Here is a 112,877-nt window from a genome sequence, read left to right on the forward strand (position 1 = left end):
TCCAACTCCACCTCCTCGATCTCCTCGATACCGACATCGGACAAACCCGCTGGCCACAGACCTGAAACGGTGACCCGCGAAGTCCGGGTCTAGGGGGCGCCCCCGTGTGCCGCCCGGCCCGCCAGGACCCGGCGGACCGGGGGGCGTACGCAGGCCCGTGCGCCCCGCGCGGTTGCCCATACGCCCCTGTTGCGTGACCACATGGGCGGGTGACGCGTTGGTCAAGTGAGATTGACCGAAGTGGGCCGCCGCCGCGCGGTCCGATCCCTTTCAACGCCGGTTCGAGAGGCTTGTTCATGGCCGACCACGCAACCCACGACGCCCAAGCGCGTGCCAGTCTGCACCTGTTGGTGCGGGACATCGAGCGGGTCCGGCGGCAGGTGGACGCGCTGCGTACCCTCACTGCGCAGCTGGGCAACGTCTACCGTCCGCGCCGCTCCGGCCCGTCCGCGGGCTTCGTCGTCTACGGCAGGGCGCCTGCGCCGACGGTCCGGCTCGCGCAGGAGCTGCGGGACAGTGTCGAGACACTGGTCACCGCGGCGGTGGACTTCGACCGCTCGCTCGGCTTCTCGTGGGACGCGGTGGGCTCCGCCCTCGGGGTCACCAAACAGGCGGTGCACCGCCGTTACGGCGCGCGCCGCGCCGCCCCGCAGCCGGCGACGGCGGAGCCCGCTCCCGAGGACCCGAACCACGCGGTGCCCGCGACACCGGGCTCCTCCCCCGCGCTGCCGGTCGTGCCCGCGGCCCGCTCCATGCCGCCGCAGCCGTCGGACCGTCCCGGCGCCTTCCCCGGGCCGCGCAACGGCTGACCGGAACGGCCGGCGGCAAACGCTGACGGGGCGGCCCCGGCGCTTCAGCCGATGTCCGGCGGATCGATCCTGATCCGTACGGGATCCGCGGTGGCCCTGGCCGTCCGTGCCGCCTGTGCCGCCTTCAGGGCGGCGGCCAGGGCCGCTCCCCGCCCCGGCGGGACCCTGACCAGCGCCCGCTCCCAGGTCTCGCCGGGCGGGGCTTCCCCCTGTCTGCGGGGCCTGCCGGGAGTGGCTCCCGGCACGGGGACGGGGCCCAGCACCTCCGCCTCGGGCGGCAGGTCCGCACCGGCGAGGTAGGCGGCCACCGCTTCGGGCGGGCCGGTCACCGAGGCCATCCGGGACACCGGCGGGAAACCGAGCTCGGCGCGTTCCGCGAGCTCTCGGCGGGCGTGGCCGACGGGGTCCCAGCGGACCAGAGCCTGCACGGGCCGCAGGGTCGGCTCGGCCACGATCACCACCGTGCCGCCCTCCGGCTGCCCACGCACCAGTGCTGCGGCGGCCGTCCAGCGCCGCAGCGCCTCCTCGCCCGCCCGCAGGTCGGGCCGGCCGACCATCGCCCATCCGTCCAGCAGGAGTGCCGCCGCGTAACCGCCTTCGGCGACCGGCTCGGCGCCGGGAGTGCTGACCACGAGGGCGGGCTGGTCGGGCACGGAGTCCAGCACGTGGTCCCGCCCCGACGTCCGCACCGGGACGGCGGGAAACGCGCGCCCCAGCTCCTCGGCGGTCCGGCGGGCTCCGACGATCTGTGCCCGCAGCCGGACGCCGCCGCAGGCGGCGCAGCTCCAGGCCGTCTCGGCCCGCCCGCACCAGGAACAGTTGAGATCCTGCTGGTCGGGCGCCTGCAGCGGCCCCGCGCAGTGCCGGCACCGGGCGGGTTCCCGGCAGCGCTCGCAGGCCAGCCTGGGCGCGTAGCCCCGGCGCGGTACCTGGACGAGGACGGGGCCGCTGCGCAGGCCGTCCCGTACGGTCTGCCAGGCCAGGCTGGGCAGCCGCGCCGAGCGGGCCGCGCCGTCCCGCGCGAGCTCCCCGTCGCCGACGGTACGCACGAGGGGGGCCGCGATCCGCAACTGGTCGCGGTCCGCGCGCAAGGGCAGGGCCCAGCCGCTCTCGACCAGCTGGGCGGCCTCCACCGTGCAGTTCGTCCCGCCCAGCAGGAAGGCGCAGCGGCCGTGTGCCGCACGCAGCTCCAGGACCTCCCTGACGTGCGGGAAGGGGGCGTTGTCGTCGCTGTGGCTGGAGTCGCCGTCGTCCCAGAGGGCCACCAGGCCCAGGTCGGCGACCGGGGCGAACATCGCGGCCCTGGTCCCGACGACCGCGCGCACGGATCCTCGCCGGACCGCCAGCCACTGCCGGTAGCGCTTCTCCGGTCCGGAGTCGGCGGTCAGCAGCGCGTGGCGCCCCTCCCCCAGCACCGCGGTGAGCGCCGCGTCGACACGCCCCGCGCTCCGCCCGTCCGGTACGACGACGAGCGCGCCCCGGCCCGAGGCCAGGGTCGCCGCCATGGCACGGGCGATCTCCTCCGGCCAGTGTGGTCCGGGCAGGGCGGTCCACACGGCCCGGGGGGCCCCGCCCTCGGCCAGTGCCCGCAGGAACCCGGGGCCCTGGGCGTACCGCTCCCAGGTCCCGGGTGAGGGGACGGCGGGCGGCGGCAGGGGGGCGGGCGACGGCTTGGACTCGGCGCGCCCGTTCCTCGGCGGCACGGCGAGCTGCAGCACGTCCGCGAGACTGCCGGCATAGCGGTCGGCGACGGCCCGCGAGAGCTCGAGCAGTTCCGGCCCGAGCACCGGCTCGGGCGAGACGACGTAGGCGAGGGCCGCCAGGGCTCCCTGGTAGTCCGACGAGGCCCGCCGCTCGATCAGGAAGCCGTCGATCAGCCCGCCGCCCTCGCGCCTCCCGCCGCGGACCTGGCGCCCGCCGGCCCCGAACCGCACCCTGACCCGGACGCCGGGCTGCGCCTCCTCGTCGAGCTCCTCGGGGACGGCGTAGTCGAAGTACTGGTCGAGGTGGAGCGCGCTCTTGTTCACCAGGACGCGGGCGACGGGGAGCTCCTCGGCGAGCGCGGCGCCCCGCCAGGTCCGCGGCTTGGCACGCGGCACCTTGGCCTGGCGCACCGTCTCCCGGATGAGCGCAAGCTGCTCCGGCACCCCGGACCCGGGCTCGTCGGACCGCTCGTCGTCGCTGCTCACAGCCACATTCCTACCAGACCCCACTGACACGCCCCGGGCCCTCCGGAACAGCCGTCCGCAGCGCCGCACGCGCCGGGGCCCGGACACCTCGTGCGGTGTCCGGGCCCCGGTGTGAAGGAGGAACCGACGCCCTAGAGGCCCGCCGCCTTGCGCAGCGCGTCCACGCGGTCGGTGCGCTCCCAGGTGAAGTCGGGGAGCTCTCGGCCGAAGTGCCCGTACGCCGCGGTCTGGGCGTAGATCGGGCGGAGCAGGTCGAGGTCGCGGATGATCGCGGCCGGGCGGAGGTCGAAGACCTCACCGATGGCGTGCTCGATCTTCTCCGTGTCCACCGCGGCGGTGCCGAAGGTCTCGACGAACAGACCCACCGGCTCGGCCTTGCCGATCGCGTAGGCGACCTGGACCTCGCAGCGGGCCGCGAGCCCGGCCGCGACGACGTTCTTGGCGACCCAGCGCATGGCGTACGCGGCCGAGCGGTCGACCTTGGACGGGTCCTTGCCGGAGAAGGCGCCGCCGCCGTGGCGGGCCATGCCGCCGTAGGTGTCGATGATGATCTTGCGACCGGTGAGGCCGGCGTCGCCCATCGGGCCGCCGATCTCGAAACGGCCGGTCGGGTTCACCAGCAGGCGGTAGCCGTCGGTGTCCAGCTTGATGCCGTCCTCGATGAGCTGCGCCAGGACGTGCTCCACGACGAATTCGCGGATGTCGGGCGCGAGCAGCGAGTCCAGGTCGATGTCGGAGGCGTGCTGCGAGGAGACGACGACCGTGTCGAGGCGGACGGCCTTGTCACCGTCGTACTCGATGGTGACCTGGGTCTTGCCGTCGGGGCGCAGGTACGGGATGGTCCCGTTCTTGCGGACCTCGGAGAGCCGACGCGAGAGCCGGTGCGCGAGGTGGATCGGCAGAGGCATCAGCTCGGGCGTCTCGTCGCAGGCGTAGCCGAACATCAGCCCCTGGTCGCCCGCGCCCTGCTTGTCGAGCTCGTCCTCATCGCCTTCGACACGCTTCTCGTACGCGGTGTCGACACCCTGGGCGATGTCCGGGGACTGCGCCCCGATGGACACCGAGACGCCGCAGGAGGCTCCGTCGAAGCCCTTCTTGGAGGAGTCGTAGCCGATCTCCAGGACCTTGTTGCGCACAAGGTTGGGGATGTCGGCGTAGGCCTTGGTCGTGACCTCACCCGCGACATGCACCAGACCAGTGGTGATCAAGGTCTCGACGGCGACGCGCGAGGAGGGGTCCTCACGCAGGAGCGCGTCGAGAATCGTGTCGCTGATCTGGTCAGCGATCTTGTCGGGGTGGCCCTCGGTTACGGACTCCGAGGTGAAGAGACGGCGGGACACATCGCTCCCTGGGGTTGCAGCGGCTGCTGGCTGATCATTGATGGAACTCCGGGAGCTGCGCCCGGCACATTCCGTCGACCAGTTTATCGGTCGTTTCCGTTGAGTGGGTTACGCGTCTCGCCCATTGGGAGGTCTGTGACCTGCCGCACTGTTGACGGCAGTACGACAATCCCTCCTCCGGGACGCGGGACATGGCCGGTCGTGGTTGGTTTCTTCCCGCCGGGGCGGCGCCTACGCAATCTAACCGAAACGCGCCACCACCAGGTCCCATACCGTGTCAGCAAGCGCTTCCTTGGGGCCGTACGGCACCGCGGTCTCACCACCGTCGGCCCCGAGCACCACCGCCTCGTTCTCCTCGGACCCGAACGTCTTGCGCTCCCCCACCTCGTTCACGACGAGAAGATCACACCCCTTGCGGCGGAGTTTCTCGCGGCCGTTGGCGAGGACGTCGTCGGTCTCGGCGGCGAAACCGACGACGAGCTGCCCCGGCCGGGCCCGGTGCGCGGCGACCTCGGCCAGGATGTCGGGGTTACGGACGAGCGTGACGGGAGCGGGTTCCTGCCCGTCCTTCTTCTTGATCTTCCCCGTCGCGTAGGCGGCGGGCCGGAAGTCGGCGACCGCCGCGGCCATCACCACCACATCGGCGTCGGCCGCCGCCTTCAGCACGGCCTCGCGCAGCTCCACGGCAGTCCCGGCACGCAGGACGTCGGCGCCCGCCGGGTCGGGCAGCCCCGTGTTGGCCTCGATCAGCGTCACCCGGGCGCCGCGCGCGACGGCGGTGCGGGCGAGGGCGTAGCCCTGCTTGCCCGAGGACCGGTTGCCCAGGTAGCGCACCGGGTCGAGCGGTTCACGGGTGCCGCCCGCGCTGATCACCACATGCCGGCCCGTGAGGTCGGGGGCGTCCGGACCGCGGGTCAGGACGCGTCGGCAGACCTCGAAGATCTCCCCCGGATCGGGCAGCCGGCCCTTGCCCGTGTCGACACCGGTGAGCCTGCCGACGGCGGGCTCGATGACGACGGCGCCGCGACGGCGCAGGGTGGCCACGTTCTCCTGGGTGGCGGGGTGCTCCCACATCTCGGTGTGCATCGCGGGCGCGAAGACGACCGGGCAGCGCGCGGTGAGCAAGGTGTTGGTGAGGAGGTCGTCGGCCAGCCCGTGGGCGGCCTTGGCGAGCATGTCGGCGGTGGCGGGGGCGACCACGACGAGATCGGCCCCCTGGCCGATCCGGACGTGCGGCACCTCGTGCACGCTCTCCCAGACCTCGGTCGACACGGGGTTTCCGGACAGGGCCGACCAGGTGGCCGCCCCGACGAAGTTCAGCGACGCGTCGGTCGGCACGACCCGTACGTCGTGGCCGGACTCGGTCAGCCTGCGCAGCAGTTCGCACGCCTTGTACGCGGCGATGCCGCCGCTGACCCCCAGGACGACCTTCGGCTTGTCCACTGCGTCTCCCCGCACTCGTCTCTCCGCGCACTCACGCGCGGCCTCATGACCTGGCCACACCATGCTGCCTCACCATCCCGGAAGCGCTCCGGCGGGCCCGGGGCGGGACACACCACAGGCCCGGCGGATACCGACCGCCGGGCCTGTGGTGAAGGTGCTTTTCCTGCGTACCGCCTGCTTACTGCGCGGGGCCCTCGATGGCCTCGGAGGTCAGCAGACCCGCGTTGATCTCGCGGAGCGCGATCGAGAGCGGCTTCTCGTGCACGTGCGTGTCGACGAGCGGACCGACGTACTCGAGGAGGCCTTCGCCGAGCTGCGAGTAGTACGCGTTGATCTGACGCGCGCGCTTGGCGGCGTAGATCACAAGGCTGTACTTCGAGTCGGTGGCCTCGAGGAGCTCATCAATCGGGGGGTTGATGATGCCCTCGGGCGTGGTGATGGAAGAGGACACTCTCTGCCTTCCGAAGGGGATAGAGACCAAAGAGATCTTTGATCATGCTGGTTCCGCAGTGGTGATGCTCTGCGTCCGCGGTGATGGTGAGGACCGGCGAGGTCAGTCGTCGGCACCGCGGAGGCCGGAAGCCTGCAGCATCAACGTTAGCAGCTCGCGCGCCACGTCCTCGACGGAGGTATTGACGAGCGTCGTGTCGAACTCGGCCTCGGCGGCCAGCTCGACCTTCGCCGCCGTGAGACGGCGCGCGATCACGTCGGGCGCCTCCGTCCCGCGGCCGGTGAGCCGGCGCACCAGCTCGTCCCAGCTTGGGGGCGCGAGGAAGACGAGCTGCGCCTCGGGCATCGACTGACGGACCAGCCGGGCACCCTGCAGGTCGATCTCCAGCAGCACCGGCTCGCCCGCCTCCAGGCGCTCGAGCACGGCCCGGCGGGGCGTGCCGTAGCGGTTGCCCGCGAATTCGGCCCACTCCAGCAGCTCGCCGTTGGCGACCAGCTTGTCGAACTCCTCGTCTTCGACGAAGAAGTAGTGGACACCGTCGCGCTCGCCGGGGCGGGGCTTGCGGGTCGTCGCGGACACCGAGAGCCATACCTCGGGGTGGACCTTGCGCATATGAGCGACGACCGTGCTCTTGCCGACCCCTGAGGGGCCGGAGAGCACGGTCAGCCGCGGACGTGCGTCCGGGGGTACGGGGGACGTCCCCCGGGATGTTGCAGCCATGGGGCGATTATCCAGGTTCTCAGGAGTGCCTGAGAACGTCAGGCGGCGCTGCCGCCGAACTCACGCTCCAGGGATGCGATCTGGTTGGAGCCAAGACCCCGGACCCGGCGACTCTCGGAAATGCCGAGCCTCTCCATGATCTGCTTGGCGCGGACCTTGCCCACGCCCGGCAGGGACTCAAGGAGGGCGGAGACCTTCATCTTACCGATGACGTCGTTCTCCCGGCCCTGCTTGATGACCTCATGGAGCGAGGCGCCGGAGTGCTTGAGTCGATTCTTGACCTCGGCCCGCTCCCGGCGAGCCGCGGCGGCCTTTTCGAGCGCGGCTGCGCGCTGTTCAGGGGTAAGGGGCGGAAGAGCCACGCCTACGTCACCTCGGATGTCGATCTGTCGGATACGGACCGGTGCGGAACCTGATGGCTCCACACCTGGTGAGCAACGAACAACCTGTGCTCGTTGGCTCTCGACGGAGACTAGCGGCCAAGGCCGCCTGAGTCAGCGAGAACAGACGAAAAGTCCTGGTCAGCCTCCGCCGACCGGGACATTTCGGTCATAACTACCAAGAATTTTGCTCAGGATTCCGTCAACAGGCTGTTACGTGGCATGGTCAGCTTTCTGAGACGGCCGTACGGACCTCGTCCGCGAACCGTCCGGCGGCTTCGCGCAGCCCTGACGCGTCCGGTCCGTGACGCAGCACACCCCGGCTCACGCTCGGCACCACGTTGCCCACCGCGGCACCGAAGACACGGGGCAGATCCGCGGGGGTGGCGCCCTGGGCGCCGATGCCGGGAGCGAGCAGCGGACCGTTGATCGACAGATCGGCACCGGCGTCCCCGAGCGTGGCACCGACCACGGCGCCGACGGACCCGAGGGGCGTCGCACCCGCGTTCTCGACCGCCATGTGGTCCAGCATCAGCTGGGCCAGCGAGCGCCCGTCCGCCACGGTGGCGCGCTGGACCTCGGCGCCCTCCGGGTTGGAGGTGAGCGCGAGCACGAAGACCCCCGAACCGGAGACCTCGGCCGCGTCGAGCGCCGGGCGCAGCGAGCCGAAGCCGAGGTACGGCGAGACGGTGACCGCGTCGGAGAACAGCGGCGAGTCCTTGTCGAGGTAGGTCGCCGCGTAGGCACCCATCGTGGAGCCGATGTCGCCGCGCTTCGCGTCCATGAGCACGAGGGCCCCCGCCGCGCGGGCCTCTTCGACGGCCTTCTCCAGTACGGCGACACCCCGCGATCCGAAGCGCTCGAAGAACGCGGACTGCGGTTTGAGCACGGCGACCCGGTCGGCCAGCGCCTCGACGACCGTACGTGTGAAGCGCTCGAGGCCCGCGATGTCGTCGTTCAGGCCCCAGGAGGTGAGCAGGGAGGCGTGCGGGTCGATGCCGACACAGAGGGGGCCGCGGGTGTCCATGGCGTGGCGCAGGCGCGCGCCGAAGGGTTCAGGGGTCACTGCATGACCTTCCGGGTCTCGGCGCCGACGGCTTCGGCGAGGGTGGCGTACGGAGACGCGGCCAGGCGGGCGGCCAGGCCCTTGTGGATCGCGCGGGCGTAGAACGGACCCTCGTAGATGAAGGCGCTGTAGCCCTGGACGAGCGTGGCACCGGCGAGGATGCGCTGCCAGGCGTCCTCGGCGTTCTCGATGCCCCCGACGCCCACCAGCGTGATCCGGGTCCCCACACGGGCGTACAGGCGGCTCAGGACCTCCAGGGAGCGCTCCTTGAGGGGTGCGCCGGAGAGTCCGCCGGTCTCCTCGGTCAGCGAGGCCGCGGACTTCAGGCCGAGGCTGTCGCGGGCGATGGTGGTGTTGGTGGCGATGATGCCGTCCAGGCCGAGCTCGACGACGAGGTCGGCGACCGCGTCGACGTCCTCGTCCGCGAGGTCCGGGGCGATCTTGACGAGCAGCGGGACCCGCCGGTCCGTGACGGTGCGGTCGGCGGCCTCGCGGACCGCGGTGAGCAGCGGGCGTAGTGCCTCGGTGGCCTGGAGGTTGCGCAGGCCGGGGGTGTTGGGCGAGGAGACGTTCACGACGAGGTAGTCGGCGTGGGCGGCGAGCCGCTCGGTGGACTTCACGTAGTCGCCCACGGCTTCGTCCTCGGCGACGACCTTGGTCTTGCCGATGTTGACGCCGACGGTCGTACGGAAGACCGGGGTGCGGGCGGCGAGGCGCTCGGCCACCGCCGCGGAACCCTCGTTGTTGAAGCCCATGCGGTTGATCAGCGCCCGGTCGGCGACGAGGCGGAACAGCCGCTTCTTCGGATTGCCGGGCTGCGGCTCGCCGGTGACCGTGCCGATCTCGATGTGGTCGAAGCCGAGCATCGACATGCCGTCGATCGCGACGGCGTTCTTGTCGAAGCCGGCGGCGAGCCCGAACGGGCCGTGCATCCGCAGGCCGAGCGCCTCGGTGCGCAGTTCCTCGAAGCGGGGCGCGAGCGCGGCGGCCACGAAGGTACGCAGCACGGGCGTACGGGCGGCGCGGCGGATCCAGCGGAAGGCCAGGTGGTGGGCCTGCTCGGGGTCCATCCGCTTGAAGACCAGCTGGAAGAAGAGTTTGTACATCACAGGTGTCCTCATGAAGAGGGGGACACCGTTTCCGGTGTCCCCCTTGCCGTCTTGCCTAGTCGCGGGCCGCGGTCAGATGTTCCGCGTGTTCCTGGAGGGAACGTACGCCGACGCCTCCGTGGTTGAGCGCGTCGATGCCCTGGACGGCGGCGGCGAGCGCCTGGACCGTGGTGAGGCACGGCACGGACCGGGCGACGGCCGCGGTGCGGATCTCGTAGCCGTCGAGCCGGCCGCCCGTTCCGTACGGGGTGTTGACGATGAGGTCGACCTCGCCGTCGTGGATCAGCTGGACGATGGTCTTCTCGCCGTTCGGGCCTGCGCCCTCGGACTGCTTGCGCACGACGGTGGCGTTGATGCCGTTCCGCTTGAGGACCTCGGCGGTGCCGGACGTGGCCATCAGCTCGAACCCGTGCGCGACGAGCTCGCGCGCCGGGAAGATCATCGAGCGCTTGTCGCGGTTGGCGACGGAGATGAAGGCGCGGCCCTTGGTGGGCAACGGGCCGTAGGCGCCGGCCTGCGACTTGGCGTAGGCCGTGCCGAACACCGAGTCGATGCCCATGACTTCACCGGTGGAGCGCATCTCCGGGCCGAGGACCGTGTCGACGCCGCGGCCGTGGATGTCGCGGAAGCGCGACCACGGCATGACGGCCTCCTTGACGGAGATCGGCGCGTCCAGCGGCAGGGTGCCGCCGTCGCCGTGCTTCGGCAGCAGGCCCTCCGCGCGCAGCTCCGCGACGGTCGCGCCCAGCGAGATGCGGGCGGCGGCCTTCGCGAGCGGGACCGCGGTCGCCTTCGAGGTGAAGGGGACGGTCCGCGAGGCGCGCGGGTTGGCTTCGAGGACGTAGAGGATGTCGCCGGAGAGCGCGAACTGGATGTTGATCAGTCCGCGTACGCCGACGCCCTTGGCGATGCCCTCGGTGGAGGCGCGCAGCCGCTTGATGTCGAACCCGCCGAGAGTGATCGGGGGCAACGCGCAGGCCGAGTCGCCGGAGTGGATGCCGGCCTCCTCGATGTGCTCCATGACGCCGCCGAGGTAGAGCTCGGTGCCGTCGTAGAGCGCGTCGACGTCGATCTCGATCGCGTCGTCGAGGAAGCGGTCGACCAGGACCGGCCGGGTGGGGCTGATCTCGGTGGACTCGGAGATGTACGAGGACAGCCGTGTCTCGTCGTAGACGATCTCCATGCCGCGGCCGCCGAGCACGTACGACGGGCGTACGAGGACGGGGTAGCCGATCTCGTCGGCGATGGCCTTGGCCTCGGCGAAGGTGGTGGCGGTGCCGTGCTTCGGGGCCGGCAGGCCGGCCTCGGCGAGCACCCGGCCGAAGGCGCCTCGGTCCTCGGCGGCGTGGATGGCCTCGGGGGACGTCCCCACGACCGGCACGCCGTTGTCCTTGAGCGCCTGTGCGAGGCCGAGCGGGGTCTGACCGCCGAGCTGGACGATGACACCGGCGATCGGGCCGGCCAGCGACTCGGCGTGCACGATCTCCAGGACGTCCTCGAGCGTGAGCGGCTCGAAGTACAGCCGGTCGGAGGTGTCGTAGTCCGTGGAGACGGTCTCCGGGTTGCAGTTGACCATCACGGTCTCGTAGCCGGCGTCGCTCAGTGCGAAGGAGGCGTGGACACAGGAGTAGTCGAACTCGATGCCCTGGCCGATGCGGTTCGGGCCGGAGCCGAGGATGATCACCGCGGGCTTGGTGCGGGACGCGACCTCGTTCTCCTCGTCGTAACTGGAGTAGAAGTACGGCGTCTTCGCGGCGAACTCGGCGGCGCAGGTGTCGACCGTCTTGTAGACCGGGCGGATGCCCAGGGCGTGCCGGACCTCGCGCACGACGTCCTCGCGCAGGCCGCGGATCTCGGCGATCTGGGCGTCGGAGAAGCCGTGCCGCTTGGCCTCGGCCAGCAGCTCGGGGACGAGCTTGTCGGCGGCGGTCAGCTCGTCGGCGATCTCCTTGATCAGGAAGAGCTGGTCGACGAACCAGGGGTCGATCTTCGTGGCGTCGAAGACCTCTTCCTGGGTGGCGCCGGCGCGGATCGCCTGCATCACGGTGTTGATGCGGCCGTCGGTGGGGCGGACCGCCTCGGCGAGCAGCTCGGCCTTGTCGCCGGTCTCGCCGGTGAAGGCGAACTGCGAGCCCTTCTTCTCCAGGGAGCGCAGGGCCTTCTGCAGGGCCTCGGTGAAGTTGCGGCCGATCGCCATGGCCTCGCCCACCGACTTCATGGTGGTGGTGAGGGTGGAGTCGGCGGACGGGAACTTCTCGAAGGCGAAGCGCGGGGCCTTGACGACGACGTAGTCGAGCGTCGGCTCGAAGGAGGCCGGCGTCTTCTCGGTGATGTCGTTGGGGATCTCGTCGAGCGTGTAGCCGACGGCCAGCTTGGCGGCGATCTTGGCGATCGGGAAGCCGGTGGCCTTCGAGGCGAGCGCCGAGGAGCGCGAGACGCGCGGGTTCATCTCGATCACGATGATCCGGCCGTCGGCCGGATCGATCGCGAACTGGATGTTGCAGCCGCCGGTGTCGACGCCGACCTCACGGATGATCGCGATGCCGATGTCACGCAGCCGCTGGTACTCGCGGTCGGTGAGCGTCATCGAGGGGGCCACGGTGATCGAGTCACCGGTGTGGACGCCCATCGGGTCGAAGTTCTCGATGGAGCAGACGACCACGACGTTGTCGTTCTTGTCGCGCATCAGCTCCAGCTCGTACTCCTTCCATCCGAGGATGGACTCCTCCAGGAGCACCTCGGTGGTCGGCGAGAGGGTGAGGCCCTGTCCGGCGATGCGGCGCAGCTCCTCCTCGTCGTGGGCGAAGCCGGAGCCGGCGCCGCCCATGGTGAAGGAGGGACGGACGACGACGGGGTAACCGCCGAGCGTGTCGACGCCGGCGATGACGTCGTCCATGGTGTGGCAGATGACGGAGCGGGCGGACTCGCCGTACCCGATCTTCGCCTTGACGGCTTCGACGACCCCCTTGAAGAGGTCGCGGTCCTCGCCCTTGTTGATGGCCTCGACGTTGGCGCCGATGAGCTCGACGCCGTACTTCTCCAGCACACCGTTGTCGTGCATGGAGATCGCGGTGTTGAGCGCGGTCTGGCCGCCCAGGGTCGGGAGCAGCGCGTCGGGGCGCTCCTTGGCGATGATCTTCTCGACGAACTCGGGGGTGATCGGCTCGACGTACGTGGCGTCGGCGATCTCCGGGTCGGTCATGATCGTCGCCGGGTTGGAGTTCACCAGGATGACGCGCAGGCCCTCGGCCTTGAGGACGCGGCAGGCCTGGGTGCCGGAGTAGTCGAACTCGGCGGCCTGGCCGATGACGATCGGACCGGAGCCGATGACCAGGACGGACTGGATATCGGAGCGCTTAGGCACGCTGGCCCTCCATCAGGGATACGAAGCGGTCGAAGAGGTACGCGGCGTCGTGCGGGCCCGCGGCTGCTTCGGGGTGGTACTGGACGCTGAAGGCCGGCTGGTCGAGCAGCTGGAGCCCTTCGACAACCTGGTCGTTCAGGCATACGTGGGAGACCTCGGCGCGGCCGAACTCCGTGTCGGAGACCTTGTCGAGCGGAGCGTCGACGGCGAAGCCGTGGTTGTGCGCGGTGACCTCGACCTTGCCGGTCGTACGGTCCTGCACGGGCTGGTTGATGCCCCGGTGGCCGTACTTCAGCTTGTAGGTGCCGAAGCCGAGCGAGCGGCCGAGGATCTGGTTGCCGAAGCAGATGCCGAAGAGCGGGGTCTTCCGCTCCAGGACGCCCTTCATGAGGGCGACGGGGTGGTCGGCGGTGGACGGGTCGCCGGGGCCGTTGGAGAAGAAGACTCCGTCGGGCTCCACCGCGTACACGTCGTCGAGCGTGGCCGTGGCGGGCAGGACGTGCACCTCGATGCCGCGCTCGGCCATGCGGTGCGGGGTCATGCCCTTGATGCCGAGGTCGATCGCGGCGACGGTGAACTTCTTGGTGCCGACGGCGGGGACGACGTACGCCTCCTTGGTGGCGACCTCGGCGGCGAGGTCGGCGCCGGTCATCTCGGGGGCCTGGCGCACCTTGGCGAGCAGCATTCCCTCGTCCTGGATGGCGTTCCCGGAGAAGATGCCGACGCGCATGGCGCCGCGCTCACGCAGGTGGCGGGTGAGCGCACGGGTGTCGATGCCGCTGATGCCGACGACTCCCTGGCTCGCGAGCTCTTCGTCCAGCGACCGGCGCGAGCGCCAGTTGGAGGGCACCCGGGCGGGGTCGCGCACGACGTAGCCGGAGACCCAGATCCGCTTCGACTCGGGGTCCTCGTCGTTCACGCCCGTGTTGCCGACGTGGGGGGCGGTCATCACGACGACCTGGCGGTGGTACGAGGGGTCGGTCAGCGTCTCCTGGTAGCCGGTCATACCGGTCGAGAACACCGCCTCGCCGAAGGTCTCCCCCACGGCCCCGTAGGCGCGGCCGCGGAAGGAGCGGCCGTCCTCCAGGACGAGTACGGCGGGAGCTTTTCCGGCTCCCCGGGTGGAGATCGTCATCGTGCGGTGCCTTCCGTCGTGCTGGTGAGGTGGTGGTCGGTGGTGCCGGCGAGTCGGCCGACGGCGTCGACCCAGGCCTGGTGCTCGGCCGCGTGGTCGGAGCGGAAGCCCGAGTCGATCAGCCGGTCGCCGTGCGCCCAGGTGATGACCAGGAGTCCGCCCTCGGGCAGGACCTTGCCGGCGAGCGCCTTGTCGAGCCTGGCCTCGCGCAGTGCGGCGGCCGGTACGAAGAAGTCGGCTGCCCCGGGGCGTACGACGTCGAGGCCCTGCTCCGTGAGGGTCAGCTCGACCCGGCTGCGGGTGCCGAGGCCGTGCGCGACGATCCGGTCGAGCCACTGCCCGGCGGTCGTCGAGGCGTGGTAGCGGCCGGACAGTGTGAGCAGCGTCTCGCCGTCCGCGAACCCTTCGGGGGTGGTCGCGAGCTCGGGCAGTCCGGACTGCAGGCTCCCCCGCCACTTCCATCCCTGGCGCATCAGCCAGTAGACGAAGGCGATGAAGACGATCAGTCCGAGGACCCAGCTGATGCGGGCGGACCAGTCCGTCACTTCGGCCGACTTCTGCTCGGCGGCCAGCTGGTAGAGGGGGTTGAGTGTTGTCACGCGAGCTTCCCGTCGACGACCGTGGCACGGCCCCGCAGGAAGGTGTGGGTCACTCGGCCGGGCAGCTCGCGACCCTCGTACGGAGTGTTGCGGCTGCGGGAGGCGAAGCCCGCGGGGTCCACTGCTCCACGGTATGCCGGATCGACCAGGGTGAGGTTGGCGGGCTCACCCGCCGAGACGGGCCGGCCGTGTCCGTCGAGCCTGCCGATGGACGCGGGGCGGAACGACATGCGGTCGGCGACGCCCGCCCAGTCGAGGAGGCCGGTGTCCACCATCGTCTGCTGGACCACGGAGAGCGCGGTCTCCAGGCCCACCATGCCCATGGCGGCGGCGGCCCACTCGCAGTCCTTGTCCTCGTGCGGGTGCGGCGCGTGGTCGGTGGCCACGCAGTCGATGGTCCCGTCGGCGAGGGCCTCGCGCAGAGCCATGACGTCGGCCTCGGTGCGCAGCGGCGGGTTCACCTTGTAGACCGGGTTGTAGGTCCGTACGAGCTCGTCGGTGAGCAGCAGGTGGTGCGGGGTGACCTCGGCGGTGACGTCCCAGCCCTTGGACTTGGCCCAGCGGACGATCTCCACGGAGCCGGCGGTCGAGAGGTGGCAGATGTGCACCCGGGAGCCGACGTGGGCTGCGAGGAGGACGTCGCGGGCGATGATCGACTCCTCGGCGACGGCGGGCCAGCCGCCGAGTCCCAGTTCGGCCGAGACGACGCCCTCGTTCATCTGGGCGCCCTCGGTGAGGCGGGGCTCCTGGGCGTGCTGGGCGACGACACCGTCGAAGGCCTTCACGTACTCCAGGGCGCGGCGCATGATCACGGCGTCGTCGACGCACTTGCCGTCGTCGGAGAAGACCTTCACTCCGGCGGCGGAGTCGTGCATGGCGCCGAGCTCGGCGAGCTGCTTGCCCTCCAGGCCGACGGTGACGGCGCCGACGGGCTGCACGTCGCAGTAGCCGGACTCCTTGCCGAGCCGCCAGACCTGCTCGACGACACCGGCGGTGTCGGCGACGGGGAAGGTGTTGGCCATGGCGTGGACGGCGGTGAAGCCGCCGACCGCCGCCGCCTTGGTGCCGGTGAGGACGGTCTCGGAGTCCTCACGGCCGGGCTCGCGCAGGTGGGTGTGCAGGTCGACGAGGCCGGGCAGCAGGATCTGGCCCGCCGCCTCGATCACGGTGGCGTCGCCGGCCTCGATGCCGGTGCCGGTCCCGACGATGGTCTCGCCGTCGATGAGGACGTCCTGCGGCTCGCCGCCGAGGATCTTCGCACCGCGGATCAGGATCTTGCTCATGGTTACTTGTTCTCCTCGGTACGGGCGGAGGCGGAGGGCAGAGCGGTCTCGGAACCGCCGAGCAGCAGGTACAGGACGGCCATGCGGGTGGAGACGCCGTTGGCGACCTGTTCGACAGCGGTGCAGCGGTCGGAGTCCGCGACCTCGGCCGTGATCTCCATGCCGCGGACCATCGGGCCGGGGTGCATCACGATGGCGTGTTCCGGCATCTTCGCCATGCGTTCACCGTCCAGGCCGTAGCGGCGGGAGTACTCCCGCTCGGTCGGGAAGTAGGCGGCGTTCATCCGTTCGCGCTGTACACGGAGCATCATGACGGCATCCGACTTCGGCAGCACGTCGTCGAGGCGGTAGCTGACGTCGCAGGGCCACTGCTCGACGCCGACGGGCACGAGGGTGGGCGGGGCCACCAGGGTGACGTGCGCACCGAGCGTGTGCAGCAGGTGGACGTTGGAGCGGGCCACACGGCTGTGCAGGATGTCGCCGACGATCGTGATCCGGCGGCCGTCGAGGTCGCGGCCGATGCCCGTGTCGGGTCCGACCAGCCTGCGGCGCATCGTGAAGGCGTCCAGCAGGGCCTGGGTGGGGTGCTCGTGGGTGCCGTCACCGGCGTTGACGACCGCGCTGTCGATCCAGCCGGACGTCGCGAGCCGGTACGGGGCGCCGGAGGCACCGTGCCGGATGACGACGGCGTCGGCGCCCATGGCCTCCAGGGTCAGGGCGGTGTCCTTGAGCGACTCCCCCTTGGAGACGGACGAGCCCTTCGCGGAGAAGTTGATGACGTCGGCGGAGAGGCGCTTGGCGGCGGCCTCGAACGAGATCCGGGTCCGGGTCGAGTCCTCGAAGAAAAGGTTCACGACCGTTCGTCCACGCAGAGTGGGGAGCTTCTTGATCGGCCGGTCCGCGACCCTGGCCATCTCCTCGGCGGTGTCGAGGATCAGGACGGCGTCGTCGCGGGTGAGGTCTGCGGCCGAGATGAGGTGGCGGTGAGTCCGGGGGGTGTCCCCGGGAGGGCGCAGCATCTGGGAGTCTCCGTGAAGGGTGGAGGGATCAGGCAGGCGGGCGTGCGGAGGCAGCCGTGCGGCCGGTGGGGCGCACGGGACGGGACTCGGCTACTGCTCGCCTGCCGGGACGGTCTGCTTGACGCCGAGCAGCACGGCGTCGCGGCCGTCCTCCTCGGCGAGCTGGACCTTGACCGTCTCCCGCAGCGACGTGGGGAGGTTCTTGCCGACGTAGTCGGCACGGATCGGGAGTTCTCGGTGGCCGCGGTCGACGAGGACCGCGAGCTGTACGGCACGGGGCCGGCCGATGTCGCCGAGCGCGTCGAGTGCGGCGCGGATGGTGCGGCCGGAGAAGAGCACGTCGTCGACCAGCACGACGAGGCGGCCTTCGATGCCCTCACCGGGGATCTCGGTGCGTGCGAGGGCACGCGCGGGGCGCATCCTCAGATCGTCGCGGTACATGGTGATGTCGAGTGACCCGACCGGCGTCTTCCGGCCGGTGATCTCTTCGAGCTTTCCGGCGAGCCGGTCGGCGAGGAAGACCCCTCGCGTCGGGATGCCGAGCAGCACCACGTCGTCGGCGCCTTTGGCGCGTTCGACGATCTCGTGGGCGATTCGGGTCAGCACCCGGGCGATGTCGGGAGCCTCGAGAACGGGGCGTGCCGCATTGCCGGTGTGGTCATGCTGTGCGTCCATAAGAAACGGACCTCCTTCTCCGCCTCACTGGACGGATGTTAAAGGACGTCGAAATTGCGTCATCCACGTTACCAGGGCTTGCGCGAGGCCTTGGCGCCACCCCCGGGAGGAGGCAGTCCGGACCTTTCGGCTTGACGCAGCCAAGTAACGCTGCGTAACATCACAGTGAGTTACCAGCCGCGCGGCCCAGCCGCAGAATGTTCCAGCGTCCGGGGAGCCTTATGTCCAGCGAATACGCAAAGCAGCTCGGGGCCAAGCTCCGCGCCATCCGCACCCAGCAGGGCCTCTCCCTCCACGGCGTGGAGGAGAAGTCGCAGGGCCGCTGGAAGGCCGTCGTGGTCGGTTCCTACGAGCGCGGCGACCGCGCCGTGACCGTACAGCGCCTTGCCGAGCTGGCCGACTTCTACGGCGTTCCGGTGCAGGAGCTCCTGCCCGGCACGACCCCCGGCGGTGCCGCCGAGCCGCCGCCGAAGCTGGTCCTCGACCTGGAGCGCCTCGCCCACGTGCCGCCGGAGAAGGCCGGGCCGCTCCAGCGTTACGCCGCGACGATCCAGAGCCAGCGCGGCGACTACAACGGCAAGGTCCTCTCCATCCGCCAGGACGACCTGCGCACCCTGGCCGTGATCTACGACCAGTCGCCGTCCGTGCTCACGGAGCAGCTGATCAGCTGGGGCGTGCTGGACGCCGACGCGCGCCGCGCGGTGGCCCACGACGAGGGCTGACCCGCCCCGCCACACACGTACCGCCGGGCCGGCGGGGTCCTGGAGACCCCGCCGGCCCGGCGTTTTCGTGTCCCGGCGCCGGCCACGGCCACCGGCCGGTACGCCGAAGAGCCCACGGTCGCAGGTGACCGTGGGCTCTTCGTTCGGCTCGAAACCGCCGGAGGCTACTGCTCCCGGCGGAGATTCGGCTTGAGGTCCTTGAAACGGGCCAGCAGGCCGTTCACGAAGGCCGGGGAGTCGTCCGTGGAGAACTCCTTGGCGAGCTGGACCGCCTCGTCGATCACCACGGCGTCCGGGGTGGAGTCCATCCAGATCAGCTCGTACGCGCCGAGCCGCAGAATGCTCCGGTCGACGACCGGCATGCGGTCGATCTCCCAGTCCACGGCGTAGGTGACGATGAGGTCGTCGATCCGGTCCGCGTACTGCGCGTATCCCTCTACCAGCTCCATCGTGAACTCACCGACCGGCGGCTGACGGTCGTCGGTCCGCGAGAGCCGTACCCAGTCCGCGAGGACCGTCTGCACGGACTCACCGCGCTGGTCGGCCTCGAAGAGGATCTGGAAGGCGCGCTTGCGGGCCTTGTTCCGGGCAGCCACGGTTAGCTGTTCACCCGGCCGAGGTAGTCGCCCGTACGGGTGTCGACCTTGATCTTCTCGCCGCTCGTGATGAAGAGCGGGACACCGATCTCGTAACCGGTCTCCAGGGTGGCGGGCTTGGACCCACCGGTGGAGCGGTCGCCCTGGACGCCAGGGTCGGTGTGCTGGATGGTCAGCTCGACCGCGGCGGGCAGCTCGACGTAGAGCACCTCGCCCTCGTGCTGCGCGACGGAGGCGGTGAAGCCCTCGATCAGGAAGTTGGCGGCGTCGCCGACGGCCTTGCGGTCGACCATGAGCTGGTCGTACGTGTTCATGTCCATGAAGACGAAGTACTCGCCGTCCATGTACGAGAACTGCATGTCGCGGCGGTCAATGGTGGCCGTTTCGACCTTCACGCCGGCGTTGAACGTCTTGTCGACGACCTTGCCGGAGAGCACGTTCTTGAGCTTGGTGCGCACGAATGCGGGGCCCTTGCCGGGCTTGACGTGCTGGAACTCGACGACGGACCAGAGCTGGCCTCCGTCGAGCTTGAGCACCAGGCCGTTCTTGAGGTCGTTCGTGGAAGCCACGGTTGCGGAATCTCCTGGACTGAAGCTGGTGGACGGCCAAGGATGCGCGCCGGAGTCTCCGCGAGGAGTTCCCTAGAGCGCGAGCAGCTCCTTGGTCGTAATGGTGAGTAGCTCGGGTCCGCCGTCCGCCTCGGGGCGCACGACGAGCGTGTCATCGATCCGGACACCGCCCCGGCCCGGGAGGTGGACCCCCGGTTCGACGGTGACCGGCACACAAGCGTCCAGTTTACCCATGGCTGTCGGTGCCAGCTGCGGGTCCTCGTCGATTTCGAGTCCGATCCCGTGCCCGGTGCTGGGCTGAAGGCCGTCCGAGTGACCCGCCGAGTCCAGGAGATGACGGGCCGCGTGGTCCACGTCACGGTAGGCCGCTCCAGGGACGAGGGCCTCCCGTCCGGCCCGCTGAGCGGCGAAAACAAGGTCGTAGAGCTCGATCTGCCAGTCTGCGGGGCTGGTCCCGATGACGAACGTCCGGCCGATCTCGCAGCGGTACCCGCGGTAGTTCGCGCCCAGGCAGACGGAAAGGAAATCCCCTTCCTCGACCCTGCGGTCGGTGGGCCGGTGACGGCCCAGCCCCGAGTGGGGGCCCGTCCCCACGGAGGTGGCGAAGGCCGGGCCGTCGGCGCCGTGGTCCACCAGACGGCGTTCGAGCTCCAGGGCCAGATGCCGTTCGGTGCGCCCCACCAGGATGGATTCGAGCAGCTCGCCGAGCGCCTGGTCGGTGATCTCCGCGGCGATCCGCAGACAGGCGATCTCCTCCTCGTCCTTCACCAGGCGCAGTTGCTCCACCGTGCTGCCGAGGTCGCGCAGGTGCAGGCGGGGGGCGGCCGAACTCATGGCACGGTGGCGGGAGACGGTCAGATCGTGTTCCTCGACCGCGAGGGACTCGGCGTGCAGGCCGCCGGCGAGGCCGGCTGCCGCGACCACCGGGTCGCCGTCGGCTTCGGCAAGGACGGTCAGCCGCAGATGCTCGTCGGGGCGCCCGTGGGCGGGGGCCCCGGTCGGTGCGCGGGGGGACAGCAGGACGTCCTCGCCGGGGCCGAGCAGCAGCACGGCGCCGGGCGGGGCTCCGCCCGCGAGATAACGGACGTTGGCGGGACGGGAGACCAGGGCGGCCGCGGATCCGGCGGCGGCGTACCGGTCACGCAGCAGCCCGCGTCGGACGGCGTACACCTCTGACATGTTTCCGAGCCTACGAGTGCCGGTGGAGCCCCGCCCGGTCAGCGCACCCGACCGTGGACCGCGCGGTCGTCACCAGGCCGGCGGGCTGGCTATGGAGCGGGCCAGGACGTCGTCGAGGACCCGCGCGGTCGTCTCCACGTCGTAGGTGGAGTTGTCGATGATCGGCAGACCGGAGCCGTACCAGCCGGCCATGCGGCCGTGGATCCGGGCGACTTCCTCGTCGGAGAGCCTGCGGTTCCCGCTGCGGGCCGCGTTGCGCTCCAGGACGACCTCCAGGCCGGGCAGGAGGACCACGGGGAGCAGCCCGGGGCCCACATGGCGCTTCCAGCCGCCGAGACCGACGACGGGGCGGTCAGGGAAGACGGCGTCGTCGAGGATGCAGGAGATGCCGTTGGCCAGGAAATTACGGGCGGCGAAGCCGCAGGTGCGCCGGGCCAGGCGGTACTGCGCCTCGGAGTGGTCGTTCCATCCGGCCTGCGGGTCGGCGAAGCCGGAGCAGACCCATTCGCGGACGTCGTCCAGGGACACGTGTGCGGTGGGGACCCTGCGGCGGGCCGCCCAGAGCTTGGCGACCGTGGTCTTGCCGGCCCCGGCGGGCCCGATCAGGAGTACGGCCAGGGTCGCGGCGCCGGTGCCCGCCTCCGCGGGGGGCGCGGGCAGCGGGACGGGTCCGCCGGGCGGCAGCTGGATGTGCCCGGTGGTCTCCCGGGAGGACGGGACCGGGGCGTGCTGGGGCGCGGGCGGCTGTTGCTGGGGCCCGGGGGCCATGGGAGGCGGGGGCGGCCCGGCCGGGCCGGGGTGGCCTGAGTGCTGGGCCTGGTGCGTCCACGGTCCGTTTCCGGGACCCTGGGGCGGCGGCAGCGGAGCCCCCACTGCGTGCTGCATCCGGCCACTCCGTCTCGTACAGGCAACTGGCGCTGGTCGACGGCAACCGTACCTCCCCCGGCCGCCACCCTGTGAACGGGCGGGGAAGGTACGAAGTGCCCGGTGTCAGTCCGTCAGTTCGTCGGCCAGGGCGCGCAGGGCGAGCCGGTAGGAGCCGATCCCGAAGCCTGCCACGGTGCCGGTGGCCACCGGCGCGACCACCGAGGTGTGGCGGAATTCCTCCCGTGCGTACGGATTCGAGATGTGCACCTCGATCAGCGGGGCGGTGCGCTGGGCTGCCGCGTCGCGCATTCCGTACGAATAGTGCGTGAAGGCACCCGGGTTGAGAACGACCGGAATCGAACCGTCCGCCGCCTCGTGGAGCCAGCGGATCAGCTGGCCCTCGTCGTTGGTCTCCCGGACGTCGACCTCGAAGCCGAGTTCCTTGCCGAGGGCCTGGCAGGTGTCGACGAGACCGGCGTAGGACGTCGCCCCGTAGACGTCGGGCTCGCGGGAGCCGAGACGTCCGAGGTTGGGGCCGTTCAGCACGAGGACCCGGCGGGTCGTCATGCGGAGACCTCCCCGTAGGCAGCGAGCAGGACGGCCGGGTCGGGGCCCTCCAGCACGGTGGGCTTGCCGATGCCGTCCAGGACGATGAAGCGCAGCAGGTCACCCCGGGACTTCTTGTCGACCTTCATGTTCTCCAGGAGCTTGGGCCACTGGTCACCGCGGTAGGTGAGCGGCAGCCCGACGGACTCCAGAACGGCGCGGTGCCGGTCGGCGGTGGCGTCGTCGAGGCGTCCGGCGAGCCGGCCCAGTTCGGCGGCGAACACCATGCCGACCGAGACGGCCGCACCGTGGCGCCACTTGTAGCGCTCGTTCTTCTCGATGGCGTGGGCCAGCGTGTGGCCGTAGTTGAGGATCTCCCGCAGGCCGGACTCCTTGAGGTCGCTGGACACGACCTCGGCCTTGACCCGGATGGAGCGCTCGATCAGCTCGGCGGTATGCGGTCCGGTGGGCGTACGGGCGCCCTGGGGGTCGGCCTCGACGAGGTCGAGGATCACCGGGTCGGCGATGAAGCCGGCCTTGATGATCTCGGCCATGCCGGAGACGTAGTCGTTCACCGGCAGCGAGTCCAGCGCGGCAAGGTCGCAGAGGACCCCGGCCGGCGGGTGGAAGGCGCCCACGAGGTTCTTTCCCTCGGCGGTGTTGATGCCCGTCTTGCCGCCGACCGCCGCGTCGACCATGGCGAGCACGGTCGTCGGCACGGCGATCCAGCGCACCCCGCGCAGCCAGGACGCGGCGACGAAGCCGGCGACATCGGTGGTGGCGCCGCCGCCGACGCCGACGATGACATCGGTGCGGGTGAAACCGGTCTGGCCGAGCGCCTTCCAGCAGTAGGCGGCGACCTCGACGGTCTTCGCCTCCTCCGCGTTCGGCAGCTGGATCGCGATGGCCTCGTAGCCCTGGGAGGCGAGGTCCTCACGGACCGCCTCACCGGTCTCGGCGAGCGCCTCCGGGTGCAGGACGGCGACCCGCTTGGCACGGTCACCGATGAGGTTCGGCAGCTCGCCGAGGAGCTGGCGTCCGACGAGCACCTCGTACGGGTCGGTGCCTGCCGTGCCGGCGATCTGGATGCGCGTGGTGCCCTGCTCGGTCATACGTGTCTTCTCCTGGCCGGACGGTACGGACTCGGCCGTACGCTCCGGCAGTTCCAGTGCCTCGATGATCGCCTGGGCGACCTCTTCGGGGGTACGTGCGTCGGTGGCGACGGTGGCGGTGGCCACCTCTTCGTAGAGAGGGCGCCGGGCGTCCATGAGCTCGCGCCACTGCCGTCGCGGGTTGACCGCGAGCAGCGGGCGGGCCGTGTTCAGCCCGACCCTCCGGACCGCCTCGTCGACGTCCATGGAGAGATAGACGACCGGACGGCCGGCGAGCAGGGCGCGGGTCTCCGCGTCGAGCACCGCGCCGCCGCCGAGGGCGAGGACACCTGTGTGCCCCTCGACCGCGTCCCGCACCGCCTGCCGCTCCAGAGCGCGGAAGCGCTCCTCCCCCTCGTCGAAGAAGATCTCGGGGATCGCCTTGCCGGCCGTGGCCACGACGTCCGCGTCGGTGTCGCGGTAGGTGCTGCCCAGGCGGTCGGCGAGCAGTTCGCCCACGGTGGACTTGCCCACCCCCATCGGGCCGACCAGCACGATCAGCGGGCCGCTCACCGGATCTGGAGGTGGGAGAGGTACGACTGCACGTTGCGGTGGGTCTCAGCGACGCTGTCGCCGCCGAACTTCTCCGCCACCGCGTCGGCCAGCACCAGGGCGACCATCGCCTCGGCGACGATCCCGGCGGCCGGAACGGCGCACACGTCGGAGCGCTGGTGGTGTGCCTTGGCCGCCTCACCGGTGACGACGTCGATCGTGGCGAGCGCACGGGGCACCGTGGCGATGGGCTTCATCGCGGCGCGGACCCGCAGCAGCTCACCGGTGGTCAGCCCGCCCTCGGTGCCGCCGGAGCGGCCGGAGGTGCGCCTGATCCCGTCCTCGGTGGCCACGATCTCGTCGTGCGCCTGGGAGCCCGGCACGCGGGCGAGGTCGAAGCCGTCGCCGACCTCGACGCCCTTGATGGCCTGGATGCCCATCAGCGCGGCGGCGAGCCGGGCGTCGAGCCTGCGGTCCCAGTGGACGTGCGAGCCGAGCCCGACGGGGACGCCGTACGCGAGTACCTCGACGACTCCACCGAGGGTGTCGCCGTCCTTGTGAGCCTGGTCGATCTCGGCGACCATCGCCTTCGACGCGTCGGCGTCCAGGCAGCGCACGGGGTCGGCGTCGAGCCGCTCGACGTCGGAGGGCTTGGGGTGGACGCCGTAGGGCGCCTTCGCCGCGGCCAGCTCGACGACGTGGGAGACGATCTCGATGCCCGCGGTCTCCTTGAGGTACGAGCGGGCGACGGCTCCGAGAGCGACACGGGCCGCGGTCTCCCGGGCGCTGGCGCGCTCGAGGATCGGCCGGGCCTCGTCGAAGCCGTACTTCTGCATACCGGCGAGGTCGGCGTGACCGGGCCGGGGGCGGGTCAGCGGGGCGTTACGGGCCTGGGCGGCCAGGACGTCGGGGTCGACCGGGTCGGCCGACATGACCTGCTCCCACTTGGGCCACTCGGTGTTGCCCACCATGACGGCGACGGGCGAGCCCATCGTCAGGCCGTGCCGGACACCGCCGAGGAAGGTGACCTCGTCCCTCTCGAACTTCATCCGGGCGCCGCGCCCGTAACCGAGCCGTCGCCTGGCGAGCGCGTCCGCCACCATCTCCGTGGTGACGGGGATGCCGGCGGGAAGACCCTCCAGCGTCGCCACCAGTGCGGGGCCGTGCGACTCTCCGGCGGTCAGCCAGCGCAACCTGCTCAACGGTGCTCCTCATGCTCGCGCCTGTAACTGCAACGGCGCGACCGGGTGCGCGGCCCTGGCCCGCCACCCCCGATCCTCCCACGATCAGGAGAGCCGGCCTGCCGCCGGTCCAGCAGACGGACGCTTCACGGTCACTCTCCGACCGGACCTACCGGCGTTCCCGTGCCGCCAGGGCCTGCTCGCCGGCCACCCGCATGACACCGAGCGGGCCCGGGCTCCGTCCGGTCATCTGCTCGACCTGGAGAACCGCTTGGTGGACGAGGAGGTCGAGGCCCCCGACGACGGTCCCCCCGGCCGACGACCAGCGCGAGGCCAGCACGGTCGGCCAGGGCTCGTACAGCACGTCGAACAGAGTGCCGGGCGCCGCGGGAACGGCGCCGGCCAGGGCGTCGGTGGTGCCGACCGGTGTGGTGGCGATCACCAGGGGGGCGTGCAGCGCCTCGGCCGCCGTCGCCCAGTCCGCGATCCTGACGTCGGCACCGAGACGTTCGCCCCAGCCACGCATCTCGTCGGCGCGTGCCGCGCTGCGCACGTAGGCGGTGACCGGCCCGGTGCAGATCTCGGCGAGAGCGGCCAGCGCGGAGGACGCCGTGGCTCCGGCACCGAGGACGGCGGCGGACTCGACCTTCTCGACCCCGCGTTCGTGCAGGGCGGCGACCATGCCGGGGATGTCGGTGTTGTCGCCGACCCGCCGGCCGTCCTCGGTGAGGACGACGGTGTTGACGGTCTCGACCGACGCCGCCGTGTCGCTGATGCCGTCCAGCAGCGGGATGATCGCCCGCTTGAGCGGCATGGTCAGCGAGAGCCCTGCCCAGGAGGAGTCCAGCCCCTCGACGAAGCCGGGGAGGGCTGCCTCGTCCACGTCGAAGCGCTCGTACGACCAGGTGTCGAGGCCGAGCTCCGCGTACGCGGCCCGGTGCAGGACCGGGGAGAGGGAGTGGGCGATGGGCGAGCCGAGGACCGCGGCCCTGTGGGCCTCATTCGAGGGCATCGAACTTTTCCTTGAGCTTCAGGAAGTCGTCATAGGTCTTGGCGAACTCGGTCTTGTGCTGCCCGTCGGTGGCCACGAAGTACAGCCAGCCGTCCGCAGTAGGGTTCAGGGCCGCGGCAAGCGCGTCGGTGCCCGGGTTACCGATGGGCCCTGGTGTGAGGCCCCGCTGCGTGTAGGTGTTGTACGGGTCCTTGTTCTTGTGGATCTCGGACACGCTGATATTGATCTTGCTCTGCTTCATGAGGTAGTTGAACGACGAGTCGAACTGAAGCAACTGATTCGTCTCGGTGTTGGTGGGCTTGAGACGGTTGTAGACGACTTCGCTCATCTTCCGGAAGTCATCGTGCGTCTTGCCCTCGGCCTGGACGAGGCTCGCGACGGTGAGGACCTGCCAGGGTCCGTCCAAGTTGTGCTTCTTGGCAGTTGCTTCCAGATCGAGTTTGTCGTACTCGACGGTGGCCCGTCCGACCATCTTCTCCAGAACGGCTTCGGGTTTCGTCCCCTTGGTGACCGCATAGGTGGCCGGGTAGAGGAAACCCTCCAGCGGATCCTTTATGGCCGGGTCGTTGTCCGCCCAGTCGGGGAGGCCGAGGCTGCCCGCGTGGGTCTTGGCGACGCCCTCGGTCGTACCTGCCTTGAGCTGCAGCCTCTTGTCGAGCTCCGCGTACACGGTGGCGTTGCGCGAACCCGGAGTGACCATCAGTCCGTTCTGGCTCTTCGGGTCCAGCATCATTTCGACGGCGCTCTTCGCCGACATCTCCTTCTTCAGGAGATAGGACCCGGCCTGCAGGGCCCCCCCTTTCGGGTTCCCGTTCTGCGCCGAGACGAAGGCGTCGACGGATTTCACGACGCCGGCCTTCTTCAGGATGTTCGCGATCTCGTTGCCCAGCGCACCCGGCGGGATCTCCACCTCGACCGAGCCCGTGCCCTCGCCCGCGTAGTCGGGCGCCGAGCCGAACTGGTTCTGGAAGTACGAGTAGCCGAGGTACCCCACCCCGCCGAGGCCGCCGACGAGAACCGCCGCGACGCCCAGGCAGGCACAGCCGTTGCGGCTCTTCTTCTTGGCCTTGCCGCGACGTTCGCCGCCGCCCCTGCGGGACTCACGCGGGTCGTCGTCGTGGTCGTCGTCCCCACCGGAGCCGGAATCACGCCCGTCGGCCGGCTCGTCCGCACCCGTGAAGAAAGGATGCGTCTCCTCCTGCGGCACGTCCGGGTCCCAGTCCTGGCCCTGCTGGTCAGGTACCTGCTGCTGGGGCGCCTGCTCGCGATGGCCCGGGGGCTGCGGCGGAGGGTAGGCCTCGGGAGTGCCGTAGTAGTCGGCCTGTTCGCCGTAGCCGCCGGGCTCGTTGCCGTACTGGGGCTGCTGCTGGGCGCCGTACGGCATCGCCGCCTGCTGGCCGGTGTCCCAGCCGCCGTCGTACTGCGGCTGCTGCTGCGGCTGCTGCTGCTGCTGCTGCGCGTACGGGTCCTGCGGCGCGCCGTACTGCTGCTGGTGTTGGTGCTGCTGCGCGTACGGGTCCTGCGGGTAGCCCTGCTGGGCGTGAGGGTCCTGCGCGTAGGGCTGCTGCTGGCCTTCGTACTGGCCCTGGCCGTGGGCCGCCTGCTGGCCTCCCCATCCCTGGTCCCCGTACAGGGGGTCCTCGGGATGCCACGGTTCGGAGCCGGGGCCCCGGCCATACTCAGTCATCGATCCCCTTGAGCCGCGAGACGACGCTCCGTCTCTTCGCTTTGCTGTGCGGTGTCTGTTCGAACACCGGCGCATCGCGCGGAACGTTACCGTATCGCGATCAGACAACCACTTCGACGCCCTCGCCGGGTGCGGTGCCTGACGCCCGTTCGGACTCCAGAGCGTTCTGAAGGATCACCACAGCGGCAGCTTGGTCGATGACAGACCGGCCCTTCTTGGACTTCACGCCCGAAGCGCGTAGTCCCTGAGTGGCCGTCACTGTGGTCATCCTCTCGTCCACGAGACGTACGGGGATCGGTGCGATCGCGCGGGCGAACACCTGCGCGAAGGCACGGACCTTGGCCGCCGCCGGACCCTCACCCCCGCCCAGGGAGCGGGGCAGCCCGACGATGACCTCGATCGGCTCGTACTCCTCGACGATCTGGCCGAGCCGCCGGTGGGCGGCCGGGACGTCACGTCCCGGCACGGTCTCCACCGGCGTGGCGAGGATCCCGTCGGGGTCGCACGAGGCGACCCCGATCCGGGCGTCACCGACGTCGATGGCGAGTCGGCGTCCACGACGCATCTGCGACATGTCCGGCGTCACGCCGTCTCGGTGACGAGGCGTTCGACAGCGGCGACGGCGTCGCCGATGGCGTCCGGGTTCTGACCGCCGCCCTGGGCGACGTCGGGCTTGCCGCCGCCTCCACCACCGAGGGTCTTGGCAGCGGTGCGCACCAGGTCACCGGCCTTGAGGCCGCGCCCGCGAGCGGCCTCGTTCGTGGCGATGACCGTCAGCGGGCGGCCGTTGGCGGTGGTGAACAGGGCCACGACGGCCGGGCGGCCGCCCTGGATGCGCCCACGCACGTCGAGGACGAGCTTGCGCAGGTCGTCGGCCGAGGTGCCGTCCGGCACCTGCCCGGTGACCAGGGCGACGCCCCGTACGTCCTTGGCGGAGTCGACCAGTCCGGCGGCGGCCTGGAGGACCTTCTCCGCGCGGAACTTCTCGATCTCCTTCTCGGCGTCCTTCAGCTTGCCGAGCATTCCGGCGATCTTCTCCGGGAGCTCCTCGGGACGGCCCTTGACCAGCTCCTGGAGCTGGGCGACGACCGTGTGCTCCTTGGCGAGGAAGTTGTAGGCGTCCACGCCGACCAGGGCCTCGATGCGGCGCACACCGGAGCCGATGGACGACTCGCCGAGCAGCTTCACCAGACCCAGCTGGGAGGTGTTGTGGACGTGGGTACCGCCGCACAGCTCCTTGGAGAAGTCGCCGATGGTGACGACCCGGACCCGCTCGCCGTACTTCTCGCCGAACTCCGCGATGGCGCCCTGCTTCTTGGCGTCGTCGATGGACATGACCTCGGCCTGGACGTCGAGCTCCCGCGAGAGGACCTCGTTGATCTTCTGCTCGACGTCGGTGAGGACCGTGCCGGGTACGGCGGCGGGCGAGCCGAAGTCGAAGCGGAAGCGGCCGGGCGAGTTCTCCGAGCCGGCCTGGGCGGCCGTCGGGCCGAGGGCGTCGCGCAGCGCCTGGTGGGTGAGGTGCGTGGCGCTGTGGGCGCGGGCGATGGCACGGCGGCGGGTGTTGTCGATGGCGGCGTAGGCGGAGGCGCCGACCGTCACCTCGCCGACCTGGACCGAGCCCTTGTGGACCGAGACGCCCGGGACGGGCTGCTGCACGTCCCGGATCTGGATGACGGCGCCGGTGTCGAGCCTGATCCGGCCCTGGTCGGCGAGCTGGCCACCGCCCTCGGCGTAGAAGGGGGTGCGGTCGAGGACGACCTCGACCTCGTCGCCCTCGGTGGCGGCGGGCGAGGGCACGCCGTCGACGAGCAGGCCGACGATCTTCGACTCGCCCTCGTTGCTGGTGTAGCCGGTGAACTCGGTGACGCCTGAGTTGTCGGCGACCTCACGGTAGGCGGACAGGTCGGCGTGCCCGGTCTTCTTGGCCTTGGCGTCGGCCTTGGCGCGCTCCCGCTGCTCCTTCATCAGACGGCGGAAGCCGTCCTCGTCGACCGAGAGGCCCTGTTCGGCGGCCATCTCCAGCGTCAGGTCGATCGGGAAGCCCCAGGTGTCGTGGAGCAGGAACGCCTTGTCGCCGGCCAGGACCCTGCCACCGGCGGCCTTGGTCTCGGTGACGGCGGTGTCGAGGATGTTCGTGCCGCCCTTGAGGGCCTTGAGGAAGGCGGCTTCCTCGGCGAGGGCGACGGTCTCGATGCGCTTGCGGTCGGTGATCAGCTCCGGGTACTGCTGCCCCATGGTGTCGACGACGACGTCGACGAGCTCGCGGACGACGGGGCCGGTGGCACCCATGAGCCGCATGTTGCGGATGGCGCGGCGCATGATGCGGCGCAGGACGTAGCCGCGGCCCTCGTTGCCCGGGGTGACGCCGTCACCGATGAGCATCACCGACGTACGGATGTGGTCGGCGACCACCCGGAGGGAGACGTCGGAGCCCTGTTCGGCGCCGTACCGCACACCGGTGAGCTCCGTGGCCTTGTCCATGACGACGCGCAGGGTGTCGGTCTCGTACATGTTCTGTACGCCCTGGAGGATCATCGCCAGGCGTTCGAGACCGAGACCGGTGTCGATGTTCTGCGACGGCAGGTCGCCGAGGATCGGGAAGTCCTCCTTGCCGTCGCCGGCGCCGCGCTCGTACTGCATGAAGACCAGGTTCCAGATCTCCACGTAGCGCTCGTCGTTGACGGCGGGGCCGCCCTCGACGCCGAACTCGGGGCCGCGGTCGTAGTTGATCTCGGAGCACGGGCCGCAGGGACCGGGGACGCCCATGGACCAGAAGTTGTCCTTCTTGCCCAGGCGCTGGATGCGCTCGGCCGGGACGCCGATCTTCTCGCGCCAGATCTGCTCGGCCTCGTCGTCATCGAGGTAGACCGTGATCCACAGACGCTCGGGATCGAGGCCGAAGCCGCCGTCCTCCACGGAGTTCGTGAGCGCGGCCCAGGCGAACTCGATCGCGCCTTCCTTGAAGTAGTCGCCGAACGAGAAGTTGCCGCACATCTGGAAGAACGTGCCGTGCCGGGTGGTCTTGCCGACCTCTTCGATGTCCGGCGTGCGCACGCACTTCTGCACGCTGGTGACGCGCGGGGCGGGCGGCTTGACCTCGCCGAGGAAGTAGGGCTTGAAGGGAACCATGCCCGCGGGGACCAGCAGCAGAGTCGGGTCGTCCGCGATGAGCGACGCCGAAGGCACGACAGTGTGGCCGCGCTCCTCGAAGAAGCTCAGCCAGCGGCGGCGAATTTCAGCCGACTCCATTAGTGGTCCTCATTCCGGTTGTTCGAGTTGTAGGGGAGTGTGCGGTGGGCGACGAGTTCGGGGTCGGCCGGTGCCTCGATGCCGAGCGCCCCGCCCAGTTCGGCCTCGCGCCTGACCATGCCCTCGCGCACGTCGAGGGCGAAGTCCTTCAGCTTGTGACCCGCCTCGATCGCCTTGTCGGCGGCCTGCGCCGCGAGACTCTCGGGGGTCAGCTGCCGGATCTTGCGGTTGACCTTGGTGGTGGCCCAGACGCCGGCGGCTGCGCCGGCGGTGAACCAGAAGGTGCGGCGGAACATCGCTGGGTCAGTCCTTCTGTCCGCGGGAGCTTCGGCCGTTCCGCTTCCTGTCACGGGCGGACGGCACGGTACGGCCGACGATCACGGTGCGGCGGGAGGTCCGGCGGGCCGGTTCCGGCTCCGCGGCGGTACGGCGGCCGAGCGCCTGCCGTACGCCGTAGCCGAACGCGGCCACCTTCACGAGCGGGCCGCCGAACGTCGACGCGACGGTGGTGGAGAGCGCGGAGGCGTTGGAGGTGACCTCCTGGACGTCGCTGGCGATGGCGTCGACCTTGTCGAGCTGGGTCTGCGCGGTGCGCAACGTGGCGGAGGCGTCGGCGAGCAACGGAACCGCCTGCTCCGTCACATCCGCCACCAGGGCGGTGGTCGCCTTGAGCGTCTGGGCCAGCCTCACCAGTACCACGGCGAGGAAGGACACCAGGATCGCCCAGAAGACAGCCACCAGGATGCCGGCCACCTCTCCACCGGACACAGTGCACCGCTCTCTGCTCGTCACCCGCATCGGCCGGGGCCTTGTCCCGGCCGGTATCTTCCTGTCACTGCTCGGCCGGCGCGTCCCGCCACCACTGCCGATCGTCGTTCCCCGAGCCTATCGCGCCGGGCGTCTCGCGCCGTACCGCATTACGGGCGGGCGGCGCGGGTCCTGGATCCGGGCCTGCTGGACGCGAAGGCCGCGGTGGCGCGGGCGCTCGGCGCCGGTGCGGACGACGGCTCGTTCCCGGGGGGAGGCCCTTCGGCCGAGGAAACGCGAAGGCCCGCCGCCTCCCGTACGGCAGGGAGGGGCGGGCCCGAGCTCGGCTGAGAGCTACGCCTGGATCAGCGGGCGTAGTACTCGACGACGAGCTGCTCGTCGCAGATGACCGGGATTTCCTTGCGGTTCGGGTCCCGGTCCAGGCGGAAGGCCAGGGCCTTCAGGTTCACCTGGAGGTAGCGCGGGGTCTCGCCGTCGGTGTCGTAGCCACCCTCGCGGGCCACCTGGAAGGGGACCTTGGTGCGGCTGCGCTCGCGGACCTGCACGACGTCGTCGGGGCGCACGCGGAAGGACGGCTTGTCGACCTTGCCACCGTTGACCTCGATGTGGCCGTGGACGACCATCTGGCGGGCCTGGTAGATGGTGCGGGCGATGCCCGAACGCAGGACCAGGGCGTCGAGGCGGCGCTCGAGCTCGACGACCAGCGCCTCGCCCGTCTTGCCCTCGGCCTTACGGGCGCGGTCGTAGGCACGCGCCATCTGGCGCTCGCTGATGTCGTACTGCGCACGCAGACGCTGCTTCTCGAGCAGACGGACCTTGTAGTCCGAGTTCTGCTTGCGGCCACGGCCGTGCTCGCCCGGCGGGTAGGGGCGGGCTTCGAAGTACTTGACAGCCTTCGGCGTCAGGGCGATGCCGAGGGCACGCGACTTCTTGACCTTGGGACGCGACTGGTTAGGCACGTTCTCCAGACCTCCGTGTAGGTTAGGTTAGGCTTACCTTACTCAAGGAGATCGCATGTCTCGCCCTGGGAACACCACACACGTCACGGACAGCACAGACAGCGGCAGCACATCAGAAGGTGCTGCTACGACGGAAGGCCGATCTGATCGTGGTCAGCCGCGTCCCAGCGGGCTTGAAAACACTCGGATGCCGTCAGCAGCCGAGCGCACACGAACTCTCGTACAGAGTACCTGCTCCGCGGTACTGCTCGTACCCGGGCTGTCGGTGGTCCACCCGGACCAGCTGATGCCCGACAGCAGGAGCATGGGTCCCGAGGGCGATCTGTTCCTCGGGTTCCCCGCCGATTCCCCGGTCGTACGGGCCGCGACCCGTGCCCAGGGCGACGAACTGACCGCCGTGCTGGAGATCACCGATGTCGCGCCGGTCTCCGTCCCGCACCGGATCCGAGGCCGCGCCAGGATCGCCGGCTGGCTCACCGCCGTGCCCGGGGTCGCACAACCCGGCCGGATGATGCTCCGGCTGGAGACCGGTGAGGTCTCGGTCGACGATCTGTGGGGATGCGAGGAGGTGGAGCCGGAGGAACTCCGGGACGCGGTCGCCGACCCGCTGGTCACTCATGAGGCCGAGCTGCTCCAGCATCTGCACGCCGCACACAGCGAGCAGATGACCACGCTGTCCGCGCTGCTCGGTGACCGCGCCGAGTACGGCTGTGCGGAGCACGGGCTCGACGCCGTCCCGGTGGCGCTCGACCGGTTCGGCCTCAGGGTGCGCTTCGTCGAGGACGGCAGCGCCTGCTTCGACGCCCGGTTCGAATTCCCCGATCCCGTGCGCGACGTCGGCGAGCTGCGCCGCGCGATGCACTCCCTCTTCGAAGCGGCGTCCTGCTGAGCGGCGGTCACGAGGACGCCGGACCGCCCTGCTCGCCGCGGCCGAGCCGCTCACGGACCCGGTCCGCCACGTCGGCGTAGCGTGCCTCCGCGCCGTACCGCGTGGGCTCGTAGTAGCGCCTGCCGCGGACGGCGTCCGGGGCGTACTCCTGGGCGGCGATACCGCCGGGGACGTCGTGCGGGTAGACATAGCCCTGGGCGTGGCCCAGCTTGGCGGCGCCCTTGTAGTGGCCGTCGCGCAGATGGGCCGGGACCGGGCCGGCGAGACCCCGGCGCACGTCTTCCTGCGCGGCGAAAATGGCCAGCGTCGCCGCGTTCGACTTGGGTGCGAGCGCCAGGGCGATCGTGGCGTGGCTGAGGGTGAGCGCCGCCTCGGGGAAGCCGATCATGGCGACCGCCTGGGCAGCCGCCACCGCCGTGGGCAGCGCCGTCGGATCGGCGAGTCCGATGTCCTCGCTCGCGGAGATCATCAGCCGCCGGGCGATGAAGCGCGGGTCCTCCCCCGCCTCGATCATCCGGGCCAGGTAGTGCAGGGCCGCGTCCACGTCGGACCCGCGGATCGACTTGATCAGGGCGCTCGCCACGTCGTAGTGCTGGTCGCCGTCACGGTCGTACTTCACAGCGGCGCGGTCGACGGTCTCCTCGAGCGTCTCCAGCGTGATCTCCGGCTCGTGCTTGGCGAGGGCCGCTCCGGCCGCCGCCTCCAGGGCCGTCAGCGCCCGCCGGGCGTCACCGCCCGCGATCCGCATCAGATGTGCTTCGGCCGCCTCGGGCAGCGTGACCGCGCCGCCCAGACCGCGCTCGTCGGTCATGGCCCGGCGCAGGAGCGCCCGCAGATCCTCGTCCGTGAGGGGCTCCAGGGTGAGGAGCAGGGAGCGCGACAGCAGCGGGGAGATGATCGAGAAGTACGGATTCTCCGTGGTGGCCGCGATCAGCGTGACCCAGCGGTTCTCCACGGCGGGGAGCAGGGAGTCCTGCTGGGCCTTGGAGAAGCGGTGGATCTCGTCGAGGAAGAGGACGGTTTCCTTGCCGAAGCCGCCCGTGGCGCGGCGCGCGCCCTCGATGACGGCCCGGACCTCCTTGACGCCCGCGGTGATCGCGGAGAGCTCGACGAAGCGCTTGTTGGTGGCCTTGCTGACCACGTACGCCAGAGTCGTCTTGCCTGTGCCGGGCGGGCCCCACAGGATCACCGACGAGGGACCCGCGGGCCCTCCGCTGCCCTCGCCTACGAGGCGGCGGAGCGGCGAGCCCTGCTTGAGCAGATGCTGCTGGCCGACCACCTCGTCCAGCGTGCGAGGACGCATCCGGACAGCGAGGGGGCTGCTGGACGGGTCCTTCTCCTGGCGGTCTTCGGCTGCTGCGGTAAAGAGGTCGGGCTCCACGTCACGAAGCCTATGTCACCCCACTGACAGGACCGCCTGGCGCGTCAGCTGGTCCAGAAGTCCCACCAGCGGGTCAGGATCAGCATGCCGATGATCCCGATCCAGAGCACCGGCGGCACCCAGTGGAATTCGGTGAGGGTGTTCCGCAGCCAGGCGGGGGCGGGCAGGATGCCGTGCTTGATGTTGTGGGTGGTGACGTAGCAGAACATCAAGATCGTGGCGACCCAGGCCAGGCAGCACCACAGGCAGAGCGAGTTGATGTTGTACAGCGACTGGTACTGCAGCCAGGTGCAGAAGCCGACGCCGAACAGCGTGCCCGCGTTGAGGCCCAGCCAGTACCAGGCGCGGAAGCGGGCACCGGCGAGGAGCGCCATGCCGATGCCGATGACCACCGAGTAGGTGGCGATGCCGAGCATCGGGTTGGGGAAGCCGAAGGCGGAGGCCTGCTCGCTCTTCATGATGTTTCCGCAGGCGACCACCGGGTTCAGGCTGCAGCCCGGGGTGAAGCTCGGGTCCTCGAGCAGCTTGAACTTGTCGATCGTGATCACCCAGGCGGCGAGCAGCCCGGCCGCGCCGGTGATCACCAGCAGAAGCGCGAGCGCGCGGCTGCCGCCGAAGGTTGTCGCGCCGCTGTCCTCGTCCTGCCGGGAGGAGGGGTGGTCTACCGCTGCCATCGTCATATCGCCGTTCCATCGCTGAGTAGCCGGCCGGGCATGGACATTGTGCCGCACCGCCGACACGGGCAACCGTTCGATGAACATAAAGGTGCGCCCGGAGGGAGCATCGAACGCAGGGCGACGGGCCCCCTTCCCCACCGGGTGGAACTGCCGGTCGGCGTACGGGGGTTGCGCGCGGGACGGCCTTCCGGTGTCCCGTGCCCGGCAGGGACCCGGCCGTCTCCGCCACCGTCGGCGGCCCCGCAGGGGAAGCATCCGGCCGGATGAATCCGCACCTGCCGAGTTGACGCTACGGGAGGCGTGGCCGCCTCTTGTCCGCCCTGGAGCTGAGGGCGCCGACGCACCGTGCCCGCCCGGAGGAACCGGACGGGCACGGTGTGAACAGGCGGGGTTCAGGCCAGCTTGGCCCGCACCGTGGCCACGAGCGCGTCGAGCGCGACAGCTTCCTGGTCGCCCGACTCCATGTCCTTGAGCTGGACCGCGCCCTCGGCGAGATCACGTTCCCCGGCCACGATCGTGTAGTGGGCGCCGGAACGGTTCGCGTTCTTCATCGCGCCCTTGAGACCACGGCCGCCGTACGCGAAGTCCGTGGCGACCCCGGCCTTCCGCAGTTCCGTGACCAGGCCGAAGAGCACCCGTCGCGCCTCTTCGCCCAGCGGTACGGCGTACACGCTGGTGGTGGCGGGGATCTCGAGTTCGACGCCCTCCGCCTCCAGGGCCAGCACCGTACGGTCCACGCCGAGCGCCCAGCCGACGGACGGGAGGGCCGGGCCGCCGATCATCTCGGACAGGCCGTCGTACCGGCCGCCGCCGCCCACCGCGGACTGGGAGCCCAGCCCGTCGTGGACGAACTCGAAGGTGGTGCGGGTGTAGTAGTCGAGGCCACGGACCAGCTTCTCGTCGTCCTCGTACACCACGCCGGCCGCCGTCAGCAGATCGCGGACCTCCTCGTGGTACGCCTTGCAGGCGTCGCACAGGAAGTCGCGCAGCATCGGGGCACCGGTCAGCTGCTTCTGGACGTCGGACCGCTTGTCGTCGAGGACCCGCAGCGGGTTGATCTCGATGCGGCGGCGGGTCTCCTCGTCGAGATCGAGATCGCGCAGGAACGCCTGGAGCGCCTCCCGGTAGACGGGACGGCACTCCTTGTCGCCCAGCGAGTTCAGCAGGATCCGGAACTGGCTGAGGCCGAGCGAGCGGTACGCCTGGTCGGCGAGGATGATCAGCTCGGCGTCGAGCGCGGGGTCCTCGGTACCGATGGCCTCGGCACCCACCTGCGAGAAGTGACGGTAACGGCCCGCCTGCGGCTTCTCGTAGCGGTAGTACGAGCCTGAGTACCAGAGCTTGACGGGGAGGTTGCCCGCCTTGTGCAGGTTGGCCTCCAGCGCCGCGCGCAGCACGGACGCGGTGCCCTCGGGGCGCAGTGCGAGCTGGTCGCCGCCCTTGGTCTCGAAGGCGTACATCTCCTTGGACACGATGTCGGTGGACTCACCGACACCGCGTGAGAACAGGGCGACGTCCTCGAAGCCGGGCGTCTCGATGTAGCCGTAGCCGGAGTTCTTCAGGGGTGCGGAGATCGCCTCGCGCACCGCGAGGAACTTCGCGGAGCGCGGCGGGATCAGGTCGTACGTGCCCTTGGGGGCCTGGAAGGTACTCACGGTTGTTCTCTCTCGTCACATTCCTCGGCGGGGCGCGGCCAGACCGTTCATGTACGGGTTGGAGGCGCGCTCGCGGCCGATGGTCGTCTGGGGGCCGTGGCCGGACAGCACCACGGTCGAGTCGTCGAGCGGCAGGCACACGCGGGCCAGCGACTCGAGCAGCTCGGCGTGGTCGCCGCCGGGCAGGTCGGTGCGTCCGACGGAGCCGGCGAAGAGCAGGTCACCCGAGAAGAGGACCTGCGGGACATCCGCGGCCTCGGGCATCCTGAACGTCACCGACCCCTTGGTATGGCCGGGCGCGTGCGCGACACCGAACTCCAGGCCCGCCAGCTCCAGCCGGGCACCGTCGGTCAGCTCCTTGACGTCGTCCGGCTCGCCGACGGTCAGCTCGCCCATCAGCGGCATCCCGATGGACCGGCCCAGCGCCTTCTCGGGGTCGCTCATCATGTAGCGGTCCTGAGGATGGATCCAGGCGGGGACGTCATGGGCGCCGCACACGGGGACGACCGAGGCGACGTGGTCGATGTGGCCGTGGGTGAGGACGACGGCGACGGGCTTGAGCCGATGCTTCTTGAGCGCTTCCTCGACGCCCTGGGCGGCCTGGTGGCCCGGGTCGATGATCACGCACTCCTCGCCGGCGGCGGGGGCGACCAGGTAGCAATTGGTCCCCCAGGCCCCGGCGGGGAACCCGGCAATGAGCACGATCGTCCTTAGTGTTCGTCCGACGAGGAGGTCCGCGGAGGGAAATGCGGCAGATCAGAGACTACCGGCGCTCCGCATTCCACAGCTAACCCATATACCGTACGGGCATTCCAGGACCGATCACACGACGCACAAGGAGATCATCCGGTGGTCAGCAGCGATCAGCGGCGGCGGCAGCTCGCCCGGGAGAAGTTCGAGCGGCAGCAGCAGCGCCGGGAGGAAGCGCGCCGGAGGACCAGGCGCCTCACGGTGATCATCGCCTCGTCGGTGGCCGTGGTGGCGGTCATCGCTGCGGGCGCGTACGTCTCGCTCGACGGCGACGACACGAAGGACACCGCGGACGCGGCAGCGACCGCCAGCCCGTCGGCGACGCCATCGCCCTCGGAGAGCGAGAGCGGCGCTCCGGAGCCGGCGATGAAGATCGACAAGAAGGCGAAGTACTCGATGTCGCTCAAGACGAGCCAGGGTGACATCGGCATCGCGATGGACGCGGCGAAGACCCCGCACACCACGAACTCGTTCAAGGCCCTCGCGGACAAGGAGTACTTCGACAACACGAAGTGTCACCGCCTCACCACGGAGGGCATTTTCGTTCTCCAGTGCGGTGACCCGAAGGGCGACGGGACCGGCGGCCCCGGGTACACGATCCCGGACGAGAACCTGACCGCGCTGGGCAAGGCGGGCGACGACGGCGCGGTGACGTACCCGGCGGGTACCGTCGCGATGGCGAACACCGGCCAGCCGGGCACGGGCGGCAGCCAGTTCTTCCTGGTCTACAAGGACACCAAACTCCCGCCCAGCTACACGCCGTTCGGCACCATGGACGATGCCGGCCTGAAGGCCGTCAAGAAGGTCGCCGAGGCGGGCGTGGCCGGTGGGGCGGGTGACGGCGCTCCGAAGAAGACCGTCACGGTCGAGAAGGCCACGGTCGACAAGACCTGACCGTACGTGCGGCCGCCCGGCACGAGGTTCCCGGAGCGCACCGGAGAATTTCGGCCGCGCTGAGTGCGGACAGCCGGGCGGCCGGTCGCCTAGATTGGCGTTGTGCAGGGCGGGCGCTGCCCGCCCCAGGAAACTGTGGACGATGCACGGAGGCGAACCCTTCGATGCATCAGGTGGAGGAGGCGCTGTGAGCAGCGACCCGTGGGGCCGTGTCGACGAGACGGGCACCGTGTACGTGCGTACAGCCGAGGGCGAGCAGGTCGTCGGATCGTGGCAGGCCGGTTCCCCCGAGGAGGCTCTGGCCTATTTCGAGCGCAAGTACGAGGGCTTGGTGGTCGAGATCGGCCTCCTCGAGCGGCGGGTGAAGACCACCGATCTGTCGTCGAAGGACGCCACGGCGGCGATCGAGCACCTGCGTCAGCAGATCGACGAGCACCACGCCGTCGGCGACCTCGCCGCGCTCGGCAAGCGGCTGGACGGCCTCGTCGCGACGGTCGACTCACGCCGCGAGGAGCGCAAGGTCCAGAAGGCGAAGCAGGCCGACGAGGCCCGGCTGGCCAAGGAGGCGCTCGTCGTCGAGGCCGAGGAGTTGGCGCAGAGCGAGCAGTGGCGGTCGGCGGGTGAGCGTCTGCGGGCGCTCGTCGACACGTGGAAGGGGCTGCCTCGTCTGGACCGCAAGTCCGACGACGAGCTGTGGCACCGCTTCTCGCATGCGCGTTCCGCCTTCTCCAAGCGCCGCAAGGCCCACTTCGCCGCGCTGGACGCCCAGCGCGAGGAGGCACGCAAGGTCAAGGAGAAGCTGGTCGCCGAGGCGGAGTCGCTCGCCGGCTCGACCGACTGGGGTACGACGGCCGCGCGTTACCGCGACCTGATGACGGAGTGGAAGGCCGCGGGCCGCGCCCAGCGCGAGGCCGAGGACGAGCTGTGGAACCGCTTCCGCGGCGCCCAGGACGTCTTCTTCGCGGCCCGCAGCGGTGTCTTCGCCGAGCGGGACGCGGAGCAGGGCGAGAACCTCAAGCTCAAGGAGGAGCTCGCCGCCGAGGCCGAGAAGCTGGTCCCGGTGACGGATCTGAAGGCGGCCCGGGCCGCTTTCCGGTCCGTCAACGAGCGCTGGGAGGCCATCGGCCACGTGCCGCGTGACGCCCGCCCGCAGGTCGAGGGCCGGGTGCAGGCGGTGGAACGCGCGCTCCAGGCGGCCGAGGAGTCCGAGTGGCGCCGGACGAACCCGGAGGCGCGGGCACGCGCCGAGGGTCTGACCGGTCAGCTCCAGGCGGCCGTCGACAAGTTGCGCACGCAGATCGACACGGCGCGCACCTCGGGCAACAACGCCAGGGCCGACAAGCTCTCCCGTGAGCTGGAGGGCCGTCAGGCGCTGCTGGACCAGGCGCTGAAGGGCCTGGAGGAGTTCGGCGGCTGAGAGGCCGGGTGGCCACCACCGGCTCGCCGAGGGCTCCCGCACCGACGCGGTGCGGGAGCCCTCGGCGTCCGGGGACCGCGCGGGACGGCGGACCGGGCCAGGAGGCGCAGAGCTACGACTGCGCGCGGATGCCGTTCTCCGCCAGGTCGAGCGCGTGCTTGAGAACCTCGCACGCCTGGATGTGGTTACCGGACTCCTGGAGCAGGTCCGCCAGCCGTCGGCAGACCAGCACCGCCTCGGGCCCATAGATCTTGTGAGCTTGCTGGAAGGCCAGCTCGAGCACCTCGATGGCCTCACCGGTCTGGCCCGCCTCCGCGAGCATGTCGGCCAGTTCCAACTGCACGGCGAGCAAGCTGCCCTCGCCGCCGGGCACACGCTCCTGGAGCGCGAGCCGCAGAACCGGGAGGGCGTCCCTGCCGCGCCCTTCGGCCCGCAGCATCCGGGCCAGACCGAGTCCCGCCGCCACCATGGACGCTCTCACGTCGGCGGCGAGGACAGGCCCGGCCGGTGAACGGTGCGCGGCGCGGGCCTTGTTCCGGACGAGTCCGAGCCGGCCGACGCCGTTCTCCTGCGAGCGCTGAGGCAGCGGGCGGTTCTTGCCCCGGAGCCGTTGCTCCAGGGTCCGGAAGACGGTGTCCAGATCCAGGAGTTCAGGACCGTCCTGGAGCCCTTCGCGCAGCAGCGTCAGCAGCTCCCCGGTGAAGGCGGTGTACCGCTCGCCGTCCGGAGCCAGGGCCATCCTGTCGTGGGGGGACGCGGTGATGACGTATGCGCCGTCGACGGCAGCCTGTGCGGCGAGTACGTTCTGCCCGGCGGTCAGGGTCCTGGCCGCCCTCCCGCTGAAGCAGCAGTCAAGCACTACGATCTTGCGGCGGGCGCGGGAGGCACGGAGCTCGGCCCGCACATGCTGGTAGGCGACGGCGGTGTATCCGGCGTTCTCCCGCGAACCCCCCAGCCCCAGATAGAGGTCCGCGGAATCCGTGTCGCGCATCCCATGGCCTGCGTAGTAGACGAGCAAGGTGTCGGTGGCTTCCTCCCCCGCCTGCCGTACCGGGTCCAGCATGGACGCCGCGTGCTGGGGATCGGCGACGACAGCGCAGTGCTGCGGGGGCAGGCCCCAAACGGTCGCGTCGCAGAGCTCCGCCCGGAGGTCCGCCAGGTTGGCCTCGACGGCGGGCAGCGCGTGCAGATGGCGGTAGGAGGCGGTGCCGATCAGCACAGCCCTGGAGGCGCCGGGGTCAGGCAGTCCCGTCATCGCCCCCGGGCCCCTGGCTCTGTCGGTCGTCCTCACCGAGCACGGACACGATACGGCGCAGTTCCCCGGCATCGGCCGCCCGGCCTGCCGGCAGGTGCACCTCGACGGAGCCCCGGCGCAGGATCAGGGCCGGGGCCCGGCGTCGCGCGGCCTGCCATTGCAGTACGGAGAAGACCAGTGAACCCGTGGAGAGCACACTGCCGACGGTTAGGGCCACCAGGTCCAGGCCCGTGCCCATCTCCTCGGCACTGCGCGGTGCCGGGCCGCTGAGGCTGCCGTGCACGGTCTGGTCGAGGCTCTCGTCCTCCCGGAGCCAGCTCAGCAAGGAGCGCAGGTGCTCCTCGGCGCCGTCCTCCTGGCTGTCCGGGGCCAGTCGTACGTCGTATTCACCCATGGCCGTCGGCCCCCCTGTGGTCGGTGTGGCGGTTGACCCGCGAGAAAAGTTCGAGTGCCTCAGGGCCGGCCCCCAGCCGCGCGAGGCAGACAGCCTGCCAGAACTGACTGGTCAGCGTGGTGGGATGGTGCGGGCCGAGCGAGGACAGGCAGACCTGGGTGATGGACGACAGCATCTGGACCGCCTCTTGAAGCTCCCCGCGCAGCACGAGGCTCACCGCTTCGCGCTGCCGTGAAGCCGCATTCTGCGGGGTCATGCTGCTGAGGACCAGCCGCCTGGTCGTCGTGCTGAGCGTAAGCGGCCTGAACCCGTCGCGCCCCCGCCTGCGCTGACCGGGTACGGCGTTCTCGTCCCAGTCGTACTCGGGCCCCGGCTCAACCGTGGCACCGTGCTGCGGCTCGGGAGCGTAGACCTGCCGGATCGCGGTGTCGCGGACCTTCTCCGCGACCAGCTCCGCCAGAGCCGCCCCGCCGCCGCCCAGGAACGGTTCCAGAAGCCGGGCGGCCTCGGCCGCTGTCTGCGGGCGGTCAGATGCCTCGCGTGCGCACAGCTGGTCCACCAGAGCGGCGAGCTCCCCGGGAACGGAGGGGAACCGACCCGTGCTCAGCGGTGGGACACCCGTTCCGAGCGCGCTGTCCACGACGGTGCCCACCTCGGTGGCTGGGCCGAAGGGCAGACTGCCCGTGAGCATGAGGTACAGACAGACGCCCAGCCCGTACAGGTCCACGGTCGGCCCCGGCGCAGCCCCCATGATCACTTCAGGCGCCATGAATTGGGGCGTTCCCATCATGAACCCCGTGCGGGTGATGGCCGACTCACCGGCCAGCCGTGCCAGGCCGAAGTCGTGTATCACCACACCGCCCTGACGGGTGACGCCCACGTTCGTCGGTTTGACGTCGCGGTGGAGCACGCCCGCCGCGTGTGCCGCCGCCAGTGCCTGTGCCATCCCGAAGCCGACGAAGCCCGCCACGCCGGGGGCGAGTGGACCCGCCTCGACCAGCGTCGCGAGATCGACACCGTCCACGATCTGCATCACGAAGTAGGGCGTGTCTCCGTGCAGCCCGCTGTCGTACAGCGACACCACGCCCGGATGGTCGATACGGGCCAGCGCCACCGCCTCACGGTTGAACCGTGCCAGCGCCTCGTCGTCCGCCGAAAGGCCGCCGACAGCGGATAACTTCTTCAGCGCGACCCGTCGCTGGAGGTCCTCGTCCTCCGCCTCGTAGACGACGCCCATGGCTCCGCGCCCCAGTGGCCTCACCAACCGGTACCGCCCGTCGATCAGTCCCAGGTCGGTCACACGCTCCCCCCTCTCGCGGTGGTGTCAGGGCCGCCGTGCCGAGGTGACCCGGTAGACGTCGTAGACGCCCTCGACGCCGCGTACGGCCTTCAGGACGTGTCCCAGGTGCTTGGGGTCGCCCATCTCGAAGGTGAAGCGCGAGGTGGCCACCCGGTCCCGGGAGGTCTGTACCGCGGCCGACAGGATGTTCACGTGCTGGTCGGACAGGATGCGGGTGACGTCGGAGAGCAGCCTCGAGCGGTCCAGCGCCTCGACCTGGATGGCGACGAGGAAGACCGACGACTGGGTGGGTGCCCACTCGACGTCGAGGATCCGCTCCGGCTGCTGCGAGAGCGAGTCGACGTTGACGCAGTCCGCGCGGTGCACGGAGACGCCGCTGCCCCGGGTGACGAACCCGATGATCGGGTCACCGGGTACGGGCGTACAGCAGCGGGCCAACTTGACCCAGACGTCCTCGACGCCCTTGACGACCACGCCCGGGTCCGCCTTGGCCCGGCGCTTGTTGCGGCCGTGCGAGGGCGGTGAGCTCTCCGCCAGGTCCTCGTTGGCCGCGTCCTCGCCGCCGAGCGCCTGGACCAGCTTCTGGACGACACCCGCCGCGGCGACATGTCCCTCCCCGATCGCCGCGTACAGCGACGAGATGTCGGGGTAGCGCATCTCGTGCGCCAGCGTGACCAGGGAGTCACCGGTCAGGATCCGCTGGATCGGCAGGTTCTGCTTGCGCATGGCCCGCGCGATGGCGTCCTTGCCCTGCTCGATCGCCTCGTCACGCCGCTCCTTGGAGAACCAGGCGCGGATCTTGTTGCGTGCCCGGGGCGATTTGACGAACTGGAGCCAGTCGCGGGAGGGCCCCGCACCGGCCGCCTTCGAGGTGAAGACCTCCACCAGATCGCCGTTGTCGAGCGTCGACTCCAGCGGTACGAGCCGCCCGTTGACGCGTGCCCCTATGGTCCGGTGGCCGACCTCCGTGTGGACGGCGTACGCGAAGTCGACCGGCGTCGCACCGGCGGGCAGCGCTATCACGTCGCCCTTCGGCGTGAAGACGAAGACCTCGTTGCGCGAGAGGTCGAAGCGCAGGGACTCCAGGAACTCGCTGGGATCCTCGGTCTCCTTCTGCCAGTCCAGGAGCTGACGGAGCCACGCCATGTCGTTGACGGTGTCCTGGCCGCGGCCGCCGCCCGTGTTCTTGGGGATGTCCGTGCGGACCTTGGAGGCGCCCGCGACGGCCTCCTGCTTGTACTTCCAGTGCGCGGCGATGCCGTACTCGGCGCGGCGGTGCATGTCGAACGTGCGGATCTGGAGCTCGACGGGCTTGCCGCTGGGACCGATCACCGTGGTGTGCAGCGACTGGTACATGTTGAACTTGGGCATCGCGATGTAGTCCTTGAACCGCCCCGGCACCGGATTCCACCGGGCGTGCACGGTGCCGAGCGCCGCGTAGCAGTCGCGGACGGTGTCGACGAGGACCCGGATGCCCACCAGGTCGTAGATCTCCGCGAAGTCGCGGCCCCGCACGATCATCTTCTGGTAGACGCTGTAGTAGTGCTTCGGCCGTCCGGTGACGGTCGCCTTGATCCGGGCGGCGCGCAGGTCGGCCTGGACCTCGTCGGTCACTATGGCGAGGTATTCGTCGCGCTTGGGCGCGCGCTCGGCGACGAGGCGGACGATCTCGTCGTACATCTTGGGGTAGAGGATCGCGAAGGCGAGGTCCTCCAGTTCCCACTTGATGGTGTTCATGCCCAGGCGGTGGGCCAGCGGCGCGTAGATCTCGAGGGTCTCGCGGGCCTTCTTCTCCTGCTTCTCCCGCTTGAGGTAGCGCATGGTGCGCATGTTGTGCAGCCGGTCGGCGAGCTTGATGACCAGCACCCGGGGGTCCTTGGCCATGGCGACGACCATCTTGCGTACGGTCTCGGCCTGGGCGGCCTCGCCGAACTTGACCTTGTCGAGCTTGGTCACGCCGTCGACGAGCAGCGCGACCTGGTCGCCGAAGTCCTTGCGCAGGGTGTCCAGGCCGTACTCGGTGTCCTCGACCGTGTCGTGCAGCAGCCCTGCCATCAGCGTCGCCGGGTCCATGCCGAGCTCGGCGAGGATCGTGGTGACGGCGAGCGGGTGGGTGATGTACGGGTCGCCGCTCTTGCGCTTCTGGCCCCGGTGCCAGCGCTCGGCGACCTGATAGGCCTTCTCGATCTGGCGCAGCGTGGCGGACTCGATCTTGGGATCATTGCCGCGGACCGTACGCAGGAGCGGTTCGAGGACCGGGTTGTACGGGCTGGAGCGCTGTACGCCCAGTCGGGCGAGACGGGCCCGGACCCGGTTGGAGGAGCCGCCGGAGCGCGAGGGCGCGGCCGGCGGGGTGACAGCGGGCCGGACCGGGGGCTTCGCTGCGGGCGCGGGCGCCGGAGGCTTCGCTGCGGGAGCCGGTGCCGTGGGCCCGGAGGCGGGCGACGGCGTCGCCGGCTTCGGCTCGGAGGCCGATGCGGCCTTCGTCCCGGGAGGGGGAGTCGGCTTCGCGCCCGGCGGCGGGGTCGGCTTCGCCGGTGCGGCGGGCGTCCCGGAGGCCGGGCCCTGCTCGGGATCGCCTGCGGGCCCGGGCTGCCCCGCCGCGTCGGGCTGCGCCTTCGCGGGCGTGGCGGAGGCCGCCGCGGGCCTTTCGGGCTGCGGCGCGGCGACTGGCTGGGCCTCGTCTGGCAAGAGCACTCCTCGTGCGGATCCGGGGGCTGCCGGAAAGCCCATGGTATCGACCTCCGGGCAGGTCCTCGCCCGGGGAGTGTCGAACCCCTCACAACGCGGGACGGGCACCCGGATGTTCCCGGGTGCCCGTCCTGTACGTCCCTGCGCGCGCCACGCGGCGCGGTGCAGGTCAGAGGGTGATCAGAGCCTCCAGCGGGGCGTCCCGCAGCCCTGCCTCGAGCCGGGCGCGGCCGGCGAGGAAGCCGAGCTCCATGAGGACCGAGACCCCGGCGACCTGTGCACCGGCCCGCCGGATCAGCTCCAGCGAGGCCTCGGCGGTACCGCCGGTGGCCAGGACGTCGTCGATGACCATGACACGGTCGTCGGCGGACAGGTCCTCGGCGTGGATCTCGATCTCCGCGGTGCCGTACTCCAGCTCGTACGCCTGACCGAGCGTGGCGCCCGGCAGCTTCCCGGCCTTGCGGACGGGTACGAAGCCGAGCCCGGCCCGGACCGCGACCGGCGCGGCCAGGATGAAACCGCGCGCCTCGAGGCCGACGACCTTGGTGGCCCCGTGCCGGAGGCACAGCTCCGCGAAGAAGTCGGTGAGCGCGGTGAAGGCGACCGGGTCCGCGAGCAGCGGCGTGATGTCCTTGAACAGCACTCCGGGCTTCGGATAGTCCGGGACGTCACGGATCCGGCTGAGCAGGAGCTCCCGGGTGGCGTCGGTGGTGTGCGTGCTGGTCATCGTCGATTCCTCGGAGTCCGGCCGTGGCCCCCGGGCTGCCGGCGCTGGCCGACGACTGCCCCGGCGGGCTCGGTCTCCTCGTCGTCCTCGTCGTCCTCGTAGGCCCGGTCGTCGCGCTCGTCCTCGACGGACTCGCCCTTGGCCGCCGCGGCTGCACGCTTGGCGAGGATCCGCTTCTTCAGTGCCTTTATCTGCGGCTCGCGATCCTTGAGGTCGGCGACCAGCGGGGTGGCGATGAAGATCGAGGAGTACGCACCGGCGGCGAGGCCGACGAACAGCGACAGCGAGATGTCGTTCAGCATGCCCGCGCCGAGGACACCGCCACCGATGAACAGGAGCCCGGCGACGGGCAGCAGGGCGACCACGGTGGTGTTGATGGAGCGCACCAGCGTGCCGTTGATGGAGCGGTTGGCGATCTCGCTGTAGGTCCAGCGGGTCTGCTTGGTGATCCCCTTCGTGCCCTCCTTGAGGCTGTCGAAGACGACGACCGTGTCGTAGAGGGAGTAACCGAGGATGGTCAGCAGACCGATGACGGTGCCGGGGGTGACCTCGAAGCCGACGAGGGCGTAGACACCGACGGTGATGGTGATGTCATGGATCAGCGCGACGAGCGCGGCGATGGCCATCCGCCACTCGAAGGCGATGGCCAGGTAGATCACCACCAGGACCATGAAGATGCCGAGGCCGGCCCAGGCCTTGTTGGCGATCTGCTCACCCCAGCTGGGGCCGACGAGGTCCGCGTTGATCTTCGCCTCGGGGATGCCGAGCTCGTCGGAGAGCGCGGCCTTGATCTGGTCGGCCTTGGCCGTGTCGACCTCGGTGATCTGGATCCGGAGCCCGCCGTTGCCGAGCTCCTGGACGATCGCCTCGTGGCCGGAGGCCTCGACCGCCACCTCGTGGGCCTGCGAGACCGAGATCTTTGCCTTGGTGTCGGTCGTGAAGACCGCGCCGCCCTTGAACTCGATGCCCATGTTCAGGCCGCTGACCGCCAGGCCGAGGATGGCCGTGATGGTGATCAGGATCGAGACGCCGTACCAGATCTTGCGCTTGCCGATGAAGTCGTAACCGACCTCGCCTCGGTAGAGCCGGGCGCCGAGATTGCCGAGTCGCGACATCTCACGCCTCCTTCGGGTGGTCGGTGCGGACGTTGACGCGGCGCGAGCGGCGCAGCGGCGGCTTGGCGCCGAGCCGCTTCGGGTCCAGGCCGGACCACGGGTGACCGCCGCCGAAGAACTTCGTACGGGCCATCAGCGTCATGACGGGCTTGGTGAAGAGGAACACCACGACGACGTCGAGGAGCGTGGTGAGACCGAGCGTGAACGCGAAGCCCTGGACCTTGCCGACGGTGACGAGGAAGAGCACGGCAGCGGCGAGGAACGACACGAAGTCGGACACGAGGATGGTGCGCCGGGCCCTGGGCCAGGCGCGCTCGACGGCCGGACGGAGCGTGCGGCCTTCCCGGATCTCGTCCCGGATGCGTTCGAAGTAGACGATGAACGAGTCCGCTGTGATTCCGATCGCCACGATGGCACCGCAGACGGCCGGGAGGTTCAGCGCGAAGCCGATGGCCGGGCCCAGCAGGGCCATGATCGTGTAGGTCAGGACACCGGAGGCCAGCAGGCTGAGAAGCGCGATGAGCGCCAGGCCGCGGTAGTAGGCCACCAGGTAGATGACGACCAGAGCGATTCCGATGGCGCCGGCGATGAGACCGGCCTCCAGCTGCTCGCCACCGAGCGCGGCGGTGACCGTGGTGACGGTGTCCTCGCTGAAGGACAGCGGGAGCGCACCGTAGGACAGGACGTTGGCCAGGTCCTCGGCGGACTGCTGGGTGAAGCTGCCGGAGATCTCGGCGCTTCCGGAGAGCGTCTCGTTCACCTGGGGCGCCGAGACGACCTCGCCGTCGAGGGAGATCGCGAACTGGTTCATCGGGGACGTCTGCGACGACAGCTTCTTGGTGATCGTCTGGAACTTCTTGGAGCCCTTGTCGGTGAAGTCCATGGAGACGAGCCAGATGCCGCGCTGCTGGTCGAACTGGGCCTTCGCGTCGTCGACGTCCGTACCGGAGACCTCGGCCGGGCCGAGGAGGTACTTGGCGTCACCCTCGGAGCTGCACGCGACCGTGGAGTCCTCGGGCTTGACGCCGTCGCCTGCCTTGGCGCGGGCTGCCGCGTCGGTGCAGTCCAGCGCGGTGAACTTCTTCTCGAGCGCCGCGGTAGCGGCGTCGGGCGTCTCGCTCGCCGCGGGGGCTCCCGAGGATTCCGCGGCACCCGACGGGGTCGGCGTCGTGTCCTTCTTCAGGGCGTCGGTGACGGCACGGCCCTGGGTGGTGGCACTCGCCGAGGGCGTCGTCTTCGGGTCCGAGGCCGTCTCCGGGTCGGTCGCCTTCGCACTGGGCGTGGCGCTCGCCTCTCCGGAGCCGCTCGCGGACGGGCTGGCGGAACCCTCGGGTGTCGGCTTGCCGCCGGTGACCGTGAGCACGGGCCGGAAGTAGAGCTGGGCTGTCGTGCCGACCTGCTCCCGGGCCTGCTTCGAATTCGTCCCCTTGGGGATGTTGACGATGATGTTCGACGCGCCCTGGGTCTGAACCTCGGCCTCGGAGACACCCAGACCATTGACACGGCGTTCGATGATGCTGACCGCGGTGTTCATGTTGGTCTCGTTGATCGCCTCAGGCTTGCCGGGCTGGCTCTTCGCCTTGAGCGTGATCGACGTGCCGCCGGCCAGGTCGATCCCGAGCCGGGGCGTGGTGTGCCCGGACAGGAACATCCCACCGGTCAGGGCGACCATGGCGATGAGGATCAGAGCCAGGGCACGCCCCGGCCTGCCCTGTCCACCGGTTGAGCCCCGGCCTTTCTTCGGTGCTGCCACCTTTTCGTTTCTCCCTGTCCAACCGCCCCGCGCCGGGTACGCGCCCGAGCGGCCACGAAGTGTTGTGGGGACCCACCCCCGCAGAAGACCGCACGGCCCGTGAGACGCCGGACACCTGTGGGTGTCCGGCGTCTCTGGGTCGTGGAACTACTTCGCGTCGCCCTCGCCGTCGGCCTTGGCGTCCTTGGTCTCGGCGCCCTTGGCCTCGGTGTCCTTCGGCGCGGCGTCCTCGGCCTTCTTGCCGAGGTCGATCTTCGCGACGTCGTCGTCCGCGTCGTCGGCGGCGGGCTCGCCCTCGGTCAGCGAGGAGGCGTCGTCGGGCACGACCGTGCCGTCGGTCTCCTGCTCGTCGTCACCGTGGACGATGCGGTTGTACTCCGCGTCGTCGAGTACGGCGCCGATGGAGTTCTTGGCGTAGACGGCGTGGACGCCGGGCGCGACCTCGAGGAGAACCGTGTCTTCCTGAATCTCCTTGACGGTGGCGTACATGCCTCCGATCGTCCGGACGCCGGTGCCGGGCTGCATGTCGTTGCGCATCTGCGCAGCCGCCTGCTGCTTCTTCTTGGCGGACCGGGTCATCAGGAACATGGCCCCGATGAGCACGATGAAGGGGAGGAGGGTCACGAGACTCACGGGACGGAACTTCCTTCGCACGACCACGCTGAGATCGCGCGGCCTGGTCTACGGGGGTGGGTACACCGACCTGTACGGGCGGCATCGGCGGAGTCTAAGCGAGTCCGCATCATTGGAACAACGTCCAGCATGGCACCGTGGTTCCCCTGCTGGCCAACCCGTCCTGTGTCACGCCCCGAACAGGCCCTGTTGTCCCTTGGCGTTGTGCTGCGGAGGGACGAGTCCGAGGTGTGTCCATGCCGCGGGGGTGGCGACCCTGCCCCGAGGGGTCCTCGCGAGCAGCCCTTCCCGGACGAGGAAGGGCTCGGCGACCTCCTCGACCGTCTCGCGCTCCTCCCCCACGGCCACCGCGAGGGTGGACAGTCCTACGGGGCCTCCGCCGAAGAGTTTCAGCAGGGCACTGAGCACCGCGCGGTCCAGGCGGTCCAGACCCCTGGCATCGACCTCGTACACCCGCAGGGCCGCGGCGGCGATGTCCCGGTCGATCCGTCCTTCGGCCTTGACCTGGGCGTAGTCCCGGACGCGGCGCAGCAGACGGTTGGCGATACGGGGCGTGCCCCGGGAGCGTCCGGCGATCTCGGCGGCGCCGGCGGTGTCTATGGCGACGTCGAGCAGGCCGGCGGAGCGGTGGATGACCCGTTCCAGCTCGGTGGGGGCGTAGAACTCCATGTGGCCGGTGAAACCGAAGCGGTCACGCAGCGGGGGCGGCAGCAGTCCTGCCCTGGTGGTGGCGCCGACGAGGGTGAACGGTGGCAGTTCCAGCGGGATCGCCGTGGCACCCGGGCCCTTGCCGACGATGACGTCGACCCGGAAGTCCTCCATCGCCATGTAGAGCATCTCCTCGGCCGGCCGCGACATGCGGTGGATCTCGTCGAGGAAGAGGACCTCGCCCTCCTGGAGCGAGGACAGGATCGCGGCGAGATCGCCGGCGTGCTGGATCGCGGGGCCGGAGGTGATCCGGATCGGCGCGCCCATCTCGGCCGCGATGATCATGGAGAGGGTGGTCTTCCCCAGGCCGGGGGCACCGGAGAGCAGGACGTGGTCGGCTGTGGCGCCCCGGGCGCGGGCGGCCTTGAGGACCAGGTCGAGCTGTTCGCGCACCTTCTCCTGGCCGACGAATTCGTGGAGGTCCTTCGGTCGCAGGGCGGCCTCGACCGCGGTGTCCTCGCCGTCCGCTCCGGCATCGACCAGGCGGTCGTCCAGCCGCTCGTCCGTGACGTCGCCCGTGTCGGCTCCGGTCTCGTCCCAGTTCATCTCGTCAGTCCCGCCTCGGGTGTTTCGGTGCCGGTCCGTTCGGTGCTCCGGCCGGCGTACGGGGCGTCGTGCCCCTGCGGTCAGCGTGCGCGGTTGAGTGTCTGCAGAGCGGCGCGCAGCAGCTGCGGCACGGGGGCCTGACCGCCCTCGGCGAGCGCGGCCTCGGCCTGCGGTGTCACGGCGGTCACCGCCTCGTCCGCCTCACGGGTCGCGTAGCCGAGCCCGATCAGGGCGGCCTGCAGCTGGTCGCGCCAGGAGTTGCTGACGGCGGTGCCGATGCCCTGCTGCCCGATGTGTGCGCCGACGGGCTCGCCGAGCCGGTCCTTGAGCTCGAGGAGGAGCTTCTGGGCGCCCTTCTTGCCGATGCCGGACACGGCGGTGAGCGCCTTCTCGTCACCGGTGGCGACGGCGATGCGCAGGGCGTCCGGGCTGTGGGTGGCCAGCATGGCCTGGGCGAGCCGGGGGCCGACGCCACTGGCGGTCTGGAGGAGCTCGAAGACCTGACGCTCGTCGTCGTCGGCGAAGCCGTAGAGGGTGAGCGAGTCCTCGCGCACGACGAGGGAGGTGGCCAGCTTGGCCTCCTGGCCGATCCGCAGGCCCGCGAGGGTGCCGGGTGCGCACTGGACGGCCATGCCGATGCCGCCGACCTCGATCACAGCCGTGGCCGGAGCGAGGGCGGCCACCGGGCCGGAGATGAAGGCGATCATGCGGTGCGGCCTTTCAGCGTGCGGTGGGCGGCGACGGCCTGCTGCAGTCGGTTCTGCGCGGGCGCGCGCCAGATGTGGCAGATGGCGAGGGCGAGGGCATCGGCGGCGTCGGCCGGTTTCGGCGGCGCGTCGAGCCGCAGCAGCCGGGTCACCATGGCGCCGACCTGTGCCTTGTCGGCACGTCCGGAGCCGGTGACGGCGGCCTTGACCTCGCTGGGGGTGTGCAGGGCGACCGGGATGCCCCGACGGGACGCGCAGAGCATGGCCACGGCGCTGGCCTGGGCGGTGCCCATCACCGTACGCACGTTGTGCTGGCTGAACACCCGCTCCACCGCGACGCATTCGGGCCGGTGCTCGTCGAGCCACTGCTCGATGCCCTGCTCGATGGCGACCAGCCGGTGGCCGAGCTCCGCGTCGGCCGGAGTCCGGACGACGCCGACGCCGATCATCGCCAGCGGCCGGCCGGCGACTCCCTCGACGACTCCGACACCGCACCGGGTCAGCCCCGGGTCCACGCCCAACACCCGCATGAATGGGCCCCCTCCGCCGCTCGGTCATCTGTTCCCGCAGGCTATCGGCTGCCGCTGACAATGCGACGGGCCGACGGGGTGTGTCCCGTCGGCCCGTCGGTGCCCTGTGTGCCGCCGCCTCAGGCGTCGACCTTCTCCATGACCTCGTCGGAGACGTCGAAGTTGGCGAAGACGTTCTGCACGTCGTCGCTGTCCTCCAGCGCGTCGATCAGCTTGAAGATCTTGCGCGCGCCCTCCTCGTCCAGCTCGACCTGCATGGTCGGGACGAAATTGGCCTCGGCCGAGTCGTAGTCGATGCCGGCTTCCTGCAGCGCCGTGCGGACCGCGACCATGTCGGTGGCCTCGCTGAGCACCTCGAAGGTGTCACCGAGGTCGTTGACCTCCTCGGCGCCCGCGTCGAGCACCGCACCGAGGACGTCGTCCTCGGCCAGCTCGCCCTTGGGGACGATGACCACACCCTTGCGGTTGAACAGGTACGAGACCGAGCCCGGGTCCGCCATCGAACCGCCGTTGCGGGTCATGGCGACACGGACGTCGGACGCGGCACGGTTGCGGTTGTCGGTGAGGCACTCGATGAGCACCGCGACGCCGTTCGGGCCGTAGCCCTCGTACATGATCGTCTCGTAGTCGGCGCCACCGGCCTCGAGACCGGCACCGCGCTTGACCGCCGAGTCGATGTTCTTGTTCGGGACCGAGCTCTTCTTGGCCTTCTGGATGGCGTCGAAGAGGGTCGGGTTACCGGACACGTCGGCGCCGCCCGTACGGGCCGCGACCTCGATGTTCTTGATCATCTTCGCGAAGAGCTTGCCGCGCTTGGCGTCGATCACGGCCTTCTTGTGCTTCGTCGTAGCCCATTTAGAGTGGCCGGACATCTGCCTTCTCCTTCGCGTCACCAAAATCGATCCGAACCCGAGAGATCCTACCGGGATCGGATCAGGCCACGGCGCGCACCATGTCGGTGAAGAGCGCGTGCACCCGGTGGTCCCCGGTCAGCTCGGGGTGGAACGACGTGGCCAGTGCGTTTCCCTGGCGTACGGCCACGATATGCCCACCGTGCACCGCGACGACCTCCGCGCGGGCGCCGACCGACTCCACCCAGGGCGCCCGGATGAAGACGCCGTCGACGGGTCCGCCCGGCACTCCGTCGACCTCGACGGCCGCCTCGAAGGACTCGTTCTGCCGCCCGAAAGCGTTACGTCGCACGATCATGTCGATGCCGCCGACCGTCTCCTGGCCGGGCATGGGGTATCCCCTGCTCGAACGGAGCTGAGAGCTTGGGGAAGGGTCGAGGATCTTGTCGGCGAGCAGGATCATCCCGGCGCAGGTGCCGTAGACCGGCATACCGGCGGCCACCCGCTCGCGCAGCGGCTCCAGCATGCCGAAGAGGACGGCCAGCTTGGACATCGTGGTGGACTCACCACCGGGTATGACGAGTCCGTCGACCTCGGCGAGCTCCTCGGGGCGCCGGACCGGCCTGGCCACGGCGTCCGCCGAGGCCAGGGCGATCAGGTGTTCCCGTACGTCGCCCTGGAGTGCCAGGACTCCGACGACAGGGGTGTCGGTCATCGGTGCTTACCAGCCGCGGTTGGCGTAGCGCTCGCCCTCAGGCAGCGTGTCGCAGTTGATACCGACCATGGCCTCGCCCAGGTTGCGGGAGGCGTCCGCGATGACCTTCGGGTCGTCGTAGAACGTGGTGGCCTTCACGATGGCGGCGGCGCGCTTGGCAGGGTCACCGGACTTGAAGATGCCGGAGCCCACGAAGACGCCCTCGGCGCCGAGCTGCCGCATCAGGGCCGCGTCCGCGGGAGTGGCCACGCCGCCTGCCGAGAACAGTACGACGGGCAGCCGACCGAGCTCGGAGACCTCCTTGACCAGCTCGTACGGGGCGCGGAGCTCCTTGGCGGCGGCGTACAGCTCGTTGTTGTCGTAGCCGCGCAGCCGGGCGATCTCGTTCTTGATCTGGCGCAGGTGGCGGACCGCCTCGACGACGTTGCCCGTGCCCGCCTCGCCCTTCGAGCGGATCATCGCGGCGCCTTCGGCGATACGGCGCAGGGCCTCACCCAGGTTGGTGGCGCCGCAGACGAAGGGGGTGGTGAAGGCGAACTTGTCGCTGTGGTTGACCTCGTCGGCGGGGGTGAGGACCTCGGACTCGTCGATGTAGTCGACGCCGAGGGACTGAAGTACCTGGGCCTCGACGAAGTGGCCGATGCGGGACTTCGCCATGACGGGGACGGAGACGGCCTCGATGATCTCTTCGATCATGGTGGGGTCCGACATCCGGGCCACGCCGCCGTCCTTACGGATGTCGGCCGGCACCCGCTCCAGGGCCATGACGGCCACGGCGCCCGCGTCCTCGGCGATCTTCGCCTGTTCGGCATTGACGACGTCCATGATCACGCCGCCCTTGAGCTGCTCGGCCATGCCGCGCTTGACGCGGGCGGTGCCGGTGGCCGGGGTCTCGGCGGACTGCGGGGTGCTGGGAAGCGTGGACACGGAACGACCTCACTGGGGTGGAGAAAACGCTGGATCCTGCAGCCCTGAGCAAACGCTCCGGGAGCAGTCCACAGCAAGGGCCAATGAGCAGCCTGTGGATCGTTCTGTACGCCGGCCGGGTCCCGCTCTCAGCTTCCGGGCCGGTCCGCCAGGGCGACCGGTGGCTCGTCGTCCATCTCGAACGCGAGCGGGAACGGGGCGTGGCCCGCGAGCCGGAACAGCCTCACCGTCCGGTGCCTGCGCAGCGCGCGGGCGGCACGCACCGAGTCGTTGTGGAAACGGCGCGCCATCGGTACGCGGCGTACCGCGGCGGCCAGTTCCTCGGCCGCCTCCTCACCGCCCGGGTACTCCTTCACCGCCTCGACCTGCGCCGTCTCGCCGAACACGGCCCGCAGGGAGGTGCTCAGCTCGCTCTCGGCGACCTCGCGCAGCTCCTCCTCGGCCTGCCGCGCCGCGTGCGCCGCCTCGTACAGCACCATCGACGCGGCCGGGTCCAGGACCCCGGAGGTGGCCAGCTCCTGGGTGACCGAGGCACGGCGCAGCAACTGGGCGTCCAGCGCCGCCCGGGCCGCGTCTATACGGGCGTGCAGCCGGTCGAGCCGCCCGGCGGTCCAGCTGAGATACAGGCCGATCGCGACCAGGGCGACGACGGTCCAGATGAGGATTTCGATCACGGGCGGCAAGGCTACCGTCGGCGGGACCCGTCCGGGGCCGCCGGTACGCCCCGCGCTCAGTCCCTTGCGAGGCCGAAGCGCGCGCGGAGCCCGGTGCGTTCGTCGGTGTCGACGGCCGCCGCCCCGTCCGTGACCGTCTCGTACACCGCGAGGATGTCCGCGCCGACCGTCGTCCAGTCGAAGCGGCGCACATGCGCGCTGCCCCGCTCCCGCAGCCCCGCACGCCGCTCCGGGTCGCCCAGGAGCCGGATCGCGGCCTCGGCCAGCGCCTCCGCGTCCTCGTTGGCGAACAGGTCGCCCGCGGCCCCCTGGTCGAGCACCTGCGCGAACGCGTCCAGGTCGCTGGCGAGGACGGGTGCTCCCGCCGACAGAGCCTCGACCAGGATGATGCCGAAGCTCTCGCCGCCGGTGTTCGGCGCGACGTACACATCGACGCTCCGCAGCAGCCGAGCCTTGTCCTCGTCGCTCACCATGCCGAGGAACTCGACGCGCGAGCGCAGCTCCTTCGGCAGCGAGGCGACCGCCTCCTCCTCGTCACCGCGTCCCGCGACCAGCAGCCGGGTCTCCGGGCGGGCCGCGAGGATCGCGGGGAGAGCCTTCATCAGGACGGGCAGCCCCTTGCGCGGCTCGTCGATGCGCCCCACGAAGCCGAGGGTGTCCCCCTGCCACTCGGCCTTCGGCTCGGCCCGGGCGAAGAAGTCCACGTCGACGCCGTTGGGGATGAGCACGGCGTCCCCGCCGAGGTGCTCGACCAGCGTCCGCCGCGCGTACTCACTCACCGCGATCCGCGCACTGATCTTCTCCAGCGCCGGCTGGAGGATCGGGTACGCCGCGATCATGGCACGGGAACGCGGATTGGACGTGTGGAACGTGGCGACGATCGGTCCCTGCGCCGCCCAGCAGGCCAGCAGCCCCACCGAGGGCGTGGTGGGCTCGTGGATGTGGATGACGTCGAAGGTGCCGTCGTTCAGCCAGCGGCGAACCCGGGCAGCGGTCAGGAAGCCGAAGTTCAGCCTGGCCACGGAGCCGTTGTACCGGACGGGCACGGCCCGGCCGGCGGACACGACGTACGGCGGGAGCGGCGTCTCGTCGTCGGCGGGCGCGAGCACCGAGACCTCGTGGCCGAGGCTGATCAGATGCTCGGCGAGGTCGCGGATGTGGAACTGCACCCCGCCCGGCACGTCCCAGGAGTACGGGCAGACGATGCCGATCTTCACGGAGCTTCCCCCTGGGTTTCCAGATCGGAGAGCCAGAGCCGCTGCAGCATGTGCCAGTCCTCCGGATGCTCGGCGATCCCGGTGGCGAAGGCATCGGCCAGCGCCTGTGTCATGGAGGACGTCTTCTCGGCCCGGGTACCTGACTCCGGGACGGCGACGGGCGGATGGACCTGTACCCGCATGACCGGCGTGCCGTCGTACCAGAGGGTCACGGGCAGCAGCAGCGCGCCGGTCTGCTGGGCCAGCAGCGCCGGCCCGGCGGGCATGCGCGCGGTGTCACCGAAGAAGCTGACCTCGACTCCGGAGGCCGACAGGTCGCGGTCGGCCACGAGGCAGACCAGCCCTCCCGAGCGCAGCCGCCGGGCCAGGGTCCCGAACGCGGCCCCTCCGTTGTGCGGAAGGACCTCCATGCCCAGCCCCTGGCGGTAGGCCACGAACCGGTCGTAGAGGGTTTCCGGCTTGAGCCGCTCGGCGACCGTCGTGAACGGCACCTTCAGGTCCGTGGTGACCCACGCCCCCGCCAGGTCCCAGTTCCCCAGGTGCGGCAGCGCGAGGACGACCCCCTGGCCCGCGTCGAGGCCCTCGGTGAGCCGGTGGGCGTCGCGGACCTCTATCGAGGCCTTGATCCGCTGCGGACTCCAGGTCGGCAGCCGGAAGGACTCCATCCAGTAGCGCATGTACGAGCGCATGCCGGCCTTCGACAGCTCGGCGAGCCGGGCGGCGTCCGCGTCGGGCACCACCCGGGCGAGGTTCGACTCCAGCCGCAGCACGGACTTCCCTCGCCGCTTCCACACCTGGTCGGCCAGGGTGCGGAAGAGCGCGGCCGCGGCCGGTTCGGGAAGCTTCTTGACCGCGCCCCAGCCGAGGCCGTAGAGCCCGTCGGTCAGTCGTCCCCGCAGATCGGATCCGGTGCCGCTCACTGGGCGGCCTCGCTCCCCTGTTCCGCCGTCCCGCCCTGGGCGGCCGCAGCGGCATCGGCCTCGGCCGACTCCCTGCGCACGGTCACCACTCGCTGGACCAGCGTCACCAGGCTGCCCACGGCGACGATCCACAGCGCGATCGGCAGCAGGACCTGGATGCCCGGCACCCCGAAGCCGTGCAGCCCGGCGAGGCCGGCGGCGACCAGCGAGATCACGAGCCGCTCGGCGCGCTCCACCAGTCCGTTCACCGCGACCGGCAGGCCGATCGACTCACCCCGCGCCTTCGTGTACGAGACGACCTGGCCGCTGGCCAGGCAGAAGATCGCGACCGCGCACAGCACCTCGTCGTCGCCGCCGCCCGCGTACCAGAGCGCGAACCCGGCGAAGATCGCCCCGTCCGCCACCCGGTCGAGTGTCGAGTCCAGGAACGCGCCCCACCGGCTGGAGATCCCGGCCTGCCGGGCCATGTTGCCGTCGACGAGGTCCGAGAAGACGAAGACCGTGATCACGATCGTGCCCCAGAAGAACTCCCCCATCGGGAAGAAGACCAGCGCACCTGCCATCACTCCGGCCGTGCCGACGAGAGTGACCGCGTCGGGGCTGACCCCGAGGCGGAGCAGCAGAGCGGCGAACGGTGTGAGGACACGCGTAAAAAATGCACGCGCGTACTTGTTCAGCATGGCCTTCCCGAGGTTCGGTGGGCACCGCGCGGCCCTTGCGGCCACCGGCTGGCCCATCGTAGTCACGAGCCGCGCCGGGTAACGGCGGGGCACCCCGTCCCGCCGGATGTCCCGGAAGTCACGCTTCGCCGTGCGCGACGTATGGACGGCGTCCGGCACGAGTGAAAAGCTCGAATGACCGCGGGCGTCGCCGAAGCCGCCGCGTCGGCTCCGCCCGTCCACTCCCCAGCTCTCGCGGCACCACGCCACCGACCGGGAGGCAGGCATCATGGGCGACAGGACGCATACGCACACCGGAGCCGCCGGCAGGGCATCGACGGCCGACCGGCCCGCTTCCCTGCGGAACGTGGTGCTGGTCGGCCACAGCGGTTCGGGCAAGACCACTCTGGTCGAGGCACTCGCGCTGACGGCCGGGGCGCTCAACCGGGCCGGCCGGGTCGAGGACGGCGCGACCGTCTCCGACCACGACGAGATCGAACAGCGCCGGCGACGCTCCGTACAGCTCTCGCTGGTCCCCGTGGAATGGGACGGCTACAAGATCAACCTGCTGGACACCCCCGGCTACGCGGACTTCGTCGGGGAACTCAGGGCCGGTCTGCGCGCGGCGGACGCGGCCCTCTTCGTCGTCTCGGCCGCCCAGGAGGCCGACGCCGTGGCAGGCACCACCCGCGCGGTCTGGGAGGAGTGTGCTGCGGTCGGGATGCCCCGGGCCGTCGTCGTCACCCACCTCGACACCGCGCGTACGTCCTTCGACGAGATGACCCGGATCTGCAGCCGGATCTTCGGGCACGACGACCCCGACGCCGTGCTCCCCCTCCATCTGCCGGTGCAGGGCCCCGAGGGCCCTGACGGACACGCCCCGCTCACCGGACTCACCGGACTCCTCACCCAGCGGATCTTCGACTACTCGTCGGGGGAACGGCAGGAGTCACCGCCCGACGGTGACCAGCGGGCTCCGCTCCAGGAGGCCCGTGACCGGCTCATCGAGGGGATCATCGCCGAGAGCGAGGACGAGACCCTGATGGACCACTACCTCGGTGGCGGCGGGATCGACACCGCGACCCTCGTCGACGACCTGGAACGCGCCGTCGCACGCGGCTCCTTCCACCCCGTCCTCACCGCCGCACCGGCCGCCGACGGCGCCCGCCAGGGCATCGGCACCGTGGAACTCCTCGACCTGATCACCCGCGGCTTCCCCTCCCCCGAGGAACGCGTCCTGCCCGCAGTCACCACCCCGGACGGCAGGCCACGCCCCGCCCCCGTCTGCGACCCGTCGGCGCCCCTGGTCGCCGAGGTCGTGAAGACCTCGTCCGACCCCTATGTCGGACGGGTCTCCCTCGTCCGAGTCTTCTCCGGCACCCTGCGCCCCGACGACAGCGTGCACGTGTGCGGCCACGGCCTCACCGAACCCGGAGGCGGGACGCGCCCCCGCCACGAAGCCGATGTGCGCGTCGGCGCCCTCTCCGAGCCCTTCGGCACACAGCAGCGCCCCCTGGACAACTGCATCGCCGGCGATCTCGCCTGCGTCTCCAGACTGGGCGGGGCGGAGACCGGGGACACCCTCTCCGGCAACGACGACCCGCTGCTGATGGAGCCGTGGGCCATGCCCGACCCGCTGCTCCCGCTGGCGGTCCGCGCCCACGGCAAGGCCGACGAGGACAAACTCTCGCAGGGCCTGTCCCGCCTGGTCGCCGAGGACCCCACCATGCGGCTGGAGCAGAACCAGGACACCCACCAGGTCGTCCTGTGGTGCATGGGCGAGGCACACACGGAGGTCGCGCTGGAACGCCTGCGCAGCAGGTACGGCGTGCAGGTCGACGCCGAACCCCATCGCGTGCCGCTGCGCGAGACCTTCGCCTCACGGACCGTCGGACGGGGCCGGCACGTCAAGCAGTCCGGCGGCCACGGCCAGTACGCCGTCTGCGAGATCGAGGTGGAGCCGCTGGCCCCCGGTACCGGCATCGAGTTCGTCGACAAGGTGGTCGGCGGCTCGGTGCCGCGGCAGTTCATCGCCTCCGTGGAGAAGGGCGTACGCAACCAGGCGGCCCGCGGTGTCGCGGCCGGGCACCCGCTCGTCGACGTGCGCGTCACTTTGCTCGACGGGAAGTCGCACGCGGTGGACTCCTCCGACGCCGCCTTCCAGACCGCGGGCGCGCTGGCGCTGCGCGAGGCCGCGGCCGACACCCGCATCCAGCTCCTCGAACCCGTCGCGAGGGTCGGCGTCCTGGTTCCCGACGACTACGTGGGGGCCGTCATGAGCGACCTCGCCGGGCGACGTGGACGGGTCGTCGGCACCGAACAGGAGACCGGGGAGCGCACACTCGTGCGCGCCGAGGTGCCGGAGATCGAGATCGGCAGGTACACCGTCGACCTCCGCTCCCTGACGCACGGCACCGGACGGTTCGACCGGGCGTACGCCCGGCACGAGCCGATGCCTCCGCAACTCGCCGACCGCATCCGCGAAGCACAGGAAACCAGCACAAAAGTCGGCTAGCTGACTGGATATGACCTCTTATGCCCGCCCCCCGCCTCATCGCCCGGCGGACGCACGGCTCGGACGGTACGCTGTGGGCCCAGCTCAGAAGGTGTGCGACGTACGGTAGTTGGGAACAGCCGCAGGAGCAGACCGTGCGGGCGAGTGGGGGCGACAGTGGCCAACGACGGATTCGATTTCTCTCCTGGGGCGCAGATCCCGCTCCAGGGTTCGGGAGGACAGGCGGTGGCGACCAACGCCCTCGCCTCCGCCGCGTACCGCGACAGCGACGTGTCGGAGATCCTCAAGGCCAACAGCGAGTGGCACAAGTCCGAGGTGAAATCGGGCGAGTCGAAGCTGTTCAAGGCCGACTATTTCAAGCCGAATCTGGGCGAGGCGTTCTCCCGGGCCGTTCAGGAACGCATGCTCGGCGGCGGCCGCAACGCGCTCATCCAGTCCTTCGGCACCGATCCGCAGACCGTCGTGGAGCACTGCCTCTCCGCGACCCGGCTGCGTAAGGCGCGCGACGCGAAGCTGACCCTGGTCACCGGCGTCTTCGGCTTCGCCTTCCTGCCCGGCCTGGTCCTCTGGGTCCTCGCCTTCCGGCTGCGCGACACCCTGGCCAACTCGAAGGACAAATTCCTCCGGGCGCTGGGCGGCGTCCTGCTCGTCGTGCTCGGCGGCGCCGCCGCGTTCTTCCTGATCACGATGCCCCTCACCGGTTTCCTGGCCCTCTACCTGCGCGCCGCCGCCGTCGCCCCGCTGATCGGCTGGCTGCTCGCCAAACGGATCGCGGAGTCCTCGACCAAGGACCTGCGGGCCCGCTGGGAAGGGCTCCTCTCCGGCGCCGGCGTCAGCGCGAAGATCCCCGAAGCCGTACCCAAGAACCCCAACGAGACCGCCCGCGAGGCCCTGCGCCAGGGCCTGGAGAAGCTCTCCGCCGAGCAGCAGTCCAACGCCGTGTTCTACGCGGGCCCCAAGGGCATCCTCGGCATGGGAACCCGCTGGGGCAGCTGGCAGCTCGCCGAGGAACTCACCCCCGCGGACCCGACCCGGGAGATCCACCAGTTCCGCAGCTGGGACGTCGTGCGTGCCATCCACGACCAGCTGAAGATGCTGGAACGCGGCCCGCTGAACACCGGCGGATTCCCCACGCCGTCCGTCAAGCACTGGATCGTCTCGCCCATCGGCGAGAACGCGGACTCCGTCTCCCGCCCGGAGGGCGAGGACGTCGCCACCTTCCAGGTCAAGCCGCACGAGATACAGCGCATCTGCAACCACCAGCAGTTCGGCAGCGGCAACCGGCACTACCTGGGCGTCCAGTTCACCCTCTGGGACGGCCAGCTGGTGATCACGATGCTGATCACCGTCACCGTGCTCCACGAGACCCTGCGGATCGAGGTCACCGGACACGCGTTGGGGCCCGTCCACTCCCTCTTCTTCTCCAAGCCGGAGGCGCCGACCAAGACGGTCAAGAAGGCGGTCAGGTTCTGGGAGACCCGCAAGATCTCCCTCCCCCTGGTCAAGGCGACGGAGGTCGTCAGGCTCTCCCTGCGCGCCCCCTTCACGTGGTACCCGCCGCTCCTCGACTACCTGGGCGGCAAGATCGTCCTGCCCGAGCCCTTCGGGCTGCGCCACGCGTGGGCGGCCAAGCCCTGGGGCCACCGTTTCATGGCCGACGACGCCATGCGGACGGCCACCCCGGTCCTGCGCGTCGTCCACTCGGCGACGATGCGGGTCCTGAAGGAGCACGGCGCCGACACCGAGCGCTTCGACAACCGCTCCATGATCCTCAGCGGCATGGTCCAGGACGCCGCCCCGAGGAAGGCCGACGTCTACGACGCGTGAGCCCGCCCGGGGCGGTACCCGCTCAGAGGGACGGCAGCTCGGCCGGCCACACACCGGCCAGCATCGTCCGGGTGTCCCCCAGCAGTTGCGGGAGCACCTTGGTGTGCCCGACGACCGGCATGAAGTTGGTGTCCCCGCCCCAGCGCGGCACCACGTGCTGGTGGAGGTGGGCGGCGATGCCGGCGCCGGCCTCCGCGCCCTGGTTCATCCCGATGTTGAAGCCGTGCGCACCGGAGGCGGCCCGCAGCGCGACCATGGCCCGCTTGGTGAAGTCGGCCAGCTCCGCGGTCTCCGGTCCGTCGAGCTCCGTGTAGTCGGCCACGTGCCGGTACGGCACCACCATCAGGTGCCCGCCGTTGTACGGGTACAGGTTCAGCACCGCGTAGACCTTCTCGCCCCGCGTGACGATGAGCCCGTCCTCGTCCGACTTCGACGGAATCTCGCAGAACGGACAGCCGTCCCCGGCCCCCGGGCCGCTCGGCTTGCTCTCACCCTGGATGTAGGCCATCCGGTGGGGCGTCCACAGGCGCTGGAACGCGTCGGGCGTCCCCACTCCGATCTGCTGCTCCGGCTCACTCGTCATGCCCGTCAGCATATTGCGTGGGCCCCGGCGCGCGTGTCGCCGGGGCCGACCCCGTCGGCACACCGGGATGCTGGCGCCATGAGCGACCGTCCTACGGCCCCCGCGTCCCCCGACCGGCTGACGGAATGGGAGCGGCGCACCGAAGTGCCGCTCCTCGCCGCGGCACTCGTCTTCCTCGCCGGCTACGCGGTCCGCGTCCTCGCCCCCGTCGGCGCCCAGCTCTGGCGCGACATCGCCCTCGCCCTCGTCGCCGCCACCTGGCTGCTCTTCGCCGTGGACTACGGCGTACGGCTCCGGCTCAGCGGCCGGGGCGCCCGTTTCGTGCACAGTCACTGGCTGGACACGGTGGTCCTGCTCCTGCCGCTGCTGCGCCCGCTGCGCGTGGTCCAGGTCTACACGGCGGTCCAGCAGCGCACGGACCGCCCCAGGCTGAGCCTGTACGCCCGGGTGATGACGTACGCGAGCCTCACCGCCGTGCTCCTGGGCTTCTCCGCCGCGCTCGCGGTGTACCACCAGGAGCAGGGGGCGCCCGGCGCCACGATCCGTACGTTCGGCGACGCGGCCTGGTGGGCCTGCGCGACGCTCACGACGGTGGGCTACGGCGACGCGGTGCCGGTGACGCCGGGCGGCCGGGTGATCGCGGCCTGCCTGATGGCCTGCGGGCTGGCTCTGCTGGGGGCGGTGACGGGGTCGTTCTCGTCGTGGCTGGTGGAGGTGTTCAAGCGGGAGGACGAGAAGCGGCCCCCGGGGAGCGCGTAGCTCTCCGGGGGCCGCTTCGGGGATCACACCTGTACGCGACGCTCCACCACGTCGACGAGCTTGGCGATCGCCTCGTCACGGGCGATGCCGTTCTCCTGCGAGCCGTCGCGGTAGCGGAAGGAGACCGTACCCGCGTTCATGTCGTCGTCCCCCACGATGATCATGAACGGAACCTTGGCCTTCTGATGGTTCCGGATCTTCTTCTGCATCCGGTCGGAGGAGGCGTCCACCTCGACCCGCAGCCCCTTCTTCCGGGCCTCCGCGGCGAACTCCTGGAGGTACGGGATGTGGGTGTCACCGATCGGGATGCCGACTGCCTGGACCGGGGACAGCCAGACCGGGAACGCGCCCGCGTAGTGCTCGAGCAGCACCGCGAAGAAACGCTCGATGGAGCCGAAGAGCGCGCGGTGGATCATGACCGGGCGCTGCTTGGTGCCGTCCGGGCCGGTGTACTCCAGGTCGAAGCGCTCCGGGAGGTTGAAGTCGAGCTGCACGGTCGACATCTGCCAGGTACGCCCGATGGCGTCCTTGCACTGAACCGAGATCTTCGGGCCGTAGAAGGCCGCGCCGCCCGGGTCCGGGACCAGCGGGAGGCCCTGCTTCTCGGCGACCTGACGCAGCGTCTCGGTGGCCTCCTCCCAGGCCTCGTCCGAGCCGACGAACTTCTCCGGGTCCTTGGTGGAGAGCTCCAGGTAGAAGTCCGTGAGGCCGTAGTCACGGAGGAGGTTCAGGACGAAGGTGAGCGTCCGGTCGAGCTCCTCCGCCATCTGCTCCCTGGTGCAGTAGATGTGCGCGTCGTCCTGGGTGAATCCGCGCGAGCGGGTCAGACCGTGGACGACACCCGACTTCTCGTACCGGTACACCGTGCCGAACTCGAAGAGGCGCAGCGGCAGTTCACGGTAGGAACGGCCGCGCGCGTCGAAGATCAGGTTGTGCATCGGGCAGTTCATCGGCTTGAGGTAGTAGTCCACCCCGTCGTCGAGCTGCATGGGCGGGTACATGCCGTCGGCGTACCAGTCCAGGTGGCCGGACTTCTCGAAGAGCTTGCCCTTGGTGGCGTGCGGGCTGTAGACGAACTCGTAGCCCTCCTCCTCGTGGCGGCGCCGCGAGTAGTCCTCCATGGCCCGCCGGATGACGCCGCCCTTGGGGTGGAAGACGGCGAGACCGGGTCCGATCTCGTCGGGGAAGGAGAAGAGGTCCAGCTCGTTGCCGAGCTTGCGGTGGTCGCGCTTGGCGGCCTCCTCCAGGAACGTGAGGTGCGCCTTGAGCTCGTCCTTGGTGGGCCAGGCGGTCCCGTAGATGCGCTGGAGCATGGGGTTCTTCTCGCTGCCCCGCCAGTACGCCGCGGCGTTCCGCATCAGCTTGAACGCGGGGATGAACCGGGTGGTCGGCAGGTGCGGGCCCCGGCAGAGGTCCTTCCAGCACAGGTCGCCGGTCTTGGCGTCCAGGTTGTCGTAGATGGTCAGCTCGCCGCCGCCCACCTCGACGTCCGCGCCGTCGTCGGACGAAGCGGAGCCCTTGATGCCGATGAGCTCCAGCTTGTACGGCTCGTCGGCGAGCTCCTCGCGGGCCGCCTCGTCGGTGACGACGCGGCGGGAGAACCGCTGCCCGCGCTTCTGGATCTCCTGCATCTTCTTCTCGACGGCCTTGAGGTCCTCGGGCGTGAACGGCTTCTCGACGTCGAAGTCGTAGTAGAAGCCGTCCTTGACCGGCGGGCCGATGCCCAGCTTGGCCTCGGGGAAGAGCTCCTGCACCGCCTGCGCCATGACGTGCGCGGTGGAGTGCCGCAGGATGTTCAGGCCGTCCTCGGAGGAGATCTCGACGGGCTCGACGACCTCGCCGTCCTTGAGCTCGTACGCGAGGTCCCGCAGCTCGCCCTCTACCCTGGCGGCGACGACGGTGCGCTGCCCGGGGAAGAGCTCGGCGGCCGTCGTTCCCGTCGTCACCACGTGCTCTTCCCGCTCGGAATCGCGTTGGATGATCACACGGACGTCTGACACCGGTCTCTCCTGACTGAGGGGGTGCGTCGCTTTCCTCTTGCGCGCGCGAGAGGAATCGTACCGAGCCGGGGGGCCTCGACGCGAAAGGGATACCGGGCCCAACGCCTCTCGTCCGGATCAGGCCGGGCCCGATCAGGACGAAGGACCCTCGTCCTCGTCCCCGTACACGCCTCCTCGAAGAAGTCGATGTTCTCGTGGAGCGACTTCATCAGCCGGTCCCGCTCCGCCTCGTCCACCTGGACCGGCGTGACCTGGGAGGCGCCGCCGAGCCGCCGGAAACCGCCCCGGTTCCTCAGCCTGCCCTCCACCCGCAGGGGGAGTCCGACCAGGTGGGCGTGGCCCGCGATCCGGTAGGCCTCCTCGTCGAGCTCGATCCGTACGTGCGCGACCTCCGCTCCCGCCAGCACCCGCAGCCGTACGACGCCGGGGCCGCGCGGCCCCGAGCGGCGCAGCCGTACGACGGCTCCGGTGATCCGTACGGGAACGGCGGGCTCCTCCTGCAGATAGCGCGCTCCCGCCAGCCTGAGGGCGGGCAGGTCGCCGGGCGAGAACTCGACGGGCCCGGGGCTCGCCGGGCAGCCTTCGGGGGTTCCGGCGGCGGGCGCCCAGGCCAGCGTGACCCTGGCGCCTTCCACTCCCCGGACGAGCGCGACGACCGCTTCGGTCAGTTCCCGGCTGACGCCGGCGGCGACCGCGGCGTCGAACGCCTCCATCCCGCCGGTGGCGCGCTGGTAGTCGACGGCTTCACGGGCCGCGTGGAGCGCCGCGTAGAGCTGTACGGCGACGGCTCGTCCCGCGTGGACGGGAACGAACGCGGTGAGGCAGCGGCCGTCGGCCGCAGGCCCGACGAGGGTGCATCCAGGGCGCGCCTGGCCTTCCCGCGGTGCCGGGCGCCGTGGTAGCCGGCACGGCCGCGCACGGCGAGGGATCCGGCGGGGAGGATCTGCCGGGCCGCCGTGCGCAGCTGGTCGGCGCCGGTCCAGTCGGCGGCGGCCGCGTCGCCTTCGGGGACGTCACGGCACCAGCGGATCTCGTCGCTGGGCACCGTGAGGGCGAGCAGGATGTCGCGGGCGGAGGGGGCTGCGCTGCGGGTGAGCGCGGTGAGGGCTTCGGCCAGCAGGTCCTCGCTGTCGGGGAAGGCGGCGGTGTCCGGCACCAGCAGGCTGGTGCCGGCGGTGGCGGGGCCGGGCGGGACCCAGCGGCTGTAGCGCCCGGGTGTGCCTCCGCGCCGGTGCCAGCCGTGCCGCCGGAGCAGGGCTCCGAGAGCGGCGGGGGCGACATGTGCGGGGTCGGGGGCCGGTCCGGGGTCCGGGCTGGCGGCGTACGGATGTGTGCGGCTGCCCGCCGGGATCGTCCCTCCGGTGGGCTCGTCCGTCGACCGGTGCATCAGGGTCTCCCTCCCGCCCCGACTCGGGCCATGATGTCGCAGAGTGCGCGGTCGTCGAAGATCCGCGAGGTCGGTATCCGCACGGTGGTCCGGTTCCGGCCCGTCACCGGGTGGCCGGCCAGGTTCGCCCAGTAGCAGCAGTGCCGCAGCTCCAGCCGTTCGTGTCCGGCCCGCAGCCAGTCGTCCTGGCTGCGGGGGACGAGCATCACGACCAGGATCTTGTGCACGGACACGGGGGTGCGCGCGAGCTTCACCAGATGGGCGTTGTCGAGGGTGAAGGAGAACGCGGCGCCGGGTGGACGCGGGGGGAGCTGGTAGGTGCATGTGAGCTGCACCTTGATGGTCACTTCGTCGTCGACGGTGTGGTCGGGGGCGCCGTGGCTGACGTGCCAGTCGATGCCGTTGCCGGGAAAGGGCTGCGAGAGGGAGCAGCCGGCCGCGGCTGCCACCGCGTGGAGGTAGCCCACCTGGAGGGTCTCCATGCAGGCGGTGGTGGCGAGTGTGCCGCGCAGTGGTGGTGCGCTCCGCTGCTGCGGCGGCTTTCCCCCGTGGTCCTCGGTGCGGGCGGGACTCCCTGGGGTCGGCTGCGCGAGCGCCATGGCTCCGTGCCTTCCGGGCTGTGCCGACCGGTTGCCCGGTCTCCGCTGGCGGGCTGGTCAACTTCCTTGCTCGTCCCTTGTGTTGTCACCGCAGGAGCCGGGCCGTAAACGGCGTACCAGGCATAGGGCGCGGGTATCACCGAACCGGGCAGAGGAATCCCGCCATCTGCCGAGCAGGCGCGAGGAGTTCGGGGATGATGCATTGGTTCGAGGGGCCGCTGGCGGCTTTTGACACCGAGACGACAGGCGTGGATGTCGAGGAGGACCGGATCGTTTCGGCCGCTCTCGTCGTGCAGGACGCCGCGGGCGGACGGCTCCGCGTCACCCGCTGGCTGGTCAATCCGGGGATTCCGGTGCCGCCCGGCGCCACCGAGATCCACGGTCTGACCGACGACCATCTGCAGCGCAACGGCCGGTGGCCCGCACCGGTCGTCGAGGAGATAGCCCGGGCACTGGCGGAGCAGTGCGCGACGGGACGGCCGCTGGTCGTGATGAACGCGCCGTTCGATCTGACCCTGCTGGACCGGGAGCTGAGGCGCCACCGGGCGTCGTCGCTGGCCGGCTACCTGGGGAACAAGCCGCTGTGCGTGCTGGATCCGCGGGTGCTGGACAAGCATCTGGACCGCTACCGCAAGGGCCGTCGCACACTGACGGACCTGTGTGAGCTGTACGGGGTGACGCTGGACGGTGCGCACGACGCGGCGGCCGACGCGGCGGCGTCGCTCGAACTGGTGCGGGCCGTGGGCCGGCGGTTCTCCGCCCGGCTGGAGCGGCTGTCACCGGCGGAGGTGCACTCGCTGCAGGCCGTGTGGCATGCGGCTCAGGCGCGCGGGCTGGAGGCCTGGTTCGAGAAGAACGGTGGGGCGGAGGCGGTGGATCCGGCGTGGCCGTTGCGTCCGCAGCTTCCTGCGGCGGCCTGATCCGGGCCGGGTACGCGAAAGCCGGTCCGTCGGTGACACTGACGGACCGGCTTTTCCCGGGTGGGCGATACTGGTTTCGAACCAGTGACCTCTTCGGTGTGAACGAAGCGCTCTCCCACTGAGCTAATCGCCCGGGAACGGGTTGAACCATACAGGGCGTGGTGCCCTGGGTTCAAACTCCTACTCAGTCGAGGAACGTCGAGGAACTGAGTATCCGAGCGCATGTACGCGGGTGTGGCAGCCACCACACTCCCGTACATGAGACATGTGCCGCCACCCGCCGAGGAATTGGCCCTCCTCGATCATGAACTGGTCCGGCTCGACGCCCGTCGGCTGCACCTGCTGAACCGTCGTGCCTGGCTGCTGAGCGTGCTGCGTGCACCGGCGGCGCCCGCGTCTCCTCCGGCGCCTGTGGCCCCGCCCTTCCCCCGGCCGTACGCCGCGCCCGCCGCCCCCTCGCACGGCACGCAGAATGTGCTGCTGGTCCTCGGCGGTCTGCTGCTGACGGTCGCGGCGATCGCGTTCACCCTGTTCAGCTGGGGCGAGATGGGCATCGCGGGCCGTTCGGCGGTGCTGGCGGCGGTGACCGCGGGCGGGCTGGTGGCGCCCGCGCTGCTGCTCGGCCGCGCGCTGCCGTCGACGGCGGAGGCGGTGGCCGCTCTGGCCCTGGTGCTGACGGTGCTGGACGCGGTCGCGCTGCACGCGGTCGCGGCGCCGGAGGCGGACGTGCTCGTGTTCTCGGCGGTCGCGTCTGCGGTGCTGGTGGTGGTGTGGACCGCGTACGGGCTGCTGCTCGGCCGGCTGCGGGTGCCGCTGCCCGCGGCTGTGGTGGCGGGGCAACTGCCGCTGGTGTTCACCGCCTGGGCGGCCGGGGCATCCGCTACCGGCTTCGGCTGGGCGCTCCTGGTGACGGCGGCGGCGGATGTCGCCGTGGCGCTGTGGGGCCGGGGGCTCGTGGTGCGGGTCACGGCGTGCGCCGGGGCGTTGCTGACGGGGCTGATCTCGCTGGCGCTGGGTCTGGGGCTGTCCCTGTCCGCCGACGGCGTGCGCGGGGCCGTGGGCCCGGGAGCGCTGCTGCTGGCCGGGGCGGCGGTGGCGGTGGCCGGGGCGTGGCGGGCACCGAGGGAGACGGCCGTCCTCGGGGGTGTCGTGGCGGGCCTCGCGGCGGTGGCCGCAGTGGGCGGTGTGCCGGGCGCGGTGCTGCCGTGGGACCGGGCGGTCGTGGTGTACCTGCTGTGCGGCGCGGCCCTGTCGGTGGTGCTGCGGCTCCGGGTGCCGCGGCCGGTGGTCTCAGGGGTCCTGGGCGCGTCGGCTGCGGTGGTGGCGGGCGCGGTGCTGTGGGCGGCGCCCGTGGTGGCCGCGGTGCTGCTGGGGCCGGTGTCCGTGACGGCGGAGGTGTGGTCCGGTGCTCCGGAGGGGTTCCGGGGCGCGCTGGTCCCCTCGATTCCGTGGTCGGAGTCGGTCGCTTCCCCTGTGGTGCTCGGGCTCGCGGCGGGTCTGACGGCGGCGCTCCACGTCAGGTGGCCGAGGGCACTCCCGGAGAAGGGCCGGCCCGTCGCGGCGCCCGGTGCGGCGGTTCTGGGCTGGGGTGCGGTTCATGCGCTGCTCGCGGTGGCGGATGTGCCGTACGCGGTGGCGGTGTGCGTGGAGCTGCTGCTGGTCGCGGCGCTGCTGGCCCTCGTGGTGCGGCGCGCTGCCGACGCGGTCGCGGTGACCTGCCTGGTGTGCGCGCTGGTGGGGGCCATGAGTGTGGGGCTGCTCGGGCTGGCCGCGGAGCCCGCGACGTACGCCGTGTACGGGGTGCTGGTGGTGCTGTTCGCCGGCGCCACGGCCGGTTCGAAGGTGCCCGTGGTGCGGTCGGTGCTCGCCTGCGCCTCGGTGCTGTGCGCGATCGCGGTCGCCGTCGCCACGGGGGCGTCGCTGGGGTGGAGCGCCCCGCACACGGCTCCGCTGGTGCTCGTGGTGACGGCGGTGACGGTGCTGCTCGGGTCGCGGGTGCGGGTGCCGGTGGTGGCGGTTTCGGTGGAGCTCGCGGGGGCGTTCGCGGCGGTGGTCGCCGTGGGTACGGCGGTGACGGACGCGCCGGTCCTGGCGCTGGTGCTGGGGCTGTGCGGTGTGCTCGCCGCCGCCACGGCGCTACGGCCCGAGCGCCGGCGGGTGGCGGGGTATCCGGCGGCGGCGCTGTTCGTGGCGGCGGCGTGGGTGCGGCTGGCGGCTTCGGGGGTGACGGACCCCGAGGCGTACACGCTGCCGGTGTCGCTGGCCGCGTTCGTGGTGGGGTGGCTGCGCCGCCGCAGGGATCCGGCCGCGTCCTCGTGGGTGGCGTACGGTCCTGCCCTGTCCATGACGATGGTGCCGAGCCTCGCGGTGGCGTGGGGTGATCCGCACTGGCTGCGGCCCCTGCTGCTGGGGGCCGCCGCACTGGTGGTGACCCTGGTGGGTGCCCGCCTGCGGCTGCAGGCGCCCCTGGTGCTGGGCGGTTCGGTCCTGGCGCTGGACGGCCTGCACGAGCTCGCCCCGCATGTGGTCCAGGTCTTCGACGCACTCCCCCGCTGGGCTCCCCCGGCGCTCGCCGGGCTGCTTCTGCTCGCGGTCGGTGCGACCTACGAGCAACGGCTGCGCGACGCGCGCCGGGTGCGGGAGAGCTTCGGCCGGATGCGTTAGGGCATCGTGCCCGGTGCCGGACGCGTTACGGCATCCTGTCCCCGATGAGGGCGAGGTTCTCGATGGCGGCGAGCCCGTAGAGCGCGGTGTCGTTGGTGTAGACCCAGTTGGCCTCGGTGCCCGGGACGGTCGTGACGGGTCCGGTCACCTCCTCGGTCTTCCAGGGGGCCGATTCCTTGTATCCGTCGCTGTTGTAGAACTTCTCCCAGGCGCGGGCGGCGAGCTTCTCGTCGCCCGTCTGGACCGCGGCGTAGGCGTCGAGGCGCGAGTGGCCCTGGAAGAGGATGAGGCTGCCGAAGTTGGAGCCGTAGCGGGCCGCCTGTTCGGTCTTGGTGGCGTTGAAGTACCGGCAGTAGTCGAGGTACGCCTCCTTGAACTCCGGTACGTCGACGCCGACGAGGTCGATGAGCTCGGCGCACAGCTCGTTCAGGCCGAAGACCGCCGAGAGGTGCGAGACGCTGACGACGGGCTCGGTGGCGACCGCGAACTTCCCGGTGTCGAGGTCGTAGAGGCCGCTGCCCTGGACGAAGCCGTTGGGCTGGGCGGCGATCGTCTCCATGGTTCCGAGGATGCGGGCCTTGGCCTTCGCGGCCTGCGGGCCACCCCTCTCCCATTCGGTGAGCCAGGCGGAGACCAGCCCGCTCCAGTCGGTTCCGAAGCCGACGGACAGGGCGTGCCGGTCCGGGGTGTAGGGCTCGGTGCGGATCTTGCGGAGCGGGTCGAGGGCGAGGAAGGTCTCGTCGGAGTCGACGTTGGCGCGCATCAGGTCGCCGACGCGTTCGTCGGCGGTGAGGAAGTAGTAGAAGCGCCGGTAGGTGGTGTTGGCGATGCGCTGCTGCTTGGCGCTGTCCGCGTAGTGCTGGATGCCGTGGCGGGTGCCGAGGCCGGCCCACTGGCCGAGGTGGTAGACGTCGACCTCGCCGGTGTGCCGGGTCATGGCCTCGGCGAAGCGGAAGATGTCGGCGCGGCCGGAGCGCAGGTAGGCGTACCAGAGCCAGAGGTCGGGTGAGAGCTCGGAGTTGTCCCAGGCGTACCCGCCGACGTCGTAGCGCCACTGGTGGCGGGCCGGGTCGTAGGAGTGCATGACGTCGCCGTAGTCCCAGAAGCCGTACCAGCGCCGCATGTCGACCTGGTCCTTGTAGTACGTGAAGAGGAAGTCGAGGTGGTCCTCGATCTTCGCCTTGGCCGGGGTCGAGCGGTCGACCGGGGAGAACAGTCCGCCGAAGACCTTCGCGGCGATCAGCTGGGCGGGCGGCGCGACGAGCTGGGGAAGGGTGCGGACGGCCTCGGTCTGCTGGGCGAGCGCGGTGGCGCCGGGGGTGGAGTCATGGGCCCAGAAGAGGAGTTCGCTGGTGCGGGCGATGCCGTAGGGGGTGCCGAAGCCGGGTTCGTAGTCCTCGTAGGTGATGTTGAGGCCCTCGAGCTGTTCGGCGTACGTGTCCTGGCCGAGGCCGTCGTGGTAGAAGCGCAGGTCCATCGGTTCGGCCTCGGGCGACCAGAGCCACACGGTGACCTCGGCGGCGTCGGTGTGGGCGTCGCGGATGTCGAGCTGGGCGGGGAACTTCTCCCAGAAGTCGCGCAGCCCGAAGGCGAGTCCGCCGCTCGCACCTCCGACGTACCCGAAGCCGGAGGCCCGTCGGCCGCCGCCCGCCGCGATCCAGCCGTGGCCCTTCTTGGTGCGCTTGCGCAGGGAGAACCCGTCGGCGGACAGCTGGCTCAGGGTGTAGTCGCCCCAGGTGGGGATGAGGTGGAGGCGGCTGGTGACGCGCTGGTCCCAGGTGGCGGGATCGGGCAGCTTCGTGCCTTCGAACTGGGCTGCCTGGACGGCGGCTCCGGGGTCGCGGCGCAGTCCCGTGATGCCCTTGACGGCCTCACGGAGCATGCCGGTGCCCTCGCCGCCGATCCGGATGTGCCGGTCGTAGGCCTCGTCCCGCATGGGTACGGTGAAGCGGACGCCGAGGCCGCGGATGAAGTCACCGCTCGCCTCACCGGGTTCCTGGGTGCCGTCGAAGGTGATGGTGTGCACCATGCGGAACGACTCGGCGCCGGCGTAGAAGTAGAGCCGGACGGAGAACGGCAGCCAGGACCGCTTCCCCCTGCGGTGCTTGCCCTCGATCCGGACGACGGCGCGGACCGGGCCGCTCTGTTCGACCTCGGTGGTGGTGACGGCGCTCTCGAACCGTTCGTACGACTCGCGTCCTTGGTCACCGTCCTCGATCTCGCCCTGGCGGATCAGGACGAGCCGGCCGTCCTTGGCGATCTCGGTGGATCCGCGGGTGAGGGAGGTGATGAGTGAGGAGCCGGACTTCCCGATCTTCGCGGTGACGACACCGGTGGAGACGGTGACGGTGGAGCCGGTGTTCCTGACGGTGACCTTGTGGGCGGGCCCGGCGGGCGCGCCCGGGCCGAGGACGAACTTCCTGGCGCCGGCGGCTTCGGGGCCCACCGCGTGCGCGGTCCACTTCGCGGAGCCGTCGGGCCAGGTGGCGGTCGTCCACGACTGCACCGGGACGTCCTTGCCGTCCTCCGTGGCCAGCGCGAAGTTCTGGTCCTTCGGGTACAGACCCTTGGGCCAGGGCACGCCGAGCGTGGAGCCGGGGGCCGCGCCGAGTCCGCCGGACTCCAGCCAGGTCAGGGTGACGGGTTCGCCGGTGTGCTCCGCGCTCTGGACCGCCGACGCGGGGGTGGCGCCGAGGGACCAGCTGAACTGTGCGGCCGCGCCGGCCGCTGCGGCCGCCTTCAGGAGCGTTCTGCGGGGCATCCTGGACATGGGTGTGCCTCTCTCCGTGCGGATTCGGGACGGGGGAACGAACAGGAACGGTCAGGGGGAGGGCGTGCGCGCCCGTACCGCGGTGGCCGCCGCGGCCACGGCCCCGATGACGGGGACGGCCAGGGGCAGGACCAGTGCGCCGGACAGCACGACGACGGCCATGCCGCAGACGAGCAGCAGGGAACCGGCCGGGTCGCGGACCGTGGTCCGGCCGGCCTCGGCCAGGAGGGTGCGCCAGAGGGCGCCGGGCTCCCAGCACGAGGCGGCGCGCAGGACGGCGACCAGGAGACCGATCATGGCGAGGATGCCGACGGCGCCCACGAAGGGCCCGCCGGGCAGCCCGGCGCGTACGGCCGCGAGGTCGAGCCGGAGCAGGGCTGCGGCGGCCCACACCGCAACGCCGACGATCCATCCGCCGCGGGCGGCGGCCCGGGTGTCGACGGCGAACTCGCGCAGACCGCCGTGTTCGCCGTCGAGGTAGCGGCGCAGGTGCCGGGTCCCCGCGGCGAAGGCCGCGGGGAACGTGAACAGGGGCAGGGCGGCGACGGCGATCCACACGCCCACGAGCAGACATTCGGAGAACAGGGCGAAGCGGTCCATGACGCGAGAACGTCCGGCCGGGGTGCGGGTCTTCGTCGCCACGGCGGTCAGCCCTTCAGGCCCGAGGTGGCCATGCCGTCGATCAGATAGCGCTGGAAGGCCACGAAGAAGGCCAGCACCGGGAGCAGGGCGACCAGGGACATGGCGATCATGCCGCCGTAGTCCGCCACCGCGTCCTGGTCGATGAACATCTTCAGCCCCATGGAGACCGTGTACTTGTCCGGCTCGTTGAGATACAGCAGGGGCCCCATGAAGTCGTTCCAGGCGTTGATGAACGTGAAGATCGCGCTGGTGACGAGCGCCGGCCGGCAGAGCGGCATGATGACGGACCAGTAAATCCTCAGGTGCCCGCAGCCGTCCAGCCGCGCCGCCTCGTCGAGTTCCTTGGGCAGGCCGCGCATGAACTGCACCATCAGGAAGACGAAGAAGGCGTCGGTGGCCAGGTACTTGCCGATCAGCAGCGGGGTGAAGGTGTTGATCAGCTCCAGCTTCTGGAACATCACGTACTGCGGAATGATCAGCACGTGGTACGGCAGCAGGAGGGTGCCGATCATGATGGCGAACATGATGTTGCGGCCGGCGAAGCGCACCTTCGCGAAGGCGTAGGCGGTCAGCGAGCAGGACAGCACCACACCGATCACGGAACCGACGGCAATGTACGTCGAGTTCAGGAAGAACGTCGAGATCGGGATGTCGGCGATGCCCTCGGTGAGCCGGGTGTAGTTGTCGCCGATCGGGTCGGTCGGGAACAGGTCCAGGGCACCGATGATCTCGGCGCTGGGCTTGAACGAGGCCCCGATCGTCCACACCACCGGGTAGAGGACCACGGCGAGAATGACGAGCGCACCGAGGTGCCAGGCGAGTGCGCCGGGTCCCCGGCGCCGTACGGCTGCTGACAGGAGACTCATCGGCCGCCCTCCTCGTAGTGCACCCAGCGCTTCTGGGACCAGAACAGCACGGCGGTGACCAGGCCGACCGCGAGCAGCAGCAGCCATCCCATGGCCGAGGCGAAGCCCATGCGGCTGTTCACGAAGCCTTGTTCGTACAGGTAACAGGTGTAGACGAGCGTCGCGTCGGCCGGTCCGCAACTGCCGTTGCTGACGATGTAGGCGGATCCGAAGATCTGGAACGAGTGGATGGTCTCCAGCAGGACGTTGAAGAACAGCACCGGCGAGATCATCGGCAGGGTGATGTGGAAGAACCTGCGCCAGGGACCGGCGCCGTCCACCTCGGCCGCTTCGTACAGCTCACGCGGAACCTGCTTGAGGCCGGCCAGGAAGATGACCATCGGCGCGCCGAACTGCCAGACGGTGAGGGCGATCAGCGCGTAGATGATCATCGAGGGGTCGCCGATCCAGCCGCCGACCTCGACGCCGAAGACCTTCTGCGTACGGTCGACGATCGCGTCGTCCGAGAACAGCGCGCGCCAGACGATGGCCGCCGAGACGCTCGCCCCGATCAGGGACGGGGCGTAGAAGGCCGCCCGGTAGAACGACTGGCCCCACCGCTTCTGCGCGAGCAGCATGGCGACGGCGAGTGCGGCGGCCAGCTTGATCGGGGTGCCGATCAGCACGTACCAGGAGTTGACCTTGACCGACTGGCGCCAGCGGGGGTCGGCGAACATGTCGGTGAAGTTCTGCAGGCCGATCCAGCGGGGGGCCTCGAACAGGTTGTACTCGGTGAACGACAGGTACAGCGAGAACACCATCGGCCCGGCGATCAGGAACAGGAAGCCCGCGATCCAGGGCGACATGAACAGATAGCCGGCCAGGTTCTCGCCGCGGTCCCGCCGCTTCGGGGCGGCGGGCGGCGCGTTTCCTCCGGGACCGTTCCGCTTGGTGACGGAGCGGTCGTCCCCGGCGGCGAGTGCGCCCGGGGAGGGGTGGATGTGAGTCACCACGGTCCTCTCAGTTCGAGGCGAGGGCGGTCTTCGCCTCGGAGAAGAACTGCTGCACGGCGTCCTTCGGCGAGGCCTTGCCCAGGGAGAGATCGGCACCGATGCGCAGGAAGGCCGCCTCGACCACGTCCGCACCGGACGGGTGCGGGGTGATGGGCTCCAGGAGACCCGCGTCAGCGATCTTCGTCTCGTACGCGGCGATCGCCTTGTTCGGCGCGTCGGTGGGCTCGTAGGCCTCGAACTGGGCGGTGGTGGCGGGCACTCCGCGGTCGTATCCCATGATCCGGGCGACCTCGGGGTCCTGGGTCATGAAGCCGATGAAGGTCGCGACCTCGGCGGGGTGCTTGGTGCGTGCGGTGCCGCTCAGCATGAGAGAGCCCAGATACTGGCTGGTCTTCTTGCCGTCGGTGCTGGGGATGGGGGCGAGGCCGTACTTCCCCTTGCCTTCCGCGCCGTAGCGGACGGAGAAGTTGTCCCAGTTGAACTCACCCGCGGACAGCCCCTTCCCGAGCGCGAGGGCGGGCTTGATCTGCTCGACCTTGTTGGGATCGGCGTATATGCCCGACTTCACCCGCGCGAGGGCCTCGGTCCAGTAGGGCAGGAGCTCGGCCTCGCCGAAGCCCATGCCGTCGTCGGTGAAGAACGCCTTGCCGTTCTGGCGGAGTATCAGGTCGTAGAGGTACATCACGCCGTGCGGACCGGAGTCACCGGCGAGCCCCTGGCTGCTCTTGATCTTCTGCAGGCCCGCGTACCAGTCGTCCCAGGTCCAGCCGATCTCGGGCGTGACACCCGCCTTCTCGTACGCCTCCTCGTCGATGACCAGGGCCATCGAGTTGCTGCCCACCGGGACACCGAGCAGCTTGCCGTCGATCTCCGCGAACTTCTCCAGCCCGGCGCGGAAGCCGGTGAGGTCGAGATTGCCCTTCTCCACCTGGGGCTTGAGGTCGAGGAGGACGTTCTTCGACTCGTACTTACGCAGGAAGGTCACGGCGTTCTGGATGACGTCCGGCGGGTTGCCGCCTGCCGCCTGCGTGTTGAACTTCTTCCAGAAGTCCGGGTACTGCTGGAAGTCCGTCTTCACCTTGATCTTCGGGTGCTTCTTCTCGAAGAGGGCGACGCACTGCTGGACCTTCTTCGCGCGGTCGTCCGCGCCCCACCACGAGTGCCGGATGGTGACCGGGCCGCCGGAGCCGCCGGAGCCCGAGCCGCAGCCGGCCGCGGTCAGCCCGAGACCGGCCGCCGAGAGGCCGGCCAGCTTCAGCAGCTGCCGCCTGTCCATGCCGTTGTTACGAGACATAGCTCGCCCCCACCGTTCGCATTGAATCGTTTTAGAAAGCGCTTGCTGGGTCAAAGTAAGGAGCAGCAGGGGGCGCGTCAACGGTTAGGACGAAATTCCGGCAGCCTGACGACGGGCCGAACGAGCGGAACCGACCGGCGGCGCAGGGCGCACGCGAAAAACGCCGATGGCCCGGAAGCTTCATCAGAAGCTTCCGGGCCATCGGTCCGGGGTGGGCGATACTGGGTTCGAACCAGTGACCTCTTCGGTGTGAACGAAGCGCTCTCCCACTGAGCTAATCGCCCCGGCGCACCGCAAACATTACCCCATGTCAGCGGTGCCGCCGGACCATCACCGGGTCACTGCTCGATCTTCCACGGCATCACTATGCCGAACTTCCAGACGTAGATCCCGACCAGCACCGCGACGATCACGAGCCCGGCCGTGGTGAGGATGATGTTGCGGCGCCGGACCTTGGGGTCGAGGGCACGCTGGGCGGCCTCGGTGACCTTGCGCCGGGTCCAGCGCAGGACGATCTGCGCCCAGACGAACTCGGTCGCCCAGATCGCCATGCCTCCGAAGATCACCAGCCAGCCCGGGCCGGGCAGCACCAGCATCGCGACGCCCGCCCCGACCACCGCCAGGCCGACGACGAAGATCCCGACCTGCCAGCTCAGGTGAAGCAGCCTCGACTTCCGGATGAACCCGGGTGCCCGCGAGCCCAGCTCGCGCTCCGTCGTCCGCCCGTCCCCCGCGGCGGAATCGGCGGCCGCCGTCGCGGCGGCCCCTTTCCGCTCGTCACTCTCCGCGTTCATGGCACCCAACCTACCGGAACCTCGATCGTCACCGGAATGGACGCATGACCCAAAGTTACACACCCCCGGACGAGAGGCCTGAAGCATCACAAATAGGTCAGAGGGGTTTACAACGCCACCGTAGGTGGCATGTCGACTTCGCCGACGTGCGAATCCCCGAGCGCACACTGAGCGAAAGGCCCTGGCGCTTATGAACACCACGGTCAGCTGCGAGCTGCACCTGCGCCTCGTTGTGTCGAGCGAGTCCTCACTGCCTGTACCCGCGGGCCTGCGGTATGACACGGCCGATCCCTATGCCGTGCACGCCACCTTCCACACCGGAGCGGAGGAGACGGTCGAATGGGTTTTCGCCCGTGACCTCCTTGCCGAGGGGCTGCACCGGCCCACCGGCACCGGAGACGTCCGCGTCTGGCCATCTCGAAGTCACGGCCAAGGCGTCGTCTGCATCGCACTGAGCTCCCCGGAGGGCGAAGCCCTGCTGGAAGCCCCGGCGAGGGCACTGGAGTCGTTCCTGAAAAGGACCGACGCCGCGGTCCCGCCAGGCACCGAGCATCGTCACTTCGACCTCGACACGGAGCTCTCGCACATCCTGGCCGAGAGCTGAGCCAGGCCGAGAGCTGCGGGACGCCGTCCGACTCGGGGAGACGGCGTCGCGCGGACAACCTCATAGGGCAGACACCGGCGCCGTCGCCGCGGAACCCACCGCGGCGGCGGCGCCGCTGTGCGCGCGGGGCGGGGACGTCACACGCGTCATCCGCACCATGCGCCTCACCCCTGCCCCCTGAACCGCCCCTGAAGCCGCTGGCGGGCCCTTCAGGCTCCGGCGGTGCGCACCGACCGGGAAAGGGGCCTTCCCGCCCCGCTGGGGCCGCACCGGACCGTGAGCGCCTTCGCCGAGCCAGTAGAGTCAGCCGCCATCGGCGGACACCCGTCCGCCGGAGGCCAGGGAGCGAAGCGTGCTGATCCCACACGACACCCGGATCGCCCTAGAAACGGTGGTCGATCTGGTGAACACCGCACCGGACGGTGACGCGGGCGACGGGCTCGCGGACCTCGCCGCGCTCTACTCCTTCGCGGAGCGCCACGACATCAGCGGCGTCGGAACGCTCGACGACAAGGACCTGGGCGCCGTGCGGGACGTCCGGGGCCGGTTCGCGGAGATATTCGCGGCGCCCGACGCCCGCACCGCCGCGGACCTCGTCAACGGCCTGGTGGCCGCGGCCGGCACCACACCACAGCTCACCGACCACGACGGCTACGAGTGGCACGTCCACTACTTCGCGCCGGGCGCCTCCATCGCGGACCACCTCGCGGCCGACTGCGGCATGGCACTGGCCTTCATCGTGGTGGCGGGCGAGCAGGAACGGCTTCGGCGCTGCGAGGCCCCGGACTGCCGGGACGCCTTCGTCGACCTGTCGCGCAACCGCTCCCGCCGCTACTGCTCGAGCCGCACCTGCGGCAACCGGCTCCATGTCGCCGCGTACCGGGCCCGGCGCCGGGAAGCGGCACGCTGACCGTCCGCACGCTCGCCGGACGGCCGTCCCTCACGGGAGAGCGGCCCCGCGGAGCGGCGGGCATCCGAGCCCGGCGGCCGCTCACAGGAGAAAGAGATCGTGCAGGGCGGCCATCAGCAGCAGGCAGCCGACGACCGTCAGGAAAATCATCAGTGGGGGCTGGGAAAGCGCGAAGAGACAGCCACGCGGCTCTTCGGCAGGGGATGCGGGGGCGTCGCCCCGGGAGGTGTCCACCATCTCGTAGTGATCATGACGCAGAGTGGACCCCGTTGGCGATCAACGGGACCCCTCGCAGGGACAGTTCACCCACTCCGGGATGAAGGAATTCGCTCCGGCGTCCGAAGATCCTTCGCACGTTCGCCCCGGCGTGCGTCCCACCGTGGCGCCCGGGAGGCAAATCGCCTCGGCGCCGCCCCGCCCCGTGGTCAGCGCGGGGCGGCGCTGGAAGCGCGTACGACGAGTTCCGGCTGGAGCACCACACTGCGGTGCCGGTGACCGCCGTTCTCGTCGTCCGCCTCCTCCAGGAGCAGCTCCGCCGCCATCCTGCCCATCACCACGGCGGGCTGCCGCACCGAGGTGAGGGGCACGGCGGCGGCCGCGGCGAACTCGATGTCGTCGTAACCGACGATGGCGACGTCCTGCGGCACCCGCACACCGGCGGCGTAGAGCGACTGCAGGACACCCAGCGCCAGCAGGTCGTTGGCGCAGAACACGGCGGTCGGCCTGGGCACGAGGCCGAGCAGTCGGGCCCCTGCGTCGCGGCCCGCCGCCACATCCAGCCGGTCGGAGGGGATCTCGACGAGCGCCTCGGGACCGAGCCCCGCCTCGGTGAGCGCCGCGAGCGCGCCTTCGCGGCGGTCCCTGATCTGGTGAAGATCTCCGGGGCCGCTCACATAGGCGACGGAGCGGTGGCCCGCCGAGACGAGATGCCCGACGGCGAGCATGCCACCGCGTACGTCGTCCACGGAGACCGCGCAGCTGTCGGTGGACGCCGCCACCCGGTCGACCAGGACATAGGGGATCCGGTGGCGGGCGAAGGCCTCGAGGTTGCCGCCGGTGGCGTCGGCCGGGGTGACCAGCACTCCGCAGACCCGCTGCTCGGCGAAGAGCCCGAGGTATTCGGCCTCCTCCTCCTGGCTCTGGCCGCTGTTGCAGACCATCACGCCGAGACCGGCTTCCCGGGCCGCGCGCTCGGCGCCGCGGGCGATGTCGACGAAGAACGGGTTGCCCATGTCCAGCACGAGCAGGGCCATGATGCGGCTGCGCCCCGCCCTGAGCTGCCTGGCCGACTCGCTGCGTACGTAACCGAGTTCCTCGATCGCCGCCAGTACACGGGCCCGGGTGTCGGGAAGCACCGCCTCGGGACGGTTGATCACGTTGGAGACCGTGCCCACCGAGACTCCGGCCTGCCGGGCCACGTCCTTGATCCCTGCCACACGCCCCACTTGCCCTGCCCCACTGATGCGTTCGGCCGCCGCGCGTCGGCGCCGGGTCCCTCGGTCCATGGACGGACGTACGGCGTGGTCCGTCGCGCCGTCGCCCGAACCGCGCCCACAGGATTGAATTGTTTCAATCCGCTCGGGACGCTAACCGCATCCACGGGATACCGTCAAGATCGGGGCGACGCAACCCGAATATACCCAGGCGTGGGGCGAGCGCGGGCACTCCGATGCCCGCGTCAGGGCGTGAATCGATTCACATCGTAGCCATCACGACGCGAAGGCTCCGCGAGGCGACCGGTCACACGTGACCGGTCAGATGCCGTGCTTCTTCAGGATGGCCTCGATGTCACTGAAGTCGTCACCGGGCGCGGCCGCCTGCTGAGGCTTCCTCCCCGGCCGTTCCTGCGCCTGCGGGGCGGCCGGCCCGGCCCCGGAGGTCAGCGAGGGTGACGACGCGGCCGGCGCGACGGCGGCGCCCCGCTCCGCGGCACGCGCGGCCTTGCGCTCCTTACGGGTCGAGCCGCTGCGGCGCTCCACGGCGCGCGTGGTCATGAAGAGAAGCCAGGCCACGGCCAGCAGCCCGAAGCCGATCCAGACACTCGGCTTGAAGACGATGCCCGACACCCACGCGACGACACCCGTCATCACCAGGCCGACGGGCACCAGCGAGTAGGCGGCGATCCGGGTCGCCGTGAGGAACCGCTTGCGGTACGCGGTGATCGCGGCGACACCCAAACCGGCCGCCGACACCGCGGAACAGATGGTCTCGGCAAGCATCGGGTCCTCCAGCGATCGGGGTGCGTCCCTTCCATCCTGCACCGGGCACCGCCGGAGGGGCCACGGTGCGGGTCCACATCAGGGTCATTTCAGGGCCGCGGTCCTCCCCAGGTCCCGATTGGGAAGCGCAGGTCCGGCCTGAAAGACTGACTCCATGAGCGAATCCCCCTCCGCCGCGCCGGTCGTCCTCGACCTCTGGTGCGAGCTCGAGTGCCCCGACTGCCATCGGGCCCTCTCCGACGTCCACACCCTGCGCGCCCGCTACGGCGACCGGCTGGAGGTCCGGCTGCGCCACTTCCCGCTGGAGAAGCACAAGCACGCGTACGCGGCGGCGCAGGCCGCCGAGGAGGCCGTCGTCCAGGGCAAGGGATGGCCGTACATCGAGGCCGTACTGGCCCGCACCGCCGACCTCGCCCGCGCGGGTGAGCCCCTGCTGCTCGAGGTGGCGGGCGAACTGGGTCTGGACGCCGAGGAGTTCGACACCGCGCTGATCGACGGCCGGCATCTGCTGATCGTGGACGCGGACCAGGCGGAGGGCAAGGCGATCGGCGTCACCGGGACTCCGACGTATGTGATCGGCGACGAGCGGCTGGACGGCGGGAAGAGCCAGGAAGGACTGCTCGCGCGCATCGAGGAGATCGCCGACCGTCTGCTCGCCGGCCAGGGCTGACCGCCGGGCTTCGCCGGCCGCCGGGCGGTCCGGGCGGCTACAGCGCCTTGGCCAGGTTGTACTGCGTCACCTCGTACCCGAGCGATTCGTACAGCCGCAGTGCGGGCGTGTTGGAAGCGAAGACGTGCAGCCCCAGCAGGCCGAGGCCGGCATCGAGCGTGATGTCCTCCGCGAGGTGCATCAGCGCCCTGCCGTAGCCCTGCCCCCGGTGCTCCTCGCGGACCTCGACGTCGAACACGTAACCGAGGTCGTCGCCGTCCGGCGTCTCACGTCGGGCCACCCAGACATAGCCGACGACGGCTCCGTCGTGGACGAGGACGTGGAAGTACATGCCGGGGGTGGCCAGGCCGTCCGGCAGGTTCGTGGAGTGGTCCCGCTCGGACTTGCGCCGGGCCTGTTCCTCCGGCACTCCGCGTTCCATCCACTCCCGCGCGTACGTCCCGACGCTGGTGGCCGCCCACTCGGCGTATTCCTGCTCCGTCATGGGCCGCCCGGTGACCCCGGCCGGCAGCGCGGGGGCGGTCCGCCGGAGGGGCTTCAGCATGTTCCGGCTGCGCTCGGTGTAACCGAGCACGGCCGCCAGGGCCTGGGCGGCGGCGTTCTCAGCGGGGGCCACCAGACTGACCTGGGTACAACCCCAGCCGCGCAGCACTTCCTCGGCGGCGAGCGCGGCGATGGTCCCCCGGCCGCGCCTGCGGTGCGCCTCGTCGATGCCGAGCGCCCTGAGCACGCCCGCCGAGGGGCCGAACGCCGGATCGGTGGAGATTCCGACGGCGCCTACGGGCCGCCCGTTGTCGCACACGTCGTACGTGCGTGCCTGCGCGCCGTCGGCGCCTTGCTGGACCGGCCCGGCCGGCCGGATGGTCGTGGTCATCAGGGTGTTCTATCCGCTGGACGGCCGGGCGTCACCCTCTTTACGGATTCCGGCTCGCCGGACGGGGTTCGCCGAGGAGCGGGCTCACGGATCGAGATCGTCCGCCGCACGCTCGGCGAAGACCCGCATGGCCTTCGCCGTCACGGGACCGGGTGCGCCGGGCAGTTCCCGCCCGTCGACCCGGTGGACGGCCTGGATGTCGCGGAGCGTGGAGGTCAGGAAGATCTCGTCGGCCCGCTCGAGCACGTCCAGCGGGAGGTCGGTCTCCTGCGCGCCCGTCCACTCCACGGCCAGGGCACGGGTGATCCCCGCGAGGCATCCCGAGGTGACGGGGGGCGTATGGATCTGCCCGTCGAGGACGACGAAGACGTTGGATCCGGTGCCCTCGCAGAGCTGTCCGACCGTATTGGGGAAGAGCGCCTCCGAGGCACCCCGCTCATGGGCGCGCGCGAGAGCGACGACGTTCTCGGCGTACGAGGTGGTCTTGAGCCCGGTCACCGCGCTGCGTTCGTTGCGCGTCCAGGGAACGGTGACGACGGCCGTGCTGTCGGGGCGGCGTACCGCCTCGTCCAGGGCGACGACCAGGCTGGGCGGGGCGTCGCCACGGTCGGATCCGAGTGGCGAGATGCCGCCGGTGCAGGTGATCCGGAGCCGGCCGAGCTCCATGGGATCGGCCTCGATGACAGCCGCCACCGCGCGGCGGACCTCGTCGTGATCGGGGTCGGCCAGGCCCAGGCCCCTGGCCGAGCGCGTCAGCCGGTCGAGGTGCCGGGTCAGGGCGAAGGGACGGCCCCGGCCCACCCGGACCGTCTCGAAGACGCCGTCCCCCACGGTCAGCCCGTGGTCGAGCACGGACAGCCGGGCGTCATCGGCGTCCCGCAGTCCGCCGTTGACCCAAATCCTCATGACGCGGTCCTTCCTGTTCACTCGTAGGCGCCCGACGCTACAGCGAGCAGCCGGAAGGCCTTGAGCTCGGTCTCCGCCCATTCGCGTGCCGGATCCGATCCCCAGGTGATGCCGGCTCCGGTGCCGAAGCGGAGGAGGGGGGCGGGCCCGGTGCGGTCGATCCAGAAGGTGCGTATACCGACAGCCAGTTCCGCGGTGCCCCGGTCGGCGTCCACCCAGCCGACCGCTCCGCAGTACGGGCCGCGGGGGGCCGTCTCCAGGGCGTCGATGATCCGCAGCGCGCTGGACTTGGGCGCGCCGGTGACGGAGCCGGGCGGGAACGCCGCGGTGAGCAGCTCGGGCCATCCGGCGCCGTCGGCGAGCCGTCCGCGCACGGTGGAGACGAGGTGGACGAGCCCCGGGTGCTTCTCCACGGCGCAGAGGTCGGGAACGCTCACACTGCCGGGCACGCAGACGCGTCCCAGATCGTTGCGGACCAGGTCCACGATCATCACGTTCTCGGCGTGGTCCTTCTCCAGCAGATCGTCCTCGGTGCGCCCGGTGCCCTTGATCGGGCCGGACTCGACGGTCCGGCCGTCGCGTGCCAGGAAGAGCTCGGGGGAGGCGGTGGCGATCTCCACACCGTGAGCCGGGAGCCGGATCGTGCCCGCGTACGGGGCCGGGTTGCCACGGGCGAGCAGGGCGGTGAGGGCGTCCACGTCGGCCACGTCGGCCCGGGGGCCGGGCAGCGGCGCGGACAGGACCCGGCAGAGATTGGCCTGGTAGACCTCACCCGCCGCGATGTGTTCACGGATCCGTCGTACGCCGGCCATGTAGGCGCCCTGGTCGAGTGAGGACGTCCAGTCGTCCGGGGCGGGCCCTCGCCAGGCTCCGGGCACGGGGAGGGGAACCTCTTCGGACCGCACGGTGGCGAAACGGGCACAGACAGTACGGCCCTCGAAGTCGGCACATACCGCCCAGAAGCCGGATGATTCGAGAGCCGCGGGATCGCTGGTGACATCCCGCAGACCGGAGGCGACAAGGCCACCGAATCGGGCAAGAGGGGTGAGGTCGCGCACGTGACCGAGTCTATAAGGGCCGCCCCGTAATCCCTGATGGATCAGCGCACGGCGTCAGAGGCCGCGCCTCGCAAGGCGGAGGGACGTCCGCATACTGGATGTATTCGGGCGTTCCGGCAACACGGCGAGGTGCCGTGACGGTCGTCGTGCGCCCGCCGGGAATCGCGGGACAGCCCTCAGGACGGCACGCGGTGACCTGGGACGGTCGACGGTGGCGCAGCACGCTGCGCAAACGCGTTTTTGTACTGGCCCGGGAATCCGCTAGAGTTCAACACGTCGCCGGGACGCGCAAGCGGTCCGGGAAAGACAAGCGGACGTAGCTCAGTTGGTAGAGCGCAACCTTGCCAAGGTTGAGGTCGCCAGTTCGAACCTGGTCGTCCGCTCGCAAAAGGCGGGGGATCTTCCCGAACCCCCGCCCCTGGTGGAGTGGCCGAGAGGCGAGGCAACGGCCTGCAAAGCCGTCTACACGGGTTCAAATCCCGTCTCCACCTCCAAGGACGATTAGCTCAGCGGGAGAGCACTTCCCTGACACGGAAGGGGTCACTGGTTCAATCCCAGTATCGTCCACCGGTCCGCAAGGATCCCCGCGCGATTAGCTCAGCGGGAGAGCGCTTCCCTGACACGGAAGAGGTCACTGGTTCAATCCCAGTATCGCGCACGCAGTACACGCAGGTTCGCCCTGCGCGATTAGCTCAGCGGGAGAGCGCTTCCCTGACACGGAAGAGGTCACTGGTTCAATCCCAGTATCGCGCACCAGCCGAAACCCCCGGTCGTCTCGACGACCGGGGGTTTTGTCGTGGGCGGTGCGGGTCACCCGGTGAAGAGCTGGGTGGCCTTACGGACGAGCTCGTACAGGCCGTAGGCGAACGGTACGGCGACCCAGAGCCAGACGAACACCATGAGCGGCTTACGACTGCTGGTGGACACGGGGGCTCCCTTCCGGTGCCTCGTGGAAGCGTGCGTGGACGGGGCGGATGCATTCGTTGGCGACGAAGCCCACGATCAGCAGCCCGATCATGATCGTCAGGGAGGTCGAGTAGAGGCTGGGGCCGCTGTGCCCCGCGCGCTCCCCCGCGTCCGCGACCCGGTTGACGATCAGCGGGCCGAGCACGCCGGCCGTGGACCAGGCGGTCAGGAGACGGCCGTGGATGGCTCCCACCTGGTACGTGCCGAAGAGGTCCCGCAGATAGACGGGAGCGGTCGCGAACCCTCCGCCGTAGAAGGACAGGATCACGAGCGCGCAGCAGATGAAGAGGGGCTTGGAGTCGTTGCCCAGCTGGGCGATGATCACGTACATCAGCGCGCCGACGCCGAGGTAGACCCGGTACATGTTCTTGCGGCCGATCAGGTCCGAGGTGGAGGACCACAGGAGGCGGCCGCCCATGTTGGCGAGCGAGAGCAGGGCGACGAAGCCCGCCGCGGCGGAGACCGAGACCGGGGTGGAGGTGTCCGCGAAGAAGTCCTGGATCATGGGCACGGCCTTCTCCAGGATGCCGATGCCCGCGGTGACGTTCATGCAGAGGACGACCCACAGGCACCAGAACTGCGGTGTACGCAAGGCGTTGCGGGCGGAGACCTGGGCGTTGGTGACGAGCCTGCGGGTCTCCTGCTTCGGCTGCCAGCCGTCGGGGAGCCAGCCCTCCGGGGGCACCCGCACGAGGAAGACTCCGAGCGCCATGAAGGCGGCGTAGACGACACCGTGGACGAGGAAGGCCGTGGCGATGCCGGACCGGTCCGTGCCGAAGCTCTCCAGCATCCCGGTGGACCAGGGCGAGGCGATGAGTGCGCCGCCGCCGAATCCCATGATGGCGATGCCGGTCGCCATGCCGGGGCGGTCGGGGAACCACTTGATGAGCGTGGACACCGGCGAGATGTAACCGATGCCGAGGCCTATGCCGCCGATGAAGCCGTAGCCGAGGACGACGAGCCAGTACTGGCCGGTGGCGGCGCCGAGCGCGGCGACGAGGAAGCCGGAGGAGAAGCAGACGAGCGAGACGAACATCGCCCAGCGTGGGCCGTTGCGTTCGACGAGGGTGCCTCCGAACGCGGCGGAGAGGCCGAGCATGACGATGCCCAGCTGGAACGGGAGAGCACTTGCGGTGCCCGAGAGATCGAGGGCGGATTCGAGCGGGGGCTTGAACACGCTCCAGGCGTAGGCCTGTCCGATGGAGAGGTGCACGGCGAGCGCGGCGGGCGGTACGAGCCAGCGGCTCCACCCCGGGGGCGCGACAGTTCGGGACCTGTCGAGGAAGTTCATGAATCCGCACTCTAGGCATCAGCCATGGCCATTACTAGATCATGAGTGGAACTCCGTCGACCGTATGCAATGCGGGTCCGGACACCGGCCCGGACCCGCCCTGCGGCCCTGCCGCCCAGATGGAGGCGTCAGGAGCTGAACAGCATCCGGCCGAAGCTCTTCTGGCGGTGGTGGCCGCCGTAGTGACCGCCCTGGTGCGGCGCTCCCCAGGCCGGGGCCTGCGCGGCGGGGTAGGCCTGCGGAGCGTGGGGGGCGTGTGGAGCGTGCGGGGCCTGTTGCGCCCACTGCGACTCCAGGCGGGTCAGGGACTCCAGCTCGCCGTAGTCGAGGAATATCCCGCGGCAGCCGCTGCACTGCTCGATCTGGACACCGTTGCGGTTGTACGTGTGCATCTGGGCGTGACACTTGGGGCACTGGATCATCGGGTGGCCTCCTCTGGTCGTGGCTACGTCGCCGGACATCCATGCCCGGCGGCGATCGCTTCACCCTACGACGCTCGTTCGGACACCAACTCGGGCGGGAGGGAGGCAATTCGGACACATGCGTCGATCATCAGCTGTTCCACCTCATCCGGACTGCGGTCCTCCGCCATGGACTTGACCAGAGCCAGGGCCGCCGTCTGCACCGTGAGCGCCCGCGCCGGGACGTCCAGCTCGGGCCACGGGTCCCCTTCGGCCCGCACGGCGGGGCCGCCGGCCGCTCGGTAGGCGCCGAGGAAGCGTTGCCAGATCTCGGGCGGCAGCAGCCCGGCCGCGTACCAGGCGGCGGGCCGCGCCAGGTCCCAGGCGGGATCGCCCAGGCCCGCGTCGTCGACATCGATCAGCAGCCAGGGACCGTGCCGCGCGGGGTGCCGCACGAGCTGGCCCAGGTGCAGATCGCCGTGGCAGAGGAAGCCGTCCCGGTGCCCTGGCGTCGGGGCCTCGGCCCGGGCCCAGCCGGGCAGTCCGTGCCAGGCGGCCAGCACGGGGATGGCAGCAGGGTCGCCGGGGCGGGCCGCGCACAGGCGCGCCACGGCCCGCGCCGCCTTGACCGGGCCGCGCATCGGCGGGAGCGGACGGGGCGGCGGAGTGCGGTGCAGCCGGGCCAGGAGGGCGGCGGCATGCTCCCAGGGCGCGGCGTCAGGGTCCGCGGGGTCGACGGGTGCGCCGTACGGCCAGAGGCTCACGGTGCGGCCCTCGGCGGTGCCCACCGGCCCGTCAGGGGCGGCCAGCGGCGGGAGCAGGATGCCTGCCAGCCGGGGAGAGGCGGCCAGGGACAGCCGGGCCGCCAGGGCGGAGGTCTCCGAGTCGGGGGCGTGGGCCTTGGCGACGACCTGGCCGCTGCGGACCACCGTGCCGTCCGGCCGGTCCGCGAGCACCTGGGGCGGGGCACATGTGCACGCCGCCGCTCCGGCGTGCGCGCTGCCGTGCGCGAGGTCGCCCAGCGTGCGTACGACAGGGCTGGTGGTCATGGGTTCGGCTCCCGCGGAGGTGATCGACCGGCTCCTCGGCCGGCCCAGGCGGCGATCGTACGCGGCCGTTCCGAAACGGGTCCGGACAGCGCGATGTCCGGCCAGCTCCCCAGCTGGCCGGACAAACGCTGCCGTCCGCCGCACCCCCGTCCCCACGGGGCTGTTGGCCGGATGCCTGGTCCGGACCGCTCTTCCGGACCCGGGGCGCCGCTCAGCGCCCCAGCATCACGCCCACGGACGACGCTTGTGTGACCACTGCGTCCCAGCCGCCGAAGACGACGACCAGCAGGGCCGCCAGAGGGAGAACCATGGCCGTCGCCACCAGTGGGTGGCGCGTGCCGGACCGGCGTACGCCGAACGAGGCGTATGCCCTGCGTCCTTGCGTGCGGATCATGGTCCGCGTAGCCGTGTCCGTCATGGTTCCTCTCCTGACCTGTTCCGGAGCGGCGGGCGCCTGGCCTCGGGGGACGAGTTCCACGCCCGCCGCTTGACTTCAAGATTACGGAGACGGAAACCACCCGGCGTCATGCCCGCGTACCGAATGCCGGGCCTCCCGGAGGATGAGCCGACCGCCTCCGGTGTACTCCCCTGGGTGGAGAAAGGGCGCAGGTTGCAGCACCCGGCACCTAAGGGGTGCCCCCGAAACCGAGGTCGCCCGCGCGAGGGCGCTCGGAGGAGTCCTCCCGGGGGACCGGCTGTTCGACCAGGGCCAGCACCCTGGTGGCCATGAAGCGGGCAGTACGGACAACTGATCCACTTCGGGTGACTTCACTCACTTCCACCACCCCTCGGCGGACCGCTGTCTCCACCCTTCGGCCTGCCCTGGAGGCCACCACTTCGTACGTCCTGGTCGTGTCACCCGCGTCCACGACTATTTCCACACGATCGCCCTTCATTGATCCAATCCCCCTTCTGCGACGGTCCTTTGAGATCTCGCACGGGCCACAGAGCCTGGATCCCCGGCTCCCTGACCACGTTTCAATTCTCCCACCGGGCACTGACAATCGATGGGCCGGCGAGGGCGCGGCCTCTGAGCGCGCCGCGCCACGGGTACGTAAGCTGTGCCTCGTCAGGCGGACCGGCAGCGGGGATGGGCAGACGATGGCGATGATGCGGCTCCGGCGCGAGGACCCGCGTGTCGTCGGCTCGTTCAGGTTGCACCGGCGGCTCGGCGCGGGCGGCATGGGCGTCGTCTACCTGGGTTCCGACCGCCGGGGCCAGCGGGTGGCGCTCAAGGTGATCCGGCCGGATCTGGCGGAGGACCAGGAGTTCCGCTCGCGTTTCGCGCGCGAGGTGTCCGCCGCCCGGAGGATCCGCGGCGGCTGTACGGCGCGGCTGGTGGCCGCCGATCTGGAGGCGGACCGCCCGTGGTTCGCGACGCAGTACGTGCCGGGTCCCTCGCTGCACGACAAGGTCATGGAGGAGGGCCCTCTGGCGGCCGCCGAGGTGGCCTCGATCGGGGCGGCTCTGTCGGAGGGGCTGGTGGCGGTGCACGAGGCCGGTGTCGTCCACCGTGACCTGAAGCCGTCGAACATCCTCCTCTCCCCCAAGGGCCCCCGGATCATCGACTTCGGTATCGCGTGGGCGACCGGCGCCAGCACGCTCACCCATGTCGGGACGGCGGTCGGCTCGCCCGGCTTCCTGGCGCCCGAGCAGGTGCGCGGCGCGGCCGTGACGCCCGCGACCGACGTGTTCTCGCTGGGCGCCACCCTGGCGTACGCGGCGATGGCCGATTCACCTTTCGGGCACGGCAGTTCCGAGGTGATGCTCTACCGCGTGGTCCACGAGGAACCGCATCTGTTCGATGTGCACGACGCGCTCGCCCCACTCGTACGGGCGTGTCTGGCGAAGGATCCGGAGGAGCGGCCGAGCACGCTGCAGCTCTCCATGCGGCTCAAGGAGATCGCCGCGCGCGAGGCTCAGGGGCTGCAGGAACGCCGGCCGCCCGCGCAGCGGAGCGAGCAGGAGCTGGACCGGCCGACCGGACGGCTGGAGGGTCCCTACACCGAGCAGTCGACCCGGCGTGCGGCCGGAGGCCCCGCTCAGGCGCCGCGCGCCCAGGGACGGCGCCCCGCACCCTCGCGCCTGGCCCCGCGCACCGGCGGGTCGCAGTCCCGGCCGACGCGCGGCGGCCCGCGCTCCGGGCAGCAGCCGCAGGGGGCGAAGGGCACGAACGGCAGGCAGGCCTCCCGGGCCGGCGTCCGGACGACCTCGGCCGGGAAGGGCGGGAAGCGGAGGCCGGCCAATCCCCGGCTGCTGCGTCAGCGGCTCGTCGTCTTCGTCGTGGTGACGCTGCTGGTGGCGCTGGGGATCGCGGCCGCTCAGGGCTGCCAGGGCCCGGCACACGGGCTGGGCGGCACGCCGTCACAGACGTACGACGGGTCCGGTGTCCACCCGGCGCGGGTGGACGGTCCCTAGAGCGATCCGGCCCGGGTCGCGTAGAAGGCGACGGCGGAGGCCGCTGCGACGTTGAGCGAGTCGACTCCCGCGTCCATCGGGATACGTACATGGGTGTCGGCCTCGGCCAGTGCCTCGGGAGTGAGGCCGTCGCCCTCCGTGCCGAAGACGAGCGCCAGCTTCTCGTGCCGGCGGGCGACGAGTTCGTCCAGGGTGATCGACGAGTCGCTGAGGCAGAGTGCCGCGGTGGTGAAGCCCGCCTCGCGCAGCAGGCGGAGGTCCTCGGGCCAGGAGGTCAGGCGGGTCCACGGGACGTGGAAGACGGACCCCATCGAGACCTTGACCGCCCGCCGGTAGAGCGGGTCGGCGCAGCGCGGGGTGAGCAGGACGGCGTCGACGCCCAGTGCGGCCGCGTTACGGAAGGCCGCTCCGAGATTGGCGTGGTCGACGATGTCCTCGAAGACGGCGACCCGCCGGACGCTCCCCCGCTCCGGGGACAGCAGCGTGCCCGCGTCAGGGAGTGGCTTGCGCTGCATGGAGGCGAGGGCCCCGCGGTGCACGTGGTACCCGGTGACCCGCTCGGCGAGGGCCGGCGTCACCGCGTAGACCGGCGCCGTGGCCTCGTCGATCACATCGCGCATGACCTCGGTCCACTTGGCGGAGAGCAGCATGGACCGCATCTCGTACCCGGCGTTCCCGGCACGCCGGATCACTTTCTCGCCCTCGGCGATGAACAGGCCTTCGGCGGGTTCCCGCCGGCGCCGGAGCTCGACGTCGGTCAGGCCGGTGTAGTCGCCCAGACGCGGGTCGTCAGGGTCGTCGACGGTGATGAGTTCAGCCACGGGTGCTACTGCCTTGTCGGGGTGATGTGAGGTACGGAAGGGCGCGGCAGGCCGGCTGTCCGGCCCCTTCAGCCTTCGAGCCGGCCGGCCGTTCCCGTGCCGACGGCGACGACGTCGCCGATGACGATGACGGCCGGGGGGCGTACCTCTTCCGCGACGACTCGCTCCCCGACGTTCCCGAGGGTCGCGTCGACCCTGCGCTGGGCTGCCGTGGTGCCTTCCTGGACCAGGGCCACCGGGGTGTCGGGGGACTTGCCGTGGGCGATGAGGGCCTGGGAGATGGCGCCGATCTTGTCGACGGCCATCAGCAGGACGAGGGTGCCACGCAGTTGTGCGAGCGCCTTCCAGTCGACCAGGGAGCGCGGGTCGTCGGGTGCCACATGGCCGCTGACCACCGTGAACTCGTGGGCGACACCTCGGTGGGTGACGGGAATCCCGGCGGCTCCCGGCACGGAGATCGAGCTGGAGATCCCGGGGACGACCGTGCAGGCGATGCCCTCGGCGGCCAGCGCCTGCGCCTCCTCCATGCCGCGGCCGAAGACGAACGGGTCGCCGCCCTTGAGCCGGACCACGGACCTGCCCGCCTTGGCATGGTCGATCAGCGCCTGGTTGATCGCCTCCTGCGCCATGTACCGGCCGTACGGGATCTTCGCCGCGTCGATCACCTCGACGTGCGGCGGGAGCTCGTCGAGCAGGTCGCGGGGGCCGAGCCGGTCGGCGATGACCACGTCGGCCTCGGCGAGGAGACGACGGCCCCGGACCGTGATCAGGTCGGGGTCGCCGGGGCCGCCGCCCACCAGTGCGACGCCGGGGGCGCGGGTGCGGTGGTGCGGGGCGGCGAGGGTGCCGTCACGCAGCCCTTCCACGATCGCGTCGCGGACCGCGGCGGAGTGCCGGGGGTCGCGGCCCTGCGAGGTGGTGGTGAGGACGGCGACCGTGATGCCTTCGCTGCGGCCGGTGGCCGGCGTCCAGGCGGTGGCCGCCTCCGCGTCGTCGCTCCGGACGCACCAGGTGCGGCTGCGCTCGGCCTCGGCGGACGCGGCGTCGTTGGCGGCGGCGTCGGACGACGCGACGAGGGCGTACCAGGTGTCGGCCAGGTCGCCGTCCTGGTACCTGCGGCGCTCCCAGCGGATCTCACCGGTGTCGGCCATCGCCTCGACGGACGCGGTCGCCGACGGGGAGACCAGGGTGATGTCGGCCCCGGCCGCGATGAGGGCGGGCAGCCGGCGCTGCGCGACCTGGCCGCCGCCGACGACGACGACGCGGCGCCCGTTCAGGCGCAGTCCGACGGGGTAGGCAGGGTGATCGTCATGCTCGGCCATGGTCGTGCGGGCTCCTCGTGCAGGGTGCGGTGTGCTGCGGGCCGCTGCGGCGGTGGAGCGGCGGTGACGTGGGCTGGGTGAGGCGGTGACGCGTGGGACCACGATACGGGGTGGTGGGGTCCGGGCCCGGGGCGGCGGTCTCGCGGGCCGCCCCGGAGTGCCTCGTCACCTCCTGGGAGGTTCTCCGCTCCGGTCCCGGACCACGGGCCGGTGCCGGACCGTGGTCCGGCACCGGCCCCAGGACGCCAGGTGGTGTCCGGAAGGGCCGGCGTGGCGCGTCCCGGCACGGTGCCCGCTACTTCTCCGTGACACCTGCGGAGTCGAACGTCGCCACCTCGTGCATCGCGCGGGCCGCGCTCTGCACGATGGGGAGCGCGAGCAGCGCCCCCGTGCCCTCGCCGAGGCGGAGGTCCAGGTCGACCAGCGGGCGCAGGCCCAGCTTGTTGAGGGCGGCGACGTGGCCGGGTTCCGCGCTGCGGTGGCCCGCGATGCAGGCGGCGAGCGCCTCGGGGGCGATCGCCCTGGCGACCAGTGCGGCCGCACCGGCGCTCACGCCGTCCAGGATCACCGGCGTACGGAGTGAGGCGCCGCCCAGCAGGAAGCCCGCCATGGCGGCGTGCTCCAGGCCGCCGACCGCAGCCAGGACCCCGATCGGGTCGGCCGGGTCGGGCTGGTGCAGGTCCAGGGCGCGGCGGACCACATCGACCTTACGGGCGTGCATCTCGTCGTTGATCCCGGTGCCGCGGCCGGTCACCTCCGCCGGGTCCATGCCGGTGTAGACACAGATCAGCGCGGCCGACGCGGTGGTGTTGGCGATGCCCATCTCACCGGTGAGCAGGCCCTTGTTGCCCGCCGCCACCAGGTCGCGGGCGGTCTCGATACCGACCTCGATCGCCGCGAGCACCTCTTCCCGGGTGAGCGCGGGGCCGGTGGTGAAGTCGGCCGTTCCGGGACGGACCTTCCTGGGCAGCAGTCCGGGCGTGGCGGGGAGTTCTGCTGCCACACCGACGTCGACGACGCAGACCTCGGCACCGACCTGGGCGGCGAAGGCGTTGCAGACGGCGCCGCCACCGAGGAAGTTGGCGACCATCTGGCCGGTGACCTCCTGCGGCCACGCCGTGACGCCCTGGGCGTGCACCCCGTGGTCACCGGCGAAGATCGCGACGGCTGCGGGTTCCGGGATGGGCGGCGGGCAGAGCCGGGAGAGCCCGGACAACTGGGCGGAGATGATCTCCAGCATGCCGAGCGCGCCGGCGGGCTTCGTCATCCGCTTCTGGCGTTCCCAGGCCTCGCCGAGCGCCTTGGCGTCCAGGGGACGGATGCTGGAGATGGTCTCCTGGAGGAGGTTGTGCGGCTCCTCACCGGGCAGAGCCCGGCGGCCGTACGTCTCCTCGTGGACGACCCAGGACAGCGGGCGGCGCTTGGACCAGCCCGCCTGCATGAGCTCGGGCTCCTCGGGGAACTCGTCGACGTAACCGACGCAGAGGTAGGAGACGACTTCGAGGTGCTCGGGCAGGCCGAGCGCGCGGACCATCTCCCGCTCGTCGAAGAAGCTGACCCAGCCGACGCCGAGGCCCTCGGCGCGGGCGGCGAGCCACAGGTTCTCCACGGCGAGCGCCGAGGAGTACGGGGCCATCTGCGGCTGGGTGTGCCTGCCGAGGGTGTGGCGGCCGCCACGGGTGGGGTCGGCGGTGACGACGATGTTCACCGGCGTGTCGAGGATGGCCTCGATCTTCAGTTCCTTGAACTGCTTGGCCCGGGCCTTGGGCAGCGACTGGGCGTACGCCTCCCGCTGGCGCTGTGCCAGTTCGTGCATGGAGCGGCGCGTCTCCGCGGAACGGATGACGACGAAGTCCCAGGGCTGCGAATGGCCGACGCTCGGTGCGGTGTGCGCGGCTTCCAGGACACGGAGGAGGACCTCGTGCGGGATGGGGTCGCTGCGGAAGCCGTTGCGGATGTCGCGCCGTTCACGCATCACGCGCAGGACGGCTTCGCGCTCGGCGTCGTCGTAACCGGGGGCGGGAGGGGAGACGGGGGCTGCCTCGGACTCCGCTTCAGCTGCCGCTTCGGCTTCAGCTTCGGCTTCTACTTCGGCTTCAGCTTCGGCTTCTACTTCGGCGGGGGCCATCGCCTCGGCGGCTTCGGTCTCCTCCGTCGCCTCCACGAACGGGGCTTCCTCGGGAGCGTCCTCCGCAGGGGCCGGAGCCTCGGCTGCCGGGGCCTCCGCGGCAGGGGCTTCCGCAGCAGGGGCCTCCGCCACCAGGGGCTGAACCTGAACCACGGGCTCAGGAATTACGGGCTCAGCAATTACGGCTTCCGGGAGCTCGGCCTCCGAGGTCTCGATGATCTCGGGTCCGGCGGCCTCCGCCCCGGGAAGGGTCTGAGGCCCGGCCGGCGGCACGGCAACGGGCTCAGGTGCCGGCTCGGGTGCCGCCACGAGCTCGGGCTGCGCCTCGGGCTGCTGGACGACGGCCGACTCCGGTACCTCCGGCGCGGACTCCGTCACGGGGGGCCCGGGCTGCGGCGCGACCGGCGTGGGTTCCGCGGCCTGTCCGGGCTCGGCTGCGAGGGTGTCCGTCTCGGCCACAGGAGTCGGCGCGAGGTGCGGAGCCGTCGGTACGGAGCCCGCGACGGGCACGAACTGCCCCATCGGCTCAGCCGATGTGGCGGTCTCGACGGAAGCGTCGACGGAGAGTCCGGCGGGCCCCTCGGCGGGAACCTCGACCGGTACGGCCTCCGGGACCTCGGCCAGGGCCTCGGCGGGACGCTCCTCGGCCGTCTCCACCGCGGGCTCGACAGGAGCCTCCGGCAGCACGGCGGCCTCCGGCTCCGGGGCGACCGTTTCTGCGGGCGCGACGGGCACGGCTTCAGCAGGCGCTGCTTCAGCGGGCACGACGGACTCGACCGGTTCAGCCGGTTCGCCGGGCGCGGCGTCCCCGACGGGCGCGGCAGGTGCGACGGCTTCCTCAGCCGCTGCCCCCGGCTCGGGGGTGGCGGGCGGCGCCGGCGCCACGACCGGTTCGGGCGGGCCCCACGCGGGCGCGCCCTGGGGCGGGATCTGGCCCAGCTGCGGGCCCGGCAGCACGGCCGCGCCGTCCGCCGGGACGTCGAAGTACTCAGGACCCGTCGTCGGCGGTCCGGCGTGCCGTACGGGTGCCGGGTTCGGCGGGCCGGCGGGCCCCCGGTCCGCGAGCGAGCGGACCACTCCCCCCGTCGGCGTCCCCCCGTAGGAGGGCGCCTCGGTGGACGCGGGACCGCGGTGCAGCGGGCGCCGGGCCGACGCGGCGGCGGCCGGGACCTGCACGGGGGCGTGCGCCGGGAACTGCTCGGGTGCGGCGGGAGCATCGCTCCACGCGCCCTGGGATGCGGGCATCAGAAGGAGATCGTCGTCCTCGGCTGTGTGCTCGGAGGGTTCGAGGTAGGTGTAGGCGTCCGGGGCGGGGACGCCCGGCTGCTCCACCATGCCTGCGTCCTCCGGCAGTCCCTCGCCCGGGATCTGGCCGGTGTCAGTCATGCGTACCCCTCGCCCATCGTCAGTGCTCCTTCGCCCTTCGCCCGGGATGCCCGAACCACGGCACGCCGACGCTCGTCAACAAGAACGAGCGGGCTCCCCGCGCGGCACGAAAGGCGCGCGGAGGTATACATTCTCGCGGCCGTTCGCCGCCGTGACAGACAGTTCTGCCCCGGCTCGCTGTGGACTGCGCCACGTTGCGCGTCCCCCGGTTGTGCCGTACCACATCGCGGACCAAAACGGTCCACTTTTCCGGACATTGACGAACGAACCGTCGAACGGCCGGGCGCGGTACAACAATCGGTCAGCCTACCTCGCGCCTCGGCGTGGACGGCTCAGGGGGCGAGGTCGGAACGCACGCCGGAGAGCAGGAACACGACGGAGCGTTCGCGCTCCGCCCAGGCGGAGGTGTCCAGGTCCACGGACTGGAGCAGTGCGCATTCGACCGTGTACCCGTTCTCCGCGAGGGCCGCTCCCAGGGCCTCCGCCTCGTCCCGGTTCGAGGCATGGGTGACGATGCGTTCGGGCCGCCGGTCGGCCACCGCCGTGACCACGGGTACCCCACCGCCGCCGATCCGTACGACATCGGGTTCGGGCAGGCGTTCCAGGACGTGTGGGGCGGTCCCCCGGACGACCTGGACGCCCACCTTGAAGGTGCGGGCGGCCGCCGCCGTACGCGCACAGGCGTCGGGGTCGCTGTCGACGGCGAGCACCGCGGCGCCGAAACGGGCCGCCTCCACGGAGAGGGCACCGCTTCCGGAGCCGATGTCCCAGACCAGATCACCGGTACGCGGCCCGAGGCGGGCCAGCTGCGCGGCGCGCAGGCCGGGCGATTCCCCTTCGCCGCCCTCCCCCGCGCCGTCGTACGACGCGGGGGGCAGGGCCCAGCCGCGGACGCCCTCGGGGTGATCGGGGCGACGGCCCGCGATCCAGGCGCCGTTGGCGGTGGTCTCGGGGCCGCCGCCGATGACGATGACGACGTTGGGGTCGCGCCAGCTGTGGTCGGCCGTCTTGTCGGAGGTGAGGACGGTGACCCGTTCGCGTACGGTGCCGAGCTCCTCGCAGATCACGAAGGTGCGGTGGACGCCGTCGAGCAGGAGGGCGAGCTCGGCGGGGCCCGCGCCGGGGGAGGTGAGTACGGCCACCTTGTGGTGGGCGCGGATGATGTTGACCGCGCGGCGCAGGGTGCGCGGGTGGGCGACGACGATCTGCGCGTCGTCCCAGGGCATTCCGGCGCGGGCGAAGGCGGTGGCGACGGACGAGACGGCGGGGACGACCTCGACCTCGAGGCCGTGTTCGGGCTTGCGCAGGGTGCGGACGACACCGAAGAAGCCGGGGTCGCCGTCGGCGAGGACCACGGCACTCCCGCGGTGGCCGGCGATCCTGCGGGCCGCCAGGTCGACGCTGCCGAGGCGGATGCGTTCCGCGGACCCGGGGACTTCGGGGAGCTCCAGATGGTGGGCGGCACCGGCGACGAGGGTCGCGGCCGAGAGCGCGGCTGTGGCCGCCCTGGTCAGTGGCGAGCCGTCCCAGCCGATCACCGTGACCCGGTCGGCCATCGTCGTCTGTCTCCTGGGGGTCGAGCAGATGGGTACTCTCCGCGGGATGGGCGGAGCAAGGGTGAGCGTATCCGGTCCGTACCAACGCCCCGCCGGGGGCTCCCCAAGCGCGGGAGGGGAGGTCAGTTCCAGTCGTTGTACGTGCCGTAGCCGCCCGCGTCGGCCAGCTGCTCGGCGACGCCCTCCAGGTCCTCGGGCAGGAGCCCCCACACGATGAGGTCGGTCCTGATGTCGGTCCAGCCCCCGTCCTCGGTGGCGGTCCGGGCTATGCGGGCGTTGCGCAGGACGCCTTCGCTGATGCAGCCCAGTTTCTGGGCGACCTGCTGGGAGGCGGTGTTCCCGGCGGGGATGCGCAGCTCGATCCGCTCGAAGCCCTGGTCGCGGAAGAGCCACTCGGCGAGGGCCAGCACGGACTCGGTGGCGTATCCCTCGCCTCGCGCCCAGGGGGCGGTGATGTAGCGGACCTCGGTGGCCAGGGTGCGGCGGTCGGTGTTCAGGAGGCGTACGGAGCCGACGAGGCGCTGGGTGAGGAATTCGGTGACGGCGAAGACGATGCCGTTGCCCTGGGAGCGTTCGGCGGGCGCGATCCTGCGGACCCACCGTTCGGCGTCGACCTGGGTGTAGGGGTGCGGAGCGTCGGTCCAGGCGGTGACCAGCTCGTCGTTCATCATCTCGATGTACGCCGGGACGTCCGCCATGTCGAAGGGGCGCAGCACCAACCTGTCCGTGCTGATGGAGATGGACGGGAAGGTGGTAGTCATGCGCAGCTCCATGCCGAAGACCGTGTAAAGGCACCAGCATGCAGCATCGGACCGTGGATGTGCATGGGCGGGTCCGCACGGCGGAGCCCCGCACACCCTGGTGCGGGTGTGCGGGGCTCGTGGGGCAAGTGGCGCCTGGGTGTCAGGACTTGGCCGGCGCGCCGAAGGCGGGGACGATCGAGCCCTTGTAGGTGTCCTCGATGAACTTCTTGACCTCGTCGGAGTTCAGGAGCTTCGCGAGCTTCTGGACCCGGGGGTCGTCCTCGTTGCCGTCCTTGACGGCCAGGAAGTTGGCGTACGGGTTGCCCTCGGCCTTCTCCAGCGCCAGGGAGTCCTGGCCCGGCTTCAGGTCGGCCTCGATGGCGTAGTTGCCGTTGATGACGGCGGCGTCGACGTCGTCGAGGGCGCGCGGCACGGTCGCGGCCTCGATCTCCTTGAACTCCAGGCCCTTCTTGTCCGTGATGTCGCTGAGCTTGGCGTTGGTGCCGACGCCGTCCTTGACGGTGATCAGGCCGTTCTCGGCGAGCAGCTGGAGCGCGCGGCCCTCGTTGGTGGTGTCGTTCGGGACGGCGACGGTCTGGCCGGCCTTGATGTCCTTGAGTTCCTTGGCCTTCTTGGAGTAGAGGCCGAGGGGCTCGAGGTGGACGTCGACGACCGGGACGATGTGGGTGTCGTTCTTCTTGTTGAAGTCGTCCAGGTAGGGCTTGTGCTGGAAGAAGTTGGCGTCGACCTGGCCGTTCTCGGTGGCGGTGTTCGGCAGGACGTAGTCCGTGAACTCCTTGACCTCCAGCTTGAGGCCGGCCTTCTCCGCCAGGTTCTTCTTGACGAAGTTCAGGATGTCGGCGTGCGGCGTCGGGGACGCGGCGACGACGAGGGCCTTGGAGGTGTCCGCGCCGGCACCGGTCTCGCCCTTGGCGGCCGGGTCGGAGTCCGTACCGCAGGCGCTGAGCCCGAAGGCCAGGGCGGCGGTGGCGGCCGCGGCAGCGCTGATCTTGATGTTCTTACGCACGAAGAGTGCCTCTTTCCGGTGGTGACGGTGGTCCGCCCGGACAAGGAGTTCGGGCTTCGGGGGAGATGAGGTTCAGGAAGTGGTGCGGCCCCGGCGTGCCAGCAGGCGCCCGACTCCGTCGCCGATCAGCTGGACCACGGTCACGATGACGATGAGCAGCACGACGGTGATGAGCATGAACTGGTCGTCGAAGCGCTGGAATCCGTACGTGATGGCCTTGGAGCCGAGCCCTTCGCCGCCGACCGCACCGGCCATGGCGGAGTAGCCGATGAGGACGATGACGGTGGTGGTGACGCCGGAGACGAGCGAGGGGAGCGCCTGCGGCAGCAGGACCTTGCGGACGATCGTCGGAATGGATCCGCCCATCGACTGGACGGCCTCGACGAGCCCGTGGTCGACCTCGCGCACCGCTGTCTCGACGAGCCGGGCGAAGAACGGGATGGCACCGACGGCGAGCGGCACGATCATCGCGGACGGGCCGATGAAGGTGCCGACGATCCAGGTGGTGAAGGGGATCAGGGCGATCAGCAGGATGATGAACGGCAGGGAGCGGCCGATGTTCACGATCACGCCGATGACCTTGTTCACCACGGTGTTCTGCAGCAGTCCGCCCTTGTCGGTGAGGACGAGCAGAATGCCGAGCGGCAGGCCGCCGACGACGGTGACGAGTGTGGACCAGAGCACCATGTAGAGGGTGTCGGTGGTTCCCTGCGTGAGCAGTGGCTGCATTTCGGACCAGGTCACTTCGCCACCTCCTTGGTGAGCGGTGCGGGGGTCTGGGCGGGGATGTCCGTGCTGTCGGCGGGGCCGTCGTCCACGACCTCGGCCTGGAGGCCCTGCTCGCGGAGGAAGCCGATGGGCACGACGTTCTCCTCGAAGCGGCCGGGCAGCTCGATGCGCATGCGGCCGATCTGCCTGCCGCCGACGGTGTCCATCGCGGCACCGAGGATCGAGATGTCGATGTTGTACGTGCGGGAGAGCTGCGAGATCACCGGCTGGGCCGCGGCCTCGCCGTGGAAGGTGACGTCGACGACGGTGGCGTCGGGGCCGGAGGCGGTGCCACCGACGGGGAACAGCTCGTGGGCCAGCTCGGAGCCGGGGGTCGCCAGCAGGGAGCCGACGGTGCCCGACTCGACGATGCGGCCCTTCTTCATCAGCGCGGCGGAGTCGCAGACCGTCTTGACGACGTCCATCTCGTGCGTGATGAGCAGGACGGTGAGGCCGAGCTCCTGGTTGAGGTCGCGCAGCAACTGCAGGATGGAGCGGGTGGTCTCGGGGTCCAGCGCGGAGGTCGCCTCGTCGGAGAGGAGCACCTCCGGGTCGCCCGCGAGGGCGCGGGCGATGCCGACGCGCTGCTTCTGGCCTCCGGACAGCTGACCGGGGTAGGCCTTCGCCTTGTCGGCGAGACCGACGAGGTCGAGGAGATCGAGCGCCTTGCGGGTGCGTGCCTGTCCGGAGAGCCCGAGGATCTCCAGGGGGAGCTCGACGTTGTCCCGGACGGTGCGCGAGTCCAGCAGGTTGAAGTGCTGGAAGACCATGCCGATGCGACTGCGCGCCCGGCGGAGCTCCTTGCCTGCCCGGCGACCGCGGCCCGCGAGAGCCGTGAGGTCCTGTCCGGCGACCGTCACGGTGCCCGAGGTGGGGCGTTCGAGGAGGTTGACGCAGCGGATGAGGGAGGACTTGCCGGCACCGCTCTGTCCGATGACGCCGTAGACCTCGCCCTCACGGACGTGCAGGTCCACGCCGTCCAGGGCGGTGACCTCACGGCCGCGTGACTGGTAGACCTTCGTGAGGCCCGAAGTGGTGATCACAGGGTTTCCGTCACTGTCGAGTGCACGGCGCGGTGTCCGCCGGGCACGGGGCATTCGTCTGGTGAGACTGTTCTCGGTGGTCGACCGGTGTGAGTCCCGGCACGGCCGGACCTCGGCGGGGCCGCCGGACGCGGGCGTGCCCGGGCCTGCTCTGTCCGCTGGGTACGGACGGCACGGTCCCGGTCTCGCTTCGTGGCGCGAGGCTCAGGCGGGGCCCTCAGAAGGCGCGCATTCGACACATACAACGAGCACCGGGCGTCAGGATCGCCTCGGTCGCAGGGCTGCGGTAGCTCGTCGTGGTCATGCCCCAAGTAAAACAGACGTAACGTTCGGGCAACCCGCCCCGTCCGCATAGCGGACGGACGTGGACACGCGCCCCTCACGCCGGAGTCGCGGTACACACCGCCTTGACCTGCTAAAACGCGAGCCTCCTTCCACCAAGGCATGCACAGTGACGCGATCATGCAGTGGACGCCTGTGGCAAAGACCACGATTCCTGGGACTCGGTCCGCGCCCGCCCGTCGCCCGGGGCCGCACGCGGCGGTCCTCCGCGCCCGTAATACCCTCGCCTCATGCTTGACGCCCTGACGGTCGCGGTCGCCGTGACCGCGCTCGCCCTCGCCGCCTGGTGCGGATTCGCCGCCTACCGGGACCAGCCCACGAAGGACTGGCACTTCATCGGCATGGCGGTCGTCTCCGTGCTGGCGCTGGCGCAGCTGGTCGTGGGAATCGTGCAGCTGGCACGCGGCGAGCGGCCCGACCAGGGCATGACGATCTTCATCGCCTATCTGATCGGCGCCTTCGCGGCCGTGCCCGCGGCGGGTTTCCTGTCGCTGACGGAGCGGACCCGCTGGGGCTCGGTGACGGTGGCGGCCGGCGCGGTCGTGCTCGCCGTCCTCGAAGTGCGGCTCTACGACATCTGGGGAAACTGACCATGCGCGACACCGACCGCACGGGGGCGCCCGCCTCCCCGGCCCCGCAGCCGGACGCCCCACGGCAGAAGCAGCGGTTCGAGCTCGGCACCGGGCCCGGGCGGGTCCTGGTCTGGTTCTACGGGGTGTTCACCGTGGCCGCCGCGTCCCGCTCGATCGTCGAGATGATCCTGGACTTCGGCAAGGCACCGCTCGCGTACGTCCTCTCGGCCGTCGCCGCCGTCGTGTACGGATTCATCACGTACTCGTTGGTGCGGGGCGGGGAGAAGGCGCGCAGGGCGGCGCTCCTGTGCTGCGCCGCCGAGCTCGCGGGCGTACTGATCGTCGGCACCTGGACGCGGCTGGAGCCCTCCGCCTTCCCGGACAGCACGGTGTGGTCGGAATTCGGCATGGGCTACCTGTTCATCCCGGTGATCCTGCCGGTCACCGGGATGATCTGGCTGCGCCGCGCACGGAACGCCTGACACCGGGCGTCACAGGAGTCGTTCAGGCGCTGGCCGCATAGGCCGGCGCGGTGGCGTCCTTCTCCAGGAGGACCATCCGGACGCCGTCACCTCCGGTGGTGTTCCCCACCTGGGCATAGCCGGCCTTGCGGTAGAGCCGCAGATTGCCTTCGCTGCGCTCCCCCGTGTGCAGGCGGAAGCGGGTGGCCGAACGCCCGTCCGCCAGGCCGGATTCCGCGGCGCGCAGGAGACGGGTGCCGAGGCCGTGGTGACGGAGCCGGGGGTGGACGCAGAGCTTGCCGATCCTGCCGGTGCCGTCCGTGTCGGTGAAGCCGCGTACCGAGCCGACGACTTCGTCGCCGAGCCGGGCCACGAACACCAGGTCCGCGGCGACTTCGCCCCGGACGGAGTCGAAGGTCTGGACGAGTGGTTCGATCCGGTAGTTGCCGTAGAGCTCCGCCTCGCTCTGGAAACAGAGGTACTGGAGTCTGAAGATCTGCTCGACGTCCTGTGCCGTCGCTGCCGAGATGGTCACACTCATGCCCATGCGTGCATGCCTCCCGCTCACCTGATCCGCCGGTTGTCTACCGCTCCTTTCCCCGCAGTTCAGGAGCTACAACCTCCGCCGCGAGCATTCTGCGCAGACATCCGAGGCATCGGGAACGCATAGGGCCCAAACTGCCCTGTGACATACCCAACTCCCCTGCGATCTCCCGGTACGTCGGGTCATGGGGCGCCAGCATCGCCTCGAGTAACCGCGGGCACCTTCCGGGCAGCCGGCCGACCGCGGTGCGCAGCACACGCCGTTCGTCGGCTCCCAGCGCGATCCGTTCGGGGCAGCCGGCCCAGTCGCCCGGGGATTCGCCGGCGGTGTAGGCGCGCTCGCGCCGGCTCCTGCGGCGGGCGACCCGCGCCTCCGCCCGCACGGCGGTGCGGACCCAGCGGGCGGGGTCGGCGGGCCCGTCCGGGCCTGGCCACCGCTCCAGCAGTCGCAGCCACACCGCCTGTTCCAGGTCCGCGGCCTCGGTCCCGGCGGCCTGGGCCTCGGCTCCCGCCTCCGCACGCACCAGCGCGTGCAGGGCGCGTACGACGGTTCGCCCGTGGTCTCCCGCCCCTTCGGACGGGGCCGCGGGAACATGATCAAGAAGAGTCATGCCCCCTCAACGCTCCTCGTGCACGGCGGGTTGCCGCACATGAGGAGCTCCACCCGACCGGGGCATGGGGGCCGGGCGGCTGACGCGCCCGGTCTCGTCCGGGGCCGCCCCCGGACCTCAGTCCCGGGCGAAGTCGGCGGCCGCGAGCAGGGCGGTGTCGGGGTTGTCGGAGAAGATCCCGTCGATGCCCGCCTCGAAGTACGCGCGCAGAGCGCCGAACACGTCGCCGTACGCGTTCGGGTCGGTACCGCGCCGGAAGTCCGCGGGCAGGAAGGTGTTCTCGTTGCGCATCGTGTACGGGTGCAGGATCAGGCCCCGCGCGTGCGCGTCCCCGACCAGGGCGGTGGGGGTGGTGAGCCGTCCGGCGGCGTCCCTGGGGATGACCAGGTCCAGCGTGGGGCCGATGCCCTGGGCGAAGGACGCGATCCACTTCAGCCCGGCGGGCTTCACCAGATCGGCCACCGTGCGGGGGTCACCGGCCTCCACGAAGTCCCAGGGCCGTTCCTTCGGCCCGGACAGCAGGACGACACGCGGGTTGGCGACGAGCTTCGACAGCCGCTGCATCGAGCTCGGCTCGAAGGACTGGAGGATCAGTGCGGAGTTCGCCCTGTGCCGGCCGTGGCGGCGCAGCAGCTTGGCGAGGGGCTCCTCCAGGCCCAGGCCGAGGCCCCTGAAGTAGGAGGGGTGCTTGGTCTCGACGTAGAGCCAGACGGGCTCGCCCCGCCTGCGGCCCTCCTCGTCCGCCCAGCGCAGGACCTCCTCGAAGGTCGGGATCTCCCAGCGTCCGTCGTAGAGCGTGTTCTCCTGGCGGTTGCCGGGGATGCGTTCCTTGGCCCGGAGGGTCTTGAGCTCGGCGAGGGTGAAGTCCTCGGTGAACCAGCCGGTGAGCGACACCCCGTCGACCTGCTTGGTGGCCTTGCGGCTCGCGAACTCGGGGTGCTCGGCGACGTCCGTGGTGCCGGTGATGTCGTTCTCGTGGCGGCAGACCAGGTGGCCGTCCTTGGTCGGTACGAGGTCCTGCTCGACGATGTGCGCGCCCATGTCCAGGGCCAGCTGGTAGGAGCCGAGCGTGTGCTCGGGCCGGTAGCCGCTGGCGCCTCGGTGGCCCACGACGGTGGGCACGGGAAGGTCCCGGTAGGAGCCCTTGCCCCGTCCGTCCGGGGCACCCTGCCCGGCGGCATACGCGGTGCCGGACAGGCCGATGGCCGCCGTGCCGAGGACGGCCGCCCCCAGGAGGCTCCGCCGACCGGGTGCTGCCTGCGCGCGCTCTGTCATGAATGTTCCTCGCATGTGATGTCCGGCACCTTCGGGGCAGGCTTGATCGTAGGCAGCTACGCCATCGGCGGGGCAGCCCGTGGACGAACGTGGCGGAAACACACGTCAACACTGTGTATCGGCTCGGTGAACCCGATGTGCGGAGAGCCGGTACCCACGAGTATCGTCCTCACCTGCACAGACCCTCGCGAATTCCCGCCCCGGCCGCCCGGCCACGTCACCGGAGGATGCGTTGTCCCGACTCACGGTCATCAAGGCAGTGCTCGGACCGATCCTGCGCCTGCTCTTCCGGCCCCAGGTGGAAGGCGCCGAGAACATCCCGGGCGACGGCCCGGTGATCCTCGCGGGCAACCACCTGACGTTCATCGACTCGATGATCATGCCGATCTGCTGCAACCGGCCTGTGTTCTACATCGGCAAGGACGAGTACGTCACCGGCAAGGGCCTCAAGGGCCGGCTGATGGCCTGGTTCTTCACGGGCTGCGGCATGATCCCGGTGGACCGGGACGGCGGCCGCGGCGGCGTCGCGGCGCTGATGACGGGCCGCCGGGTGCTGGAGCGGGGCCATGCCTTCGCCATCTACCCCGAGGGCACCCGCTCCCCCGACGGCCGGCTCTACCGGGGCCGTACGGGCATCGCGCGGCTGACCCTGATGACCGGAGCGCCGGTCGTGCCGTTCGCGATGATCGGCACGGACAAGCTGCAGCCGGGCGGCGCCGGTCTCCCCCGCCCGGGCAAGGTCACGGTGCGCTTCGGTGAGCCGCTGGAGTTCTCGCGCTACGAGGGCATGGACCGCGACCGCTACGTCCTGCGGGCGGTGACGGACTCGGTGATGGCCGAGGTGATGCGGCTGTCCGGCCAGGAGTACGTCGACATGTACGCCACCAAGGCGAAGGCCGCCTGAGCCGAACGAGTGCATTCGAGTGGCCCGGCGTGAAAGCGCCGGGCCACTCACTCGTCGGGGATGATGCCGTCCTCCAGCTTCTCGCCGCGCAGCAGGAACCACGCGGCGACAGCGGTCGCGAGCAGTACGACGGCACCGACCGCGGCTGACACCCGCAGTCCGTTGACGAAGGCCTCCTGGGCCGCCGACACGAGCTCGCCCCCCTGCTGTGCCGGGAGGTGCCCCGCCGTCTCCACGGCGCCGCCGAGCGACTCGTGGGCGGCCGACGCGGCGGCGGCCGGGACACCCTCGGGCGTCCCGAAACCCTTGTAGACGCCCGTGACGATGGACCCGAGCAGCGCGATGCCGAGGGCGGCGCCGAGCTCGTACGCCGTCTCGGACACCGCGGACGCGGAGCCGGCCTGTTCCTTGGGGACGCTGGAGAGGATCACGTCGGAGGTGACGGTGAAGGCGAATCCCGCGCCGACGCCCACCACCAGGAGCAGGACCCCGATCAGCGGGTAGCCGGTCTCCTTGTGGATCACCGTGACCAGCGCGAGCGACACACCGATGGCCCCGAGCCCGACGGCGACCACGGAGCGCACGGAGTAGCGCCGTGCGGCCCTCCCCGCCAGCAGTCCGGCGGTCACCGCGCCGACGGCCGCGGGCAGTTCGGCGAGCCCGGCCTCGAGCGGGCCCCTCCCCTGGACCAGTTGGAGGAACTGGGAGAGGAAGAAGACGATCCCGGACAGGCCGAGGATGGTCAGGAGGTCGGCGAGGACCGCGCCGGAGAATCCCCTGTGGTGGAAGAGCCGCATGTCCAGCAGCGGGGCGGGGAGCTTCAGCTGACGGCGTACGAACCAGGCGAGTGCCAGTCCGCCGCCGACGCCCGCGACGCAGACCTCCCAGCTCAGGCCGTGTGCGGCCGCCTCCTTGATGGCGTACACGACGCCGATCATGCCGACCAGGGAGAGCCCCACACTGGGCAGGTCCCAGGGCCCGGGCGCCGGGTTCTTCGACTCGGGGATCATCCTGATTCCCACGACGACGAGGACCGCCATCACGGGCAGGTTGATCAGGAAGACCGAGCCCCACCAGAAGTGCTCCAGCAGGAGCCCGCCCACGACCGGCCCGACGGCCGCGCCGGCCGCGGCCATGGCGCCCCAGATTCCGACGGCGAGGCTGCGCTCGCGCGGGTCGTGGAAGAGATTGCGGATCAGGGCGAGTGTGGACGGCATCAGGGTGGCGCCCGCGACACCGAGCAGGGCCCGGGCCAGGATCATCATCTCGGGGCTCGTCGCGTAGGCGTTCAGCACGGAGACCGCGCCGAAGGCGGCGGCACCGGTCAGCAGCAGCTTCTTCCGCCCGATGCGGTCACCGAGGCTGCCCATGGAGACCAGGAGCCCGGCGATCACGAAGGAGTAGACGTCGCCGATCCAGAGCAGTTGGGTGCCGGTCGGTTCGAGGTCCTCGCTGAGGAACGGGGTGGCCAGGCCGAGGACGGTGGCGTCGACGGCGACCAGCAGCACGGCCAGGACGAGGACGGTGAGGGCGATCCACCGCCCCGGATGGTGCGGGTCGCCCGTGACGCCTGCCCGCGAATTGGTGCCGCTCATTTCTCCACGCTCCGGCGTGCTCCGCCCAGGAGCAACTCGACGATCATGTAGGGGAAGTCCCGCGCGGCGACCCTGCCCGCCTGCACGGACCACGCACAGCTCCCGATCAGGCCGTACAGGGCCTCGGTCAGCCAGGCCGGGGTCAGGTCGATCCGGAACTCACCCTGCTCCTGGCCCCGCCGGAAGAAGGCGGAGACCCGGGCGTCGAGGCGGCTCCAGCCCTCGTTGACGTCGTCGCCCTCGAAGAGCTGGTTCTCGGTGACGAGGAAGGACAGCAGTCCCGCGCTGGGCTGAACGGCCGTGATCAGCCGCCGCAGCCCGTCCTCGGCGCTGCCCTCGTCGAGTCCGGCCGCGTCCAGAGCGGCTTCGAATTGCTGGATTCCGAGGTTTTCCAGCGCTCCGACCAGGGCGTCCCGCCCGGCGAAGTGCCGGTGCAGGGTGGCGCGGCCGATTCCGGCGGCTCGGGCGACCTCGTCCATGGTCGCCGTGGACTTACGGGTCAGCAGAGCGGCGGCGCTCCGCAGCACCTGCTCACGATCAAGAGACATGAGACGAGAGTAATCCATATGAGACACCCAAGTCTCATTCTGACATCGCGTCGCCTCGCGGTCGCCCTCCGGGCACCATGACGCCATGAAGCCGCTGCTGCTGATCGACATCGACGGGCCTCTCAACCCGTACGCGGCTCTGTCCCGCCGCAAGGCCCCCCGGGGCTACCGGCGGCACCTGATGCGGCCGACCGGGTGGACGGCGGGGCCGCCGCTGGCCGTCCTGCTCAACCCGGACCACGGCGACGAGCTGCTGTCACTCACGGACCGGTACGAACTCGTCTGGGCCACCACCTGGAAGGACGAGGCGAACGAGTGGATCGCCCCGCATCTGGGGCTGCCGCCCCTTCCGTACATCGACTGGCCGGACCTGCACGGCGTCACCGGGAACGGGACGTACTGGAAGACGCGGTACGTCGTCGACTACGCCGACGGCAGGCCGTTCGCCTGGGTCGACGACGAGATCTCCGAGCTCGATACGGCCTGGGTCACGGCGCACCACCCGGGACGGGCCCTGCTGCGGCGGGTGGACCCCCGGGTGGGGCTGGTACGGGCGGACTTCGACGCGCTCGCCGGGTGGCCGGGTACCGGCTCAGCTCCAGGGCAGTGAGGCGCGGTGGCGCCAGTACGCCTCCGGCTCCTCCAGCAGGGCGGCCAGCCGGTCCAGCCGGTCCGGGTCCAGGTCGAGCAGCGGGGCGTGCAGATTGGCCGCGAGCTGGGTGACGGTGGCCGCGCCGGACAGGACGACTCCGGCCCACGGCTGGTGCAGCGCGAGCGCCAGGGCGACGGCGTCCGCGTCCAGGCCCGCCTCGGCGCCGATCTCCTGGAGGACGGCGGGCGCTTCGTTCCCGGCGAGCCGGCCGTTGGCCATGGCCTCCTTGACGATCACGGTGAGTCCCGCGTCGTGCGCCTCGGCGAGTGCCGCTCCGGCCGAGGTCTCCAGGGCGTTGTAGGTGGCCTGGACGGTACGGAAGAGGGGTTCGCCGTCCACGGTGACGGCGAGGGCGGCCCGGATGGCCTCGGCCTGGCCTGGACCGCTCGTGGAGAAGCCGACCGTGGTACCTCCGGCGGCCAGCTCGGCGAGACGCGCGTGCAGGTCCTTGTCGCTCAGGGCCGGACTTCCGGCGGTCACCGAGTGGATCTGGTAGAGGTCGAGCCGGTCGCCGAGCAGTCCGGCCGTCTCGGCGTGCTGGCGTTCGAAGGTGGCGAGCCCGTGGTCCTTCACCTCGTGCGTCTCGGCGTCGACACGCCAGTCGGCGGTGTAGGTGTAGCCCCATTTGCTGCCGACGACCACGTCGGTCACATCGGCCCGGGCGGTCAGCCACTCGGCGAGGAACTCCTCGGCGCGGCCGTAGGAGCGGGCGGCGTCGAAATAGCGCACCCCCTGGGCGTAGGCCGCGTCCAGGAGTTCGTGGGTGCGGGCGCGCAGCGCGTCCACACCGCGGTCGCCGGGCAGATCGCGGTCACGGTGCGGGGTGATGTAGCCGGGCCTGCCGACGGCGGCCAGGCCGAGCCCGATGTGGGAAGTCGGGGTAGTCGCTCGGTTCAGGCGGGCGAAGGGCATCGCGGGCTCCTCTGGGTCGGTTCCGAACGCCTTCCCGTCAACGTAGCCCGCGATGCCTGTGAATCATCCGCGCGCGGTCGCCCACGCGTGCTGCGTCACCAGGTCGGCCTTCACCTCGGCCAGCTGGACGGCGACGGCCGAGGGGGCCGTCCCTCCGCGCCCGTCGCGCGAGGCGAGTGCGCCGGGCACGTTCAGGACGGTGCGCACCTCCGGGGTGAGGTGCTCGGAGATCTTCGCGAACTGCTCGTCCGTCAGTTCGTCGAGCTCGATGCCCTCGTGTTCGCACACCTTCACGCACTCACCCGCGACCTCGTGCGCCACCCGGAAGGGGACGCCCTGCTTGACCAGCCACTCGGCGATGTCCGTGGCGAGCGAGAAGCCGGCCGGGGCCAGCTCCTCCATGCGCTCCCGGTTGACGGTGAGCGTGGCCATCATCCCGGTGAACGCGGGGAGCAGGATTTCCAGCTGGTCGCAGGAGTCGAAGACCGGCTCCTTGTCCTCCTGGAGGTCGCGGTTGTAGGCGAGCGGAAGGGCCTTCAGGGTCGCCATCAGCCCGGTCAGGTTGCCGATGAGGCGGCCCGACTTGCCGCGGGCCAGCTCGGCGATGTCCGGGTTCTTCTTCTGCGGCATGATCGAGGAACCGGTGGAGAAGGCGTCGTGGAGGGTGACGAAGGAGAACTCCTTCGTGTTCCAGATGATGATCTCCTCCGCGACGCGGGAGAGGTTGACGCCGATCATCGCGGTGATGAAGGCGAACTCGGCGACGAAGTCACGGGACGCGGTGCCGTCGATGGAGTTGCCGACGGAGCCGCGCTCGAAGCCGAGGTCCGCGGCGACCGCCTCCGGGTCCAGCCCGAGGGACGACCCGGCCAGAGCGCCGGAGCCGTACGGGGACACAGCGGTCCGCTCGTCCCACTGGCGCAGCCGCTCGGCGTCCCGGGCCAGGGGCTGCACATGGGCCAGGACGTGGTGGGCGAAGAGGACGGGCTGAGCGTGCTGGAGGTGCGTACGGCCGGGCATGGCCACGTCGGGGTGCGCCTCCGCGAGTCCGACCAGCGCGTCCTGGAGCTCGGCGATGAGCCCGCCGATGATCCGGGCGTGGTCGCGCAGATACATCCGGAAGAGCGTGGCGACCTGGTCGT

General features: G+C 70.8%; 103 protein-coding genes, 7 tRNA genes and 1 pseudogene (1 of these 111 running past the window's edge). 23 read left to right on the forward strand and 88 right to left on the reverse strand.

The features are described 5' to 3' along the window. Positions 1-296 precede the first annotated feature (296 nt). Positions 297-809 (forward strand): hypothetical protein, encoded by a 513-nt coding sequence (locus ACFYQ5_RS21265; protein ID WP_389199457.1) that lies wholly within the window; start codon positions 297-299, stop codon positions 807-809. A 44-nt stretch (positions 810-853) separates the two neighbouring features. Here the strand turns inward: ACFYQ5_RS21265 and ACFYQ5_RS21270 are convergent, their stop codons facing one another. The 14 genes from ACFYQ5_RS21270 to pyrR all read right to left on the reverse strand — a co-directional run bounded on the left by ACFYQ5_RS21270 (position 854) and on the right by pyrR (position 17,582). After that, positions 854-2,998 carry a primosomal protein N' gene (locus ACFYQ5_RS21270; protein WP_389199459.1) on the reverse strand — a complete coding sequence of 715 codons (2,145 nt, stop codon included), beginning with the start codon at positions 2,996-2,998 and terminating at the stop codon, positions 854-856. A 131-nt stretch (positions 2,999-3,129) separates the two neighbouring features. Continuing rightward, positions 3,130-4,338, reverse strand: a complete 1,209-nt coding sequence (gene metK / locus ACFYQ5_RS21275; RefSeq protein ID WP_389199461.1) for a methionine adenosyltransferase — start codon at positions 4,336-4,338, stop codon at positions 3,130-3,132. A gap of 240 nt (positions 4,339-4,578) precedes the next feature. Continuing rightward, positions 4,579-5,781, reverse strand: coding sequence for a bifunctional phosphopantothenoylcysteine decarboxylase/phosphopantothenate--cysteine ligase CoaBC (gene coaBC, locus ACFYQ5_RS21280; protein ID WP_389199462.1), 1,203 nt, complete (start codon positions 5,779-5,781; stop codon positions 4,579-4,581). Between the two features lie 178 nt (positions 5,782-5,959). After that, a complete protein-coding gene (gene rpoZ / locus ACFYQ5_RS21285) occupies positions 5,960-6,232 on the reverse strand; it encodes a DNA-directed RNA polymerase subunit omega (protein WP_003970369.1) in 273 nt (90 codons plus the stop codon). 102 nt (positions 6,233-6,334) lie between these two features. Beyond that, positions 6,335-6,952, reverse strand: a complete 618-nt coding sequence (gene gmk, locus ACFYQ5_RS21290) for a guanylate kinase (protein ID WP_389199464.1) — start codon at positions 6,950-6,952, stop codon at positions 6,335-6,337. Between the two features lie 38 nt (positions 6,953-6,990). Beyond that, positions 6,991-7,314 (reverse strand): integration host factor, encoded by a 324-nt coding sequence (locus tag ACFYQ5_RS21295; protein ID WP_266702292.1) that lies wholly within the window; start codon positions 7,312-7,314, stop codon positions 6,991-6,993. 244 nt (positions 7,315-7,558) lie between these two features. Continuing rightward, positions 7,559-8,398: an orotidine-5'-phosphate decarboxylase gene (pyrF, locus tag ACFYQ5_RS21300; protein ID WP_389199466.1), complete on the reverse strand. Its 840-nt coding sequence runs from the start codon at positions 8,396-8,398 to the stop codon at positions 7,559-7,561. Further along, the gene (locus tag ACFYQ5_RS21305) at positions 8,395-9,504 is read right to left on the reverse strand and encodes a quinone-dependent dihydroorotate dehydrogenase (protein WP_389199468.1); all 1,110 of its coding nucleotides are present in this window, start codon (positions 9,502-9,504) and stop codon (positions 8,395-8,397) included. The genes pyrF and ACFYQ5_RS21305 overlap by 4 nt, the downstream gene beginning before the upstream one ends. Positions 9,505-9,562: 58 nt before the next feature. After that, on the reverse strand, positions 9,563-12,871 hold the full coding sequence (gene carB / locus ACFYQ5_RS21310) for a carbamoyl-phosphate synthase large subunit (protein ID WP_389199470.1): 3,309 nt from the start codon (positions 12,869-12,871) through the stop codon (positions 9,563-9,565). Further along, positions 12,864-14,006 (reverse strand): glutamine-hydrolyzing carbamoyl-phosphate synthase small subunit, encoded by a 1,143-nt coding sequence (gene carA / locus ACFYQ5_RS21315; RefSeq protein WP_389199471.1) that lies wholly within the window; start codon positions 14,004-14,006, stop codon positions 12,864-12,866. Before carA ends, carB begins: the two co-directional genes overlap by 8 nt. Beyond that, entirely contained in the window at positions 14,003-14,605 is a 603-nt protein-coding gene (locus ACFYQ5_RS21320) for a hypothetical protein (protein WP_389199472.1), read from the reverse strand. The genes carA and ACFYQ5_RS21320 overlap by 4 nt, the downstream gene beginning before the upstream one ends. Next, positions 14,602-15,888, reverse strand: coding sequence for a dihydroorotase (locus tag ACFYQ5_RS21325; RefSeq protein ID WP_389199474.1), 1,287 nt, complete (start codon positions 15,886-15,888; stop codon positions 14,602-14,604). Before ACFYQ5_RS21325 ends, ACFYQ5_RS21320 begins: the two co-directional genes overlap by 4 nt. Before the next feature lie 2 nt (positions 15,889-15,890). Beyond that, on the reverse strand, positions 15,891-16,907 hold the full coding sequence (locus ACFYQ5_RS21330; RefSeq protein WP_389199476.1) for an aspartate carbamoyltransferase catalytic subunit: 1,017 nt from the start codon (positions 16,905-16,907) through the stop codon (positions 15,891-15,893). Between the two features lie 90 nt (positions 16,908-16,997). Then, positions 16,998-17,582 (reverse strand): bifunctional pyr operon transcriptional regulator/uracil phosphoribosyltransferase PyrR, encoded by a 585-nt coding sequence (gene pyrR / locus ACFYQ5_RS21335; RefSeq protein WP_389199478.1) that lies wholly within the window; start codon positions 17,580-17,582, stop codon positions 16,998-17,000. 221 nt (positions 17,583-17,803) lie between these two features. Here pyrR and bldD point away from each other — a divergent pair, with 221 nt between their 5' ends. Beyond that, on the forward strand, positions 17,804-18,304 hold the full coding sequence (bldD, locus tag ACFYQ5_RS21340) for a transcriptional regulator BldD (protein WP_014157378.1): 501 nt from the start codon (positions 17,804-17,806) through the stop codon (positions 18,302-18,304). A 164-nt stretch (positions 18,305-18,468) separates the two neighbouring features. Here the strand turns inward: bldD and nusB are convergent, their stop codons facing one another. The 14 genes from nusB to rpsD form a co-directional block, all read right to left on the reverse strand. After that, positions 18,469-18,900, reverse strand: coding sequence for a transcription antitermination factor NusB (gene nusB / locus ACFYQ5_RS21345; RefSeq protein ID WP_031097763.1), 432 nt, complete (start codon positions 18,898-18,900; stop codon positions 18,469-18,471). Positions 18,901-18,902: 2 nt separating this feature from the next. Beyond that, on the reverse strand, positions 18,903-19,469 hold the full coding sequence (efp, locus tag ACFYQ5_RS21350; protein WP_389199479.1) for an elongation factor P: 567 nt from the start codon (positions 19,467-19,469) through the stop codon (positions 18,903-18,905). Positions 19,470-19,541: 72 nt separating this feature from the next. Then, on the reverse strand, positions 19,542-20,648 hold the full coding sequence (locus tag ACFYQ5_RS21355; RefSeq protein ID WP_389199480.1) for a M24 family metallopeptidase: 1,107 nt from the start codon (positions 20,646-20,648) through the stop codon (positions 19,542-19,544). Positions 20,649-20,717: 69 nt separating this feature from the next. Next, positions 20,718-21,533, reverse strand: coding sequence for a Pro-rich N-terminal domain-containing protein (locus ACFYQ5_RS21360; protein WP_389199481.1), 816 nt, complete (start codon positions 21,531-21,533; stop codon positions 20,718-20,720). A gap of 105 nt (positions 21,534-21,638) precedes the next feature. Then, positions 21,639-22,082, reverse strand: coding sequence for a type II 3-dehydroquinate dehydratase (gene aroQ / locus ACFYQ5_RS21365; protein WP_389199482.1), 444 nt, complete (start codon positions 22,080-22,082; stop codon positions 21,639-21,641). Continuing rightward, entirely contained in the window at positions 22,079-23,725 is a 1,647-nt protein-coding gene (gene aroB, locus ACFYQ5_RS21370) for a 3-dehydroquinate synthase (RefSeq protein WP_389199483.1), read from the reverse strand. Before aroB ends, aroQ begins: the two co-directional genes overlap by 4 nt. Beyond that, complete coding sequence (gene aroC, locus ACFYQ5_RS21375; RefSeq protein WP_389199484.1) at positions 23,722-24,906, reverse strand: chorismate synthase; 1,185 nt, start codon at positions 24,904-24,906, stop codon at positions 23,722-23,724. The genes aroB and aroC overlap by 4 nt, the downstream gene beginning before the upstream one ends. Positions 24,907-25,054: 148 nt before the next feature. Beyond that, complete coding sequence (locus ACFYQ5_RS21380; RefSeq protein WP_389199485.1) at positions 25,055-25,897, reverse strand: shikimate dehydrogenase; 843 nt, start codon at positions 25,895-25,897, stop codon at positions 25,055-25,057. Next, on the reverse strand, positions 25,884-27,584 hold the full coding sequence (gene mltG / locus ACFYQ5_RS21385; protein WP_389199486.1) for an endolytic transglycosylase MltG: 1,701 nt from the start codon (positions 27,582-27,584) through the stop codon (positions 25,884-25,886). Before mltG ends, ACFYQ5_RS21380 begins: the two co-directional genes overlap by 14 nt. Positions 27,585-27,684: 100 nt before the next feature. After that, on the reverse strand, positions 27,685-28,158 hold the full coding sequence (ruvX, locus tag ACFYQ5_RS21390) for a Holliday junction resolvase RuvX (RefSeq protein WP_389199487.1): 474 nt from the start codon (positions 28,156-28,158) through the stop codon (positions 27,685-27,687). A gap of 8 nt (positions 28,159-28,166) precedes the next feature. Beyond that, positions 28,167-30,836 carry an alanine--tRNA ligase gene (alaS, locus tag ACFYQ5_RS21395; RefSeq protein ID WP_389199488.1) on the reverse strand — a complete coding sequence of 890 codons (2,670 nt, stop codon included), beginning with the start codon at positions 30,834-30,836 and terminating at the stop codon, positions 28,167-28,169. Next, positions 30,836-31,132, reverse strand: a complete 297-nt coding sequence (locus ACFYQ5_RS21400; protein WP_365526537.1) for a DUF6167 family protein — start codon at positions 31,130-31,132, stop codon at positions 30,836-30,838. Before ACFYQ5_RS21400 ends, alaS begins: the two co-directional genes overlap by 1 nt. Before the next feature lie 7 nt (positions 31,133-31,139). Next, on the reverse strand, positions 31,140-31,589 hold the full coding sequence (locus ACFYQ5_RS21405) for a DUF948 domain-containing protein (protein WP_389199774.1): 450 nt from the start codon (positions 31,587-31,589) through the stop codon (positions 31,140-31,142). 359 nt (positions 31,590-31,948) lie between these two features. Beyond that, positions 31,949-32,563, reverse strand: coding sequence for a 30S ribosomal protein S4 (gene rpsD / locus ACFYQ5_RS21410; protein WP_031097728.1), 615 nt, complete (start codon positions 32,561-32,563; stop codon positions 31,949-31,951). Between the two features lie 187 nt (positions 32,564-32,750). On the opposite strand from rpsD, the gene ACFYQ5_RS21415 reads away from it, so the two are divergent. Then, positions 32,751-33,452: a DUF2470 domain-containing protein gene (locus ACFYQ5_RS21415; RefSeq protein WP_389199489.1), complete on the forward strand. Its 702-nt coding sequence runs from the start codon at positions 32,751-32,753 to the stop codon at positions 33,450-33,452. Between the two features lie 7 nt (positions 33,453-33,459). Here the strand turns inward: ACFYQ5_RS21415 and ACFYQ5_RS21420 are convergent, their stop codons facing one another. The 4 genes from ACFYQ5_RS21420 to ACFYQ5_RS21435 form a co-directional block, all read right to left on the reverse strand. Further along, complete coding sequence (locus tag ACFYQ5_RS21420; protein ID WP_389199490.1) at positions 33,460-34,833, reverse strand: replication-associated recombination protein A; 1,374 nt, start codon at positions 34,831-34,833, stop codon at positions 33,460-33,462. Between the two features lie 44 nt (positions 34,834-34,877). Further along, entirely contained in the window at positions 34,878-35,513 is a 636-nt protein-coding gene (locus ACFYQ5_RS21425) for a vitamin K epoxide reductase family protein (protein WP_389199492.1), read from the reverse strand. A gap of 389 nt (positions 35,514-35,902) precedes the next feature. Then, positions 35,903-37,165, reverse strand: coding sequence for a histidine--tRNA ligase (gene hisS, locus ACFYQ5_RS21430; RefSeq protein WP_389199493.1), 1,263 nt, complete (start codon positions 37,163-37,165; stop codon positions 35,903-35,905). Between the two features lie 15 nt (positions 37,166-37,180). Then, positions 37,181-37,867 (reverse strand): MBL fold metallo-hydrolase, encoded by a 687-nt coding sequence (locus ACFYQ5_RS21435; RefSeq protein ID WP_389199494.1) that lies wholly within the window; start codon positions 37,865-37,867, stop codon positions 37,181-37,183. Positions 37,868-38,014: 147 nt separating this feature from the next. On the opposite strand from ACFYQ5_RS21435, the gene ACFYQ5_RS21440 reads away from it, so the two are divergent. Both ACFYQ5_RS21440 and ACFYQ5_RS21445 read left to right on the forward strand, forming a co-directional pair. Then, positions 38,015-38,809 (forward strand): peptidylprolyl isomerase, encoded by a 795-nt coding sequence (locus ACFYQ5_RS21440; protein WP_389199496.1) that lies wholly within the window; start codon positions 38,015-38,017, stop codon positions 38,807-38,809. A 187-nt stretch (positions 38,810-38,996) separates the two neighbouring features. After that, a complete protein-coding gene (locus ACFYQ5_RS21445; RefSeq protein ID WP_389199497.1) occupies positions 38,997-40,226 on the forward strand; it encodes a DUF349 domain-containing protein in 1,230 nt (409 codons plus the stop codon). A 112-nt stretch (positions 40,227-40,338) separates the two neighbouring features. Here ACFYQ5_RS21445 and ACFYQ5_RS21450 read toward each other — a convergent pair whose 3' ends face one another. From ACFYQ5_RS21450 to pgsA, 18 genes are all read right to left on the reverse strand, one after another. Beyond that, the gene (locus tag ACFYQ5_RS21450) at positions 40,339-41,481 is read right to left on the reverse strand and encodes a caspase family protein (RefSeq protein ID WP_389199499.1); all 1,143 of its coding nucleotides are present in this window, start codon (positions 41,479-41,481) and stop codon (positions 40,339-40,341) included. Beyond that, a complete protein-coding gene (locus ACFYQ5_RS21455) occupies positions 41,465-41,875 on the reverse strand; it encodes a hypothetical protein (protein WP_389199501.1) in 411 nt (136 codons plus the stop codon). Before ACFYQ5_RS21455 ends, ACFYQ5_RS21450 begins: the two co-directional genes overlap by 17 nt. Further along, positions 41,868-43,175 (reverse strand): serine/threonine-protein kinase, encoded by a 1,308-nt coding sequence (locus ACFYQ5_RS21460; protein WP_389199503.1) that lies wholly within the window; start codon positions 43,173-43,175, stop codon positions 41,868-41,870. The genes ACFYQ5_RS21455 and ACFYQ5_RS21460 overlap by 8 nt, the downstream gene beginning before the upstream one ends. Before the next feature lie 24 nt (positions 43,176-43,199). Then, positions 43,200-45,866 (reverse strand): RelA/SpoT family protein, encoded by a 2,667-nt coding sequence (locus ACFYQ5_RS21465; RefSeq protein ID WP_389199505.1) that lies wholly within the window; start codon positions 45,864-45,866, stop codon positions 43,200-43,202. A 169-nt stretch (positions 45,867-46,035) separates the two neighbouring features. Then, positions 46,036-46,593, reverse strand: a complete 558-nt coding sequence (locus ACFYQ5_RS21470) for an adenine phosphoribosyltransferase (protein WP_389199506.1) — start codon at positions 46,591-46,593, stop codon at positions 46,036-46,038. Beyond that, on the reverse strand, positions 46,590-47,708 hold the full coding sequence (secF, locus tag ACFYQ5_RS21475) for a protein translocase subunit SecF (protein ID WP_389199507.1): 1,119 nt from the start codon (positions 47,706-47,708) through the stop codon (positions 46,590-46,592). Before secF ends, ACFYQ5_RS21470 begins: the two co-directional genes overlap by 4 nt. Position 47,709: 1 nt before the next feature. After that, complete coding sequence (gene secD / locus ACFYQ5_RS21480; protein ID WP_389199509.1) at positions 47,710-49,461, reverse strand: protein translocase subunit SecD; 1,752 nt, start codon at positions 49,459-49,461, stop codon at positions 47,710-47,712. 147 nt (positions 49,462-49,608) lie between these two features. Further along, entirely contained in the window at positions 49,609-50,094 is a 486-nt protein-coding gene (yajC, locus tag ACFYQ5_RS21485; RefSeq protein ID WP_389199511.1) for a preprotein translocase subunit YajC, read from the reverse strand. Positions 50,095-50,262: 168 nt separating this feature from the next. Continuing rightward, positions 50,263-51,348, reverse strand: a complete 1,086-nt coding sequence (ruvB, locus tag ACFYQ5_RS21490) for a Holliday junction branch migration DNA helicase RuvB (protein ID WP_389199512.1) — start codon at positions 51,346-51,348, stop codon at positions 50,263-50,265. A gap of 80 nt (positions 51,349-51,428) precedes the next feature. After that, a complete protein-coding gene (gene ruvA / locus ACFYQ5_RS21495) occupies positions 51,429-52,055 on the reverse strand; it encodes a Holliday junction branch migration protein RuvA (protein ID WP_389199514.1) in 627 nt (208 codons plus the stop codon). After that, positions 52,052-52,585 carry a crossover junction endodeoxyribonuclease RuvC gene (gene ruvC, locus ACFYQ5_RS21500; protein ID WP_389199516.1) on the reverse strand — a complete coding sequence of 178 codons (534 nt, stop codon included), beginning with the start codon at positions 52,583-52,585 and terminating at the stop codon, positions 52,052-52,054. The genes ruvA and ruvC overlap by 4 nt, the downstream gene beginning before the upstream one ends. Positions 52,586-52,704: 119 nt before the next feature. Then, positions 52,705-53,457 (reverse strand): YebC/PmpR family DNA-binding transcriptional regulator, encoded by a 753-nt coding sequence (locus tag ACFYQ5_RS21505; RefSeq protein ID WP_389199518.1) that lies wholly within the window; start codon positions 53,455-53,457, stop codon positions 52,705-52,707. Between the two features lie 61 nt (positions 53,458-53,518). After that, positions 53,519-54,151, reverse strand: coding sequence for a pyridoxal 5'-phosphate synthase glutaminase subunit PdxT (gene pdxT / locus ACFYQ5_RS21510; protein ID WP_389199520.1), 633 nt, complete (start codon positions 54,149-54,151; stop codon positions 53,519-53,521). 6 nt (positions 54,152-54,157) lie between these two features. After that, positions 54,158-55,078 carry a pyridoxal 5'-phosphate synthase lyase subunit PdxS gene (pdxS, locus tag ACFYQ5_RS21515; protein WP_389199522.1) on the reverse strand — a complete coding sequence of 307 codons (921 nt, stop codon included), beginning with the start codon at positions 55,076-55,078 and terminating at the stop codon, positions 54,158-54,160. 128 nt (positions 55,079-55,206) lie between these two features. Further along, positions 55,207-55,752: a hypothetical protein gene (locus tag ACFYQ5_RS21520; protein WP_389199523.1), complete on the reverse strand. Its 546-nt coding sequence runs from the start codon at positions 55,750-55,752 to the stop codon at positions 55,207-55,209. Positions 55,753-55,808: 56 nt separating this feature from the next. After that, on the reverse strand, positions 55,809-56,969 hold the full coding sequence (locus ACFYQ5_RS21525) for a glycosyltransferase family 4 protein (protein ID WP_389199525.1): 1,161 nt from the start codon (positions 56,967-56,969) through the stop codon (positions 55,809-55,811). Then, positions 56,966-57,889, reverse strand: a complete 924-nt coding sequence (locus ACFYQ5_RS21530; RefSeq protein WP_389199526.1) for a phosphatidylinositol mannoside acyltransferase — start codon at positions 57,887-57,889, stop codon at positions 56,966-56,968. Before ACFYQ5_RS21530 ends, ACFYQ5_RS21525 begins: the two co-directional genes overlap by 4 nt. After that, entirely contained in the window at positions 57,886-58,569 is a 684-nt protein-coding gene (gene pgsA, locus ACFYQ5_RS21535) for a phosphatidylinositol phosphate synthase (protein WP_389199528.1), read from the reverse strand. Before pgsA ends, ACFYQ5_RS21530 begins: the two co-directional genes overlap by 4 nt. 268 nt (positions 58,570-58,837) lie before the next feature. Between pgsA and ACFYQ5_RS21540 the strand changes: the two genes are divergently transcribed. Both ACFYQ5_RS21540 and ACFYQ5_RS21545 read left to right on the forward strand, forming a co-directional pair. Beyond that, the gene (locus tag ACFYQ5_RS21540) at positions 58,838-61,063 is read left to right on the forward strand and encodes an elongation factor G-like protein EF-G2 (RefSeq protein ID WP_389199529.1); all 2,226 of its coding nucleotides are present in this window, start codon (positions 58,838-58,840) and stop codon (positions 61,061-61,063) included. 156 nt (positions 61,064-61,219) lie between these two features. After that, positions 61,220-62,890 carry a hypothetical protein gene (locus ACFYQ5_RS21545; RefSeq protein ID WP_389199775.1) on the forward strand — a complete coding sequence of 557 codons (1,671 nt, stop codon included), beginning with the start codon at positions 61,220-61,222 and terminating at the stop codon, positions 62,888-62,890. Positions 62,891-62,912: 22 nt separating this feature from the next. Here the strand turns inward: ACFYQ5_RS21545 and ACFYQ5_RS21550 are convergent, their stop codons facing one another. Beyond that, entirely contained in the window at positions 62,913-63,485 is a 573-nt protein-coding gene (locus ACFYQ5_RS21550; protein WP_389199530.1) for an HIT family protein, read from the reverse strand. 66 nt (positions 63,486-63,551) lie between these two features. On the opposite strand from ACFYQ5_RS21550, the gene ACFYQ5_RS21555 reads away from it, so the two are divergent. Continuing rightward, positions 63,552-64,232, forward strand: a complete 681-nt coding sequence (locus ACFYQ5_RS21555) for a potassium channel family protein (protein ID WP_389199532.1) — start codon at positions 63,552-63,554, stop codon at positions 64,230-64,232. A 23-nt stretch (positions 64,233-64,255) separates the two neighbouring features. Here the strand turns inward: ACFYQ5_RS21555 and thrS are convergent, their stop codons facing one another. The 3 genes and pseudogenes from thrS to ACFYQ5_RS21570 form a co-directional block, all read right to left on the reverse strand. Beyond that, positions 64,256-66,232 carry a threonine--tRNA ligase gene (gene thrS, locus ACFYQ5_RS21560; protein ID WP_389199534.1) on the reverse strand — a complete coding sequence of 659 codons (1,977 nt, stop codon included), beginning with the start codon at positions 66,230-66,232 and terminating at the stop codon, positions 64,256-64,258. A gap of 158 nt (positions 66,233-66,390) precedes the next feature. Next, positions 66,391-67,619, reverse strand: a pseudogene (locus ACFYQ5_RS21565) (hypothetical protein); the annotation flags it as partial. Next, complete coding sequence (locus ACFYQ5_RS21570) at positions 67,619-68,218, reverse strand: DUF4365 domain-containing protein (protein WP_389199535.1); 600 nt, start codon at positions 68,216-68,218, stop codon at positions 67,619-67,621. The gene ACFYQ5_RS21570 and the pseudogene ACFYQ5_RS21565, both read right to left, overlap by 1 nt. A gap of 194 nt (positions 68,219-68,412) precedes the next feature. On the opposite strand from ACFYQ5_RS21570, the gene ACFYQ5_RS21575 reads away from it, so the two are divergent. Beyond that, entirely contained in the window at positions 68,413-69,138 is a 726-nt protein-coding gene (locus ACFYQ5_RS21575; protein WP_389199537.1) for a 3'-5' exonuclease, read from the forward strand. A 61-nt stretch (positions 69,139-69,199) separates the two neighbouring features. On the opposite strand, the gene ACFYQ5_RS21580 is transcribed toward ACFYQ5_RS21575, so the two are convergent. Next, positions 69,200-69,271: transfer RNA gene (locus tag ACFYQ5_RS21580), tRNA-Val, on the reverse strand. Positions 69,272-69,396: 125 nt separating this feature from the next. Between ACFYQ5_RS21580 and ACFYQ5_RS21585 the strand changes: the two genes are divergently transcribed. Continuing rightward, positions 69,397-71,802, forward strand: a complete 2,406-nt coding sequence (locus ACFYQ5_RS21585; protein ID WP_389199538.1) for an SCO7613 C-terminal domain-containing membrane protein — start codon at positions 69,397-69,399, stop codon at positions 71,800-71,802. Positions 71,803-71,827: 25 nt separating this feature from the next. Here ACFYQ5_RS21585 and ACFYQ5_RS21590 read toward each other — a convergent pair whose 3' ends face one another. From ACFYQ5_RS21590 to ACFYQ5_RS21620, 7 genes are all read right to left on the reverse strand, one after another. Continuing rightward, on the reverse strand, positions 71,828-74,572 hold the full coding sequence (locus tag ACFYQ5_RS21590) for a Tat pathway signal sequence domain protein (RefSeq protein WP_389199539.1): 2,745 nt from the start codon (positions 74,570-74,572) through the stop codon (positions 71,828-71,830). Positions 74,573-74,623: 51 nt separating this feature from the next. Continuing rightward, the gene (locus ACFYQ5_RS21595) at positions 74,624-75,172 is read right to left on the reverse strand and encodes a hypothetical protein (RefSeq protein ID WP_389199779.1); all 549 of its coding nucleotides are present in this window, start codon (positions 75,170-75,172) and stop codon (positions 74,624-74,626) included. Between the two features lie 47 nt (positions 75,173-75,219). Next, complete coding sequence (locus ACFYQ5_RS21600) at positions 75,220-76,080, reverse strand: carbohydrate ABC transporter permease (RefSeq protein ID WP_389199541.1); 861 nt, start codon at positions 76,078-76,080, stop codon at positions 75,220-75,222. After that, on the reverse strand, positions 76,077-77,069 hold the full coding sequence (locus ACFYQ5_RS21605; protein WP_389199781.1) for a carbohydrate ABC transporter permease: 993 nt from the start codon (positions 77,067-77,069) through the stop codon (positions 76,077-76,079). The genes ACFYQ5_RS21600 and ACFYQ5_RS21605 overlap by 4 nt, the downstream gene beginning before the upstream one ends. A 10-nt stretch (positions 77,070-77,079) precedes the next feature. Continuing rightward, positions 77,080-78,366, reverse strand: coding sequence for an ABC transporter substrate-binding protein (locus ACFYQ5_RS21610; RefSeq protein WP_389199542.1), 1,287 nt, complete (start codon positions 78,364-78,366; stop codon positions 77,080-77,082). 212 nt (positions 78,367-78,578) lie between these two features. Next, positions 78,579-78,650 (reverse strand) — tRNA-Val (locus tag ACFYQ5_RS21615). A 54-nt stretch (positions 78,651-78,704) separates the two neighbouring features. After that, positions 78,705-79,160, reverse strand: a complete 456-nt coding sequence (locus tag ACFYQ5_RS21620; protein WP_389199544.1) for a TIGR02611 family protein — start codon at positions 79,158-79,160, stop codon at positions 78,705-78,707. A gap of 190 nt (positions 79,161-79,350) precedes the next feature. On the opposite strand from ACFYQ5_RS21620, the gene ACFYQ5_RS21625 reads away from it, so the two are divergent. Beyond that, positions 79,351-79,764: an SsgA family sporulation/cell division regulator gene (locus ACFYQ5_RS21625; protein WP_003959770.1), complete on the forward strand. Its 414-nt coding sequence runs from the start codon at positions 79,351-79,353 to the stop codon at positions 79,762-79,764. Positions 79,765-80,116: 352 nt separating this feature from the next. Continuing rightward, positions 80,117-80,674 carry a CGNR zinc finger domain-containing protein gene (locus tag ACFYQ5_RS21630; protein ID WP_389199546.1) on the forward strand — a complete coding sequence of 186 codons (558 nt, stop codon included), beginning with the start codon at positions 80,117-80,119 and terminating at the stop codon, positions 80,672-80,674. 81 nt (positions 80,675-80,755) lie between these two features. Here ACFYQ5_RS21630 and ACFYQ5_RS21635 read toward each other — a convergent pair whose 3' ends face one another. The 3 genes from ACFYQ5_RS21635 to ACFYQ5_RS21645 all read right to left on the reverse strand — a co-directional run bounded on the left by ACFYQ5_RS21635 (position 80,756) and on the right by ACFYQ5_RS21645 (position 82,893). Then, positions 80,756-80,911, reverse strand: coding sequence for a hypothetical protein (locus ACFYQ5_RS21635; RefSeq protein ID WP_389199547.1), 156 nt, complete (start codon positions 80,909-80,911; stop codon positions 80,756-80,758). A gap of 188 nt (positions 80,912-81,099) precedes the next feature. Beyond that, positions 81,100-82,110 (reverse strand): LacI family DNA-binding transcriptional regulator, encoded by a 1,011-nt coding sequence (locus ACFYQ5_RS21640; RefSeq protein ID WP_389199549.1) that lies wholly within the window; start codon positions 82,108-82,110, stop codon positions 81,100-81,102. 318 nt (positions 82,111-82,428) lie between these two features. Continuing rightward, positions 82,429-82,893: a hypothetical protein gene (locus ACFYQ5_RS21645; RefSeq protein ID WP_389199551.1), complete on the reverse strand. Its 465-nt coding sequence runs from the start codon at positions 82,891-82,893 to the stop codon at positions 82,429-82,431. 154 nt (positions 82,894-83,047) lie between these two features. Here ACFYQ5_RS21645 and ACFYQ5_RS21650 point away from each other — a divergent pair, with 154 nt between their 5' ends. Next, positions 83,048-83,563, forward strand: a complete 516-nt coding sequence (locus ACFYQ5_RS21650) for a DsbA family protein (RefSeq protein ID WP_389199552.1) — start codon at positions 83,048-83,050, stop codon at positions 83,561-83,563. 37 nt (positions 83,564-83,600) lie between these two features. Here the strand turns inward: ACFYQ5_RS21650 and ACFYQ5_RS21655 are convergent, their stop codons facing one another. From ACFYQ5_RS21655 to ACFYQ5_RS21665, 3 genes are all read right to left on the reverse strand, one after another. Beyond that, positions 83,601-84,437, reverse strand: coding sequence for a GNAT family N-acetyltransferase (locus ACFYQ5_RS21655; protein ID WP_389199554.1), 837 nt, complete (start codon positions 84,435-84,437; stop codon positions 83,601-83,603). Between the two features lie 84 nt (positions 84,438-84,521). After that, positions 84,522-85,343, reverse strand: coding sequence for an aminotransferase class IV (locus tag ACFYQ5_RS21660; protein WP_389199555.1), 822 nt, complete (start codon positions 85,341-85,343; stop codon positions 84,522-84,524). A gap of 17 nt (positions 85,344-85,360) precedes the next feature. Next, positions 85,361-86,401 carry a chorismate-binding protein gene (locus ACFYQ5_RS21665; protein WP_389199557.1) on the reverse strand — a complete coding sequence of 347 codons (1,041 nt, stop codon included), beginning with the start codon at positions 86,399-86,401 and terminating at the stop codon, positions 85,361-85,363. 310 nt (positions 86,402-86,711) lie between these two features. Here ACFYQ5_RS21665 and ACFYQ5_RS21670 point away from each other — a divergent pair. The 5 genes from ACFYQ5_RS21670 (at position 86,712) to ACFYQ5_RS21690 (ending at position 87,157) form a co-directional block, all read left to right on the forward strand. Next, positions 86,712-86,784, forward strand: a tRNA-Gly gene (locus tag ACFYQ5_RS21670). A gap of 37 nt (positions 86,785-86,821) precedes the next feature. Next, positions 86,822-86,895, forward strand: a tRNA-Cys gene (locus tag ACFYQ5_RS21675). A 1-nt stretch (position 86,896) separates the two neighbouring features. Then, positions 86,897-86,968: transfer RNA gene (locus ACFYQ5_RS21680), tRNA-Val, on the forward strand. 19 nt (positions 86,969-86,987) lie between these two features. Then, positions 86,988-87,059: transfer RNA gene (locus tag ACFYQ5_RS21685), tRNA-Val, on the forward strand. A 23-nt stretch (positions 87,060-87,082) separates the two neighbouring features. Then, positions 87,083-87,157, forward strand: a tRNA-Val gene (locus ACFYQ5_RS21690). 151 nt (positions 87,158-87,308) lie between these two features. On the opposite strand, the gene ACFYQ5_RS21695 is transcribed toward ACFYQ5_RS21690, so the two are convergent. The 5 genes from ACFYQ5_RS21695 to ACFYQ5_RS21715 form a co-directional block, all read right to left on the reverse strand. Then, positions 87,309-88,658: an OFA family MFS transporter gene (locus tag ACFYQ5_RS21695; RefSeq protein WP_389199560.1), complete on the reverse strand. Its 1,350-nt coding sequence runs from the start codon at positions 88,656-88,658 to the stop codon at positions 87,309-87,311. A gap of 128 nt (positions 88,659-88,786) precedes the next feature. Then, positions 88,787-89,080 (reverse strand): zf-TFIIB domain-containing protein, encoded by a 294-nt coding sequence (locus tag ACFYQ5_RS21700; protein ID WP_389199562.1) that lies wholly within the window; start codon positions 89,078-89,080, stop codon positions 88,787-88,789. Between the two features lie 65 nt (positions 89,081-89,145). Beyond that, complete coding sequence (locus ACFYQ5_RS21705) at positions 89,146-90,108, reverse strand: phosphotransferase (RefSeq protein ID WP_389199563.1); 963 nt, start codon at positions 90,106-90,108, stop codon at positions 89,146-89,148. Between the two features lie 211 nt (positions 90,109-90,319). After that, on the reverse strand, positions 90,320-90,526 hold the full coding sequence (locus tag ACFYQ5_RS21710) for a hypothetical protein (RefSeq protein ID WP_389199565.1): 207 nt from the start codon (positions 90,524-90,526) through the stop codon (positions 90,320-90,322). 208 nt (positions 90,527-90,734) lie between these two features. Beyond that, positions 90,735-91,004: a hypothetical protein gene (locus tag ACFYQ5_RS21715; RefSeq protein WP_389199567.1), complete on the reverse strand. Its 270-nt coding sequence runs from the start codon at positions 91,002-91,004 to the stop codon at positions 90,735-90,737. Positions 91,005-91,209: 205 nt separating this feature from the next. On the opposite strand from ACFYQ5_RS21715, the gene ACFYQ5_RS21720 reads away from it, so the two are divergent. Next, entirely contained in the window at positions 91,210-92,526 is a 1,317-nt protein-coding gene (locus ACFYQ5_RS21720) for a protein kinase (protein ID WP_389199569.1), read from the forward strand. Here the strand turns inward: ACFYQ5_RS21720 and ACFYQ5_RS21725 are convergent. The 8 genes from ACFYQ5_RS21725 to ACFYQ5_RS21760 all read right to left on the reverse strand — a co-directional run bounded on the left by ACFYQ5_RS21725 (position 92,523) and on the right by ACFYQ5_RS21760 (position 103,320). Continuing rightward, a complete protein-coding gene (locus tag ACFYQ5_RS21725) occupies positions 92,523-93,347 on the reverse strand; it encodes a TrmH family RNA methyltransferase (protein WP_389199571.1) in 825 nt (274 codons plus the stop codon). The genes ACFYQ5_RS21720 and ACFYQ5_RS21725 overlap by 4 nt on opposite strands. 68 nt (positions 93,348-93,415) lie before the next feature. After that, a complete protein-coding gene (gene cobA, locus ACFYQ5_RS21730) occupies positions 93,416-94,669 on the reverse strand; it encodes a uroporphyrinogen-III C-methyltransferase (RefSeq protein WP_389199573.1) in 1,254 nt (417 codons plus the stop codon). A gap of 295 nt (positions 94,670-94,964) precedes the next feature. After that, positions 94,965-98,183, reverse strand: coding sequence for a nicotinate-nucleotide--dimethylbenzimidazole phosphoribosyltransferase (gene cobT / locus ACFYQ5_RS21735; protein ID WP_389199575.1), 3,219 nt, complete (start codon positions 98,181-98,183; stop codon positions 94,965-94,967). A gap of 332 nt (positions 98,184-98,515) precedes the next feature. Further along, positions 98,516-99,739 (reverse strand): precorrin-6y C5,15-methyltransferase (decarboxylating) subunit CbiE, encoded by a 1,224-nt coding sequence (gene cbiE / locus ACFYQ5_RS21740; protein WP_389199577.1) that lies wholly within the window; start codon positions 99,737-99,739, stop codon positions 98,516-98,518. Positions 99,740-99,861: 122 nt separating this feature from the next. Next, on the reverse strand, positions 99,862-100,500 hold the full coding sequence (locus ACFYQ5_RS21745; protein WP_389199579.1) for a GNAT family N-acetyltransferase: 639 nt from the start codon (positions 100,498-100,500) through the stop codon (positions 99,862-99,864). A gap of 142 nt (positions 100,501-100,642) precedes the next feature. Then, positions 100,643-101,509, reverse strand: coding sequence for a MetQ/NlpA family ABC transporter substrate-binding protein (locus ACFYQ5_RS21750; protein ID WP_389199581.1), 867 nt, complete (start codon positions 101,507-101,509; stop codon positions 100,643-100,645). A 72-nt stretch (positions 101,510-101,581) separates the two neighbouring features. Next, positions 101,582-102,253 carry a methionine ABC transporter permease gene (locus ACFYQ5_RS21755; RefSeq protein ID WP_389199582.1) on the reverse strand — a complete coding sequence of 224 codons (672 nt, stop codon included), beginning with the start codon at positions 102,251-102,253 and terminating at the stop codon, positions 101,582-101,584. Then, positions 102,250-103,320, reverse strand: coding sequence for a methionine ABC transporter ATP-binding protein (locus tag ACFYQ5_RS21760; RefSeq protein WP_389199585.1), 1,071 nt, complete (start codon positions 103,318-103,320; stop codon positions 102,250-102,252). Before ACFYQ5_RS21760 ends, ACFYQ5_RS21755 begins: the two co-directional genes overlap by 4 nt. Before the next feature lie 572 nt (positions 103,321-103,892). On the opposite strand from ACFYQ5_RS21760, the gene ACFYQ5_RS21765 reads away from it, so the two are divergent. Further along, complete coding sequence (locus tag ACFYQ5_RS21765) at positions 103,893-104,252, forward strand: hypothetical protein (RefSeq protein ID WP_389199588.1); 360 nt, start codon at positions 103,893-103,895, stop codon at positions 104,250-104,252. Positions 104,253-104,254: 2 nt separating this feature from the next. Then, positions 104,255-104,716 (forward strand): hypothetical protein, encoded by a 462-nt coding sequence (locus tag ACFYQ5_RS21770; protein ID WP_389199590.1) that lies wholly within the window; start codon positions 104,255-104,257, stop codon positions 104,714-104,716. Between the two features lie 22 nt (positions 104,717-104,738). On the opposite strand, the gene ACFYQ5_RS21775 is transcribed toward ACFYQ5_RS21770, so the two are convergent. The 3 genes from ACFYQ5_RS21775 to ACFYQ5_RS21785 all read right to left on the reverse strand — a co-directional run bounded on the left by ACFYQ5_RS21775 (position 104,739) and on the right by ACFYQ5_RS21785 (position 107,124). After that, a complete protein-coding gene (locus ACFYQ5_RS21775) occupies positions 104,739-105,242 on the reverse strand; it encodes a GNAT family N-acetyltransferase (RefSeq protein ID WP_389199591.1) in 504 nt (167 codons plus the stop codon). Positions 105,243-105,279: 37 nt separating this feature from the next. Next, positions 105,280-105,849 (reverse strand): sigma-70 family RNA polymerase sigma factor, encoded by a 570-nt coding sequence (locus ACFYQ5_RS21780; RefSeq protein WP_389199592.1) that lies wholly within the window; start codon positions 105,847-105,849, stop codon positions 105,280-105,282. A 117-nt stretch (positions 105,850-105,966) separates the two neighbouring features. Continuing rightward, positions 105,967-107,124 (reverse strand): glycerophosphodiester phosphodiesterase, encoded by a 1,158-nt coding sequence (locus ACFYQ5_RS21785; protein WP_389199593.1) that lies wholly within the window; start codon positions 107,122-107,124, stop codon positions 105,967-105,969. Positions 107,125-107,356: 232 nt separating this feature from the next. Here ACFYQ5_RS21785 and ACFYQ5_RS21790 point away from each other — a divergent pair, with 232 nt between their 5' ends. Beyond that, entirely contained in the window at positions 107,357-108,028 is a 672-nt protein-coding gene (locus ACFYQ5_RS21790) for a lysophospholipid acyltransferase family protein (RefSeq protein WP_389199594.1), read from the forward strand. A 47-nt stretch (positions 108,029-108,075) separates the two neighbouring features. On the opposite strand, the gene ACFYQ5_RS21795 is transcribed toward ACFYQ5_RS21790, so the two are convergent. Both ACFYQ5_RS21795 and ACFYQ5_RS21800 read right to left on the reverse strand, forming a co-directional pair. Beyond that, complete coding sequence (locus tag ACFYQ5_RS21795) at positions 108,076-109,623, reverse strand: MFS transporter (protein ID WP_389199595.1); 1,548 nt, start codon at positions 109,621-109,623, stop codon at positions 108,076-108,078. Continuing rightward, positions 109,620-110,171, reverse strand: coding sequence for a TetR/AcrR family transcriptional regulator (locus ACFYQ5_RS21800; RefSeq protein ID WP_389199596.1), 552 nt, complete (start codon positions 110,169-110,171; stop codon positions 109,620-109,622). Before ACFYQ5_RS21800 ends, ACFYQ5_RS21795 begins: the two co-directional genes overlap by 4 nt. A gap of 85 nt (positions 110,172-110,256) precedes the next feature. On the opposite strand from ACFYQ5_RS21800, the gene ACFYQ5_RS21805 reads away from it, so the two are divergent. Continuing rightward, positions 110,257-110,781 carry a hypothetical protein gene (locus ACFYQ5_RS21805; protein ID WP_389199598.1) on the forward strand — a complete coding sequence of 175 codons (525 nt, stop codon included), beginning with the start codon at positions 110,257-110,259 and terminating at the stop codon, positions 110,779-110,781. Here ACFYQ5_RS21805 and ACFYQ5_RS21810 read toward each other — a convergent pair. Then, on the reverse strand, positions 110,764-111,735 hold the full coding sequence (locus tag ACFYQ5_RS21810; protein ID WP_389199600.1) for an aldo/keto reductase: 972 nt from the start codon (positions 111,733-111,735) through the stop codon (positions 110,764-110,766). The genes ACFYQ5_RS21805 and ACFYQ5_RS21810 overlap by 18 nt on opposite strands. 63 nt (positions 111,736-111,798) lie before the next feature. Next, positions 111,799-112,877, reverse strand: the 3' portion of a protein-coding gene (argH, locus tag ACFYQ5_RS21815) for an argininosuccinate lyase (RefSeq protein ID WP_389199601.1). It continues 355 nt past the right edge of the window; 1,079 of the gene's 1,434 nt are visible here — the last part of the coding sequence; its start codon lies off the right edge, out of view; the stop codon is at positions 111,799-111,801.

Origin of the sequence: Streptomyces sp. NPDC005794 (genome assembly GCF_042871445.1) — a bacterium.
Classification (GTDB): domain Bacteria; phylum Actinomycetota; class Actinomycetes; order Streptomycetales; family Streptomycetaceae; genus Streptomyces.

Bases quoted from the DNA above. Each gene is read 5' to 3' on its own strand.
- ACFYQ5_RS21265 (WP_389199457.1), top strand. From the start codon at position 297: ATGGCCGACCACGCAACCCACGACGCCCAAGCGCGTGCCAGTCTGCAC.
- gmk (WP_389199464.1), bottom strand. From the start codon at position 6,952: ATGGCTGCAACATCCCGGGGGACGTCCCCCGTACCCCCGGACGCACGT.
- ACFYQ5_RS21305 (WP_389199468.1), bottom strand. From the start codon at position 9,504: ATGTACAAACTCTTCTTCCAGCTGGTCTTCAAGCGGATGGACCCCGAG.
- carA (WP_389199471.1), bottom strand. From the start codon at position 14,006: ATGACGATCTCCACCCGGGGAGCCGGAAAAGCTCCCGCCGTACTCGTC.
- ACFYQ5_RS21325 (WP_389199474.1), bottom strand. From the start codon at position 15,888: ATGAGCAAGATCCTGATCCGCGGTGCGAAGATCCTCGGCGGCGAGCCG.
- ACFYQ5_RS21330 (WP_389199476.1), bottom strand. From the start codon at position 16,907: ATGCTGCGCCCTCCCGGGGACACCCCCCGGACTCACCGCCACCTCATC.
- pyrR (WP_389199478.1), bottom strand. From the start codon at position 17,582: ATGGACGCACAGCATGACCACACCGGCAATGCGGCACGCCCCGTTCTC.
- bldD (WP_014157378.1), top strand. From the start codon at position 17,804: ATGTCCAGCGAATACGCAAAGCAGCTCGGGGCCAAGCTCCGCGCCATC.
- ACFYQ5_RS21355 (WP_389199480.1), bottom strand. From the start codon at position 20,648: ATGTCAGAGGTGTACGCCGTCCGACGCGGGCTGCTGCGTGACCGGTAC.
- ACFYQ5_RS21360 (WP_389199481.1), bottom strand. From the start codon at position 21,533: ATGCAGCACGCAGTGGGGGCTCCGCTGCCGCCGCCCCAGGGTCCCGGA.
- aroQ (WP_389199482.1), bottom strand. From the start codon at position 22,082: ATGACGACCCGCCGGGTCCTCGTGCTGAACGGCCCCAACCTCGGACGT.
- ACFYQ5_RS21380 (WP_389199485.1), bottom strand. From the start codon at position 25,897: ATGCCCTCGAATGAGGCCCACAGGGCCGCGGTCCTCGGCTCGCCCATC.
- mltG (WP_389199486.1), bottom strand. From the start codon at position 27,584: ATGACTGAGTATGGCCGGGGCCCCGGCTCCGAACCGTGGCATCCCGAG.
- ruvX (WP_389199487.1), bottom strand. From the start codon at position 28,158: ATGTCGCAGATGCGTCGTGGACGCCGACTCGCCATCGACGTCGGTGAC.
- alaS (WP_389199488.1), bottom strand. From the start codon at position 30,836: ATGGAGTCGGCTGAAATTCGCCGCCGCTGGCTGAGCTTCTTCGAGGAG.
- ACFYQ5_RS21400 (WP_365526537.1), bottom strand. From the start codon at position 31,132: ATGTTCCGCCGCACCTTCTGGTTCACCGCCGGCGCAGCCGCCGGCGTC.
- ACFYQ5_RS21415 (WP_389199489.1), top strand. From the start codon at position 32,751: ATGCCGTCAGCAGCCGAGCGCACACGAACTCTCGTACAGAGTACCTGC.
- ACFYQ5_RS21425 (WP_389199492.1), bottom strand. From the start codon at position 35,513: ATGACGATGGCAGCGGTAGACCACCCCTCCTCCCGGCAGGACGAGGAC.
- ACFYQ5_RS21450 (WP_389199499.1), bottom strand. From the start codon at position 41,481: ATGACGGGACTGCCTGACCCCGGCGCCTCCAGGGCTGTGCTGATCGGC.
- ACFYQ5_RS21455 (WP_389199501.1), bottom strand. From the start codon at position 41,875: ATGGGTGAATACGACGTACGACTGGCCCCGGACAGCCAGGAGGACGGC.
- ACFYQ5_RS21470 (WP_389199506.1), bottom strand. From the start codon at position 46,593: ATGACCAGCACGCACACCACCGACGCCACCCGGGAGCTCCTGCTCAGC.
- secF (WP_389199507.1), bottom strand. From the start codon at position 47,708: ATGTCGCGACTCGGCAATCTCGGCGCCCGGCTCTACCGAGGCGAGGTC.
- ruvB (WP_389199512.1), bottom strand. From the start codon at position 51,348: ATGAACTGGGACGAGACCGGAGCCGACACGGGCGACGTCACGGACGAG.
- ruvA (WP_389199514.1), bottom strand. From the start codon at position 52,055: ATGATCGCCTTCATCTCCGGCCCGGTGGCCGCCCTCGCTCCGGCCACG.
- ruvC (WP_389199516.1), bottom strand. From the start codon at position 52,585: ATGCGGGTGTTGGGCGTGGACCCGGGGCTGACCCGGTGCGGTGTCGGA.
- ACFYQ5_RS21505 (WP_389199518.1), bottom strand. From the start codon at position 53,457: ATGTCCGGCCACTCTAAATGGGCTACGACGAAGCACAAGAAGGCCGTG.
- pdxT (WP_389199520.1), bottom strand. From the start codon at position 54,151: ATGACCGACACCCCTGTCGTCGGAGTCCTGGCACTCCAGGGCGACGTA.
- pgsA (WP_389199528.1), bottom strand. From the start codon at position 58,569: ATGCTGAACAAGTACGCGCGTGCATTTTTTACGCGTGTCCTCACACCG.
- ACFYQ5_RS21540 (WP_389199529.1), top strand. From the start codon at position 58,838: ATGGGCGACAGGACGCATACGCACACCGGAGCCGCCGGCAGGGCATCG.
- ACFYQ5_RS21550 (WP_389199530.1), bottom strand. From the start codon at position 63,485: ATGCTGACGGGCATGACGAGTGAGCCGGAGCAGCAGATCGGAGTGGGG.
- ACFYQ5_RS21555 (WP_389199532.1), top strand. From the start codon at position 63,552: ATGAGCGACCGTCCTACGGCCCCCGCGTCCCCCGACCGGCTGACGGAA.
- ACFYQ5_RS21570 (WP_389199535.1), bottom strand. From the start codon at position 68,218: ATGGCGCTCGCGCAGCCGACCCCAGGGAGTCCCGCCCGCACCGAGGAC.
- ACFYQ5_RS21575 (WP_389199537.1), top strand. From the start codon at position 68,413: ATGATGCATTGGTTCGAGGGGCCGCTGGCGGCTTTTGACACCGAGACG.
- ACFYQ5_RS21585 (WP_389199538.1), top strand. From the start codon at position 69,397: ATGAGACATGTGCCGCCACCCGCCGAGGAATTGGCCCTCCTCGATCAT.
- ACFYQ5_RS21590 (WP_389199539.1), bottom strand. From the start codon at position 74,572: ATGTCCAGGATGCCCCGCAGAACGCTCCTGAAGGCGGCCGCAGCGGCC.
- ACFYQ5_RS21595 (WP_389199779.1), bottom strand. From the start codon at position 75,172: ATGGACCGCTTCGCCCTGTTCTCCGAATGTCTGCTCGTGGGCGTGTGG.
- ACFYQ5_RS21600 (WP_389199541.1), bottom strand. From the start codon at position 76,080: ATGAGTCTCCTGTCAGCAGCCGTACGGCGCCGGGGACCCGGCGCACTC.
- ACFYQ5_RS21610 (WP_389199542.1), bottom strand. From the start codon at position 78,366: ATGTCTCGTAACAACGGCATGGACAGGCGGCAGCTGCTGAAGCTGGCC.
- ACFYQ5_RS21620 (WP_389199544.1), bottom strand. From the start codon at position 79,160: ATGAACGCGGAGAGTGACGAGCGGAAAGGGGCCGCCGCGACGGCGGCC.
- ACFYQ5_RS21625 (WP_003959770.1), top strand. From the start codon at position 79,351: ATGAACACCACGGTCAGCTGCGAGCTGCACCTGCGCCTCGTTGTGTCG.
- ACFYQ5_RS21635 (WP_389199547.1), bottom strand. From the start codon at position 80,911: ATGGTGGACACCTCCCGGGGCGACGCCCCCGCATCCCCTGCCGAAGAG.
- ACFYQ5_RS21645 (WP_389199551.1), bottom strand. From the start codon at position 82,893: ATGCTTGCCGAGACCATCTGTTCCGCGGTGTCGGCGGCCGGTTTGGGT.
- ACFYQ5_RS21650 (WP_389199552.1), top strand. From the start codon at position 83,048: ATGAGCGAATCCCCCTCCGCCGCGCCGGTCGTCCTCGACCTCTGGTGC.
- ACFYQ5_RS21655 (WP_389199554.1), bottom strand. From the start codon at position 84,437: ATGACCACGACCATCCGGCCGGCCGGGCCGGTCCAGCAAGGCGCCGAC.
- ACFYQ5_RS21660 (WP_389199555.1), bottom strand. From the start codon at position 85,343: ATGAGGATTTGGGTCAACGGCGGACTGCGGGACGCCGATGACGCCCGG.
- ACFYQ5_RS21695 (WP_389199560.1), bottom strand. From the start codon at position 88,658: ATGAACTTCCTCGACAGGTCCCGAACTGTCGCGCCCCCGGGGTGGAGC.
- ACFYQ5_RS21700 (WP_389199562.1), bottom strand. From the start codon at position 89,080: ATGATCCAGTGCCCCAAGTGTCACGCCCAGATGCACACGTACAACCGC.
- ACFYQ5_RS21705 (WP_389199563.1), bottom strand. From the start codon at position 90,108: ATGACCACCAGCCCTGTCGTACGCACGCTGGGCGACCTCGCGCACGGC.
- ACFYQ5_RS21710 (WP_389199565.1), bottom strand. From the start codon at position 90,526: ATGACGGACACGGCTACGCGGACCATGATCCGCACGCAAGGACGCAGG.
- ACFYQ5_RS21715 (WP_389199567.1), bottom strand. From the start codon at position 91,004: ATGAAGGGCGATCGTGTGGAAATAGTCGTGGACGCGGGTGACACGACC.
- ACFYQ5_RS21720 (WP_389199569.1), top strand. From the start codon at position 91,210: ATGGCGATGATGCGGCTCCGGCGCGAGGACCCGCGTGTCGTCGGCTCG.
- cobA (WP_389199573.1), bottom strand. From the start codon at position 94,669: ATGGCCGAGCATGACGATCACCCTGCCTACCCCGTCGGACTGCGCCTG.
- cobT (WP_389199575.1), bottom strand. From the start codon at position 98,183: ATGACTGACACCGGCCAGATCCCGGGCGAGGGACTGCCGGAGGACGCA.
- cbiE (WP_389199577.1), bottom strand. From the start codon at position 99,739: ATGGCCGACCGGGTCACGGTGATCGGCTGGGACGGCTCGCCACTGACC.
- ACFYQ5_RS21745 (WP_389199579.1), bottom strand. From the start codon at position 100,500: ATGACTACCACCTTCCCGTCCATCTCCATCAGCACGGACAGGTTGGTG.
- ACFYQ5_RS21765 (WP_389199588.1), top strand. From the start codon at position 103,893: ATGCTTGACGCCCTGACGGTCGCGGTCGCCGTGACCGCGCTCGCCCTC.
- ACFYQ5_RS21770 (WP_389199590.1), top strand. From the start codon at position 104,255: ATGCGCGACACCGACCGCACGGGGGCGCCCGCCTCCCCGGCCCCGCAG.
- ACFYQ5_RS21775 (WP_389199591.1), bottom strand. From the start codon at position 105,242: ATGGGCATGAGTGTGACCATCTCGGCAGCGACGGCACAGGACGTCGAG.
- ACFYQ5_RS21780 (WP_389199592.1), bottom strand. From the start codon at position 105,849: ATGACTCTTCTTGATCATGTTCCCGCGGCCCCGTCCGAAGGGGCGGGA.
- ACFYQ5_RS21785 (WP_389199593.1), bottom strand. From the start codon at position 107,124: ATGACAGAGCGCGCGCAGGCAGCACCCGGTCGGCGGAGCCTCCTGGGG.
- ACFYQ5_RS21795 (WP_389199595.1), bottom strand. From the start codon at position 109,623: ATGAGCGGCACCAATTCGCGGGCAGGCGTCACGGGCGACCCGCACCAT.
- ACFYQ5_RS21800 (WP_389199596.1), bottom strand. From the start codon at position 110,171: ATGTCTCTTGATCGTGAGCAGGTGCTGCGGAGCGCCGCCGCTCTGCTG.
- ACFYQ5_RS21805 (WP_389199598.1), top strand. From the start codon at position 110,257: ATGAAGCCGCTGCTGCTGATCGACATCGACGGGCCTCTCAACCCGTAC.
- ACFYQ5_RS21810 (WP_389199600.1), bottom strand. From the start codon at position 111,735: ATGCCCTTCGCCCGCCTGAACCGAGCGACTACCCCGACTTCCCACATC.